The organism is Bacillus horti (assembly GCF_030813115.1).
Taxonomy (GTDB): Bacteria; Bacillota; Bacilli; order Caldalkalibacillales; family JCM-10596; genus Bacillus_CH; species Bacillus_CH horti.
Genome location: NZ_JAUSTY010000006.1, coordinates 115,343 through 230,685 on the forward strand (window position 1 = coordinate 115,343; position 115,343 = coordinate 230,685).

115 protein-coding genes, 3 pseudogenes and 2 riboswitches (2 of these 120 running past the window's edge) are annotated in these 115,343 nt (G+C 39.3%); of the genes and pseudogenes, 76 read left to right on the forward strand and 42 right to left on the reverse strand.

Translation table 11 applies throughout. The features are described 5' to 3' along the window. The 4 genes from J2S11_RS08715 to lspA all read left to right on the forward strand — a co-directional run. Positions 1-250: the final stretch of a UDP-N-acetylmuramoyl-tripeptide--D-alanyl-D-alanine ligase gene (locus J2S11_RS08715; protein WP_307393568.1), read on the forward strand. Its footprint begins 1,151 nt before the window's first position; 250 of the gene's 1,401 nt are visible here — the last part of the coding sequence; its start codon lies off the left edge, out of view; it ends in the stop codon at positions 248-250. Positions 251-340: 90 nt separating this feature from the next. Then, entirely contained in the window at positions 341-1,615 is a 1,275-nt protein-coding gene (gene alr, locus J2S11_RS08720; RefSeq protein ID WP_307393571.1) for an alanine racemase, read from the forward strand. 100 nt (positions 1,616-1,715) lie between these two features. Beyond that, complete coding sequence (locus J2S11_RS08725) at positions 1,716-2,246, forward strand: RNA polymerase sigma factor (protein ID WP_307393573.1); 531 nt, start codon at positions 1,716-1,718, stop codon at positions 2,244-2,246. Between the two features lie 137 nt (positions 2,247-2,383). Continuing rightward, entirely contained in the window at positions 2,384-2,869 is a 486-nt protein-coding gene (gene lspA, locus J2S11_RS08730; protein ID WP_307393576.1) for a signal peptidase II, read from the forward strand. Positions 2,870-3,008: 139 nt separating this feature from the next. Here lspA and J2S11_RS08735 read toward each other — a convergent pair whose 3' ends face one another. Beyond that, positions 3,009-3,911, reverse strand: coding sequence for a LysR family transcriptional regulator (locus J2S11_RS08735; RefSeq protein WP_307393579.1), 903 nt, complete (start codon positions 3,909-3,911; stop codon positions 3,009-3,011). Positions 3,912-4,080: 169 nt separating this feature from the next. Here J2S11_RS08735 and J2S11_RS08740 point away from each other — a divergent pair, with 169 nt between their 5' ends. Then, positions 4,081-4,986: a DMT family transporter gene (locus J2S11_RS08740; protein ID WP_307393582.1), complete on the forward strand. Its 906-nt coding sequence runs from the start codon at positions 4,081-4,083 to the stop codon at positions 4,984-4,986. Between the two features lie 323 nt (positions 4,987-5,309). Here the strand turns inward: J2S11_RS08740 and J2S11_RS08745 are convergent, their stop codons facing one another. Then, complete coding sequence (locus J2S11_RS08745; RefSeq protein WP_307393584.1) at positions 5,310-6,002, reverse strand: Crp/Fnr family transcriptional regulator; 693 nt, start codon at positions 6,000-6,002, stop codon at positions 5,310-5,312. A gap of 190 nt (positions 6,003-6,192) precedes the next feature. Between J2S11_RS08745 and J2S11_RS08750 the strand changes: the two genes are divergently transcribed. Further along, complete coding sequence (locus tag J2S11_RS08750; RefSeq protein ID WP_307393586.1) at positions 6,193-7,380, forward strand: MFS transporter; 1,188 nt, start codon at positions 6,193-6,195, stop codon at positions 7,378-7,380. A gap of 58 nt (positions 7,381-7,438) precedes the next feature. Continuing rightward, complete coding sequence (gene ric, locus J2S11_RS08755; protein WP_307393588.1) at positions 7,439-8,134, forward strand: iron-sulfur cluster repair di-iron protein; 696 nt, start codon at positions 7,439-7,441, stop codon at positions 8,132-8,134. Between the two features lie 127 nt (positions 8,135-8,261). On the opposite strand, the gene J2S11_RS08760 is transcribed toward ric, so the two are convergent. Next, positions 8,262-8,618: a nuclear transport factor 2 family protein gene (locus tag J2S11_RS08760; protein WP_307393590.1), complete on the reverse strand. Its 357-nt coding sequence runs from the start codon at positions 8,616-8,618 to the stop codon at positions 8,262-8,264. Further along, positions 8,611-10,413 carry an oligoendopeptidase F gene (gene pepF / locus J2S11_RS08765; RefSeq protein ID WP_307393593.1) on the reverse strand — a complete coding sequence of 601 codons (1,803 nt, stop codon included), beginning with the start codon at positions 10,411-10,413 and terminating at the stop codon, positions 8,611-8,613. Before pepF ends, J2S11_RS08760 begins: the two co-directional genes overlap by 8 nt. A gap of 238 nt (positions 10,414-10,651) precedes the next feature. Here pepF and J2S11_RS08770 point away from each other — a divergent pair, with 238 nt between their 5' ends. The 9 genes from J2S11_RS08770 (at position 10,652) to J2S11_RS08810 (ending at position 18,549) form a co-directional block, all read left to right on the forward strand. Then, complete coding sequence (locus tag J2S11_RS08770) at positions 10,652-11,635, forward strand: helix-turn-helix transcriptional regulator (protein WP_307393596.1); 984 nt, start codon at positions 10,652-10,654, stop codon at positions 11,633-11,635. 22 nt (positions 11,636-11,657) lie between these two features. Then, positions 11,658-12,329, forward strand: a complete 672-nt coding sequence (locus J2S11_RS08775) for an AlkZ-related protein (protein ID WP_307393599.1) — start codon at positions 11,658-11,660, stop codon at positions 12,327-12,329. 118 nt (positions 12,330-12,447) lie between these two features. After that, positions 12,448-12,849 carry a hypothetical protein gene (locus J2S11_RS08780; protein ID WP_307393601.1) on the forward strand — a complete coding sequence of 134 codons (402 nt, stop codon included), beginning with the start codon at positions 12,448-12,450 and terminating at the stop codon, positions 12,847-12,849. 13 nt (positions 12,850-12,862) lie between these two features. Beyond that, complete coding sequence (locus tag J2S11_RS08785) at positions 12,863-13,000, forward strand: hypothetical protein (RefSeq protein WP_307393604.1); 138 nt, start codon at positions 12,863-12,865, stop codon at positions 12,998-13,000. Positions 13,001-13,484: 484 nt separating this feature from the next. Beyond that, positions 13,485-14,336, forward strand: a complete 852-nt coding sequence (locus tag J2S11_RS08790) for a metallophosphoesterase family protein (RefSeq protein WP_307393606.1) — start codon at positions 13,485-13,487, stop codon at positions 14,334-14,336. Positions 14,337-14,414: 78 nt separating this feature from the next. Next, a complete protein-coding gene (locus J2S11_RS08795) occupies positions 14,415-15,485 on the forward strand; it encodes an ABC transporter ATP-binding protein (RefSeq protein ID WP_307393609.1) in 1,071 nt (356 codons plus the stop codon). A 1-nt stretch (position 15,486) separates the two neighbouring features. Then, a complete protein-coding gene (locus J2S11_RS08800; RefSeq protein WP_307393612.1) occupies positions 15,487-16,359 on the forward strand; it encodes a carbohydrate ABC transporter permease in 873 nt (290 codons plus the stop codon). A 13-nt stretch (positions 16,360-16,372) separates the two neighbouring features. Next, positions 16,373-17,200 carry a carbohydrate ABC transporter permease gene (locus J2S11_RS08805; protein WP_307393614.1) on the forward strand — a complete coding sequence of 276 codons (828 nt, stop codon included), beginning with the start codon at positions 16,373-16,375 and terminating at the stop codon, positions 17,198-17,200. Between the two features lie 26 nt (positions 17,201-17,226). Next, positions 17,227-18,549 carry an ABC transporter substrate-binding protein gene (locus J2S11_RS08810; RefSeq protein WP_307393616.1) on the forward strand — a complete coding sequence of 441 codons (1,323 nt, stop codon included), beginning with the start codon at positions 17,227-17,229 and terminating at the stop codon, positions 18,547-18,549. Between the two features lie 84 nt (positions 18,550-18,633). Here J2S11_RS08810 and J2S11_RS08815 read toward each other — a convergent pair whose 3' ends face one another. Together J2S11_RS08815 and J2S11_RS08820 are read right to left on the reverse strand one after the other, a co-directional pair. Continuing rightward, positions 18,634-19,068 (reverse strand): VOC family protein, encoded by a 435-nt coding sequence (locus tag J2S11_RS08815; protein WP_307393618.1) that lies wholly within the window; start codon positions 19,066-19,068, stop codon positions 18,634-18,636. 306 nt (positions 19,069-19,374) lie between these two features. After that, a complete protein-coding gene (locus J2S11_RS08820) occupies positions 19,375-20,397 on the reverse strand; it encodes a helix-turn-helix transcriptional regulator (RefSeq protein ID WP_307393621.1) in 1,023 nt (340 codons plus the stop codon). A gap of 156 nt (positions 20,398-20,553) precedes the next feature. Between J2S11_RS08820 and J2S11_RS08825 the strand changes: the two genes are divergently transcribed. Next, positions 20,554-21,429: an SDR family oxidoreductase gene (locus tag J2S11_RS08825; RefSeq protein WP_307393623.1), complete on the forward strand. Its 876-nt coding sequence runs from the start codon at positions 20,554-20,556 to the stop codon at positions 21,427-21,429. A gap of 207 nt (positions 21,430-21,636) precedes the next feature. On the opposite strand, the gene J2S11_RS08830 is transcribed toward J2S11_RS08825, so the two are convergent. Both J2S11_RS08830 and J2S11_RS08835 read right to left on the reverse strand, forming a co-directional pair. After that, the gene (locus J2S11_RS08830; RefSeq protein WP_307393626.1) at positions 21,637-22,353 is read right to left on the reverse strand and encodes a sulfite exporter TauE/SafE family protein; all 717 of its coding nucleotides are present in this window, start codon (positions 22,351-22,353) and stop codon (positions 21,637-21,639) included. A gap of 78 nt (positions 22,354-22,431) precedes the next feature. Then, positions 22,432-23,238 (reverse strand): alpha/beta fold hydrolase, encoded by an 807-nt coding sequence (locus J2S11_RS08835; RefSeq protein ID WP_307393630.1) that lies wholly within the window; start codon positions 23,236-23,238, stop codon positions 22,432-22,434. A gap of 140 nt (positions 23,239-23,378) precedes the next feature. On the opposite strand from J2S11_RS08835, the gene J2S11_RS08840 reads away from it, so the two are divergent. Then, the gene (locus J2S11_RS08840) at positions 23,379-25,580 is read left to right on the forward strand and encodes a DNA topoisomerase III (RefSeq protein ID WP_307393633.1); all 2,202 of its coding nucleotides are present in this window, start codon (positions 23,379-23,381) and stop codon (positions 25,578-25,580) included. 121 nt (positions 25,581-25,701) lie between these two features. Here J2S11_RS08840 and J2S11_RS08845 read toward each other — a convergent pair whose 3' ends face one another. Further along, positions 25,702-26,226, reverse strand: a complete 525-nt coding sequence (locus tag J2S11_RS08845; protein WP_307393635.1) for a DUF5412 family protein — start codon at positions 26,224-26,226, stop codon at positions 25,702-25,704. A gap of 421 nt (positions 26,227-26,647) precedes the next feature. Between J2S11_RS08845 and J2S11_RS08850 the strand changes: the two genes are divergently transcribed. From J2S11_RS08850 to J2S11_RS08880, 7 genes and pseudogenes are all read left to right on the forward strand, one after another. Continuing rightward, entirely contained in the window at positions 26,648-27,157 is a 510-nt protein-coding gene (locus tag J2S11_RS08850; protein ID WP_307393640.1) for a DoxX family protein, read from the forward strand. Positions 27,158-27,251: 94 nt separating this feature from the next. Then, positions 27,252-28,334: a Gfo/Idh/MocA family protein gene (locus J2S11_RS08855; RefSeq protein WP_307393642.1), complete on the forward strand. Its 1,083-nt coding sequence runs from the start codon at positions 27,252-27,254 to the stop codon at positions 28,332-28,334. A gap of 177 nt (positions 28,335-28,511) precedes the next feature. Further along, positions 28,512-29,945, forward strand: coding sequence for an amidase (locus J2S11_RS08860; RefSeq protein ID WP_307393645.1), 1,434 nt, complete (start codon positions 28,512-28,514; stop codon positions 29,943-29,945). Between the two features lie 20 nt (positions 29,946-29,965). Further along, entirely contained in the window at positions 29,966-30,988 is a 1,023-nt protein-coding gene (locus J2S11_RS08865) for an NAD-dependent epimerase/dehydratase family protein (protein ID WP_307393649.1), read from the forward strand. A 40-nt stretch (positions 30,989-31,028) separates the two neighbouring features. Next, on the forward strand, positions 31,029-31,499 hold the full coding sequence (locus J2S11_RS08870; protein ID WP_307393924.1) for a nucleoside deaminase: 471 nt from the start codon (positions 31,029-31,031) through the stop codon (positions 31,497-31,499). Between the two features lie 186 nt (positions 31,500-31,685). After that, positions 31,686-32,747, forward strand: a pseudogene (locus J2S11_RS08875) (LLM class flavin-dependent oxidoreductase). Positions 32,748-32,825: 78 nt separating this feature from the next. Then, complete coding sequence (locus J2S11_RS08880; RefSeq protein WP_307393652.1) at positions 32,826-33,791, forward strand: ATP-grasp domain-containing protein; 966 nt, start codon at positions 32,826-32,828, stop codon at positions 33,789-33,791. A gap of 122 nt (positions 33,792-33,913) precedes the next feature. Here the strand turns inward: J2S11_RS08880 and J2S11_RS08885 are convergent. The 6 genes and pseudogenes from J2S11_RS08885 to J2S11_RS08910 form a co-directional block, all read right to left on the reverse strand. Beyond that, positions 33,914-34,901: pseudogene (locus J2S11_RS08885) on the reverse strand (Tn3 family transposase); the annotation flags it as partial. A 141-nt stretch (positions 34,902-35,042) separates the two neighbouring features. Next, complete coding sequence (locus J2S11_RS08890) at positions 35,043-36,119, reverse strand: alpha/beta fold hydrolase (protein WP_307393655.1); 1,077 nt, start codon at positions 36,117-36,119, stop codon at positions 35,043-35,045. A gap of 13 nt (positions 36,120-36,132) precedes the next feature. Next, on the reverse strand, positions 36,133-36,741 hold the full coding sequence (locus tag J2S11_RS08895) for a TetR/AcrR family transcriptional regulator (protein WP_307393658.1): 609 nt from the start codon (positions 36,739-36,741) through the stop codon (positions 36,133-36,135). Between the two features lie 710 nt (positions 36,742-37,451). Continuing rightward, entirely contained in the window at positions 37,452-37,874 is a 423-nt protein-coding gene (locus tag J2S11_RS08900) for a DUF1801 domain-containing protein (protein WP_307393661.1), read from the reverse strand. Between the two features lie 72 nt (positions 37,875-37,946). Continuing rightward, positions 37,947-38,120: a hypothetical protein gene (locus J2S11_RS08905; RefSeq protein ID WP_307393664.1), complete on the reverse strand. Its 174-nt coding sequence runs from the start codon at positions 38,118-38,120 to the stop codon at positions 37,947-37,949. A gap of 154 nt (positions 38,121-38,274) precedes the next feature. Then, a riboswitch (SAM riboswitch) is annotated at positions 38,275-38,381 on the reverse strand. A gap of 81 nt (positions 38,382-38,462) precedes the next feature. Continuing rightward, positions 38,463-39,689 (reverse strand): bacillibactin exporter BcbE, encoded by a 1,227-nt coding sequence (locus J2S11_RS08910; protein WP_307393667.1) that lies wholly within the window; start codon positions 39,687-39,689, stop codon positions 38,463-38,465. A 234-nt stretch (positions 39,690-39,923) separates the two neighbouring features. Between J2S11_RS08910 and cls the strand changes: the two genes are divergently transcribed. The 14 genes from cls to J2S11_RS08980 all read left to right on the forward strand — a co-directional run bounded on the left by cls (position 39,924) and on the right by J2S11_RS08980 (position 58,146). Then, entirely contained in the window at positions 39,924-41,366 is a 1,443-nt protein-coding gene (gene cls, locus J2S11_RS08915) for a cardiolipin synthase (protein WP_307393669.1), read from the forward strand. A gap of 210 nt (positions 41,367-41,576) precedes the next feature. Beyond that, positions 41,577-43,628 carry a sigma-54 interaction domain-containing protein gene (locus J2S11_RS08920; RefSeq protein ID WP_307393672.1) on the forward strand — a complete coding sequence of 684 codons (2,052 nt, stop codon included), beginning with the start codon at positions 41,577-41,579 and terminating at the stop codon, positions 43,626-43,628. A 204-nt stretch (positions 43,629-43,832) separates the two neighbouring features. Next, a complete protein-coding gene (locus J2S11_RS08925) occupies positions 43,833-44,402 on the forward strand; it encodes a nitroreductase family protein (RefSeq protein WP_307393675.1) in 570 nt (189 codons plus the stop codon). Further along, positions 44,399-44,980 carry a nitroreductase family protein gene (locus J2S11_RS08930; RefSeq protein ID WP_307393678.1) on the forward strand — a complete coding sequence of 194 codons (582 nt, stop codon included), beginning with the start codon at positions 44,399-44,401 and terminating at the stop codon, positions 44,978-44,980. Before J2S11_RS08925 ends, J2S11_RS08930 begins: the two co-directional genes overlap by 4 nt. Positions 44,981-45,026: 46 nt before the next feature. Further along, positions 45,027-46,793, forward strand: coding sequence for a M28 family peptidase (locus J2S11_RS08935; protein WP_307393681.1), 1,767 nt, complete (start codon positions 45,027-45,029; stop codon positions 46,791-46,793). A gap of 22 nt (positions 46,794-46,815) precedes the next feature. Beyond that, complete coding sequence (locus J2S11_RS08940) at positions 46,816-48,018, forward strand: dipeptidase (protein ID WP_307393684.1); 1,203 nt, start codon at positions 46,816-46,818, stop codon at positions 48,016-48,018. Positions 48,019-48,371: 353 nt separating this feature from the next. Beyond that, on the forward strand, positions 48,372-50,084 hold the full coding sequence (locus tag J2S11_RS08945; RefSeq protein ID WP_307393686.1) for an ABC transporter substrate-binding protein: 1,713 nt from the start codon (positions 48,372-48,374) through the stop codon (positions 50,082-50,084). A 71-nt stretch (positions 50,085-50,155) separates the two neighbouring features. Beyond that, entirely contained in the window at positions 50,156-51,139 is a 984-nt protein-coding gene (locus J2S11_RS08950; protein ID WP_307393689.1) for an ABC transporter permease, read from the forward strand. 2 nt (positions 51,140-51,141) lie between these two features. Beyond that, on the forward strand, positions 51,142-52,077 hold the full coding sequence (locus J2S11_RS08955; protein ID WP_307393691.1) for an ABC transporter permease: 936 nt from the start codon (positions 51,142-51,144) through the stop codon (positions 52,075-52,077). A gap of 13 nt (positions 52,078-52,090) precedes the next feature. Next, on the forward strand, positions 52,091-53,110 hold the full coding sequence (locus J2S11_RS08960; RefSeq protein WP_307393694.1) for an ABC transporter ATP-binding protein: 1,020 nt from the start codon (positions 52,091-52,093) through the stop codon (positions 53,108-53,110). After that, on the forward strand, positions 53,083-54,117 hold the full coding sequence (locus J2S11_RS08965) for an ABC transporter ATP-binding protein (RefSeq protein WP_307393697.1): 1,035 nt from the start codon (positions 53,083-53,085) through the stop codon (positions 54,115-54,117). The genes J2S11_RS08960 and J2S11_RS08965 overlap by 28 nt, the downstream gene beginning before the upstream one ends. Positions 54,118-54,212: 95 nt before the next feature. Further along, the gene (locus J2S11_RS08970; protein WP_307393700.1) at positions 54,213-54,965 is read left to right on the forward strand and encodes an aspartate/glutamate racemase family protein; all 753 of its coding nucleotides are present in this window, start codon (positions 54,213-54,215) and stop codon (positions 54,963-54,965) included. A gap of 24 nt (positions 54,966-54,989) precedes the next feature. Continuing rightward, positions 54,990-56,753, forward strand: coding sequence for a M28 family peptidase (locus tag J2S11_RS08975; protein ID WP_307393702.1), 1,764 nt, complete (start codon positions 54,990-54,992; stop codon positions 56,751-56,753). 214 nt (positions 56,754-56,967) lie between these two features. Further along, a complete protein-coding gene (locus J2S11_RS08980; RefSeq protein WP_307393705.1) occupies positions 56,968-58,146 on the forward strand; it encodes an amidohydrolase family protein in 1,179 nt (392 codons plus the stop codon). A 168-nt stretch (positions 58,147-58,314) separates the two neighbouring features. On the opposite strand, the pseudogene J2S11_RS08985 reads toward J2S11_RS08980, so the two are convergent. After that, positions 58,315-58,757 (reverse strand): annotated as a pseudogene (locus tag J2S11_RS08985) (VOC family protein). Between the two features lie 86 nt (positions 58,758-58,843). On the opposite strand from J2S11_RS08985, the gene J2S11_RS08990 reads away from it, so the two are divergent. From J2S11_RS08990 to J2S11_RS09020, 7 genes are all read left to right on the forward strand, one after another. Further along, on the forward strand, positions 58,844-59,782 hold the full coding sequence (locus J2S11_RS08990; protein WP_307393708.1) for a helix-turn-helix transcriptional regulator: 939 nt from the start codon (positions 58,844-58,846) through the stop codon (positions 59,780-59,782). A gap of 25 nt (positions 59,783-59,807) precedes the next feature. Then, positions 59,808-60,143, forward strand: a complete 336-nt coding sequence (locus tag J2S11_RS08995) for an MGMT family protein (RefSeq protein ID WP_307393710.1) — start codon at positions 59,808-59,810, stop codon at positions 60,141-60,143. A 157-nt stretch (positions 60,144-60,300) separates the two neighbouring features. Continuing rightward, positions 60,301-61,023: an MBL fold metallo-hydrolase gene (locus tag J2S11_RS09000; RefSeq protein WP_307393712.1), complete on the forward strand. Its 723-nt coding sequence runs from the start codon at positions 60,301-60,303 to the stop codon at positions 61,021-61,023. Positions 61,024-61,045: 22 nt separating this feature from the next. Further along, a complete protein-coding gene (locus J2S11_RS09005) occupies positions 61,046-61,627 on the forward strand; it encodes a TetR/AcrR family transcriptional regulator (protein WP_307393716.1) in 582 nt (193 codons plus the stop codon). A 611-nt stretch (positions 61,628-62,238) separates the two neighbouring features. After that, positions 62,239-63,510: a M20/M25/M40 family metallo-hydrolase gene (locus J2S11_RS09010; protein ID WP_307393719.1), complete on the forward strand. Its 1,272-nt coding sequence runs from the start codon at positions 62,239-62,241 to the stop codon at positions 63,508-63,510. 165 nt (positions 63,511-63,675) lie between these two features. Beyond that, complete coding sequence (locus J2S11_RS09015) at positions 63,676-64,992, forward strand: serine hydrolase domain-containing protein (protein WP_307393721.1); 1,317 nt, start codon at positions 63,676-63,678, stop codon at positions 64,990-64,992. 87 nt (positions 64,993-65,079) lie between these two features. Continuing rightward, entirely contained in the window at positions 65,080-65,625 is a 546-nt protein-coding gene (locus J2S11_RS09020) for a hypothetical protein (RefSeq protein ID WP_307393723.1), read from the forward strand. A 131-nt stretch (positions 65,626-65,756) separates the two neighbouring features. Here the strand turns inward: J2S11_RS09020 and J2S11_RS09025 are convergent, their stop codons facing one another. Together J2S11_RS09025 and J2S11_RS09030 are read right to left on the reverse strand one after the other, a co-directional pair. Further along, positions 65,757-65,978 carry a hypothetical protein gene (locus J2S11_RS09025; protein ID WP_307393727.1) on the reverse strand — a complete coding sequence of 74 codons (222 nt, stop codon included), beginning with the start codon at positions 65,976-65,978 and terminating at the stop codon, positions 65,757-65,759. Positions 65,979-66,242: 264 nt separating this feature from the next. Beyond that, positions 66,243-67,319, reverse strand: a complete 1,077-nt coding sequence (locus tag J2S11_RS09030; protein ID WP_307393730.1) for a M42 family metallopeptidase — start codon at positions 67,317-67,319, stop codon at positions 66,243-66,245. A gap of 198 nt (positions 67,320-67,517) precedes the next feature. Here J2S11_RS09030 and J2S11_RS09035 point away from each other — a divergent pair, with 198 nt between their 5' ends. The 4 genes from J2S11_RS09035 (at position 67,518) to J2S11_RS09050 (ending at position 70,370) form a co-directional block, all read left to right on the forward strand. Continuing rightward, positions 67,518-68,366 (forward strand): SDR family oxidoreductase, encoded by an 849-nt coding sequence (locus J2S11_RS09035; protein ID WP_307393731.1) that lies wholly within the window; start codon positions 67,518-67,520, stop codon positions 68,364-68,366. 126 nt (positions 68,367-68,492) lie between these two features. Continuing rightward, positions 68,493-69,392 carry an AEC family transporter gene (locus tag J2S11_RS09040; protein WP_307393734.1) on the forward strand — a complete coding sequence of 300 codons (900 nt, stop codon included), beginning with the start codon at positions 68,493-68,495 and terminating at the stop codon, positions 69,390-69,392. A gap of 247 nt (positions 69,393-69,639) precedes the next feature. After that, complete coding sequence (locus J2S11_RS09045; RefSeq protein ID WP_307393736.1) at positions 69,640-69,912, forward strand: CD3324 family protein; 273 nt, start codon at positions 69,640-69,642, stop codon at positions 69,910-69,912. Between the two features lie 146 nt (positions 69,913-70,058). After that, positions 70,059-70,370, forward strand: coding sequence for a hypothetical protein (locus J2S11_RS09050; protein ID WP_307393739.1), 312 nt, complete (start codon positions 70,059-70,061; stop codon positions 70,368-70,370). Here J2S11_RS09050 and J2S11_RS09055 read toward each other — a convergent pair. Both J2S11_RS09055 and J2S11_RS09060 read right to left on the reverse strand, forming a co-directional pair. Continuing rightward, positions 70,351-71,586, reverse strand: coding sequence for an MFS transporter (locus J2S11_RS09055; RefSeq protein ID WP_307393743.1), 1,236 nt, complete (start codon positions 71,584-71,586; stop codon positions 70,351-70,353). The two genes, J2S11_RS09050 and J2S11_RS09055, sit on opposite strands and share 20 nt — an antisense overlap. Before the next feature lie 210 nt (positions 71,587-71,796). Continuing rightward, on the reverse strand, positions 71,797-72,879 hold the full coding sequence (locus tag J2S11_RS09060) for an ArsR/SmtB family transcription factor (RefSeq protein ID WP_307393745.1): 1,083 nt from the start codon (positions 72,877-72,879) through the stop codon (positions 71,797-71,799). Positions 72,880-73,097: 218 nt separating this feature from the next. Here J2S11_RS09060 and J2S11_RS09065 point away from each other — a divergent pair, with 218 nt between their 5' ends. Beyond that, a complete protein-coding gene (locus J2S11_RS09065) occupies positions 73,098-74,894 on the forward strand; it encodes a S9 family peptidase (RefSeq protein ID WP_307393748.1) in 1,797 nt (598 codons plus the stop codon). 111 nt (positions 74,895-75,005) lie between these two features. Here the strand turns inward: J2S11_RS09065 and J2S11_RS09070 are convergent, their stop codons facing one another. Next, a complete protein-coding gene (locus J2S11_RS09070; protein WP_307393751.1) occupies positions 75,006-75,914 on the reverse strand; it encodes a selenium metabolism-associated LysR family transcriptional regulator in 909 nt (302 codons plus the stop codon). Positions 75,915-75,936: 22 nt separating this feature from the next. Next, positions 75,937-76,965, reverse strand: a complete 1,029-nt coding sequence (locus J2S11_RS09075) for a YeiH family protein (RefSeq protein WP_307393754.1) — start codon at positions 76,963-76,965, stop codon at positions 75,937-75,939. A gap of 291 nt (positions 76,966-77,256) precedes the next feature. Here J2S11_RS09075 and J2S11_RS09080 point away from each other — a divergent pair, with 291 nt between their 5' ends. After that, positions 77,257-77,778, forward strand: coding sequence for a hypothetical protein (locus tag J2S11_RS09080; RefSeq protein ID WP_307393757.1), 522 nt, complete (start codon positions 77,257-77,259; stop codon positions 77,776-77,778). 97 nt (positions 77,779-77,875) lie between these two features. On the opposite strand, the gene J2S11_RS09085 is transcribed toward J2S11_RS09080, so the two are convergent. Beyond that, on the reverse strand, positions 77,876-78,127 hold the full coding sequence (locus J2S11_RS09085) for a hypothetical protein (RefSeq protein WP_307393760.1): 252 nt from the start codon (positions 78,125-78,127) through the stop codon (positions 77,876-77,878). A 310-nt stretch (positions 78,128-78,437) separates the two neighbouring features. On the opposite strand from J2S11_RS09085, the gene J2S11_RS09090 reads away from it, so the two are divergent. The 7 genes from J2S11_RS09090 (at position 78,438) to J2S11_RS09120 (ending at position 82,888) form a co-directional block, all read left to right on the forward strand. Continuing rightward, positions 78,438-78,944 (forward strand): hypothetical protein, encoded by a 507-nt coding sequence (locus J2S11_RS09090; RefSeq protein WP_307393763.1) that lies wholly within the window; start codon positions 78,438-78,440, stop codon positions 78,942-78,944. A gap of 138 nt (positions 78,945-79,082) precedes the next feature. Further along, the gene (locus J2S11_RS09095) at positions 79,083-79,643 is read left to right on the forward strand and encodes a GNAT family N-acetyltransferase (RefSeq protein ID WP_307393765.1); all 561 of its coding nucleotides are present in this window, start codon (positions 79,083-79,085) and stop codon (positions 79,641-79,643) included. Positions 79,644-79,653: 10 nt separating this feature from the next. Continuing rightward, complete coding sequence (locus tag J2S11_RS09100) at positions 79,654-80,205, forward strand: DUF2569 domain-containing protein (protein WP_307393767.1); 552 nt, start codon at positions 79,654-79,656, stop codon at positions 80,203-80,205. 497 nt (positions 80,206-80,702) lie between these two features. Continuing rightward, positions 80,703-81,002, forward strand: coding sequence for an SRPBCC domain-containing protein (locus J2S11_RS09105; RefSeq protein ID WP_307393770.1), 300 nt, complete (start codon positions 80,703-80,705; stop codon positions 81,000-81,002). After that, the gene (locus J2S11_RS09110) at positions 80,999-81,316 is read left to right on the forward strand and encodes an ArsR/SmtB family transcription factor (RefSeq protein WP_307393772.1); all 318 of its coding nucleotides are present in this window, start codon (positions 80,999-81,001) and stop codon (positions 81,314-81,316) included. Before J2S11_RS09105 ends, J2S11_RS09110 begins: the two co-directional genes overlap by 4 nt. Positions 81,317-81,344: 28 nt before the next feature. Next, the gene (locus J2S11_RS09115; RefSeq protein ID WP_307393775.1) at positions 81,345-82,058 is read left to right on the forward strand and encodes a futalosine hydrolase; all 714 of its coding nucleotides are present in this window, start codon (positions 81,345-81,347) and stop codon (positions 82,056-82,058) included. Beyond that, positions 82,055-82,888 carry a 1,4-dihydroxy-6-naphtoate synthase gene (locus tag J2S11_RS09120; protein ID WP_307393778.1) on the forward strand — a complete coding sequence of 278 codons (834 nt, stop codon included), beginning with the start codon at positions 82,055-82,057 and terminating at the stop codon, positions 82,886-82,888. Before J2S11_RS09115 ends, J2S11_RS09120 begins: the two co-directional genes overlap by 4 nt. Positions 82,889-83,019: 131 nt before the next feature. On the opposite strand, the gene J2S11_RS09125 is transcribed toward J2S11_RS09120, so the two are convergent. After that, positions 83,020-84,267, reverse strand: coding sequence for an HAD-IIA family hydrolase (locus tag J2S11_RS09125; protein WP_307393781.1), 1,248 nt, complete (start codon positions 84,265-84,267; stop codon positions 83,020-83,022). Positions 84,268-84,499: 232 nt separating this feature from the next. Here J2S11_RS09125 and J2S11_RS09130 point away from each other — a divergent pair, with 232 nt between their 5' ends. From J2S11_RS09130 to J2S11_RS09170, 9 genes are all read left to right on the forward strand, one after another. Next, the gene (locus tag J2S11_RS09130) at positions 84,500-84,997 is read left to right on the forward strand and encodes a PCYCGC motif-containing (lipo)protein (RefSeq protein ID WP_307393783.1); all 498 of its coding nucleotides are present in this window, start codon (positions 84,500-84,502) and stop codon (positions 84,995-84,997) included. A gap of 273 nt (positions 84,998-85,270) precedes the next feature. Beyond that, entirely contained in the window at positions 85,271-86,077 is an 807-nt protein-coding gene (locus J2S11_RS09135) for a helix-turn-helix transcriptional regulator (protein WP_307393785.1), read from the forward strand. Positions 86,078-86,174: 97 nt separating this feature from the next. Then, positions 86,175-86,759, forward strand: coding sequence for a dihydrofolate reductase family protein (locus tag J2S11_RS09140; protein WP_307393787.1), 585 nt, complete (start codon positions 86,175-86,177; stop codon positions 86,757-86,759). A gap of 211 nt (positions 86,760-86,970) precedes the next feature. After that, positions 86,971-87,423: a VOC family protein gene (locus J2S11_RS09145; RefSeq protein WP_307393790.1), complete on the forward strand. Its 453-nt coding sequence runs from the start codon at positions 86,971-86,973 to the stop codon at positions 87,421-87,423. A 78-nt stretch (positions 87,424-87,501) separates the two neighbouring features. After that, positions 87,502-88,572 carry a DNA alkylation repair protein gene (locus tag J2S11_RS09150; protein WP_307393793.1) on the forward strand — a complete coding sequence of 357 codons (1,071 nt, stop codon included), beginning with the start codon at positions 87,502-87,504 and terminating at the stop codon, positions 88,570-88,572. A gap of 94 nt (positions 88,573-88,666) precedes the next feature. Continuing rightward, positions 88,667-89,293: a GNAT family N-acetyltransferase gene (locus J2S11_RS09155; RefSeq protein WP_307393796.1), complete on the forward strand. Its 627-nt coding sequence runs from the start codon at positions 88,667-88,669 to the stop codon at positions 89,291-89,293. Positions 89,294-89,378: 85 nt separating this feature from the next. Further along, positions 89,379-89,828 (forward strand): GNAT family N-acetyltransferase, encoded by a 450-nt coding sequence (locus tag J2S11_RS09160; RefSeq protein ID WP_307393799.1) that lies wholly within the window; start codon positions 89,379-89,381, stop codon positions 89,826-89,828. A 664-nt stretch (positions 89,829-90,492) separates the two neighbouring features. Further along, a complete protein-coding gene (locus J2S11_RS09165; RefSeq protein WP_307393803.1) occupies positions 90,493-90,783 on the forward strand; it encodes a CD3324 family protein in 291 nt (96 codons plus the stop codon). Positions 90,784-90,838: 55 nt separating this feature from the next. After that, positions 90,839-91,330 (forward strand): GNAT family N-acetyltransferase, encoded by a 492-nt coding sequence (locus tag J2S11_RS09170; protein WP_307393806.1) that lies wholly within the window; start codon positions 90,839-90,841, stop codon positions 91,328-91,330. Positions 91,331-91,414: 84 nt separating this feature from the next. On the opposite strand, the gene J2S11_RS09175 is transcribed toward J2S11_RS09170, so the two are convergent. Together J2S11_RS09175 and J2S11_RS09180 are read right to left on the reverse strand one after the other, a co-directional pair. Beyond that, positions 91,415-92,620 carry an MFS transporter gene (locus J2S11_RS09175; RefSeq protein ID WP_307393808.1) on the reverse strand — a complete coding sequence of 402 codons (1,206 nt, stop codon included), beginning with the start codon at positions 92,618-92,620 and terminating at the stop codon, positions 91,415-91,417. 50 nt (positions 92,621-92,670) lie between these two features. Beyond that, the gene (locus J2S11_RS09180; protein ID WP_307393811.1) at positions 92,671-93,672 is read right to left on the reverse strand and encodes an ROK family protein; all 1,002 of its coding nucleotides are present in this window, start codon (positions 93,670-93,672) and stop codon (positions 92,671-92,673) included. Positions 93,673-93,940: 268 nt separating this feature from the next. Here J2S11_RS09180 and J2S11_RS09185 point away from each other — a divergent pair, with 268 nt between their 5' ends. Together J2S11_RS09185 and J2S11_RS09190 are read left to right on the forward strand one after the other, a co-directional pair. Beyond that, complete coding sequence (locus J2S11_RS09185) at positions 93,941-95,194, forward strand: aminopeptidase (protein WP_307393813.1); 1,254 nt, start codon at positions 93,941-93,943, stop codon at positions 95,192-95,194. A 229-nt stretch (positions 95,195-95,423) separates the two neighbouring features. Continuing rightward, positions 95,424-96,041 carry a zinc dependent phospholipase C family protein gene (locus tag J2S11_RS09190; RefSeq protein WP_307393926.1) on the forward strand — a complete coding sequence of 206 codons (618 nt, stop codon included), beginning with the start codon at positions 95,424-95,426 and terminating at the stop codon, positions 96,039-96,041. 188 nt (positions 96,042-96,229) lie between these two features. On the opposite strand, the gene J2S11_RS09195 is transcribed toward J2S11_RS09190, so the two are convergent. Together J2S11_RS09195 and J2S11_RS09200 are read right to left on the reverse strand one after the other, a co-directional pair. Then, positions 96,230-96,595, reverse strand: a complete 366-nt coding sequence (locus J2S11_RS09195) for a thiamine pyrophosphate-dependent enzyme (protein ID WP_307393815.1) — start codon at positions 96,593-96,595, stop codon at positions 96,230-96,232. Continuing rightward, a complete protein-coding gene (locus tag J2S11_RS09200) occupies positions 96,556-97,812 on the reverse strand; it encodes a thiamine pyrophosphate-binding protein (protein WP_307393818.1) in 1,257 nt (418 codons plus the stop codon). Before J2S11_RS09200 ends, J2S11_RS09195 begins: the two co-directional genes overlap by 40 nt. A gap of 370 nt (positions 97,813-98,182) precedes the next feature. Between J2S11_RS09200 and map the strand changes: the two genes are divergently transcribed. Continuing rightward, positions 98,183-98,929 carry a type I methionyl aminopeptidase gene (gene map, locus J2S11_RS09205; protein WP_307393928.1) on the forward strand — a complete coding sequence of 249 codons (747 nt, stop codon included), beginning with the start codon at positions 98,183-98,185 and terminating at the stop codon, positions 98,927-98,929. A 140-nt stretch (positions 98,930-99,069) separates the two neighbouring features. After that, positions 99,070-99,564, forward strand: coding sequence for a DinB family protein (locus J2S11_RS09210; protein WP_307393820.1), 495 nt, complete (start codon positions 99,070-99,072; stop codon positions 99,562-99,564). 194 nt (positions 99,565-99,758) lie between these two features. On the opposite strand, the gene J2S11_RS09215 is transcribed toward J2S11_RS09210, so the two are convergent. Continuing rightward, positions 99,759-100,667 (reverse strand): alpha/beta fold hydrolase, encoded by a 909-nt coding sequence (locus J2S11_RS09215; protein ID WP_307393822.1) that lies wholly within the window; start codon positions 100,665-100,667, stop codon positions 99,759-99,761. Positions 100,668-101,330: 663 nt separating this feature from the next. Between J2S11_RS09215 and J2S11_RS09220 the strand changes: the two genes are divergently transcribed. Continuing rightward, on the forward strand, positions 101,331-101,999 hold the full coding sequence (locus J2S11_RS09220; protein ID WP_307393826.1) for a DNA alkylation repair protein: 669 nt from the start codon (positions 101,331-101,333) through the stop codon (positions 101,997-101,999). Between the two features lie 888 nt (positions 102,000-102,887). Continuing rightward, a complete protein-coding gene (locus J2S11_RS09225) occupies positions 102,888-103,661 on the forward strand; it encodes a Cof-type HAD-IIB family hydrolase (protein WP_307393830.1) in 774 nt (257 codons plus the stop codon). A 110-nt stretch (positions 103,662-103,771) separates the two neighbouring features. On the opposite strand, the gene J2S11_RS09230 is transcribed toward J2S11_RS09225, so the two are convergent. The 4 genes from J2S11_RS09230 to J2S11_RS09245 all read right to left on the reverse strand — a co-directional run bounded on the left by J2S11_RS09230 (position 103,772) and on the right by J2S11_RS09245 (position 105,722). After that, positions 103,772-104,341 (reverse strand): manganese catalase family protein, encoded by a 570-nt coding sequence (locus J2S11_RS09230; protein ID WP_307393833.1) that lies wholly within the window; start codon positions 104,339-104,341, stop codon positions 103,772-103,774. Positions 104,342-104,388: 47 nt separating this feature from the next. Beyond that, complete coding sequence (locus J2S11_RS09235; RefSeq protein ID WP_307393835.1) at positions 104,389-104,670, reverse strand: spore coat protein CotJB; 282 nt, start codon at positions 104,668-104,670, stop codon at positions 104,389-104,391. Continuing rightward, positions 104,670-104,930, reverse strand: a complete 261-nt coding sequence (locus J2S11_RS09240) for a spore coat associated protein CotJA (RefSeq protein WP_307393837.1) — start codon at positions 104,928-104,930, stop codon at positions 104,670-104,672. Before J2S11_RS09240 ends, J2S11_RS09235 begins: the two co-directional genes overlap by 1 nt. A gap of 258 nt (positions 104,931-105,188) precedes the next feature. Beyond that, positions 105,189-105,722 (reverse strand): NADPH-dependent FMN reductase, encoded by a 534-nt coding sequence (locus J2S11_RS09245; RefSeq protein ID WP_307393839.1) that lies wholly within the window; start codon positions 105,720-105,722, stop codon positions 105,189-105,191. Positions 105,723-106,018: 296 nt separating this feature from the next. Here J2S11_RS09245 and xerS point away from each other — a divergent pair, with 296 nt between their 5' ends. Beyond that, a complete protein-coding gene (gene xerS / locus J2S11_RS09250; RefSeq protein WP_307393841.1) occupies positions 106,019-107,104 on the forward strand; it encodes a tyrosine recombinase XerS in 1,086 nt (361 codons plus the stop codon). A 133-nt stretch (positions 107,105-107,237) separates the two neighbouring features. Here the strand turns inward: xerS and J2S11_RS09255 are convergent, their stop codons facing one another. Continuing rightward, positions 107,238-107,708: a carboxymuconolactone decarboxylase family protein gene (locus J2S11_RS09255; protein WP_307393843.1), complete on the reverse strand. Its 471-nt coding sequence runs from the start codon at positions 107,706-107,708 to the stop codon at positions 107,238-107,240. A gap of 190 nt (positions 107,709-107,898) precedes the next feature. Between J2S11_RS09255 and J2S11_RS09260 the strand changes: the two genes are divergently transcribed. Then, complete coding sequence (locus tag J2S11_RS09260) at positions 107,899-108,765, forward strand: sigma-70 family RNA polymerase sigma factor (protein WP_307393846.1); 867 nt, start codon at positions 107,899-107,901, stop codon at positions 108,763-108,765. Positions 108,766-108,924: 159 nt separating this feature from the next. On the opposite strand, the gene J2S11_RS09265 is transcribed toward J2S11_RS09260, so the two are convergent. The 8 genes from J2S11_RS09265 to J2S11_RS09300 form a co-directional block, all read right to left on the reverse strand. Further along, complete coding sequence (locus J2S11_RS09265; protein WP_307393849.1) at positions 108,925-109,914, reverse strand: ABC transporter substrate-binding protein; 990 nt, start codon at positions 109,912-109,914, stop codon at positions 108,925-108,927. Beyond that, positions 109,911-110,666, reverse strand: coding sequence for an ABC transporter permease (locus J2S11_RS09270; protein WP_307393852.1), 756 nt, complete (start codon positions 110,664-110,666; stop codon positions 109,911-109,913). Before J2S11_RS09270 ends, J2S11_RS09265 begins: the two co-directional genes overlap by 4 nt. Continuing rightward, positions 110,663-111,433 (reverse strand): ABC transporter ATP-binding protein, encoded by a 771-nt coding sequence (locus J2S11_RS09275; protein ID WP_307393854.1) that lies wholly within the window; start codon positions 111,431-111,433, stop codon positions 110,663-110,665. The genes J2S11_RS09270 and J2S11_RS09275 overlap by 4 nt, the downstream gene beginning before the upstream one ends. Beyond that, complete coding sequence (gene tenA / locus J2S11_RS09280) at positions 111,426-112,109, reverse strand: thiaminase II (RefSeq protein ID WP_307393856.1); 684 nt, start codon at positions 112,107-112,109, stop codon at positions 111,426-111,428. Before tenA ends, J2S11_RS09275 begins: the two co-directional genes overlap by 8 nt. Positions 112,110-112,122: 13 nt before the next feature. Then, positions 112,123-113,400, reverse strand: a complete 1,278-nt coding sequence (locus tag J2S11_RS09285) for an acetylornithine deacetylase (RefSeq protein WP_307393858.1) — start codon at positions 113,398-113,400, stop codon at positions 112,123-112,125. Positions 113,401-113,497: 97 nt separating this feature from the next. Next, positions 113,498-113,598, reverse strand: a riboswitch (TPP riboswitch). Between the two features lie 130 nt (positions 113,599-113,728). Further along, a complete protein-coding gene (locus J2S11_RS09290) occupies positions 113,729-114,151 on the reverse strand; it encodes a VOC family protein (protein ID WP_307393860.1) in 423 nt (140 codons plus the stop codon). Positions 114,152-114,307: 156 nt separating this feature from the next. Next, positions 114,308-115,081, reverse strand: a complete 774-nt coding sequence (locus J2S11_RS09295) for a metallophosphoesterase family protein (RefSeq protein ID WP_307393862.1) — start codon at positions 115,079-115,081, stop codon at positions 114,308-114,310. A 136-nt stretch (positions 115,082-115,217) separates the two neighbouring features. Beyond that, positions 115,218-115,343, reverse strand: partial view of a TatD family hydrolase gene (locus J2S11_RS09300; RefSeq protein ID WP_307393865.1) — the 3' portion only. 645 nt of this gene lie beyond the right edge of the window; only the last 126 of its 771 coding nucleotides appear in the window; its start codon lies off the right edge, out of view; it ends in the stop codon at positions 115,218-115,220.

The following is a 115,343-nucleotide window of genomic DNA, read 5'->3' on the forward strand; positions in this document are numbered from 1 at the left end:
AGAGTTAAGTACACAGCATATTGATTACGTACTCACTGTTGGGTCTTTAGCTAAACATATAGCTAAAACAGCAGCTACTAGATTCTCACAAGGACATGTCATTTTTTGTGCAGACCAGGATGAACTTCTTTTTGAAATAAAGAAAGTAATCAGTAAAGGCTCGATCATTCTAGTTAAAGGCTCACGTGGTAACCAGCTTGAGCACACCGTCTCTAAGCTAATGGAGCTATCTTTACAAAAGGTTAGCTAGTCAAAGACTTGTTTCCTTGGTAAGAGAAGGACTTAACAATGACTAAAGAGTGAGCATTAAAAAGGAGTTTACTAGAGAGGAAGATCAGGAGTGGATACATCAATCCTTCATAGAGATACATGGGTAGAAATTCAAATCGATCATATTGAACATAACTGTAGAGAAATTCGCAAATGGCTCCCTCCAGAAGTCAGGTTTATGGCTACTGTAAAAGCTGATGCCTATGGTCATGGCGATCTACAGGTGGCCGAAATAGCTCTTCGCTCCGGTGCAGATTCCTTGGCTGTGGCCTTACTAAGTGAAGCCCTTTACTTACGCAGAAATGGCGTACAAGCTCCAATATTAGTGCTTATGCCAATCCTTGCATGTGATGTGAATAAAGCGATTGAGCAGAACATTTCAGTCACCATTGCCCATCCTACAGCGCTTCAGGAAATGCTGGCATACCAAACACACCAAGCTCCTCTTAAGGTTCATGTGAAGCTGGATACTGGGCTAGGCCGAATTGGTATTCGTAATGAAGCAGAGCTACAGAAGCTGCTTTCGGACTTAAAGAGGAAGGAAGTTATTGTTGAAGGCGTTTATACACACTATGCTACAGCAAAACGAGTAGAAACAGATTATTACGACATGCAGCACGCTAAGCTATTGGAAATGATTGATTGGTTAGAGAAAGAAGGAGTAAAAGCTAATGTATATCACTGTGCAAACAGTGCAGCAGCCCTTCAATTTCCTGATCAAGTTCTTGATATGGTGCGAATAGGGGAGGCCATGCTTGGTTTCTATCCCTCGCTAGAAATAAAAAGAAAGCTACCATTTACTCTAAAATCAGCATTATCTTTTCACTCTAAAATCGGTCATATTAAACAGATCAAAAAAGGAGATTATGTTGGCTATGATACGGTTTACCAAGCACAAGAGGAGGAATGGGTAGCCACGATTCCGGTTGGGTACGCGGATGGCTATCATAGGTGCTTCCATGGGTTTTACGTACTCGTAGATGGTCAAAGAATGCCTATCATCAGCACCATCTGCATGGATCAAATGATGATCCGTTTACCTAAAGAGTACCCGCTAGGGACGGAGGTTGTTCTTATTGGGAAACAAGGGGAGGAGGAAATCACCTTCCAGCAGCTCGCTGAACACATCGGCAGTGTTCCACCGGAGATTCCATCTATGATTACAGATCGTGTACCCAAGGTTTACTTTGCTCAGGGCGAAATCGTAGAGATTTTATCTGAGAAAATCTGGGTTAACGCTCCCACACCATCAAAAGAAACGATATTTACCCAAAAGAAAGCATCACTTGATGGGAATGAACAAATTGACAAGAGCTTCAAAAAGAGAATCGTTCAGGCTATATAGAAGTGAATATAACAATCCACGATAATCATTCAAACTCCTTGTAGTTTGAAGTTAACAATATGTACTGAGGATACAACGAATTGGAGGGAGGAAGCTAAAAATGAACTGGGACCTAATTTGGAGAGAGTATCATCAAGAAATCTATATGTATGTCTATTACAGAGTTTATAACAAGCAGGAAGCAGAGGACATCACACAGGAGGCCTTTCTTAAGGTCATTCGAGCGAGTAAACGGTACGAGGATAGAGATACTAAGGGAATGATTGCTCTTTTAAAAACGACTGCAAGGAATCTTGTTGTCGATAGCTGGAGAAAGCAAAACACATCAGCAAAGCATGTGTATGTTGAGTTAGATATGCTTGATTTAACGGAGCAGGAAAGAATAGAGGACTTAGTGGAGCAAAAGGACGAGATTCGAAGAGCTCTACAGTTGCTGAATCACGAGCAAAGAAAGATCGTTAAATATAGATTGCTCCAGGGCTTTTCCATTGCAGAAACAGCAAAGCTAATGGGCAAAAGCATCTCTGCCATTAAAACAACACAGCATCGATCAATACAATTTCTACGTGGTGTTTTGAATCAGCAAAAGCCACAACAGACAAATCGAGTTTCAGCCGAGCAAGCCGTTTAACAAACAGGTTCGCCTCTCTCCACGGGAACTATTCTACGCGGTTATTCTTCAGACAGTGACTAGTACACATGATTATGATAAAATGCGTAGTATCATTGTGTTCTTAATATTGTGTTCGTCATACGGGAGGCAGAGATATGATCTATTTTCTCATCGCAGCTGTTATTGTGGTGGTTGATCAAATAAGTAAGTGGATGATTGTACAACTAATGGAACTTCGAGATTCGATCCCGATTATTGAAGGGATTTTTCATATCACTTCTCATCGAAATGTAGGAGCGGCTTTTGGTATCCTGGAAAATCAACGTTTGTTTTTTATTGCTGTAACGAGTATAGTAGCGATTGGAATTATTTATTATTTATATAAGCAGCGGCATAGTAAAGCTCTTCTAGTTTGGGCTTTAGCTATTATGTTAGGTGGAGTGATAGGAAACTTCATCGATCGACTATTAACAGGTCAGGTTGTTGATTTTTTCGATGTAAATATTGTGCTGGGGTCATTTTTTTACAACTTTCCGATCTTTAATATAGCTGATATTGCTATTTGTGTTGGGGTTGGACTGATTATCCTAGATCTTGTATTGAGTAGTATACGGGAATCTAAAGCAAAGAAGCTTGCTTGAGGGCAACTTCTTTGCTTTTTTGTCCTATAAGGTGGTACCGTCAGGAAAATGCGGATTACAACCGCTAAGACAATTTTCAAGACGATTCCCCCAATTTTAACAACGTTACGACAGTTTTAGTGGTCTTAGAGAATCTACTTTATATTTGTTGCTTCTCCCAAACTGCCGAGTGCTTTCGTACCAATCGAAGAAACATTTTAAAAGCCACAGATTGCCACTTGTTATTATGAAAGGCTAGTTGTGTATATAATGAATTTCCATTATCCCAAACAATTCCTGCCATTTTCTTTTCTTTCATTTCCATCGCGGTTGAAAAATATGGCAAGATTGAAAGGCCTAATCCACACATTACACTCTGCTTAATAGCCTCAATGCTCCAAAATTCTAAAGACGCTTTCGGCACGACATCGTGTGCTTGCAAGTACGAGTCAAAAAGCTTTCGATAACTACAGCCTTGCTGTGTTGACAAAAATGTTGAATGCGTTATAACTTCCAGCAGGCTAGACCAGAGATTGTTATGCAAGTGAGGAGGGGCAATTAAAGTCAAAGGTTCGTGTACCAATTTTTCTACATATAAATCAGGTTCAGAGAACTCCTTATCTAATAAAAAAACTAGATCATGTTCACCTGTTCGCAATAGCCTCAGTGCTTCGGCATTGGAGTAAGATGGCTTTAGAATGAGCTGTACTTGTGGATATAAATAAGTGTATTCCTTCAAGATTGGAGGTAATCGATACACGGTTAACGATTCAGGAGCTGCAATGGTTATTGTTCCAGTTGGAATATGACTATCCGTGTAAATATTTTTAGCATTTGCATATAAGTGTAACATTTCAATGGCAAAGGGCATGAATTGTTCACCAGTTTGTGTAAGAAAGATTTTTTTCCCAAGTCTGTCAAATAAGGGAGCGCCTACCTCTCCTTCAAGCGCTTGAACATGCGTAGTCACTGTGGATTGAGCGTAACCAAGATGCTCAGCCGCCTTTGTGAATCCACCTAAATCCGCAATAGCCTTAAACGTGGCTAGATGCCGGAGTTCCATTTCCATTCGCTCCTAACATTAAAAATTTTATTCATATTGTATCACAAAATTCGATCGTTTTAATTTAAATTATCTATTTTACTAATCAATAGTGCGTGTATATACTTTAATCATCGCTGCAGCGATTCAGGTTTACATAAAATCTGTGATACGAGGGAGTAGGTAGTGAATGAATAAATCATGGCTAATAATTGGATCCATTGCAACAACATTGCTGTTATGGGCGTCCGCATTTGTAGGAATAAGGGCGGGTTTGGAAGCATACTCTCCGACTCAATTGTCATTTTTGAGATACGCTACAGCATCCCTGATTCTTCTGTTGTTTATCGGTAGGGAAAAGATCCGTCTTCCTGACAGGAAGGATATACCTAGAATAATGATAATAGGATTAATTGGCATTACGATTTATAACGTTGCATTAAATTTTGGAGAAGTAAGTGTTACAGCTGGCGTAGCGAGTTTTATTGTCAACACGGTTCCGATCTTCACATCCATACTTGCCGTTTTGATTTTGAAGGAAAAGATGACTTATTGGGGATGGGGTGCTATTATACTCAGTTTCCTAGGGGTCTCGATCATATCTTTAGATGATATTCGAAATATGCATATTAGCAGTGGAACTCTTCTGCTCTTGATAGCTGCGATCTCACAGGCCATATTTTTTGTGTTGCAAAAACCTTTGCTGATTAAATATCGCCCAATTGAGGTAACTACCTACGCTATTCTAGCAGGAACCTTATTTATGCTTCCGTTTTCACATGATATAGTAGATGGGATTAAACATGCACCTACTGCTAAAACCATGGTTGTCATCTATTTAGGCATATTTCCAGGTGCACTCGCTTACCTGTCATGGTCGTTTGCTCTATCAAAAGTACAAGCATCGACTGTATCGAGTTTTCTTTTCCTAGTTCCATTATTGACCCTAGGGATTGCCTGGATTTGGCTATCTGAAATCCCAACAATGTATACATGGATCGGAGGAATTTTGATTTTAGCAGGAGTTGTTTGCATGAATACTCTAGGAAAAGCTAAATCCATTCCAGCCGAAGGACACATAAATTTGACAAAATAATTATTAAGCTATACATGGTTAGATTTATCAGAGGAATCCATTATCTGGCGACAGCAATCTTTGAGGATCTGGATGGTAAGACCAAACTCACTTATCGCACAGTATTTGAAGAAAATCTGAATTATTGGTTAATGAATAATACAGGTTAAGGTTAATTAAAGAATTTAAGTTATTCAAGAAAAGGGCGCTTTACGGGAGCAACGAAAAAAGCCCAATCTCTCAAATATAAATGTTGAGAAATTGGGCTTTTTAATACGGTAATTTTCTAAATGTTGTAAATCTGCATTTTCTTGATGCTACCCCTATAAATGAATCCACACCAGTCATGTTGAGAATGCTGCTTGCTCCTTTAGCGTATTCAAATCAAGAATCATTAGGCCTCTTCGATCCATCTGCAAGACTTTCTTTTTGCGCAGCTGATTAATAAAGCGATTTGCTGTTTCTCTTGTTGTTCCAATAGCACTAGCAAAATCTTGGTGAGTCAGAGGTAACGGAATATGAATCACACCGTCTTTATCAGTCCCATTATTTTCAGCAAGCTGAAGCAGGAAAAGCATCGCTCTTTCATTCACATCATGTCCAGTCATTTCCTGTAGCTTCTTTTGGAGCTCAGCTATTTTTTCTCCCATGCCCCTCATGACTTTTATGGCGATTTCGGGAATATTCATCATAAGCGTTTCAAAGGCTTGGATAGGAATAGCGTATAATTGTGTATCAACAATCGCTTCCGTAGTTGCCGGATATGGAGCCTGATTAAAAAATCCAGTATGAGGGAACATATCGCCAGGCTTTAGAAAACAGATGATGTGTTCATTTCCATTTTCATCCGTTTTCCACGCTTTCACTAAGCCACGCTGAATGAAATAAACCGCTTCTTTATCACTAGCCTCTCTAAAGATAATTTCTTTCTTTCGGTATGAACGCTGAATCGTTATATTCCACACGTATTGTAGCTCATCTTCTGTTAAATTACGAAACAACGGAATAGATTGTAAAACCCCAAGCTTTGACTTCATTTCGTTCACACTCCCATTGCAAAATGAGGACCTGTTTGCCTTCGCTATAATTATCTTAGTAAAATTATACACTTGATCCACAGATCGGGTTGTGACATATGTCATAGTGAAATCATCACTATTTTATATGATGATAGGTGAATTAGGTTTAAGAAATTCACTCAGCCAATGACTGATCTGGGAGGTATATATGAAGAAATTAATGTATGTCATTGTTGCTATTTCCTTTCTCGATATGTTTGTCCAATTTCCCATAATGAGTCCACTTGCGCTAAGTCTAGGAGCAAGCTCTGCCACGATAGGCCTAGTAATGGGGAGCTACTCATTTACCAACCTTTTTGGGAATGTATTAGCTGGAATATGGGTTGATCGATACGGTGCAAAAAAAATATTTGTACTTGGTATGCTTAGTACAGCCTTTGTCATCCTTTTATATATATGGGTATCCACACCTTTCCAACTCATTATTGTCCGTTTATTACATGGTTTGATCAGTGGTTTATTGACACCAAGTATATTTACTTGGGTCTCTCAAATGAGGAAAGAGGATCAAAATCTGCAGGGTAAAAATATGGCTTTTTCAGGAGCAGCAGTTGGAGTAGCCGCCGTTTTAGGACCAGCCTTTAGTAGCCTAATAATGGCCGGTATAGGGATACATGCTGTGTTCTATTTTATGTCCATTTTGTTACTGATTACAGGAATCATTTGTGCACTTTTCATTCGCGGTAGACAAAATAATCCTCGATCCAGGACATTGCACCACTCTTCACAAACAGATGAACAGAAGAATGAGTGGAAGGTATTAACCAGTTATCTCCCGGGTCTTGTTCTTCCTTATATCGGTTCCTTTAGTTTAATGTGTGTCATGGGAGTCCTCACCTATATGCTTCCAATAAAGGTTCAAGAGCTTGGATTGGACATCAAAACAGGCGGTCTAATGCTGAGTACATTTGGCTTTGTTGCTGTCTTATTTTTTGTTCTCCCAAGCAATCGGATATTTGATCGCTTTTCTTTAAATACCATATTAATAACTGGATTCATATTCTTAACGGCAGCGTTATGGATGCTATATTTCTTTTCTCAAGAAGTACTTTTATACATGGCCATGGGTGTTTATGGTCTTGGATTTGCTTGTATTTTTCCAGCTATAACAAAACAATTAGTCGAACATATTCCTGATGAAGTGAGAGGAAAAGCATTCGGTCTTTTTTACGCCATCTTTTCTATTGGGGTCGTTGTGGGTTCTGTTTTAGTGGGTATGCTGACGACAAGCGTTGATGATGGCTTTAAGCTTGCCGCAATGTCTTTAACAGTGCTTTGCCCTGTATTGTTAATCTTAACTAAACAAATCCCATCAAAAATAGCTGTAAAGGCGTGATAGCCGTCACAGTTAAGTGAACACACATGAATTAAAATGAGGGAAAGGAGGCGATCATATGAAACAAACATTTTCAGGATCCCAAACAATTGCACAAATCGTAACAGATTTCCCTCATGCCGCTAATCTGTTTAAAGAATTCAAAATAGACTTTTGCTGTGGAGGACAACAAAGCCTAACTAAAGCTTTAGAGCAAAAAGGTTTAGATGAAGAGACTTTTATTCAAAAATTAAGGACGTCATACGAAGAAGAGAAGAAGAGGGGAGAACAACAGCTAACAATGTGGAAATTAGTTCCCTCTGATAAACTCATCGATCATATCGTTCACACTCATCACGGATATCTAAGACAAGAGCTTCCAGTATTGAGTAGTTTTATTACTAAAGTTTCTCGCGTCCATGGAGAAGCTCATCCAGAGCTAATAGAATTAAATCTCCTTTTTCACCAGATGAAGGTAGAGCTAGAGCAGCATTTGATCGAAGAAGAGGAGATCCTCTTTCCATTAATTAAACGAAAAGATGGTCAAGCTTTCTCACCATCAGAGAAAAGCTTGTTTGAAAAAGCAGAGACTGAACATTCGACTGTAGGAGAAATTCTGCAAAAAATGCGAAGCATTACACAGGATTATACTCTTCCAGAGGGTGCATGTGGAACGTATACACTATCCTTTCAAAAGCTTGAGTTACTTGAAGCAGATATTTTTCAGCATGTCCATCTTGAAAATAACATTTTATTTACTCGCTTCACTCAATAAGGTATCGAATTTTATACTTTCTTATACTGTTAGAAAAACCTTCTGCAGGATCGCTCTTAAAGAAGCACTTGAGCGATCTTACAGAAGGAGATGTGAAAATTAAAGCGAGCAAAGTATACTAAACTCTCTATCTAATAAATCTAACATGCTCTATAAGTCCGTTAGCCACACGATATACGGCTACAACATGGGAAATGTCCTTAGAACCACGTGATCCTGTAACATGCTCCTCATCTAGAACATAGCTTCCAATCTGTATTCTGGATACAAGCTCACAATGTAGGTTTGGACTCATTTCAAAAAGCTCCGTATATCTTTTCCGCATAGCCTCATGACCTTCCATTAAGACGTTTCCTTGTGCATCCTCAACGACACAGTTCTCCGTATAACATTCCATAAAAGAGTCAATATCCCGATTATTGTAGGCCTCAAGCTGTTTTTGTGCAGGTCTAAGGATATCGTCATTAAATGAGTGTTTACTCATAGCTTTTCTCTAGCTCATCTACTAATGATCCTACATAGGCTACCGCTTTACGAATCGGATCAGGCTGTGACATGTCTACACCGGCCATTTTCATTAGATCAAGTGGATTTTCAGTACCTCCTGCTTTTAGGGCACTTAACCAGCGATCCACTGCTGGCTTTCCTTCCACCTTGATCTGCTCTGCCGCAGCTGTTGATGCTGTCAACCCTGCTGAATAAGTATAAGGGTATAATCCCATGTAGTAATGAGGCTGACGCATCCAAGTTAACGCTGCCCCTTCATCAATATCCACCGTATCACCCCAGAAGGAAGAAAGAATATCTCCTTTTTGTTCTGTTAATGTATTAGCTGTAATAGGATTCCCGGACTGTGCATGAGTATAGATTCTACGCTGCAGTTCAGCCTCTAGTAAATGAGTGACAAAATTATGATAATACGTTCCTAGTGACTGAAGAATAATCCAACGTCTCATCCTGTTATCCGTAGAGTTAGCCAACAGATAATCTCTTAGAAGCATCTCGTTCATCGTAGATGGAGCTTCAATGAAATACAAGGAAGGGCGAGTGTTCACCATACGTTGATTGCGTCCTGCTAAAGCAAAATGACCGGCGTGACCTAACTCATGAGCAAGGACAAAAGCTCCTCTCATTGTATCTGTCCATGTAATTAGAATATAAGGATGTACACCATACGGACTAGCACAGAATGCCCCTGTTGCTTTACCAACGTTATCGGCAAGATCAACCCAGCGCTCTGTAAGAGCTTGTTCCATAATTTCAGTGTATTCAGGTCCCATTACAGACAAGGCTTCAAGAATAGTCTTGGAAGCTTCTTCATACGTTGTCGCTGGTGAAAATTCAGGATCTAGTGGTGCACGTAGATCACAGAACATCATTTTATCTAATCCAAGTATGCGCTTCTTAAGCTGAGCATAGCGACGCATATGAGGAGCTAGTTCCGTTTGGATAATATCCAGCTGATTATGATACATCTCTAAAGTCACTTTTTGCGGGTGTAAAAGCATATGAGTAACAGATTCATAAGAGCGTAGCTTTGATAATACGACTTGTTTTTGAACCTCAGTAGCAAACGTAGTTGCAAATGTGTTTTTGTATTGCTTTAAGGTCTTGGTAAAAGAGCCAAAAGCCTTCCTTCTTAAATCTGTATCTGGTGAAGATTCATAATGATCCTCATACAAGGCAAAGGAGACAGGCTGCTCGTTGCCCTGAGCATCTACGATTGGATCAAATTGCATGTCTGAGAGCTTACTTCTTGAATAAACCGTATAAGGTGAAGTGTGTACTTGACCTAACGCTGCGAGTACGGCTTCTGTTTCCGGTGATAAAGAATATGGCTTTTCTTCTAGGATGTCTAGTAACGTTTTCTCAAAAGGCTTTAATTCAGGTTCATCTTTTAGATAAGCAAATACCGTTCCTTCTGTTAAAGAAAGGATTTCAGACTTAATAAAAGACATGGCGGCATTTGCCTTAGAATGCAGGGCAGCAGCAAGGGAATGGTTCGCCTGATTTAAAGCATCTGTTCCATCCTCAGATGAACGAAGATTAGCGTATGTAAACACACGCATAAAACGCTTCATGAGCTCTTCTTCAGCAGTCAAGCAGGCCAATAAGGTAGAAGCCCCTTCCGAGAGCTTACCCTTGTATTTTGTAACAGAAGGTAAATCCTGTTCAATCGCTTGAAGCTCATCCTTCCAGTGTTGCTCTGTTTCAAATAAATCCTCAAGCTTCCAGGTTTGCTCAATAGGCACTTCAGAACGTAATAATCTAGTTTTCATGTTTTCAATCTCCTTTCATCACATCAAAAGCAAAAGAAATTCGAAAGTTTCGTATTCCTAATTATTTAATTATATATGATATAGATCGGCGATGATATCGAAGATTGAGATTTTTTCAAAATTAATCCATAGGAATGATTCATTTTTCCTTCTATAATAGTGACATATAGATGACACTATTACTGTGAGAGACTAGATATAGATCACTTCTATGTAAAAGAACTAAGGAGGATATGCTTTGAATCGTATTGATCGGTTACTGGCTATCGTTATAGCCCTGCAGCAAAGACAGGAAACGGCTCAATCGTTAGCAGATAAGTTTGAAGTATCCAAACGGACGATATTTCGCGATCTACAATCCCTTGCTGAAATGGGTATCCCATTATATTCTCACTCTGGACCTCATGGAGGGATCAGGCTAATGGATGGATATGCATTACCACCTTTAAAGCTTACCACTCAGGAAGCCATGACCTTACTTTTTTCACTAAATGCCGTAACTCAGCTAACGGATACTCCTTTTAACCAAGAAAGATGGACGGTAATCGATAAGGTTAAAGCTATTCTCCCAGAGGATCAGCTCAGGCAATTAGAATCTGTACTGAAAAGCTTTACTATAGAGATCCCAAAAAGATCATACAAAGTACCTCATTTAGCCCCGTTACTTTCCTATACCGCAAATGCAGTGTGGCTGAAAGTCTTTTATCGATCTGCCAATCATCAAAGGTGGCTAGATATTCTCCCTCAACAGGTCTATACCGCTCACGGCTTTTGGTATTGTCAGGCCTATTCAGCAACACATGAAGAGGTGCGAACATTTCGTGTAGATAGAATGGACAATCTAGAGGAGCTAGATAATATAGCCATGCATGAAGAGGTTGATGTCAAAAGACTGGCTAAATTCGCTAACCAGACACATAAGTCATCAAATGATCAAAATTTAAGCGATGAAAGAATTCCAATTAGGGTAAAGGTCACTTATAGAGGAATGCTTCAGGTGGAGCAGGATCCAGAAATCGGGGAATGCTTGATGCCCATTAGTGAAAATGAATGGGAGGTACGCTTTGATTTACCACTAACTGAATGGAACTGGGCTGTGCAATTTTTTTATTCTTTAGGCTTAGAAGCAGAGGTGATTGCTCCTGAGAAGCTTCGTTTAGAAATAGGAGGCCTAGCCAAAAAGGTTTATTCAACATATTTTAATAGTCTTACAGAAAAATAAAAGCAAAAAATGGGGGTACAGAATGTCAATAAATCCAATCAATACGTATGAAGAAGCGGTAGAACTAATCCATAAAGTTGGGATTCTCCCTTTGGCTCGATTAATTCCTACTCATCCATCTTTAGTGAGTGTGACGCCAGAAAAAAGCTGGCATACAGGTACAGAATTTGACCCATGGAGGTGGCGGACGAGGTTTGCTGCTGATGGTCATGCCGCATATGGAAAGTTTCTAAAGAAAAAAGCCGTATTTATCTCTAGAAAAATCTTTCCATATGTACAAGAAATACTAGGAAGCGAAAGGGCGATTTCGGCAAGATACAAAGATGGAATGGTAACGGAGCCCGCTGTGCGCTTGTTTGATATCATTCAGGAAGAGCCTGGAGTGGAAACAAGGGCCTTACGGCTTAAAGCTGGTTTGCAAAACAAGGATTCGAAGAAGCGCTATGATCATGGAATAAATGAGCTACAGGGCTCCTTAGATATTGTCATTGCAGGAGTTAGTGAGAAAAAAAATAGGCTTGGGGATATAAGTGGCTGGAGTAGTACATCCTTCCAAACAGCCGAGCAATGGATGCAGGAGAATAGAATTAAACGCAGTCAAGTAGGAGAAGAAAAAGCTAGAGAAAAGCTATACTCCCATTTAGAAGCTGTGTGCCAGCCTGAAGCTATTACTTTTCTGAAGAAGCTTCTATAAGGAAAGAACAAAATAACAAATTGAGCTTAGTGAGTAGCACATTATTTTAGTGGACTGAATACGATAAAAACAGGATTCATAGTGATAGTGGAGAGGATTACCAATAGGGGAGCTGATGATGATCGTGACCCAACACCAGGATTATGTGAATAGTGTGCTGCGGAAGCTAGATATCATTACAGCTACTCTCCTTCTTACTGGACAAGTCACGATCGGTGGAGTTTTTTTGCAAACAAATAGTTCCTTTTCAGTTACAGTAGGCGGACCTATTACAGGAGGGTATCGCTTAGAAAGCAAAGATAAATCAAAGCTGGGGAATGCTGTTATTGATATCATTGACGTTTTACTGGCTATCTTTCTATTAGCAGATAAAATCAATGTCCAAGGTACTTATTTCACCTTAGGCAGATTTAGTGTTGTTTTGGGTGGTCCTTTGTTTAGGGGAGCTAAAACAGAAGCTAGAGATGCTCATGAGTATGCTCGTGACTTCAATAAATTCCTAACCGCAACTAAAAGATAAGAGGAGGGAGACAATGTCTTTAACAGATATACCTACAACCAGACCACCTGAGGGGGTGGCGTTTGCTGTAGCCCTTTCCATTGCTCTTTTTATTTTTTTCCAAACTAAGCCGAAAGAAGCAGACCTATACGAAGCCTCTAGAAAAAGATAAAAATATGACGACAGAGTAAACGGGATAGGTGTTTTTTTTAAAAATACTCATTTCATATTTTATCAAGATAGCTTTCGTGTTGTTCAGGTTCGATATTATTTTCAACATGGGCTGTTAGAATATGTTCGGTGTAGAAAGGTGGATGTCTCTGCCTTTCTTTTTTAACGTTTAAAAAAGTATAAAATTTGATACCATGTTTTCTTCAAATTTTATACTTTCTGACGGCAAGAAAGGCTTCCTCTAATGATGGACTAGACGACTTCTTCGAGGGGGCTTCGATAGAAGCTTTTCTTATGTCTTATAACCTTTACAAAGGCTTGATTTTCTAAATATTTGATCATACAAATGTTACCTTTCCTTAATACCAACTTAATACAATACCAGTACAATGACAGTAATCTCAACCCAATCATGAGGTAGGGAGAGAAAAATCGATTTTCTGCTTGTTATACTCTAAAGAATGAATTTAAGGGAGGACAAACACATGCTTAGACTTGTATTAATTGGAGATTTACATTATCCCCATGTCGAGGAGCCTAGCCCAGAGTTTATCCAAGCTAGAGAAATGTTCTATTCTACTTTTTTACGTGAATATTTAGCCCAAGAGGCTGACTGGCACATTTCAATCGGGGACCTTACTAATCTAGGAAGACCTGACGAGCTAGATTATATTTATAATCATATTTATGAAAGTCACCGTCAATTTCGTCATGTTCTTGGTAATCATGATGCTTACGCTTTGCCTAAAGTACAGCTACTAGAAATTACAAAACAGCCACGATACAACGCAATAGAAACACCTGAGGCACACCTAGTTTTCTTAGATTCAACAAGAGAAATGGATTATGACGACTGGGGTGGAGTGCTTGATGCCGAACAAATGAGCTGGTTAGAGCAACAGGTCGAAATGTCCGGCGAAAAACCATTACTTGTTTTTGCTCATCATCCAATCTTTGAAACAACGACTCGTTCGGAGTTGGATAAAGGCTCAATACACCCTGATTACGATATCCAAAGCATATTAGCGAAGAAGAAGGGTAAGGGCTTTTACTTCTGCGGTCATAATCATGCTCATTCTATCGTTGAAAAAGAACAGTGGCATTATATTCAAACAGCAGCTTGCCTAGATCAACCTGGCTTTAGAATCATTGAAGTGAGTAAGAATGAATTTTCTACTCATATTGTCCCTCTAACGGATATGACAGCTATTAGTGCTACGTCCATCATTTATAGTGAAATGGATCATTTCACACATACTCCTAACGCTCAGGGACAAATATATGACCAGTCTCTCATTTATAAGCTCGAAACAGATAAGAAAGAAGTTATTAGATAACACGAATTAGCCTAAATAGAAATCGTAGAATCTGATCTTTGAAGTTCTAAATGAATGGTTTAGAAAGGAGAGACAGATGTGGCTCAAATTGTTCTAAGGAATGTGTACAAAAGGTATGAAAAAGAAGCGGTAGTCGAGGATTTAAATGTGACTATTAGTGATGGTTCTTTTACGGTTCTTGTAGGACCTTCTGGCTGTGGTAAATCTACGACCTTAAGAATGATTGCCGGGCTTGAGCAGCTAACAAGCGGAGAAATCTGGATCGGTGACCGTTGTGTAAATCATGTCCCACCAGGAAAACGGGATGTAGCAATGGTCTTCCAAAACTATGCCCTGTACCCCACAATGACTGTGAAGGAGAACATTGAATTCGGGCTAGTGAATCGGAAGGTACCAAAGCAGGAAAGACAGGCATTAATAGCCGAGATATCTGAAATCGTTGGGCTGTCCAATTACTTGAATAAAAAGCCTCAAACGTTATCCGGTGGACAGAGACAACGAGTTGCCTTAGCAAGAGCTATGGTTAAAAAGCCTCAAGTATTCATTCTAGATGAGCCGTTATCTAATCTAGACGCTAAGCTCCGTTCACAGATGAGGACAGAATTAATTCAGCTGCACCAGCGCTTAGGAACAACCTTCGTCTATGTAACCCACGATCAGGTTGAAGCTATGTCAATGGGGGATGAGATCATTATAATGAACCAAGGTAGAGTTCAGCAGGCGGATTCTCCTTTACGTGTCTATCATGATCCGGACAATGTCTTTGCTGCTCAGTTTATCGGTACGCCAGCGATGAATGTTATTACAGTCGATCAGTTACAGAGGGCAAACCTAGCCTTACAAGCATCTGTACACTATGTTGGCTTCAGACCAGAAAAACTTCAGATCAACCCCGAAACATCTCTTAATGGGCTCGTTCTTCAAGGAGATATCTTAACTAGAGAAACGTTAGGGGCGGAGATTATCTATCAGGTCCATACTGAAGCAGGGAAGGTACAGGTGAAAAGCTTTTTAGCTCCAGTTGAACACGCCAAGCAGGTTCAGTTATTTGTTGCGCAATCGGATTTGTATTTCTTCGATCAAAAGGGGCAGAGAATAAGGCAACAAGAAAAGCTTGAACGCCCAAAAATTGTAGCAGGGGGAGCCTAAAATGTCTGCCTGGACAAATTTTCGCCCTTATCTCATGGTCAGCCCTGCTTTAATCGTTTTTGTCTTGTTTTTTATCTACCCGATTTTTTACATGCTATACCTAAGTGTTCATTCTTGGAACTTTATCAGTCCTACGAAGGATTTTATTGGTCTACAGAACTTTGCGGAGCTTTTTCGTTCTAGTGAATTTCTACAGGTCATTGTAAACTCGCTACTTTACACGATTCTAACTGTTTCTATCACTCTGACCATCGCATTACTTCTGGCCATGTGGCTGAACAAGTCGGGTATTGTGTACGGATTTGTCCAAGGAGCCATTTTTAGCCCTTACATTATTTCTATGGTGTCTGTGTCTATGCTGTGGATGTGGCTGCTTGATCCACAGTATGGTCTCTTAAATTGGTTTCTTAGCCTTTTTAATCTCCCGCAGCTGGAGTGGCTAGCTCATCCGTCTACCTCGTTATTATCCTTGGTTCTAGTAGCTGTGTGGAAAGGAATTGGATTCAATACTTTAGTGTTTATCGCTGGCTTACAAAGCATTCCAAAAGACATCTATGAAGCAGCAGAGCTGGATCAAGCTAGCAGATGGCGGGCTTTTATAAAACTAACCTTACCCATGCTATCTCCTACTTTGTTTTTCTTGCTCATTATTAATATGATCGGTTCCTTTCAGGTCTTTGAGACCATTGCGATCATGACTAGTGGAGGACCCATTAATTCTACGAATACGTTAGTTTATTTTATCTATGAAAATGGCTTTAGGTTCTATAAAATTGGACTGGCTTCGGCGGCAGGAGTCATTCTATTACTCATTATTTCTGTATTGACCATAATCTATTTCAAGCTTTTATCTAAGAGAGTGCACTATCGGTAAAAGGAGGAGTAATATGACTACCACTCACCCCGTAATCAAAGTGATTAACTTTATCGGTATCCTCCTCGTTGTGATGATCTTTGCTTTTCCCTTTGTGTGGATGATTTCCACTTCCGTTAAATCGTTATCGGAAACGATCATTTTTCCACCTAAGTGGATACCAGATACATTGATGTGGGAAAACTTTGCTAAGGCCTGGAACTCTGGGCCTTTTCTCCACTATTTTCTGAATAGTGTGCTTGTTTCTGTTGGAATTCTCATCCTTCAGTTCCTAACTATTATTCCTGCTGCGTATGCTTTTGCTAGATATCGATTTAAAGGAGATCAATTTCTCTTTGGTTTAACGATGGTAACCCTAATGATTCCAACACAATTAATTTTTCTACCTGTATTTTTACAGATGAGCGAATGGGGGCTTATCAATTCCTTGTCTGCTTTAATCCTTCCGTTTGCTTCAAGTGCTTTTGGAATATTTTTGCTACGGCAATCCTTTAAGCAAGTCCCTGAGGAGCTGTTAGAGGCGGCCAGATTAGATCAAGCGAGTGAATGGAAGATCATTTATAAAATTATGATTCCTATGGCTAAGCCTGTTCTTGTCACCTTTGCCTTGTTCAGCTTCATCTCCCATTGGAACGATTACTTTTGGCCATTAGTGATGACGACTACGGATGCGGCTAGAACGTTACCATTAGGTATTGCTAAGATTCGAGATGTTGAGGGTGGAATCTCATGGAATATTTTGATGGCAGGTAATATGATTCTTGTTGTTCCGATTTTAATTGTATTCTTTTTTGCTCAGCGTCAGATTATAAAAGCTTTTGTGTATACAGGAGTAAAATAATTGAGAGAGTATAGGAGGAGAAATCAATGAAAAAATGGATCGTTACAGCCGTTATGATGATGCTTGTGCTTGCCTTAGCAGCTTGTGGTGGAGAGCCATCTAGTACAGGACAAGGCAGAGCTCAAGGAGCAAGTACTGGTGGAGCTGGTGGAAACGAAGGAAGCTCACCAGTTGAAATTCAATACTGGTACGCATGGGGAGACAAGATCGGGGAGAATAATGAGAATCTAGTTAAGCAGTTTAACGAATCACAGGATGAAGTCATTGTTCATGCCCATTACCAAGGGACATATGATGATTTGCATTCTAAAACACAGGCTGCTTTTGCTGCCAAAAATGCACCAGAGGTTACACAAAACGAAATTGCCTCGATTGGTATTTTTGCTAAATCAGGCTTAACACAGGATTTAACTCCATTTGTTGAACGTGATCAAGTGGATATGGACGATTTTGTTCAAGGCTTAATGGGGAACTCCTATGTTGATGGAAAATTATATGGACTACCTTACTTACGCAGCACACCTATCTTATATATAAACAGTACAATGGCTGAAGAAGCTGGACTAGATCCAGCGGGTCCTAGCTCATGGGAAGAGTTTGAAGAGTACGCAAGAAAATTGACCGTACCTGGTGATCGCGTAGGAATTACAATGCCAATTAATATCTGGTTCTTTGAGGGATTTGTAGCCCAAAGTAACGGAAGAATGATCTCAGAGGACGGGGAAAAAGCTGAGTTTAATGGTTCCGCAGGAGTTGAAGCTCTAAATCTTTGGTTAAGGATGAAGGAGGAGGGGACTTTAAAAATCCCTACTGGTGATGATGCAGGGGCTGTAACACGTCAGGATTTCTTAAACCAAAAGGCGGGAATGGTGTTCAGCTCAACGGCTGATCTAACTCTTCTTCTACAGATTGCAGAAGAAGGCGGCTTCGAATTAAATACGACGTTCATGCCAGCTAATGAAAACTATGGTGTACCAACTGGAGGGGCTAACTTAGTGATGACAGCGGGCTTGTCGGAAGAAAAACAGGAAGCGGCTTGGACGTTTATTAAATGGATGACGGAAAAAGAACAAACGATCTATGCCAGCTCCTTTACAGGCTATCTTCCTAGCCGCTATTCAGCTATTGAAAGTGACGAAATGAAGCAGCTTTATGAGGAAAAGCCTCAGTTTAAAGTGGCTGTAGATCAGCTTGAGTTTGGTCGTCCTCGCCCAATGGAGGCTGTTTATCCAGAAGTCTCTAAGATTTTACAAGATCAAATTTCAAGAGCTATTTTAGATACAGGAATAAAGCCAGAGGATGCTTTAAACGAAGCGGCTAGTCGGGCAGATGAGCTTTTAAATAGGTAGATGAGTAGAATCTTTTGTACAACAACCTGTCTCACTTTGGTTTATAGAGACAGGTTGTTCTTAGTTAACATGTTGGATTGATGTTTACCTGACATTATCCTGCCAAGCGTTAAATTTGTTTCCGTCTAAATCCTTAAAGACGAATTGCAATCCACAGGACCCATGATCAACTAGTGGTCCAACATAAGCACCACTATGTTGCAGGGATTGATGGAGCTGTATAATGTCCTCCACCTCAAACGTTAAAGAAAACATTTCGTAATTTTCCCCATCCCAATGATCTGTGTAGAAATTTGCATTCTCTTTCGTTTTTGATTCCAGAAGAAAGAGCCATTGCCCGCTACCTAGCACCAAAATTTTATCATTTGCTTCTAGCTGCTTTACACTAAAATATTGAATGTACCAGTCTACAGCTTTTTTCAGGTCTGATACAGGTAAGTAATTGCAATGGACTTTTTTGAGTAAGGGTTTAGTCTTCACTTCCTCCTGTAGCTCTGTTTTTAATCCTTCATTGTTCATACTAACTCTCCTTTCATTAACTAGATTCACTATATAGACGGCTGTGAGTTTGCTAAATCCGTCGTAGACTTTCATTTATTTTTTGATATCTTGGAATAAGCCAAATTGATTACCGTCCAAATCCTTGAAGAGAAAGTATTTTTCAAGCGTAGGATCTACTTCAATTTCAGTGATATAAATTCCTTTTTGCTTAAGGTTATCGTGTATGTATTCTAGATTGTCCACCATGAAGGACATCTTTATATAAAGCATCTACATCACCATTAAGGGGTGCTTCAATTAAAGCTTGATCATCATGCACGCTTATCACCCTCTTTTATTTTTGTATCCGTACAATTCCAAAAGCTTTTCCGCTTCTGAAATTACGGCTTGCTTTAATTCATCTGGAGCGATAACTTTTATAAGCTGTCCATGTCCCAATATTATTTCACAAGCTGAATCGAGGGTATTAAATAGCAATTCAGCTTCGATCCACTGGTCATCTTCGGTCTCTGTATAACCAAGAACCTCAACAAAGACCTTTTTTTGCAGGCGATTAAGTAGCTTTTTATTCATGACCACACGGGCGGGGTAGCGTGGAATGGCCGCCTTGAACTGTTTGGTAGATACTTCCCAATACTCTTCCAAGTTGAATGATACTGGTCGTTGAAAGTTCTCGTCAAGCTTTTCCGCATGTATGATCCGAGAGATGCGATAGGAACGAAGTGTATCATCAAGCTCGGATTCTTTATGTCCAGATTCTAGTTCAGCTTCTTCAGTGTCAACCCTAGCAACCATATACCAAATACTCCTCATAGCTACTAGTCCCAAGGGCTGAACAACCCTCTTTCTCGATTCCTGCCCCTGACCTTTTTGATACTCAATTAGCAGCTTCTTTTCCTCCCAAACGGCTTCCTGCACGACAGATAAATAAGTAATTGATTCCTTGGACTGAAACCAGCCAGCACCATCTACATGGATTCGTGCTCTTACTAATTCAATATCTTTTTGAAGTGTTGTTGGTGTAGCTGCCAATAGCTTTTGAAAGGCTGCTTCAAGATTGTTTGTTATTCCTAAATCCTGAAGCAAAGTGGAGGAGTGATTCAGTAATAAAGCTTGAATTTCCTCTCCTTTTAGCCCTGTAAGAGTTGTCCGATAGCCCTCAGAGAGCTTCCACCCTCCAGATGAACCCCGTTCCGCATATACAGGGATTCCTGCGGAGCTCAAATCCTCCATGTCTCTTAAAATCGTTCTTTCAGAAACTTCTAGCTTCTGAGCCAACTCTTTAGCGGTTTGTTTTCCCTTGTTTTGTAAAAATAATAGGATAGAAAGTAGTCTGTCAGCTCTCATTTACACACACCCTTTGTCTTGGAACTAACACAAACAAGTTTTACTAGGTAATAATAAAAGATACTTTGATTTTATCATAAATACATGACAAGGGATGTCATGTATGAAGAATTATACTGAAAAAGAAATATAGATTTGAATAAGGAGGAAAGCTCTATGAATAAACCATTAGCAGGAAAAATTGCTGTTGTAGCTGGTGCCACTAGGGGTGTAGGAAGAGGAATAGCTGTAATGCTCGGAGCAGCCGGAGCGACGGTATACTGTACAGGACGAAGTGTACGTGGGCAGCTTTCTAATATGGGAAGGACTGAAACGATTGATGAAACGGCTGAAATGGTTACGGAAAAAGGTGGGAAAGGAATAGCAGTTAAAGTTGATCATACTATTGAAAGGGAGGTACAGGCTCTTTTTGAAAAAGTAAAAGAAGAACAGAACGGGCAGCTAGATATTTTAGTAAATGATGTTTGGGGTGGAGACCCATTAACAGAATGGGGGACGCCTTTTTGGAAGCATTCATTAGCGAATGGATTACTCATGCAAGAAAGAGCGGTTCATTCTCATATGATGACAAGCTACTATGGTGCTCCATTAATGATAGAAAATAAAAAAGGGTTGGTCATAGAAATTACAGATGGAGAGGGCTATAGGTACAGAGGAAGCCTATATTACAGTCTAGCAAAAATCTCTGTTATTCATTTAGCTGAAGCGATGGCTGCTGAGCTAAAGGATCACGGTATTACAGCTTTAGCGGTAACACCAGGGTTCTTGCGTTCTGAAGCTATGCTGGATCATTTTGGAGTTACGGAGGAGAACTGGCAGGATGCCGCAGAAAAGGATCCTCATTTCATAGCGTCAGAAACCCCATACTTCATTGGCAAAGGAATTGCTGCGCTAGCCACTGATTCAAACGTAGGAGATAAGTCAGGAAAAACACTGACTAGCTGGGGGTTATCTGATGAGTACCACTTTACTGATGTAGATGGGAATCGTCCACATTGGGGGAATTACGCCAAAAAACAGGGATTTTATTAGACAAACTAAGAAACCGGATATACCAAACGTCTCTCTAATCAATTAGCTGAAACTCTTAATCAATTCAAGCACCGACTGTCTCTGGCAGCGGTGCTTGAAGCGTTTATAACTGTCACTGTCATGGTACGCCATACTGCATTAAGAACTGATACGAGACAAGCACACTACAATAGGTTAGGAACTGTGTGAAGTGAGAATATGAATCACTCACATACTTGTTACAATCAAATAAATTCCTGTGAAAATTAGGATGATATACGTTATGAGTTGAAACGTTTTTGGACTTATCCATTTAAATAAAATCTGCCCTAGAACAATCCCCACAAAAAGGGAAGGCAAGGCAATGACGGCTGAGATCCACGTTTCCTTACTTGTTCCCCCAAACGATATTTGCAGCACTAGGCTGACGAAATAGACAACAAGATAGTAAGCTAGTGTTGTACTACGAAGAACCGCTTTCGCTGCTCCAACTCCAGAAAAATAAAGAAGCAGAGGAGGACCAGGCACACCAATACTTGTCGTAAGAAATCCTGAAATTCCTCCAGTTAGTAGGTCACGATTATTTGTTTGAGTTAGTTTTAATTTTAAGATCAGGAGCACCGTTAGTATAAGGATGAAAGTACCAACTAGCATCTTTAATAGTTGGACATTTAAATAAAGATAGATAATGATCCCGAAAACTAGACCCGTTATACTTCCTTTTACGAGTCTTTTTAATAGATCCTTGTCCACCTCTCGCCTGATTTTATAAATCATGAAAGTGGATAGACAGAGGGAAAGGATAATATTGATTTGTATGGCTGTATGTGCAGGATAAAGCAGCAACAGAAAAGGTGTGCCTACAATAGAAAAGCCAAAACCAGTACTTGTTTGTAATGCAGAAGCTACAAGAACAATAAGCACAAGGATCATCCAACCGTCCATTTTCGTACTCCTTTCCGTTGCAATAAAGCTATCTTATCAAAGATAAAGACGGTCAACAAATCATTTATTTGTAATAGCCTACTGTTTTAGAAAGCTTGTGAGGCTTTCCAAGATTTGCTCAGGGTCAACTAAGTGGTCTTGCCCTGTAAGCTTACTGTACTTTGCATGCGGCATTCCTTCGCTTAACTGAGCGGCAATCTCATGCATAGAAGTGGGACTATGTTCACCAACAATGATATGAGTTGGAGTGGTGAACTGAGATACCTGTTTAATAGGAGCATATCTACTAGCTATAGCCGTGTCATAGACAAGAGTAGGGGCAAGTGCCACCATCGTTTTCCAATGAGGGAGTTGTTGCATACCAGTAACCACTTCGCCAGGAATTCCGACACCGGTGGGATCAGTTAAAAAGAGCAGGATAGCCTCCTCCTTCTTCCCGCTATCAAGAAGCATAGAAAGTTTGTCACTTAGCTCCTTAAACTCTTTTTGATAAGTTTCATCATGAACATAAGGAGGGTCATATATCACTAGCTTTTTCACTTTGTCACCCAATTCCATAGCAGCTTCCAGGGCAAGGATGGCACCCGAAGAATGTCCGTAAAGATACGCCGCACCTCCGGCAGTATCTATCATAGCTTCAATATCTTCAATCTCACGCTCTATACGGTATGGCAGTGTATTTCCACTATCCCCGCGCCCGCGACGGTCATAATTGTAAACTGTGAACGCCTGCGCAAATATTTGCGCATCGTGGATAACCGGCTCAAAAGTACGAAAACAGGTGGCTCCTGTAATAAAAATAAGGGCTGGGCCACTGCCAAACATATCATAAGCTAATACTGTGCCATCTTTAGATTGAACTGTTTTCATGCTGTATCTCTCCATTTCTTTAGATTTTCTTACCTACTAAAACCATAGCACTCAAAGCTAAAAGAAGTTTCTTCTAAATTGCTACATATGCAATTAGGGAACTTATTAGGCCAAATATGGTATAGTTAGGTATCAGGATTGGAAAGGATGTTTCGATGAGTAAGATTGTTGTTTTAGCTGAAAAGCCTTCAGTGGCACGAGATATCGCTAGAGTATTACGCTGTCAGAAAAAAGGAAATGGATTTCTTGAAGGAGATAAATATATCGTAACCTGGGCACTCGGTCACCTTGTGACTCACGCTGATCCAGAAAGCTACGGTGATCAATATAAATCTTGGCGTATGGACGATCTGCCTATGATCTTCTCAAACCTCAAGCTAGTAGTAATTAAGCAAACAAGCAAGCAGTATCATGCGGTAAAAGCACAGCTCAACCGGAAGGATGTCAAAGAAATTATTATTGCTACAGATGCCGGGAGAGAGGGTGAGCTTGTCGCTAGGTGGATTATTGAAAAAGCTCATGTGAATAAACCAATTAAGAGACTATGGATTTCTTCCGTAACGGACAAAGCCATTAAAGATGGATTTAATAAGCTGAAGAATGGAAAAGAGTATGAAAACCTGTATGCTTCCGCTGTAGCAAGGGCAGAAGCGGATTGGTTTGTGGGGATAAATGCAACGCGGGCTTTAACAACAAAATTTAATGCTCAGCTTTCTTGTGGGCGTGTACAGACACCAACGTTAGCAATGATTGCCCATCGTGAAGAGGAAATTAGAAACTTCAAGCCTAGAACGTTTTATGGGATTACGGCTGTAACCGATAAGGGTGTTAAGCTAGTCTGGCAGGATAGTAAGTCGAAGGAAATGCGTACGTTTGATGGGAAAAAGAGTGAGCAGCTAGTCTCTGAGCTACAGCATAAATCTGGTAAGATTACAGATGTTCATAAAGCATATAAGAAAAGCTACGCCCCGCAGTTGTACGACCTTACTGAGCTTCAGAGGGATGCCCATAAAATTTTCGGCTATTCGGCGAAGGAAACACTGTCTATTATGCAAAGACTATATGAACAGCATAAAGTTTTAACTTATCCAAGAACAGATTCAAGATATCTATCCTCAGATCTAGTAGACTCGTTAAAGGATAGAGTAAAAGCATGCTCTGTGGGACCATATACTTTACTTGCTGCAAAGGCTTTAAAACAGCCACTTAAGGCGAATAAGTCATTTGTAGATGACAGTAAAGTGTCTGATCACCACGCTATCATTCCGACAGAAGAAAAAGCTGCGTTAATGTCTTTGAGTGATAAGGAAAGGAAGATCTATGATTTAGTCGTTAAGCGCTTTTTAGCTGTCTTATATCCACCATTTGAGTACGAGCAAACAACGATTACAGCAAAAATTGGACAGGAAACATTTTTAGCTAAAGGCAAAAGAGTGATAGCTCAAGGCTGGAAGGAAGTCTATGATCATCGGGTAGACGAGGACGATCAAGCAGATGATATGAAGGAGCAGACATTGCCTAAGCTAGAGCAGGGAGATCAGCTACAAATACGCTCTGTTTCCCAAACAAAAGGAGAAACGAAGCCACCTGCTCCTTTCAATGAAGGAACCTTGCTTTCAGCGATGGAAAACCCACAAAAGTTTATTACCATTTCTGATCAGAAGCTTAAGCAAACACTTGGTCAAGCAGGTGGAATAGGAACTGTTGCTACTAGAGCAGATATTATTGATAAGCTCCTAAACAGCTTTGCTATAGAGCAAAAAGGAAAGGATCTTGTCCTAACCTCCAAAGGAAAGCAGCTATTAGATCTAGCTCCTCAAGAATTAAAGTCTCCTATTTTAACGGCTGAGTGGGAACAGAAGCTCATGGCCATTTCACAAGGGAAGCTGCAAAAACAACAGTTTATTGGTGAAATCAAGAACTATACTAGACAAATTGTTTCAGAGATTAAAAATAGTCAGAAGCAGTATAAGCATGACAATATTACGGGGACCAAGTGTCCTGAATGTGGGAAGCTACTATTAGAGGTTAACGGTAAAAAAGGGAAGATGCTAGTTTGTCAGGATCGCGAATGTGGTCATAGAAAATCGGTTAGTATTAAAACTAAGGCAAGATGTCCGCAGTGCCGTAAGTCCCTAGAGCTTCACGGTGAAGGAGAAGGACAAATTTTTGTTTGTCGCTGTGGCTACAAAGAAAAACATAGTGCTTTCCAGGAAAGAAGAAAAAAAGAGAAGCATAAGAATATCTCCAAAAAGGATGTTACACAATATTTACGACAGCAGGATAAAAAGAATCAAGAACCAATTAATACGGCTTTAGCTGATGCATTGGCAAAATTGAAGCTTGATAAGGAATAAATAAGAGAAGTAAAAGCATAGTCTCTATTGTCTATATATAACCGTTACACTAAAGTTGAAAAAAGCTACGCATAAAAAGGGGTAAAAATAGAGAAACAAAAAGCGCGAAGTCCAATATGTATCAAGGGAACTTTGCGCTTTCACTTAAATCAAGTGTATTGTCATTGATCAAAATAGTATGATTATTTTCCCATTCAACCTCAACCTGATCGACTCGTCTCTCTGTATATATTCTTTTCTTAAACCATAAAGGACCATTTAATTCGCCTAATATTCCGAATGTACCCATTGCACCAGCATCCGTATAAAAGAAATCAATTGTATAATACCCATCGGGGGAATTCACTGTTGTTATAAGTTCTTTTGCACCAGAAAACATACTTGTAAATGCTAGAGTAATGAAGAGAAGTACAACTAATAACGAAGAGAAAATAGTTGTTAACCAGCTTCTTACTTTCGCATGCCAGCTTGAAACATCCTTAAAACCCATTACCCCAATAATGAATGTCAAAATGGACAGCAATAAGATCACATAGTTTGGAGGAGCTATCAACCAAGTATTATTTGCAAGTGAATAGATAGAATAGGCTACAATCAAGTAACAGAAGATCATTAAAAAGAAAGCAATCAGATTATATTTTTTCAAGATAGTCCCTCCAAAATCGATGAAACATAGATAAGAATCGTGATGTGAGAAAGCTTCCTTTGTCATAAATCTACGATTATATCGATTTTCATTTTCCATTACTTCTTATTGAAGATGACAACTGCTCTCCTGTCAAGAGTTTCCAAAAGGGAATACCTATCATCAGACATTGTTGAAGGATAAGTCATAGCTACTATTGTCTGTGATATTTCTCACTTTTTTGATGTGAAATTTACATTTTTATTTCACTAATTAGCTTGAAATAAACCACAATGTGAAGCATTTCACATAACCGTCAAAAAGCTATGTCTTATATGTGAATACATTCACAAACATATATCAAATGCTTTAGAATCAGCTTATACTAAGAGTGTAAAAGGAATCATACTTTCAAATATCCCAAAAGGGGAGGGTGTTAAAAATGATTGGAAACTTCTTAAGAACAAATCGATGGGCGGCTGTGGTACTAACTTTTGCAAGAATATGGCTAGGATGGAGCTGGTTGAAGTCAGGATGGGGTAAAGTAACAGGTGGGTTTGACGCTTCTGGCTTTATGGCAAATGCTATCAATAACCCGGTAGCGAAGGGAGACACCATTGTTTATCCAAACTACGTTGCTTTTCTAGAAAACTTCGCAGCACCAAACATAGATGTTTTTAACTTCATTGTACCTTGGGGAGAAGTCCTCGTCGGATTAGGATTAATACTAGGGTGTTTAACAACAGCTGCTGCATTCTTCGGAGTAGTCATGAACTTCGCCTTTATGTTCGCTGGAACGATGTCTACGAACCCAATGATGGTTCTCATCTCTATCTTCCTGTTCGTAGCTGCTGCAAACGCTGGTAGATATGGATTAGATCGTTGGGTTATGCCTTACCTACGTGAGAAGATTAAAGGTTTAAGAAAAGACGGAAAAAGCCTGAACACTTGATGTTTTCTCCTCGAAACATAGTATAATAGAATTAACGAAAGAAATAGACAATCATGTTGGTTCTATCAATGAAGTAGAGGAGTGAGCATAAAACATGAGTAAGATATTTAAAGTAGGGATAATAGGTACTGGATTTGGGGCAAAGGTTCATGCCCCAATTTTTTCTCATCATCCACAGTTTGAGGTAAAGGCTATTGCTAGTGTAGCTAGAGGAAATGTGAATGATATTAAGGAAATGACAGGAATTGAACAGATCTATACCAATTGGAGAGAAATGATTGAGGAAGAGGATCTTGATCTTGTTTCCATTGCTTCTGCTCCATACTTACATCATGAGATGACTTTAGCTGCTTTTGAAGCCGGAAATCATGTGCTTTGTGAAAAACCGATGGCCTTCAATGCGGACGAATCATTGGCTATGATTAAGGCGAGAGATAAAGCGAATAAGCTTGGACTTATTAATTTCGAGTGGCGTTATCTCCCTGCTAGGTTGAAAGTCAAGGAAATTTTAGCGCATCAAAAGCTAGGTAAAGTCCTGCACATTCAATACAATTGTATATTTCCTGGATATGAAAGTTCTATATCCACTTCAAGAGGCTGGCTCGGACAAGAGGACAAAGGAGGCGGCTTCTTAGGTGCGATTGGCTCTCATATGTTAGATACATTAATGTGGTGGACAGGGGAGAAGATTAGCTCTGTGTATGGACAGTTGCATACGTACGTACCTCAGAACCTACAAGCACCAGCTGATGAAAGAGAGCTACGAACAGCGGACGATTCATTTCAGGTCCTTGGTTCATTCAGTAACGGCACTAGCTTACAGATGAATCTTATTTCTACGGCTAGACATGCATTAGGCTGGAGATTAGAGATTGTTGGTACAGAAGGAACATTAGTCATGACTGACGATCAAGAAGTGCTGCTTGGTGAAAACCAAGGAAATCTAGAGCCCGTTGAACTAAGTCCTGCTGCTGAGGCTCCAAGCCACTTTACTCATGCACTTTCTAGGTATTATCCTGCTTTTCAGCCAATGGTAGAGCGGTTATATCTTACTTTATTGAACGGTGATACAAGGGATATCCCGACCTTTGAGGATGGGCGTAACGTCCAACTGATCATGGATGCCATTAGAGCTTCATCAAAAGAGGGTCAAAGAAAACAAGTGGTCTATCCATAGCTACTAGAAGAATTCATGGTGCAGCTATTTAGTACAGGTCGTACCATAGAATCTATTTAAATAAATCTATAGAAATGGTGCACCTCCCTGCTACAATACTAGGCAGGGAGGTATTCTTGCATTTACTTATACATATGATTAGAGCATCTTATAATTGAAAACAAGGAGGTTATCTAAATGAGTTCAATTCTAGATATGGATGCTTCAACCCTTGCAGAGAAAATTAAAAAAAGAGAAATTACCTCACTTGAAGCAACAGAAACGTTTATTCAGCATTTGAAAAGGATTAACTCGACCATCAATTGCTTGGTTCAGGAACGCTTTACTGAGGCGATAGAAGAGGCAAAAACATGTGATCAGCTTGTGGCAGAGGGAAAAGTGACAGGACGGCTTTTTGGAGTTCCTATAAGTATGAAAGAGTCCTTTGATGTTTCGGGGATGAGTACGACAGGTGGATTACAGCACAGGCAAAAACTGAAAAGTACGAAGGATGCTGAAGCTGTCTCACGATTAAAGCAGGAAGGAGCTATTATTCTAGGGAAAACGAATACACCAACCCTTTGCTTCTGCCAAGAAAGCGTTAACAAGCTATATGGTCGTACAAATAACCCTTGGGATGTAAGTAGAACGGCTGGTGGTTCAAGTGGTGGAGAAGGGGCGTTAATGGCGGTTGGTGGTGCTGCCGTTGGCCTAGGATCGGATATAGGGGGATCGATTCGTTTCCCAGCCCATTTTAACGGTGTAGTAGGCTTCAAATCTGGAGAATATCAGGTTTCTCAGGACGGCCACTTTCCTTTTGTAGAAGATCCATACCAAGTGGCTATGCTTGGAATGGGAGCCATCGCTAAAAGTGTACGCGATGCCCAGCTTATTAACGATATTATTGCAGAACGGCCTCCTGTAACGCTTAGCTTGGAGGAGATTGAGAAGTTTGAGCTTATTATTCCCGAGCCTCATCCAGCCTACCCAATGTCAGCAGAAACAACCGATCTATTGAAGGAAATCCGCACCTACTTTGAACAGAAGCAAAAGGTGATCGGGGAGGAGTATCCATCAAGCTTTACTCATTTAGCTCTGATGTGGCAGCTTATAGAATCTGTGGACGGTGGTCAAAGTATCGCTGATCTAGCTTTCGAAGGTCGTAAAAGCAGTCCAGTTCGAGAATATATAAAAGAAGTAACTAGTGGGAAGGCAGAGTTACATCGTTATCTTTCATGGGCTGTAATTGGGGCTAGTATATTTAAGCCTAATGAAAAACAGCATAAACAGCTTTCCTCAGATGTTAAACAGGCGAAGGAGGAGATTAAGTCTTTTCTACATAATCGTATCTTAATCATACCCGTTTATCATACCGCTACTTTACCACATGGTAAGCTATATAGTGAGATTTTTTCCATTCGCAAAACCTTTAGACAATACTTGCCATATATCGCCTTGCCTAATGTATTAGGCTTACCCTCGTTGACGGTACCTGTTGGTGAAGATCAAATGGGCTTACCTATTTCAGTTCAGCTGGTGTCCTTAGTAGGAAATGAAAATGCCTTGTTTCATTTCGGACAGAAGCTTACGGATAGGTTTAGAGGATATGTGCGTTGTACAGCACATGATTAATAGGAAAAGGAGGCTACTCGATGAACGTATTGATTCTAGGAGGAACACACTTTTTAGGTCGTCATCTAACGGAGTATGCTCTTGAAAGGGGTCATCAGGTTACTCTTTTTAATCGGGGAAAGACCAATCCTGATTTATTTCCGCAGGTTGAAAAATTAATAGGGGATAGGGATAGCAACCTTGATGCGTTAGAAGGGAGAACATGGGATGTAGCTATTGACACAAATGGCTACGTACCAAGAATTGTTAGAAAATCTGTGAGAAAATTAGCAGATTGCATCAATCACTATACTTTTATTTCTACTATTTCTGTCTATCAGGATATGTCTCAATTAGATATGGATGAAGGTGCTGAAGTCAGCAGGCTAAAAGATGAAGGAACAGAAGAAGTGACCGGTGAAACATATGGTCCATTAAAAGCGTTATGTGAAGAAGAAGTAGTAAAAGTATTTCCTGAAAAAAGTCTTATAGTCCGCCCCGGATTAATTGTAGGTCCTTATGATCCAACAGATCGTTTTACGTATTGGCCAGTACGCATCGCTAGAGGTGGAGAAGTCCTTGCCCCAGGAAAAGGGAATGCACCTATACAATATATCGATGTCAGAGACCTAGCTCGCTGGATTTTAGAACAGATTGAAGAAGGTACAACAGGAACGTTTAATACAGCAGGACCGTCTGAAAGCATTCATTTGCATCACTTTCTTAATGAGTGCAAAAAAGTAGCTGAAGAGTTAGGGAAAAGCGCGAACCTAAACTGGGTAGATGAACAGTTCTTGTTAGAGAACGAAGTAGTCCCTTGGAGTGAAATGCCTTTCTGGATTTCAGATGATGGGAATCATGCTGGAATGCTTTCGATTAACTTCCAGAAAGCAATAGCATTAGATAAAGGACTTCAGCTCCGTCCACTTGCTGAAACTATTCGTGATACAATAGAGTGGAGTAGCTCAAGAGGCGTTCATTATGAATGGAAAGCGGGTATATCCTCAGAGAAAGAGGCAAGTCTATTAGAAAAATTGAAGCAGGGTAGTCAAGCTATAGAATAATGGTTCTCAACGTGCAGGATAGGATGAAAGGAGCATAAAAATAGTGGATAAACAATTCATGGAAAAAGCGATCCAGCTTGCTGTAGATAATGTTAAAGCTCTTGGAGGAGGTCCGTTTGGAGCCATCGTGGTAAGGGACGGAGAAATTGTAGGAATAGGGAAAAACCAAGTAACAACGACAAATGATCCTACTGCTCACGCTGAGGTACAAGCGATTCGTGACGCTTGCACCAAGCTGAATACGTATCAGCTTACCGACTGTGAGCTTTACACAAGCTGCGAGCCTTGCCCTATGTGTCTTGGAGCAATCTATTGGGCCCGCCCTAAGGCCGTATACTTTGCCAGCACGAAAGAAGATGCTGCAAAGGCTGGATTTGATGATCACTTTATTTATGAAGAAATTGATTTGCCTAAGGAAAAGCGCAAAATACCGATGCATAAATTAACCCTACCTATTGAAACCCTTCCCTTTGACACATGGGAGAAGCTTGATTTAAGAACGGAATATTAATAAAAAGGTCTAAACAGAGTCTGACCCGCAGCAATGGACACTTCTTTTCCACACAAATGGTGGAGCTGGAAGTGTCTTTTTATCTTATTTACATAATATGTTTTCCATTGACCTAAAGCCGACTTTTATAATATGATTACTTGTAATTAAAGCCTGAAACGTTGTCGCAAGGGAGTGTTCATAAAAATGAGATATGGATTTTGGTTACCCATCTTCGGTGGCTGGCTAAGAAACGTACAGAATGAAAATATGCCAGCAACGTTTGACTACGCTAAACAGGTCATTCAAGCGGCTGAGGATTGGGGATTTGACACAACCTTAATAGCTGAACTGTACCTGAACGACATTAAAGGAATTAAGCATGACTCCTTAGAAGCGTGGAGTACAGCAGCTGCTCTTGCCTCTGTAACAAAGAAAATTGAAATTATGACCGCCGTTCGTCCTTGATTTCATAACCCTGCAGTTACAGCCAAAATGGCAGCTAATATTGACCATATTAGTCAGGGACGCTTTACCTTAAATGTGGTCTCAGCTTGGTGGGAGGAGGAAGCAAAGCAGTACAATGGGATCTTTACCGAGCATGATGAGCGTTATGAGAGAACACAGGAATTTATTGATGTCCTTAAAGGATTGTGGACAGAAGATGTTTTTAATTATAAGGGAAAATATTATTCCTTACAGCAAGCTTCACTAGCTCCAAAGCCTGTTCAGCGTCCAAACCCTATTCTTTATGCAGGTGGAGAAAGTAAAAGAGGGAAAGAGGTCATTTCCTCAGCTTGTGATGCGTATGTCATGCACGGAGGAACAGTAGAAGAAATTGCAGAAAAAATAAAGCAAATGAAGCAGCTACGACAGGATATGGGACGACAGCCTTTCTTAAGCTTTGGAATGGCAGCCTATGTGATTTGCAGAGATACAGAACAGGAAGTAGTAGAAGAGCTGGAGCGAATTACAAATGTCCAAGAAACGAGTGGCTACGCTGGATACAAGGATTTTGTTAGCAAATCTCAGCTTGAGCAACAGATTCAATTATCCGACTATTCTGTTTCCAATCGCGGATTACGGCCACAGCTTGTAGGTACTCCTGAGCAAATAGCAGAACGCATACTTCAATATGAAAAAGCAGGACTCGATTTATTACTTTTACAATGCTCTCCACAGCTTGAGGAAATGGAACGTTTTTCGAAAAAGATCATGCCTATAGTAGAAAAATTACGTCAATCTGCTCTTTCAGTTGATGAACAGTAATTTATGTATCTTTAGATGGAATCTAATTAAACCTAGTTAGAACATAAGATAGAAGACATGCAAAAAGGAGAGAGAATCATGGGGAAAATATATATTATTCATGAGAATAACGAATGGACCGTTCATCTAACAAAAAGACTTCAGGAGCTTGGTCTACCCTACGAAGAATGGCATTTGGATCAAGGAATGGTTGATTTAAATGCTATTCCACCACAGGGTGTATTCTATAATAGAATGAGCGCTTCCTCCCATACTAGGGGGCATCGTTATGCTCCCGAGCTAACGAGTGCGGTTTTAGCTTGGTTAGAGAGACATGAACGAGTCGTCTTAAATGGAACACGCGCGCTACAGCTTGAATTAAATAAGGCCGCACAATATATGGCATTACATGCTGCTGGAATTCAAACTCCTTATACAATTGCTACCGTCGGTAAAGAGCATGCAATAGAAGCAGCGAAGCAGTTTGCAGGGAAGAAATTTATTACAAAGCATAACCGCGCAGGTAAAGGTCTCGGTGTTCAGCTTTTTGAACGTGTAGAAGCATTAGAAAGATATGTAAATGGTCCAGATTTTGAAGAACCAGTAGATGGGATTACTTTAATCCAGGAGTATATTCAAGCTCCCCAGCCATTTATAACACGCTGTGAGTTTATTGGTGGAAAATTTCATTATGCTGTCCAAGTGGATACATCTGAAGGCTTTGAGCTTTGTCCAGCAGATGCCTGCCAAATTGGTGATTTGTTCTGTCCAGCTGGGGAAGATCCTGCCGATCAAGCTAAATTTAAAATTGTTCAAGACTTCAACGAGCCTATTATTCAGCAGTACGAAAAGCTCTTAGCTGACAATAATATTCAAGTTGCAGGGATTGAGTTTATTAGAAATGAAGCTGGAGATATTTATACGTACGATATTAATACAAATACAAATTATAACTCAGATGTAGAAGAAAAAGCGGGAAGGTATGGGATGCTTGAGCTTGCTAAGCATTTAGGGGAAAAGCTGGAGCATGTAAATAAGCGACAAGGTGTAACTACTCATTCTTAATAATCAATTACTCTACATTTGCAATCTGATTTAAAGTAACTGTTATATGGGGTAGCGTCAGGAAAACGCGGATTTACAACGCTAAGCATATTTTCAAGACGATTACCCCGATTTTAACAACGTTAAGAAAGTTTTAATGGTCTTAATGAATTTAAAGACACCATTTTGTCCAATTTAAAATGATATTCCCCCAGTAAATTAATATGCTCCCAACCTAAAGGAGACATATGGTGCAACAAGTCCTCATTAAAGTCCCTGATTCCTTTTTGATAATCAATCGCTTTTGTTAAATGTAAGGTGTTCCAGACACTAATTGCATTAATAATTATGTTCAATGTACTGGCTCTCTGTAGCTGATGTTGTAAAGTTCGTTCCCGAAGCTCCCCTTGTTTCCCAAAGAAAATTGCTCTTGCGAGACCATTCATCGCTTCTCCTTTATTTAATCCTTTTTGAATTTTTCTTCTTAAAGTTTCACTTGAAAGGTAATAATGACGATTAATTGTACCGTCATCCACATATAATTGTTTTTCCAACGATTTGAAATAAAATCAACAGGTGATTCGTCAGGTACTTTTCTCTTTCCGGATTCGTTCATTCCTCGTATGATCTCCACAGCTTGTAAAAGATGTTCATTTGCCTTTATAGAATTAAATTCCAATACCCTTAATAAGGTCGGTGTATATTTTCTAAGTGAATAAAATCGTTTCTGCAATAAGTCTAAATAATCATAGTCCACAGGACGGGCAAGTTCCTGAGCTTCTTCTACAGACGAGACAAAAGAATTCCATTCAATAACGGATTCTAAAATCTCAAAAACGTCTAATTTTTCTTCTTTCGCTTTGATTAATGCTTGTCCGATATTGGTAAAGTGTATAACTTTTTCATTCAGCTTTTTACCGATTTGCTTTTGAATTTCTTCTTGAGCCTTACGGCCTTTTGATAAAAGACTAAGTATTTGTCTATCATGAAATTCAAAAGCTTTATCTGTTAACTCTTGAGTAAGTTGTAATAAGTATACGGTTAAATCGAGTAACGTTTATTTTCCTGAAAGTCACGAAAGGCATAAGGCTTCTACCTTGAACCTAACCGAGACAGCTGTAACAGGCGATTTCCTCCATTAAAGGGCTAGATTGTGGAGGAACTCTTATATTGCGTAGTAGATATATAATGTGTAGCTTTTGCATACTGACATGAATAAGATATTTGAGTCCCATTCCATCATGATGGCGTATGATGGAATGGCTTTGGAAATTAATGTTTGATTTGATCGATAATGTCGAATAAAGCTTCGTTGAATAGCTCCTTCTGATCAAGCATCGTCACATGTCCAGCATTTGGTATGGAGTAAAATTGTTTCATTGGCGCCTTGAGTTGATCAAAGTATGTGCGAGCGAGAGAATAAGGAGTTTGCCAGTCATCCTCGCCGTGGATATAGAATACTGGAACTTGATAGTCTGAAGTTACCATGTTTAGATCATAGGACTTAAACAAAGATTCCAAAATAGCACGCTGTTTTATTTCTAGTACATCGCTCATTAACATGTATTTAATATCTTTGAACGAATAAAAGGGAGAACATAGTACGCTCATGACTAGTTGGGGTGATGGTTGCATCGCAAGCTTATACTTACCTTGCAACTTACGGAGTTTTATAAGCTTCTTGATCATGTCATCACTCAATTGGTGATCGGGATAAGGGCTTAAAGCCTGTAAGGTGCTAATATCTTTCTGATTTTCTACTTGTCTGCTGTATTCCAATGCTTTTTCGTAGCCAATTCGTTCGTTTTCAAGCATATTTACAACTTGTCCAACTCCAATATAGGCTTGAACCATCTGCGGATATTGCAATGTGAATAGACTGCCTAAGATAGAACCCCATGAATGACCAAGCAGAAGTATTCGCTCTTTGTTATATTTCTTTTGTAAATAGCTCACAACTTCATATGTATCCTGTAATGCTTGTTCAATCGTTGTTGTCGGCGTGACTTTCTGGGGATCATTCGCAAAGAAGGTTTTACCGCTGTTTCGCTGTTCCCAGTGAACGACGGTTACTTTATCTTCCCAAGGAAACTGAAAGTCTTGGGCAAAAGGAAGCATCGGACTACCAGGACCTCCATGCAGGAATAAGAGGACGGGATGATCCTTATTTTCACCACGATGATATAAAAACTGCTGGATTCCACCGATCGTCACATACTCGCCCTCATCTATTCCGTTTGGTGTATTGATCTGACAGGCTGCTGCACGCTTCTTTGTGTAGAGAAACCAATAAATCGCCATACTGATGCAGGCAATAGCCGCTATGAAAATAATCAAAGTTTGATACATGTGAATGCCTCCTCTAGCTATTTTTTGTTGAATTCTGCTTGCACTTGCTTAGATATTCCGCAATTGCTTCTACAAGAATGCTTAATGCTTGTGCCCTTCCTTGTTCACCGTATTGATTCTGATTAGAGGCGATAAAATGCAAGCCATCCATTAAATTCGCAAGTACGCTATAATCGCATTGAGCATCCTCTATTCCCAAGCAACTCATTGTACGCTGAAAATTAGTTTTGGATTTATCATGTTCCTTTCTGTTAATAGAATCTGGAAGCTTGCGCAGCAAATATTCCAGGTCCGATGGCTGAACATAGAGTGCAAGACTATCTGGCGCCAAATAAATTTCATAAAGTGCATGCGTAATCTTGTCCTTAAAATGCCGCGAGCTAGCTCCGATTTCAAGAATTCGGTCAAATAAAGCTTGCTCATTTTGCTTCATAATGTGGTAGAGAAATTCTTCCTTGGAAGGATAATAGGTATAGAAGGAACCTTTGGCTATTTGCACAGCTGCTGCAATATCGTCAACCTTAACTCGCCTCATGCCTTTCTTACGAATGAGCTCTATTCCTTTGATATACATTGCATTTTTGATATGCTCCTTCTCCTGCTCACTTATGATCTTTGGCATACGCTCTTCTCCTTTAATGACTATTTATAATGAACTGAGTCAATATAAATATAATAAGACTGAACTCTGGTGAGAGTCAATGGTATTAGCATAAAAATAGCTGAATTATTAAAATTCAGAATATGTTATCTAAATTTAATACGCGGCACATTACCTTAGCACTTAAAGGAGATTAATTTCTTTGTTAAGGATGAAGAGGACGAAACGAAGGTAGCGGACGGAATGCTGTACCATTTCTTGTGGGATTTATTCCAAAACAATATTCTATGGTGAATGAGGAGCTACGCAAGCATCATTATGGCTCGAAGCTGATGCAGATGGCAGAGGAAATGCGAGAGAGCTAGGTTGCAAGACGATGAAGGTCGATACGCTTAGCTTATCAAGCGTTAGGATTCTATCAAAAGTAGGCTTTGAGGTGTTTGGTCAATAAGATGGGTTGCTGAACAGTACAACAATACTACGTAATAGAAAAATGGTATTAAATAATCGGGCGCTTTTCTGGAGTAACGAAAAAAGCCCAATTTCTCAATTTTAATACCGAAAAAATTGTACTTTCCTTAACGTTGTAAATTCGCATTTTCCTGACGCTACCCCTATATAGGTTTACGATAATACAAATTTAAACACCCTGATATCTACTTCAATTAGATACATCAGGGTGTTGTTTTTTGATTTTAGCTTTTAGAATGAACTAGTCGTTCAAAAAAACTTCATTGATTTGGGTATGTTTTTTGCACTAGGGTTACCGTTTCAGTAATGAACTCTTTAAGAATGTCGATATTAATGTCAGATACTTTGTTAATATAAACACAGGATTTGCCTGATGTGTGTTTGCCAAAATCCTTTAATAATCGTTCTCGAATTTCTTCATTTGTGGTTAAATAAAGGCTAATCTTTGCCTTTCGCGGGGAAAAGCCTACTAATGGAGCATCACCTTCGTGACCAGAAGCATATTTATAATGATAGCTTCCGAATCCGATGATACTTGGGCCCCACATCTTTGCTTCATATCCAGTGACTTCAGTAAAAAGATCAAGTAATTGATAGGCGTCTTGACGTTTCTTTAGTTGTTCAATTTGTTCAATAAATTCTATTACACTACGGTCTGTTTCCTTCGTTTTTAATTCATACATAAGCTGAATATCCCTCCTTCTTAGATAAGCATACACGATTGATATTAAACTTGTATACGGATAATAGAGAGATCACTCATTCGACTCTGATAAGGAATTATTCCCCTCTTTTTTGATGGATGCAACCTTAGCAATAGATACACTTCCACCTTTGGAAAGCTCAAGAAGGGCTTCGTTCAGAGCCTGGTCAATTTCTTGTTCTGTTCGATCGGATGAAACCTTTAACAAATACGTATTCGTAAACATTTTGTTCACCTCACCCTTAAATTATCTATTGCAACATGTCTATTATTGAAATGATGCGAAGCAAGCATGATCTACTTTAGAATGAATCAGAATAAAAAATAACCCCTTCTTGAAAAGAAGAGGCTACTTACATGATTGGTCAGTCAAAAGCCTTTTCTTATCTCTCAAGGTACACCTGTTGGAATTGGCACAGTACTTTCATACGAAAGTCCGCTGCCGAGGTTTCATCGGGCCAAATCCCTCTACCTCTCTTGATAAGAAATCGATATCTAATTAAATACATACTAATTCAATAGGAATACTATGTCAATAATTTTGACCATTTACAAAATTATTCAGTTTTTATTCGCCTCTCCAGTAGGATAAGCCTTTGTCTTTTTTAGGTGGTTTGATGAAAACTAGAGCAATGATCGCTGTAAGGAGAGAAATACCTGCTACACTAAAAAACAAAACTTTATGAGACTGATCCTTAAAAATAGCAAATACAGGTGGTCCGAGTGCCACACCAACAAACCGCATACTACTGTAAATCGAGCTGATCGTTCCGCGTTCACTTTTTTCAAACCCACTGGTTATTAGCGAATCCAAACTTGGCAATGCTCCACCTATCCCTAATCCACTGGTAAAAATGACGGCAATCAAAAAAATTAAACTTTCAGTAAAGCTAACGATAAAGGAAGAGGCAGCAATGATTAATATCCCCCAAAAAGTAAGCCATTTCATCCGACTCATATCTTCACCAATCACCTTGCCTGCGATATAGGAAGAAATACACAAAGCAGCTAAGGGAATGGCCAAGATAAGACCTTTACGAATTCCAGTAATGCCGTATTTATCCTCGAGTAAAGAAGAAAGATAGAAAAGAATACCAAACAATATGAACATACACAGTCCACCAACAAAAAAAATAGCTAAAATCCATCTTCCATCTTTGTGAAACGTTTTCCTAATCATACTAAAAAAAAGTGAAAGCTTCTGTGGTTCATCCTTTTTTTTAGGTGTTTGAACAAGGAACCAAATTAAAAGTATGCTTATTAAACAAAAAACAGGGAAAGAAAAGAAGGGGAGAAACCAAACGATAGTAGCAAGATAGGCTCCAAGTATAGGGCTAAGTACTTTTCCTAGTGTATTTGATGTTTCAACAATCCCTAATCCATTACTGATTTGCTTTTTATGGGTAAACATATCACCAACTAATGGTAGGACAATAGGGAATGCTCCAGCTGCACCCACCCCCTGTAATAGCCTACCGACCAATATCATCCAATAAGGGTTACTCATTTTCCATGCGGCCCAGCCAGAAATCAATCCGCCTAGTCCGGAAATAATTAAGCTTGGAATAATAATGGTTTTTCTGCCTACACGATCAGAAAGAAAGCCAGCAATGGGTATTAGTATAATAGCTGCAATAGAATAAACGGTTATCATTAGACTTGATTGGAAGGCTGAAATGGAAAGCTTCTTTTCGATTAAAGGTAGAACTGGAATTAACATGGAATTCCCTAAGGTCATCACAAGAGGAATAGAAGCTACTGATAAGAGATCAATCGTTTTATTTTCATGCAACACAATACTTTATTCCTCCTCTGAAAATACATTAACAATAAGATTATTTGCTCTAAGCCTCAAGATTATTCTTCGACATTTAACTTACTTGGATTATGGAAGGAAAATAAGAGATCATAAGCTGTAATAAAAATTAATTCAATAACAGATAATAGACAATCGCTTCCACATTTTTCTGTTATACTACTTGTAAGCCCTTTATTTATTATAAATAGACTGTTTCGAGGTGTTGGTCATATGAGCATTTTCAATAGCTTTTATTCCATCATATCCATTCTAAACATTCTTCTAGCGCTGACCGTTATATTTCTCGAACGACGCAATGTAGGGGTAACCTGGGCATGGATTATGGTATTATTTTTTCTTCCTGGTATTGGTTTTGTTCTGTATTTAATTTTTGGACAGAATCTAAGAAGGAGGAAAATCTATAAAATAACAGAGGATCAGAAAAAAGTGGTTGATTCACTAATCCAGACTCAGAAGGAAACACTCAGCCAACTACATTATAATGATCCATCAATGAATCACTATCAGGACATGATATACATGAACTTAATCAGCGGATATTCACTGTTTACACAAAATAATACAGTGGATATTTTCACTGACGGTAACGCAAAGTTTACTGCTCTTTTTCAGGATATACAAAAGGCGAAGAAACACATTCATATTGTTTACTTTATTATTAAAGACGATGATCTTGGAAGAAGACTCGTGCAGCTCTTAGCTAAAAAAGCTAAAGAGGGAGTAGAGGTACGGTTTTTATATGATCATTTAGGTAGTCGAAAGCTTCCCAAACGATTTTTTAAGCACCTATTAGATGCTGGTGGACATGTATCAGCTTTTTTTCCTTCACGTTTACCTTATATAAATTTTCGCATTAATTATAGGAACCATCGTAAAATGGTCATTATAGATAGTCGGGTCGGTTACATAGGTGGCTTTAATGTTGGAAATGAATACCTGGGTTTAGTAAAGTCTCGCGGAGCTTGGAGAGATACGCATTTGAAGCTTCGAGGTAGCTCTGTTTTGCAAATGCAGGTACAGTTTATCTTAGATTGGAATTTAGCCTCAAAGAATACGATTGTTCATGAGCTTACCTATCTTCCAGTACATAAAGAATTTTCAGGAAATGTGGGGATGCAAATCGTATCAAGTGGTCCAGACAGTCAGTATGAAAACATTAAAAACGCCTACATTAAAATGATTAATTCGGCAAAAGAAACCGTCTTTATCCAAACCCCATATTTTATTCCTGATGAAAGTCTAATGGATGCCTTGAAGATGGCTGCTCTTTCTGGAATTGTGGTCAAGGTCATGCTCCCTAGTAAACCAGACCATAAATTTGTCTATTGGGCTTCCATATCTTATCTCGAGGAGCTTTTATCTGTTGGGGCAAACTGTTATTTATATAAAAAAGGCTTTCTACACGCTAAAACAATTGTTGTTGATGGAAAAGTTGCTTCAGTTGGTACAGCAAATATTGATATCCGCAGCTTTAAAATCAACTTTGAGGTGAATGCGCTCCTTTATGATTCAGAGACAGCTAGGCGTTTACATGATATCTTTATGAATGATTTAGATGATAGTGAAAATTTGACATTTGCTGCCTATAAGGAAAGACCCTGGACTTCTAAGTTTAAGGAATCCTTCGCCAGGCTCTTATCTCCTTTATTGTGATGATGAATGTAATATTGGGTAGTAAAGATTCAAGGCTTATAGTCTTGAATCTTTCTTGTTTTGTGGCTTCTACAATCATGTCAAACATTGTCTTAATATGTCTAATTTTTTCGAAAAAAAGTTGCTTAATGTGAACTAGGCTCGTATAATGGTTTAAAAAATCTCATTTACATTCTTAACATACAAGTAAAACTTCGCAGGAGTGATAGAATGTCTAGACCGATTTTACTATTAATCACACAGGATGATCGTACATTTACTGCATTCCACAAGCAAATTACTAACTTCTACGGAGATCGTATTAGCATTATTCATAAGCGGGACAAGTATAATATGGAGGATGTTAAACTCATTTTGTTTTCATCGAAGGAATTAATGGCAGGAGGTAACTATCCTTCTGACAAAGTCATTGTGGGTCGTCGTGCCATTAATCTTAATAGCATTGAACAATTAGTTGTCCTCCCAAAGAAAACGGAATGCTTAATCGTGAATAACGCGAAGGAATCCACCTATGATACGATTGAATACTTAAACAACCTAGGACTTGATCTCACTTATCACTCCTATTATCCAGGTAAAAAAGACTATAAAAAAACAGCTGTTGCTATCACACCTCAGGCCATCGACAATGTCCCAAAAGATATAGAGAATGTTATCAATATTGGTATTAGACCATTAGATATCTCCACATTAGTAGAGCTAGGGACACTTCTTGGTATTGATATGCAGGATACACACTTCTATTCGGCTAAGTATATTAAGGAGATTATTGATTTATCCCGAGAGCTTTTCGATTCTTTAAGTCATGTCAATCTACTTAATCAAGAGCTAGACGCCATCCTCAATACTGTACATGATGGAATCATTGCTACAGATGATCGAAAGAACATTATAAAAATGAATAATGCTGCTAATCGGATCCTTGGACTTTCCATGAAAGAAGAGGATATTATCGGAGCTAAAATTAATAAACTTTTTCCAAAGCTTGATTTACAGTTTAGCGATAATGAGCCTTACCATGAAAACAAGCTAGTTAATGTTCACGATAAAAAGCTTGTCGTCAATAAAATGACCATTATGAAGGAGGATACAAAGATAGGAGATGTCACTGCATTTCAGGATGTGACAAGGATACTACATCTGGAGCAAGACATACGCAAGCAGATTCAAAGAAAGGGATTTTCCTCTAGATATACAATTAGCGATATTTTCGGGAACAGCCCTAAGATCAAAGACACAATTAGAGTCATGGAGAAGATAGGTAAGACAGATCGTTCAGTCCTTATATTAGGTGAAAACGGAACAGGAAAGGAGCTGTTTGCTCATTCTATTCATCATTTGTCTAACCGGAAAAATGGACCTTTTGTACCCGTAAATTTTGCTGGCCTTCCAGAGTCGTTAGCTGAAAGCGAGCTTTTTGGATATGAAGAGGGGACGTTTACAGGGGCAACTAAAGGAGGCAAACAGGGATTATTTGAGCTTGCTCATAATGGCACCATTTTTTTAGATGAGATCGGAGATGCTTCTTTAAACCTACAGATCCTTTTACTAAGAGTTCTTCAGGAAATGCAAGTCATGAGAGTGGGCGGGAGAAGAATCATCCCTGTTAATGTACGTGTTATTGCTGCTACCAATAGAGATCTTAAACAGCTTGTTCAAGAGGGAAAATTTAGAGAAGATTTATATTATCGGCTATTTGTACTACCGTTACGTATTCCACCACTCCGTGAGAGGAAGGAGGACATTCCTCTTTTAATTCATTCTTTTATTAAGGATTATTCAGCCGTTATTCCTTCCATAGATGATGATGTCATGCAGCTCTTGCTGGATTATCATTGGCCGGGAAACATCCGTGAGTTACTTAGCGTGATTCAATATATGACAATCGTCATGGATGGAGATAGAATTACAGTCAGCGACCTTCCTGAACAATTTAAAGAAACGAGAACAAGTACAACTCCTATTAGTTCAGACCTTATAGAAAAACTGAAGTTGGAGGGAGAACTTAGTGACTACTACCAAATCCTAAAATGCTTATTTGAAGCTAAACAGCAAAGTAAGACGATTGGAAGGGGTAAAATAGTGGCCTACGCAGCAAAAAATCATGTCCATCTCTCAGAGCAACAAGTGCGTAAGAGAATGGAGGTACTTAAGGATCTAGACTTGATCTACAGCGGAAACAAAGGAAAAGGTAGCAAAATAACAGATAGTGGTATAGAGCTATTGCACAATTTAGAGAATAGTGGTGAAGTGAGCACTTAGAACTAATAGGATAAGTGAATGATATGAAATAGGTTTTCTTAGGTCTCCTAAGAAAACCTATTTTTTTCGTATAGCTCAAGATTCAGTCTTTATAGCCACGTAAAATTTTTGAATAAGCCGTATTTTCATAAATTTTTAAATTGGCATAGGATTTGCATATCTAAATAATGAGATTGTTTTTTAATACGGAAGTGGGGGTGGACAATGAAGAAAGATACTACTCAACTGTTCCTAGAAGGGATGAATCGAGTCGTAAATGTTAGAGAATATGAAAATCGATCTATAGCAGAAGATGTGGTTGAAGGACTGCTTTATAGCTTTTCACTAGGACCATCATCAGCAAACTGTCAGCCTTGGGAGCTTTTTATTCCTAGGGAAGAAGCCCAGCTTGAGAAAATTGTACAGGCAACCCTTGATCCTTTTCTAACTGAGAAAAGCTATGGAGCCCAAGGCTGGATCAGTAAAGCTCCTTTTGTAGCGATTGTGTTGATGGAGAAGCGTAGGTCTCAGACAAGAATTGGTGAGAAAGGCGACCGATTTGCTGCCGAGGATATTTTTTCAGCGATACAGAATTTTCGGCTCATAGCAGACACACACGACCTAGCCACATCTGTTGTCCGAGAATTTGATCCACTTCGGCTTAACGAAAGTCTTGAATTACCTTGGTACGTAGAACCCCTCGCTATTCTTACAGCTGGATATACTCAGGCTGAACTAGAGATTCCTGAGAGGCTACAGATCAATGATTTTGTTCATTGGGGGAGATGGCAGTGAAAAAAGAAAGCCAACACTCTACGATTTTAGCTGCGATAGATAAAAGAGCAAGTGTCCGCTCTTTTACCAAGCAAGCCATACCTGAAAGCTTAATTGTAGAGCTGTTAACAGCAGGAACATACGCTCCTTCCAGCGGAAACATGCAGCCTTGGGAATTTATAGTGATTCAAGAGCATGAGCAAATGCAAGAGCTGGTAGGCTGTACGTACTTTGGATATTTCTCAAAAGGAGGCAATCACCAGCATTGGATTGGTGAAGCAGGAGTGATTTTCGTTGTTTGTGCTAACCAAAAACGGACGGAAGCGCGCTATGGTCAGGATGGAAAGGGCTGGTCCATCATTGATGTTTCGGCTGCAGCTGAAAATATACTTCTAGCAGCAACTGCGCTCGGATTGGCAGGCTGTTGGGTCGGTGGCTTCGATGAAAAGAAGGTCAAGGAGCTACTCCGTATACCTGAGTACGTAAAGATTATTGGCTTACTTCCTATTGGCTATCCACTGCAGGAAACGAAAAGAAAATCTAGGCTGCCGTTATCCTTAGTCACACACAAAGGTAAGTATAATGAACGTTATTTTTAAGCTATATTTTTAAACGCTTGTTTAACAAATGAGGAGGTGAATAATCATGGGTCAGACACAACATGAGGTCGAAAATGCTTTGCTAGAAGATATAGATTTGACTACGGCTGAGGCTATCCTGAACAGATTTAGTTCTTTAGTAAGAGAATCTGGTAGCGATGATGAACTGATAGCCGCAAATTATTTGGAATCACTATTGCACCAATGGGAAATCTCGTATCGAGTGCACAAATCGAATATCTACTTAAGTGTACCGAAGGAGGCAAGGTTAAAAGTACTGCATCCCACCGAATATGAAATCAAAGCAAAAACACCATCAGCTTCATTTTCTACCAATGAAGACTGGGTCAAAGGAGAACTGATTTACCTTCCTGCAGAACTTAATCTGGATGATAAGTATGATCCATTAGCCCATACAACACTAGATCATGTTCAAGGAAAAATTGTCCTTATGGATGGCTACCCTGTATCTGGAAAAGTAAAGGAATTAGGCAATGCTGGTGCATTAGGGGTCATTTTCATTAGTCCAGGAGATTATATCCACGAAGGAACCTGCTCAGCCATCTGGGGTTCTCCAGACCTTGATAGCATGCACTTTGATCCTATACTTCCTGTACTAGCTGTTTCTCATCCAGATGGTGAACACTTGAAGAAATTATCTACGAATGAATCTGTTCAGCTTTCCTTACAGACTGTTTTAGATGAAGGCTGGTTTGATTGCCCGCTTATTGACATTTTTATAGAGGGTACGGAAGAGCCTGAAAAGTATGTCCTCCTACATGGTCATTTGGATTCATGGCATGTGGGCATTGGAGATAATGGTACGGGTATAGCAGCGCTAATGGAAATGGCAAGGATTTTTCAAAAGCATAGGCATTTATTAAAGCGTAGTATTCGGATTGCCATATGGCCCGGTCATTCCACAGGGAGATATGCAGGATCGACCTGGTTTGCCGATCAATTCGGCTTAGACCTAATGGAAAACTGCGTAGCACAGGTTAATTGTGATTCGCCAGGGTGTCGATGGGCAACCTCCTATGAACATATGACGTGGATGAGTGAGGCTGAGCTGTTTTGTCAGGAGGCGATCCACACAGCAGTTGGACAAGCTTCTCAAGGAACACGACCCGGTAGAGCAGGAGACTATTCCTTTAACAATATAGGGATTACATCATTTTTTATGCTTTCCTCAACCATTCCAGATGATCATGTTCATGAGCTCAATTATTACGCCGTTGGAGGTTGTGGAGGAAATATCGAATGGCATACAGAGGATGATTTGATGTATGTAGCTGATTATGAGGTACTACACAAGGATATAAGGATCTATCTTACTGCTATCATAAGGGCTTTAAATAAACCTATTCTTCCATTTAACTATGTCAAAACAGCAGAAGAGTTCTTTCAAAGCTTAACTACTTATCAGCAGCAGGCTGGAGCTCATTATTCCTTAGCAGATCTAATAGAGGAGGTTGCAGAGCTTCGAGACTCACTAACGCAGTTTTATAAGCAGATTGAGCCATTACGTTTAGAGAGCCTAAGCCATCCATCTGTACAAAAGGCTAATCAATGTATGATAGAGCTTTCACGTTTACTTATTCGAATGAATTACTCACGTCAAGGAGTGTTCTATCATGATCCAGCTCTTGATATTCCAGCTTTGCCAGATCTAGCACCAGTAGTAGAGTTAGCCGAGCTAGAAGAGGATTCACATCGTTATTATGTAACAAAAAACCATGTGAAGCGTGGAGCTAATCGTCTGAGCTTAGTGTTAAAGCAAGCTAATCAATTAGTCCAATCAACATTATCCTAATATAAATCAGGAGGGTTCTACCATGAAGAAAAAACAATATAACGGCTATAAATCCTATCAATACTTGGAAGCAGGAGTGGATTACAAAGAATTTAAACTTTCGAGAGAGTATGACCGAGTTGAGCCTTTTGTTTATCCAGTAAGTGCTGAGCAGGAGGAAGAGGTACAACGTATTTTGGAAGAGGATATGATTATCTCTTTGCATGAGCATACCTTTATTGCTCCAGAGGATCTTAATGAATTTATGGCCTTTAGACGTCAAGGAAGAGATTTTACAGGCTATGAAGGACTTAGTATTTCTGGATTAGACGTCGTATTTGAGAATTTCATGGATGGGACAGCATTAATTACGTCAAATCATGGGTGGAAATGGGACGATATCATTTTTGATTTAGGGATGCGGTATAGTGATTTTGCCCACCAGGATCTAGTTATCCGAGCAGAGACAATAGATGATCTGTATCGAGCTAAAAGGGAAGGGAAGATTGCTTTCATTACTTCTCTAGAGGCAGCAACTCAGATTGAAAATGAAGTAGATCGTGTGGATGTCCTATATGGATTTGGAGTTAGATGTATGGGAATTGCTTACTCTGAAGCCAATGCTCTAGGAGCTGGACTTAGAGAAGAAAATGATTCTGGGCTCACACAGCTAGGTCGTCAGGTTGTCCAAAGAATGAACAAGCTAGGAATTACAATTGATGTTTCCCATTGTGGAGATCAAACCTCACTAGATGTGATTAACGAAAGCTCAAAGCCTATCTTTATTACACACGCTGGAGCAAGAGCCATTTGGGATACAAGACGATTAAAGCCTGACAATATTCTCAAAGCATGTGCTGAAAAGGGTGGGGTCATCGGAATTGAAGCTGCACCACACACAACTCTAACTGAACAAAACTCAAGCCATTCTATTGAATCTGTGATGGATCACTTTGAATATACCGTTAACCTTGTGGGAATCGACCATGTTGCTTTTGGTTTAGATACATTGTTTGGAGACCATGTGGGACTTCACAGCTTATTATCTGGTCAGCTTTCCATTGGGAAATCACATCAAGGTCCTAAATTTGAGAAAGTTGAATATGTAAAAGGATTAGAGAATCCAGCGGAAGCGTATCTTAATGTTGTCCGTTATCTAGTGAAAAAAGGGTACAGTCGTGAGGATATCAGTAAGGTAATGGGAGGAAACATTCTAAGAGTATTAAAAGAAACTTGGGTCAAATAGGATTTCTTAGGTTGTAGTAGGTTGAACTAGGCTATGAAATAGGTGAGGTTGCAGGCAGCTACACGACAGTTTTTACAATATGAGCTGTCGTGTAGCTGAAAAATGAATGAGCTTTTAGAAATAATAAAATAATACACAAACCTAATGTATTCAGTTATATAGCGAGGATGTTGTCTGAAGATTAAATAAATAGTGGTTCATTTTATATCAAAAGTGTAAGTTGGCATATGAATTGCTTATTATACTTTGAAACCTATTAATTTTGGCAATATTCAAGGTTATCAAAAAGATTAGTTTGATTTATTGTCAGCAATCTGAAGGTCAAACATTTATTTTAAGGGGAGGTACATGTAATGAGGGATTTTAGGTTTTTCAAAACAGGTCTTATTTTGATCTTAATGCTTGTCCTTTTAGCTGCCTGTAGCAGCGGAAATGATAGTAGCAGTGAGGATCCAGCTGAGAATTCAGACATTGTAGATGAGGAGAGAGTCATTCGTCCAATTGAAATCCTTACTAGGCCACAGGCGTCATCTCCAGATGAGTTTGAAACAGCAAACTTAATTAAAGCAGCCATGGAAGAGCTTGGACTAACGGTGAATCTTAACGTTTCTCCATGGGAAAAGCTGTCCGATGTTGTTTGGTATGAAAGAGACAAATGGGACATTGCAGGATGGCAGATGGCAGCTAGACCAGAGCGTTTAGATCCAGATGAATTCATCTATAACCTTTTTCACTCTCAAAATGTTGAGGATGGTTATAACTTTATAGGTTACGTGAACCAGGACTATGATTCTTTAGCTGTGGAACAGCGTGTAACGGTTGACCGGGATGAAAGACAGCAGCTAGTACATCGCGCACAAGAGATTTTAGCTGAAGACGTTGCTTATTTCTTCACTGTTAACCCAATGTTGAGCTACGTATTTAATAGTTCAGTATTTGAAGAAAGCTCACTAGTAGAAATGGCTGGTCTTGGTATTAAGAACTATTGGACTTATATCAATATTGAGCCTACAGGTACGCAAAGAGATATGATTCTTAACAGTAATGATACGGTACAAGCGATTAACCCACTATATATCAGCGGTTCTGTAGATTCTTGGGTCACGGAATTAATTTGGGATCGTTTGATGAGAGTTGATGAACAAGGTCTACCCACGCCTTCAGCAGCTGAATCTGTTGAGTGGGTAACAGATACTGAGATTAAGGTGACCCTACGTGAGGGCATGCAGTGGCATGATGGACAACCTGTTACTGCAGAGGATGTGAAGTTTTCGTTTGAGGTTCCACTATCTGGAGAGGTTCCTATGTACAAGCCTTTTGTCGATATGATTTATGATATCGAAATTGAGGATGAGCGAACGTTAACTTTCTTCATTGATTATCCATGGGCTGCCTTTGAAACTGCTAGCTTAGCTAAGATTAATCTAGTTCCTAAGCATATCTGGGAGCCGATCATTGAGGATTTAAAGGACAAGCCTGAAAATGCTGAAAGCCATCAGGAAGCTAACCCTATCGGATCTGGTCCATTCAAATATGCGGACTGGAAGTTTGGAGAAGAGGTTGTACTTGAAGCAGTTAAAGATCATTATGATGCACCAAAAATTGATCGTTGGATCGTGCGTATTATTCCAAACATGGAAGCATCATTAGGAATGCTACAAACAGGTGAAATTAATTTCCTTGCCGCTTATACCGGTGATAGTCAGGTGCTTGAGCAAAGAGTAAATGATTCTGCTGATCTCACTATGATTTCTTCCGTAGACCTAGGCTTTAGATTCTTTGCTCCAAACCACCGTAGAGCTCCGCTAGATGACAAAGCGTTTAGAAGAGCAGTAGCTTCCGTCATTAATCGTGATATTCAGGTAGCTGCTGTATGGAAGGGCTTTGCTGTGCCAAGTGATTCTGTTGTTTCACCATCCTTGGAATTTTGGAAGAATCCAAATCTTAATTACCCTTCAGGTGGTGTAGAAGAGGCAAAACAAATCCTTCAGGAAGCTGGTTATGAATGGGATAAAAATGGAAAGCTTCTATACCCTCAGGGACAGAAGGAACAGCTAGGTAACTAACAGTCCTAACGTGAAATACTGACAGACATTACTGTCAGTATTTCACCAATTTTTAGAGAGGGGGAGAAGAATTGAATGGAAAGTGGAAATTCTTTATTTCTAGACTACTACAAACACTATTAACTTTATGGGTCATTGCCACTATCTTGTTCTTTTTATTTCGCTTGATGCCAGGGAATCCCTTGGCTGCCTATATTGATCCAACATTTACAAGGGAACAGCAGGAGATTCTTCTCCAGCAGTTTGGATTAGACAAGCCTCTATGGCAGCAATATTTTATTTATTTTGGGAATTTGTTTCAGGGGAATTTAGGTCACTCCTTTTTTTATAAGGAATCCGTTATCAGTATTATCGGTAGAGTTTTACCTAACACCATTTATCTGATGACTTTTTCCTTAATCATAGCTTATGTGATCGGTACACTAGGAGGAGTGTTACTGGCCTGGAAGAGAGGGACGAAAACAGAAACCTTAGGTATAATATTGACTCTTTTTACAAGGTCTGCTCCACAGTTTTGGGTAGGGATGGTTGTGCTAGCCTTCTTTGCCTTTACATTAAAATGGTTCCCTTCAGCTGGAGTGTCACCTGCAGGAACAATGTACACATCTGAGCTTGATAAGCTGTTTTCTCTTGCCTTCTATCAGCACTTGTTTCTACCCAGCCTTACGTTAGCTATCTATTTACTAGGTTTACCGTTACTCCTTATGAGATCAAATATGCTCGATGTTATGGGAGAGCAATTCGTTGATATGGCTAGGATGCGCGGATTAAAGGAATGGAGAATCATGCTTAAATATGCCGCTAGAAATGCCGCTCTACCTGTTATAACAGCGATGGCTGTAGGAATTGGCTACTCTATTGGAGGAAACGTAGTCATAGAAAATGTCTTCAGTTGGCCAGGCCTTGGGAGACTACTCGTTAACGCTGTATCTGCTAGTGACTACCCTTTAGCTCAGGGTGCCTTTATCTTAATAGCCGCCGTCATGGTCACAATGAACTTCATAGCGGATATTTTGTATAGCATTTTAGACCCACGAGTAACGTCAAGGAGGTGATCATGATGGGGACAGATGCACACGTGAAGATGAACGATCAAAAAACAGTTCTACAGCAATCACTAGGACGCAAGCTAGGGAAGCAGCTAAAAGCTTTTATACGTTTTATCAAGCAGGATACCTTTGTACTTGTAGGTGTAATTATTTACGCATTTCTGATTTTACTTGCTATATTTGCACCTCTTATAGCCCCACATGATCCACATGAAATGATTCAAACGGACGGGCAACTGATGTTCAATCAGCCTCCATCCAAGGATCATTGGCTTGGGACGACCAATATGGGGAGAGATATTTTTTCACAGCTTGTTTACGGGGTTCGTCCAGCCCTTTTAGTAGGCTTCACCGCAGCGTTTCTCGTTGTTGTGGTAGGTACGTTAATCGGGTTGTTTGCAGGATACTTTAGAGGAATTGTCGATAATCTACTCATGCGTGTAACAGATGTAGCTTTCGGCATTCCCTTTGAGCCTTTTGTTATTGTACTCGTTGCTTTTATGGGCGCAAGCATCTGGAATATTGTTTTAGCGATGGCTTTGCTGCTTTGGAGAGACACCGCAAGGGTCATTCGATCACAGGTGCTAACCGTAAGGGAGAGAAATTTTGTTGAAGCAGCCAAGGTTTCTGGAGCGTCCCATTTACGTATTTTATTTGTTCAGATCGCTCCAAACATCTTACCATTATCCTTTTTATACGGATCATTAGCTATGGGTTGGGCTATCTTAACAGAGGCTGCCGTTAGCTTTCTAGGCTTTGGTGATCCGACTGTCATCAGCTGGGGATATATGCTTCAGGATGCTTACGTGTCACAGGCTCTATCTAGAGGAGCATACTATTGGTTTTTACCTCCAGGGATTTTCATTATGTTAGCTGTAATGGCTGGCTTCTATATCGGTAGAGGTTCTGAAGAAATCCTATATCCAAGACTGAAAAAGCAGTAAGGGAGTGAGAGAGATGGCCTTATTAGAAGTCAAAAATTTGAAGGTGCATTATCAGACTAAACATGGAGATAATCAGGCTGTTGATGGTGTCTCCTTTAAGCTTGAACAGGGAAAAAGCATTGGAATCGTAGGTGAGAGTGGCTGTGGGAAGAGCACATTAGTGAAAGGAATTATTAGGGTCATGTCCCAGAATGCCTTTATCAAGGATGGGCAGATTCTATTTGATGGCAAAGACTTAGCGAAGCTTCCGGAGAAGGAATTTCGTCAGGTTCGGTGGAAGGACTTAGCCCTCATTCCTCAAGCGGCAATGGACTCACTAAATCCTGTCTACCCTGTCCTAGATGCATTTGTCGAAGTGTTAACGTTGAAAGGAAATATGACGAAAAAGCAAGCTGTAGCTCGGGCACATGAGCTATTCCAAATGGTAGGTCTTGATACAAAAAGACTCTCGTATTACCCACATGAGTTTTCAGGAGGAATGAAGCAGCGTGCTGTCATTGCTCTTGCCCTAGCATTAGATCCAAAGCTCGTCATTGCAGATGAGCCTGTAACAGCGTTAGATGTTATAGTTCAAAGTCAGGTGTTAAGGGAGCTAACTCGTTTAAAGAAGGACTTAGGCTTGACGATCATCCTTATTACGCATGATATTTCTGTTGTTGCTCAGAGCTGTGAATCCATAGCTGTTATGTATGCAGGAAAGATTGTTGAAAAGGGTGATGCAAAGGATGTGCTAAAAAATCCTTATCATCCTTACACCATGGGGCTAGCAAACGCCTTTCCAAATCTCAAGGAACCAGACAAGCCACTGATTTCCATAGAAGGCTCTCCACCTGTACTCGTTGATCCACCAAAAGGCTGTAGGTTCTATGAGCGTTGCCCTTATAAAATCGAGCAGTGCAGGAACGAAGAGCCAGAGTTGGTTGAGGTGAAGAAGGAGCATTTCTCTGCCTGTCATCGTCTAGCTGATATTGATGAGCTAAGAGAGAAAGCAAAGGAGGTGGAGACGTGGCAGAACGTAGTGTCATTGAAGTAAAGGATTTGCAGAAGCACTTTCCCGTCCGCAGAGGTCTATTTAGTAAAGAAACAGGAGCCGTTTTAAAGGCCGTAGACGGTGTGAGCTTTTCCATTAAAAAAGGTCAATCCCTCGGCTTAGCAGGGGAAAGCGGCTGCGGAAAAACAACAACAGGAAAAATGCTCCTTCAGCTTTATGAGCCAACTGGAGGATCGTATCTTTTTAATAATGAAGATGTGACTCATCTTAAATCGAATAAGGATATGAAGAAATTCCGTAAGCAGGCCCAGCTCATGTTTCAGAATCCATTTGAAGCGTTAAATCCACGCTTTACCATCTATCGTTCTTTACTAGAGCCGCTTATTAATCATGGAATAGGGAGTAAGGAGGAGTGTTACGCATTAATTAAAGAAGCATTAGAACGGGTTAATCTTCAACCAGCAGAAAGCTATTTTGAAAAATATCCATATCAGATGAGTGGTGGACAGCTACAAAGGGTCGTTTTGGCCAGAGCTCTCATTATTGATCCAGTGTTTCTAGTCGCGGATGAACCCGTTTCCATGCTAGATGTATCTGTACGTGCAGGTGTTCTTAATTTGATGAAAAGCGTTACAGAAAGCATGCAGCTGACCACTGTCTATATTTCACATGACCTATCATTAATTCAATATATGTGTGAGCAAACAGCTATCATGTATCTTGGTAGAATAGTAGAAATAGGAGATACCAAAACGATTTTAGAAAGCCCTAAGCACCCGTACACTCAAGCCTTAATTAGTGCTGTGCCTGTACCTGATCCAGAGCATGAGCCTGAGGAGTTGAAGATTCACAACCATGTTCCAAGTCCCATCAATTTACCTAAAGGCTGTCATTTTCAGGATCGCTGTCCTTACGTAGAGTCGATCTGTAGACAGGAAGATCCTCAGTTGAAAGAGGCACCAGATGGGATTAAGGTTTCCTGTCACATGGTTCATGAGCACAAGGATTATCTATCGCCAAGTAATCAAAACACTGTGTCTAGCACATAGATTTATAAAATTCCTATATATCTTTTAATAGGTTTGTATGTAAAAGCTGATGCGCATCATTGGTCAAAAACAACAAGTGGAAGGGGAAAATAATAGTGAAACTAGTATATGTCGTTCCAGGTCCTATGAATGATACTGAAGCAGCAAGACGTGGAGGGCTGTTGAAGGAGTGGGCTGCTCCACATGTTGACGTTGATATTGTCACCGTGTCTGAAGGCCCTGCATCCATAGAGTCCATGTATGAGGAATTTTTGAGTATCCCTGCAACAGCAAAGCTCATTTACCAATTGGAGCAGGAAGGCTATGACGCTGCTATCTTGGGCTGTGCTGGTGATCCAGGATTAGATGCGTACAGAGAAATCACAACTACACTTAGAGTAGTTGGTCCTGCTGCATCAGGCTATCATACCGCTGCCTTACTTGGGCATCGCTTTTCAATCCTGACGGTAACAGATAGCACAATTCCAAGCTGTTATGAGCTGGTTCAAAAGGCGGCTTTAACGCACAAGCTTGCTTCTGTCAAAGCGGTCAATATTCCGGTGCTTGAGCTGGCTAATGATCGAGCAGCCACTTTAAACAAGCTTGTTGAGATTGGAAAAAGAGAAGTAGAAAACAGTGGAGCAGATACCCTTGTATTAGGCTGTATGTCCATGGGCTTTCTAAATGTGGCTGAGGATATGCAAGAGATCTTAGGAATCCCTGTTATTAACCCAGCCAAAAATGCCCTCAAAATAGCTGAGGCACTAGTTGGAGCTAACTACACTCATTCTAAGAAAGCGTACATGATCCCTCCAAAGCTAGCATCTGGAAAGATCAAGTCTCTCGACGAGTTATTAGTTACTAAATAATCTATGAGTAAAGGAGATGTACACATGGCAACTATACAAGTAAAAGAAACAGAAAAGATTCTATTAGATGAGTTAAATCTTGATGTTCCAAAAGCCGTATTGAACAAATTCAGTATGCTAGTGAGAGAATCTAGCAGTGAGGATGAGCGTATTGCCTTCGATTTTCTAGTCGATTTTCTAAAGGAATGGGGCATTCCCCACACCCTTCATCAGCCTAGCATTTATTTAAGTGTTCCTGTGTCTGCTGCGCTTAAGGTTAGCCGTCCTACAGCAAAGACCTATCGAGCAAAAACTCCTGCATTTGCTGTGTCCACGGGAGACGATTGGCTTAGTGGTGAAGTGGTATACACAGGCTCCAAGCAAGCAAAAGGGTTAGATGACATTTTTGCTGGAGGAATTGAAGTTGGTGATCTTGATGTTGCTGGAAAAATCGTACTTACAGACGGTCTTGCCATGCCACGAAAGGTAAAGGAATTCGGGGAGCTTGGAGTAAAAGCAGCTATTTTTATTAATCCGGGTAAAAACATCCATGATGGAATTTGTACACCTATCTGGGGTTCACCAGATTTAGATACGATTGATCAGGAGCCAGTCATTCCTGTGATCGCCATTAATCTAGAGGATGGGAATGAATTGAAGGAGCTTTGCGCTCAAGGAGATGTTCAGGTTGAGCTGCAAACGGAACATAAAAAAGGCTGGTTCGAATGTCCTTTACTTGATATTTTCATTGAAGGAACGGAAGACCCTGAAAAATATGTTCTCCTTCATGGTCACTTAGATTCATGGACCGTAGGGATTGGTGACAACGCAACGGGTGACGCTTCTCTACTAGAAATGGCTCGAGTGTTTTACAAGCACAAGGATAAATTAAAGAGAAGCGTACGCATTGCCATATGGCCAGGTCATTCGACCGGAAGATATGCTGGATCAACATGGTTTGCTGATGAGTTTGCTCTAGATTTAGAGGACAATTGCGTAGCACAGGTGAATTGCGACTCTCCAGGCTGTCGCTGGGCAACATCCTATGATTATATGGATTGGATGAGTGAGGTAGATGCGTTCTGTAAGGAAGCGATTCAGGATTCAGTTGGGCAAGGCTCCAAAGGAGTAAGACCAAGTAGAGCAGGTGATTATTCCTTTAACAACATTGGAATCACCTCGTTCTATATGCTTTCCTCTAGTATTCCAGAAGATGTGCTTGCTCAAAAGGGGTACTATCCTGTTGGAGGCTGTGGAGCGAATATTGAATGGCACACGGAGGATGATCTACTCCACGTAGCTGATTACGATATCCTCATGAAGGATCTTAAGGTGTATACAACGTCTGTATTTCGAGTGTTAAATGAGCCGATTCATCCGTATAATTTTGTGCATACGTTAGATGAGTTTACTCAAACCATTACAGCGTATCAGGAGGCAGCAGGGGAGCATTTTAGCTTTACTGATGGTCTTGCGCAAGTAGCTGAGCTTCGTGGTGCACTAGTTGAATTTTATGAACACGTTGAGTCTCTTAAAGAGGGACAAGTTTCCGAAGCTGAAGTCAAGGATGCTAACGAAAAAATACTAGGCTTAGGGCGGATTCTAATTCCATTAAACTTCTCAAGAAGAGGTAAATTCCGCCATGATCCAGCCTTAGACGTTCCGGCACTTCCAGATATTGCACCGGCTAAGGATCTCTTATCCATTAAAGCCGGTTCACATCTTTATAATGTTACATTAAACCACTTAAGACGTGGTCAAAACAGGCTCATCTGGAGCTTGAAAGAAGCTCAAAAACTGCTTAAATAGCACACAATTGTATAAACCAACAATGCTAGAGACAAAAAGAGGTATAGCGCTACTGTCTCTAGCTGTTTTTGTTCCCCAACATGCATGAAGCTATCTATAACAGGGATGCGGCAAGAAACTAGAGAGAATAGACTAAAAATTAAAAAAGTACAAGTCTTATATTACAGGAGTATTCAAGTTAAAATAATGAGTATAAGGAAATGAGGTGTTAGTATTGTCAACGTTAGTTAAAGCAAAAGGGATTATTAAAGGTACAGGCGAAGATATTATCCATAACGGAGCTATGCTTATTGAGGAAGGTAAGATTGTAAGTGTAGGGACACAGGCTCAGTATGGGACAGATTACTCTGAAATTCTTGACTTTACTGACGTATACGTGATGCCAGGACTCATTGATGCTCATACTCACCTTTCCGTTGTTCCGGCACTTGGCAATCAAATTGAGCAGCTTAAGCTACCTCCACATCGCAATGTTTTACGTAGTTTGCCGAATATCCAGAAGAATTTAGCTTCAGGCGTTACAAGCATGAGGATTATGGGAGAAGAGCATTTCATCGACATTGAAATTAAAAAAGCGATTAAGGAAGGACTTCTAAAGGGGCCAAGATTACTTGTAAGCGGAAAGGGTATTGTTGCATCCAACGGTCACGGCGTGGCTCACACAACATCTGACGGAGAGCAGGAGGTTAGAAAAAATTCCAGGCTTAACTTTGCTCAGGGAGCAGATTTCTTGAAGCTATTTGTCACAGGGGGAATGAGCAGCCCTAATTCTAGTGTAGATCATTGCTTTTACACGAGAGAAGAAATTGCTGCTGCTGTCGAGGAGGCTGAAAGAGTAGGGAGCTACGTAGCCGCTCATGCTCATGGAGGAAGAGGATTAGACTATTGTATTGCAGAAGGCGTTCGTACGATTGAGCATGCTGCTTTAATTTCTGAGGCTCAGCTTGAGCAGTTGGTAAAGAAGGATTTATGGATTATTGGAACTTTCGCCATTCTTTTTCACCCATCTGGTATTGAAGAGTCAGATTTCAAATATCCTGCGATAAGGGAGAAGGTCCTCAGAGCTCGGGAAATGGAAGCTGAGACGTTTAGCAAGGTGCTAGAATATAAGCCTAATCTCGCTTTAGGAACTGACAGCATGCATGGACTGCTCGGTTATGAGGCAGAGTGTTTGGTAAGCTTTGGAGCAAGTGAAAAACAAGCCCTTGAAGCGATTACGTTAAGAGCTGCCCAAGCGTGTAGACTTGAGGATCAAGTAGGCTCTCTCGAAGCAGGGAAGCTAGCTGATTTTATTGTGTTGTCAAATAATCCACTTGAGCGTATCCAAAACCTTCAACATGTACAGCATGTTTATCAAGAAGGAGTGCTTGTACATAGTAACGATATAGCTTAATTTGGTCATATTAAATATGTTCTGAATAAAAGATAATTAAATACAATGAATAGCATTTTTTAGCTGAATTCTATTCAACAAAACAGTGCCATTCTCCACTTTGATGCGAAGGGCACTGTTTTTGAATCACTTATTTTTTAGTGTACAATTTCAAAATATCTTGTTCCATTAAAAATCATGCTTGTTATGATAGAGTTGGATAACAATTCCAAACGGATCCCGTACTATGGCGTAGCCTGTGCTGAAAGAATTTTCTCCAAACGGCTTAATACTATGACATGCTCTTGCTCCTTTAGATTATGATAAATAGCTTCAATGACTTCGTATTCCTTTGATTGAATACATAAGGACGAGCTATTACCTAACTGCCACGGACGGGTGGTGTCGATTTCTTCTTCTGCAATCATGATTTTGTTAGACCCAATTTCGAGCACAGAATGAGTGATGTAGTCATCCTGCCCTTCTTTATAGGAAAACTGTGGATCCATCTCTTTCATTTCCTTATAATTCTTCTTAAATAAAACCATTGCGCCAAGATGCTTTTCATAAAAGGCTATAGCCTCAGCTGCTTGTCCATTCATGGATAAAAAGGGAACTACTTCTACATTCATGTTATTGCCTCCTTAGTTGATTTCTTTTACACTTAGTAGTATACATAAATAAGGTGACAGGAAATGGCACCTATAAGGAGCTTTTTATGAAAAAAAGTGAGCGCTTAAATCAAATGCTTCGCTTTATCAATAAGAAGGAAATATTCACATTAAAGGATTTAATGACTGAATTTCATATTTCTAAAAGAACAGCACTACGCGATATCGATTCTTTAGAGGAAATCGGTGTTCCGCTTTATGTGGATTATGGGCGCTATGGTGGATATCGATTGATTAAAACAATGACATTACCCCCGATTTCTTTTACGAGCCAGGAGGTGTTTGCTCTTTACTTTGCTATGCAGGCTCTACAAAGCTTTACTAGTAGTCCGTTTCGCATATCGTTTGAGTCTATCAATGAGAAATTCTTAGATGGCGTTTCACCAAAGCAACGGGAGCAAATTCAAAGCTTTAAAGACAGAGTATCCATTTATCATGCAGAGCACACACTGGAAACCGTCTTTCTTGAGGATCTTTTACTTGCAGCAGTTCAAACTAAAAGCTTACTTATCAGCTATACAACCGCAAAACAAACAACAAATCGGCGAATCCAGCCCATCTCTATTTCGGCCATGCGAGGCTATTGGTATTGCCAAGCGTACGATATAGATAAAGAAGCTTACCGTGTCTTCCGCTGTGATCGGATTACTTCGCTAGAAGTCTTAGAGCCTCAGCCAGCTTTAAGTGTAAATATGGTGAATATACAAAACGCATTAAGTCTATGGAAACCAACGGAGCAAGCCATTCCTTTTAAATGCTCAATTAATTCGTTAGGTATAGAAAGATTTAAGCAACATCAGTTTCCTTCAATGAACATACAAACGGAGGATGAAGATACCTTTTTAACAGGCACTTTCGAACCTACAGAATATAACTTTATGGTTTCCTACCTAGCTAGCTTTGGTAAGACTATACAACTCATTGAACCTCTCTCATTAAGAGAACAACTGAAAGAGTACTACATAGATCTGCTAAACCACGTATAAGGTGAATAGATGGAAAGGTGATATTATGCAGCCCTTTACCCAAAAAGTAATTTCAATTATAAAGCTGATTCCTGCGGGAAAAGTGATGTCATACGGACAAATCGCTTCTTTAGCTGGAAGCCCCCGAGGAGCAAGACAGGTTGTACGTATTTTACATTCAATGAGTAAAAAATATCAGCTTCCGTGGCATCGAGTGATTAACTCGAAAGGGGAAATTGGCTTGAGAGACTCGGATTCCTTCGAAAGGCAAAGATTTTTGCTTGAATCAGAAGGCATCGAATTTCTTGGTGAAAAGGTTGTGGATTTAGAGAAATTTAGCTATGTTCCTTCCTTAGATATTAGTACGGAAGAACTGTTTTAGTAAAAATCTATAAGCAGAATATTAAACAGTTTTAAAGGTGAATAACTACCAAACTCTAGATAAATTCTATACTCTGAGTAAAAGCACTTGCATAAACTAATAATATTAGTTATATTATTACTAACGATATTAGTTTATAAAAGGAGTGTGCTTTATAATGCGCATTACAAAGGAGAAGCATGTCTATCAGATAACATTTTACCCAACCTTATTTCCAGTAAATTGCTACTTAATCGAAGAGGAGGACGATCTAACATTAATTGATACCGCTTTACCTAATAGCACAAATGATATTTTGAATGCTGCTAAACAGATTGGCAAACCAATTAAACGGATTTTACTGACTCATGCTCATTCGGATCATATTGGAGCGCTGGACTCGTTAAAAAAAGTTCTTCCAGAGGCACAAGTGTATATTTCTAGAAGAGAAGCCAAATTGTTGGAAGGGGACCGAACCCTACTTCCTTCTGAACCTCAAACACCTGTCAAAGGTGGGGTTCCCAAGCCTAATAGCATAAAAACGGCACCAGATGTCCTGTTGGAAAATGAAGATCAAATTCACTCATTAGTGGTACTATCTACGCCTGGTCATACTCCAGGTTCCATATCCTTTTTAGATAGACGGACTAAGGCTATAATAGCTGGTGATGCTTTTCAAGTACGGGGTGGTGTAGCAGTATCCGGTCAATTAAAAGCCCTCTTTCCATTTCCGGCTATAGCCACCTGGAGTAAAGCTATGGCCTTAGAAAGTGCTGAGAAATTAAGAGCTTTTCAACCATCATTGCTTGCTGTTGGCCATGGCAAACTATTACTAAACCCTCTTGATCAAATGGATTCAGCGATAAAAAACGCAAAAGAAAACCTAAGCAAGAAAAAATAAATGATAGGAAGGGAGAAATAAAATGTCACCAAGAAAGGGACTTGAGCTAAGGGATATATTAAGTAAAGCGACGGAAATCGCTGATACGAAAGGGGTAGAAGCTGTCACATTAGCTACATTAGCTAGAGAGCTTAAGGTAAAGTCTCCTTCACTGTATAACCACGTAGATGGTTTGAATGGATTAAGAAGGAAGCTGGCCTTATATGGCACAGAAAAGCTCTATGAAGTGTTATCTAATGCTGCGGTTGGTAAAGCTGGAGATTCAGCATTGCTGGAGATTGCTGAGGCATATCTTAAATTCTCAAGAGTACACCCTGGATTGTACGATTTGACCCTAACGGCTCCAGACCAAAAGGATACTGAGCTATTAAAAGCGTCAGAGAAAATATTAAATTTAGTGCTTAAAGTTTTAGAGTTTTATCACCTTGAAAAAAACGATGCCCTTCATGCTGTGAGAGGATTTAGAAGTATCATACACGGCTTTGCTTCATTGGAGCAGAAAGAGGGATTTAAGCTTAACCTTGATCGTGATGACAGCTATAGGTTTTTAGTAGGCACCTTCTTAACAGGCATACATGCTGTACAGAAAAAGGAACATGAATAAGAATTCATATAAACTATTTATTAGGGGTTATAGCGTTAAAGCTTTTGGGGAGCCGAAGCGGAATTATCATTGCAGCTGTTACATTTAGTCATTGGTTGCTGGATCTAATGGTTCATCGTCCTGATTTAGCCATTTTACCTGGTATTTATGAGGCTTGCCTTTACTAGGCTTAGGCTTATGAACTACCCAGTTGCTGCTTTTATAGTTGAGCTAGTCTTAATAGGCTTCAGTCTATTCTTGTACACACGCTGCAAAATACATACTCTAGCATCTAAAAGAAAAGCTATGACTATTTCAGGGATTGTGGCTTTCATTCTAATAGCAACATTACTGTTAGACATATCTTAAAATATTTAGTTGGTCTAATTGGGGGGTGTCAATTAGCATCAGAGTGAAAATCTAAAGCCAACTAGATATGCTTCTGCTAATCAAAAAGAGAGAAATCATGAAATTAAATCAAAAATCAGATAATGATAGGGTATAATAAGATAGAATCGAACTGTTAGTCGTTTAATAGATTTTTATTGCACACTTTTCATTCATTTTAGCTAATCTTATCTATACTTGCTGAACTAGATTTCTTCAAACTAAACGTAGCAGGAGGAGTTCCCATGACAGAAAAAACGAGCACGAACACTCACACTTCTTATGAGATTGGTGATGATGTTCAAAACACGTACACACAATTATTAGAGGATTCTAAGGTTCAAGCAGGCCTAATCTTCCTAGAGCAGGATAATGAGAGAACGGTAGAGGATCAAATAGAAATTACAGAAATTCCAGCCCCAACCTTTGATGAAGCTGAACGGGGAAAGGATTACAAAAAGAGATTAGAAAAATTAGGGATAACACATATACAAACAGATCGTGTTGGAAATGTGTTTGGAATTAGACCTGGTGTAGGAAACGGACCAAAACTATTTGTTTCTGCTCACTTAGATACCGTATTCCCAATAGAAACAGATGTGAAAGCTATACGTAAAGACGGTAAAGTTTATGCTCCAGGTATTTCTGATGACGGACGGGGACTTGCCTCTGTATTAACTTTAATACGTGCTTTGAACCATGCTGATATTCAAACTACAGGAGATATTATCTTTGGTGCTACCGTGGGAGAAGAGGGGCTTGGAGATTTACGGGGGGTTAAAGCATTCTTCGAAGAACAACTGGACATAGATGGGTTTATCTCTATTGAGCCTGGTGACCCTTCTAGAAACACTTATTTAGGGACGGGAAGTCACAGGTATGAGGTCACTTTTACAGGACCAGGTGGACATAGCTTTGGAGATTTTGGAAAACCAAGTGCTATTCATGCTTTAGGGAGAGCCATCTCAAAGATCTCTGATGTAAACACACCTAACAAGCCTCGCACTACTTTTACAGTAGGCACAATTGAAGGTGGAACATCAGTTAATACCATTGCTGCAGAAGCTACCATGCTTGTTGATATGCGCTCTACATCGCAGGAGGAATTGTTAAAGCTTGAAGGGCAGGTTCTTTCCTTTATTGAGCAAGCAAAGGATGAGGAGAATAAACGTTGGGAAGGCATAGAAGGCATTACAGTTGAGCTGAAGCTTGTTGGAGATCGTCCAGCCGGCTCACAACCTGCTGATGCCCCTATAGTTCAAGCTGCTATGGCATCTTCGCAGGCCTTAGGCTTTGAAGCTATTTTAGGCGAACCGAGCAGCACTGACTCAAACGTTCCCATTAGCTTGGGAATTCCAGCCGTTACGTTAGGTGGCGGAGGGAAGTTCGGTGGGGCTCACACACTTGGAGAGTATTTTGATCCTACTGATGCTCATTATGGTGTTCAAAAGATCCTGTTAACCATCCTTGGTTTAGTCGGGGTAGAGGGAGTATCTAATCCTATTTTAGCGAAATAATTAAATGTGTATGCCAGCCTGTCTTTAGAAAGTATATAAGTGTTTTGAAAGGTATTAAAAGGCGAGTAGAGTAACTCGTCTTTTTACTGAGAAATCGTCATCCTTATTTATATTGCAATTAAATAAGGATAAAGTGATACAGAAAACGAGATAGGAGCGAAGATTATGGCTTACCTATGGACGGAGTTTGAAAGCTACTTAGCAACAAAATTGGAGGAGCTGCCTATTGCGGGTTTAGCTATTGCCGTGTCACAGAATGGAGAAACGATTTATAAAAAGGGTTTTGGTTCCCGCAACCTCCAATCAATGGAGCCAGTTACTCCTGAAACAATCTTTGGTGTAGCTTCTATTACAAAATCATTAACTGCATTAGCTATGATCACTCTTGATAGTGAAGGCGCGCTTTCCATCGATGATGCTGTTATAAAATATTTACCAGATTTTAAACTACATCATGTAAAGAATATGAGTGATATTAAAATCTACCATCTTCTCTCACACTCAACCGGTCTAGCACCTATTGCTAGAAAGGAAGAAATAAATAATTTGCCTGATCACCTAACTCACTTATCCTCTGCTGAGCATATTAGTTTGGGACAGCCGGGTGAATATTTTAGTTACTGTAACGATACATTTCTACTTGCTGGAGCCATTATAGAGAAAGTAACAGGTAAGCTCTACAGACGATATATAACGGAAAAGTTTTTGAATCCATTGCAGATGTATCGCTCCACATATAGCTTAGAAGAGGTCGAAAAATACGAAAATGTAACGATTCCATATACGTATAACCCTAATCAAAATGAATATGAACAACAGCCCTGGCCCAAGCTTGGAAACTATGAAGTAGGAGGGGGATTACGTTCAACAGTAGAGGATCTTCTAAAGTATGGGCAAGTTTATCTTGATTTACAATATACGAAAGATAAACATCCATCTAAAGAAAAAACACTCAGCAAAATGTGGACAAACTTAATCAAGGTTAGGCAAAATTCCTTCTACGGCTATGGCCTACTAGCGACGGCTAATTATTCAAATGTAACGTTAGTCGAGCACGGAGGCTCCCAGCCAGGAGTTTCTTCTCATTTCGGGTTCATACCTGAAAAGAACGTTGTGGTTGCTGTCCTATGTAATGTTTCAAATGTACCTGTCAAAGATATTTGGTTACGTGCAGTGAATACTGTACTACAATTACCTTTGGAACAGAAACGTTATGTGTTAAGTAGCTACGAAGCAACTCCTAATGAGCTTGAAAGTATAATTGGTGCTTATAGTTCAGCAGAAGGGCATCATGTTCAAATTTACTTTTTTGAAGGTCAGCTTTTAGCTGAAGCAAATGGAGAGAAGATGGCTTTATCTGTAGTAGATAATGAGACGATACTAATTAACAAGAGTGGAGAGACAATTCAGCTCTACTTTAATTCTAATGAAGCAAGACCCTGGTCCATACTATTTGGGATGCGTATGTTAACGCGTATTTGAGATTTTTTATTTAGAGCAATTTCTCAATCGAAGCCGCTTTTCTTTTAGGTTATGATATAATATCTCCAGGATGGGAGGTGAACAAGCTTGGAGGAATTACTAAGAACATTTATGACACAAATAAATAGTAGATTTGATCAGTTTGAGAGTAATGTGAATAGTCGCTTTGAGAAAATTGATCAGCAATTCGAGGAAGTGAACAATCGCTTTGAAAAAATTGATCAGCAGTTCGCGGAAGTAAACAATCGCTTTGAGAAAATTGATCAGCAGTTCGAAGAAGTGAACAATCGCTTTGAGAAGATGGATGAACGTTTTAATCATCTTGAGGAAGACATGAACACTCGCTTTGAAGAAGTGAACAATCGCTTCGAGAAAGTTGATCAGCAGTTCGAGGTAGTAAACGGACGCTTTGACCGTGTAGACTTCCGTCTAGACCGGTTGGAAAGTGATGTTCGGGACATCAAACAAAGTGTTGCTCGTTTAGAGCAAAATCAGCCACAAGATATTATGGCCATGTTAAAGCGCATGGATAAAAAGCTAGATCGTAAGGATGATGAATACGCTGCATTAAATAAAAGAGTTTCCATATTGGAGGCAGATTTTATTCGTTTAGAGAAACATATTCAAGTGTAAGACCTTAGTTCCTCTTAAGTTGAATAAAACAATCTTTACACTTCGCATTTTTCTACTTATCTGCTTGTACAATTACAAATCACACTAATTCGAGCAGATTTATGTCATCTGCTCGAATTTTTATTTTTCTATTACCAAGTAATCTTATATTTAACAGAGCCTTGTGCTGACTTAAATGTAAGCTCGATAAACGTATCAAATGAAGGTTCATCCCAGTAAGCAGGAGCCTCTAAATCATGCTTTCTTACAAACTTTTGAATAGCATCCTCTAATGACCCAGCCAAAATGACATGATCTTTCTCTATAAAAAGAGAGATGTCTGTTTCTAACAATTCAAATCTATATTTTTTCACCGCTTATTCTCCTAGTTTTATCTTTATGATACCAAACAAAAGTCTATTTATAAAAGAAAAACTATATTATTTTGATTGTGATCAATGCTCCTCTTTACTTCATAATTGAAAAAATAGCTTAGAATTAATAAAAGCTAAAGTACATAATAAAAACTATTCAAACCTTCATCTCAAAAAGGTAGGAATAGTTTTTATATTCTTAGCTTATTTTAATATGTTGTTTAAATAGGTATATAATTAATGACTTACGAACTCCAAAAGAACTTATATAAAGTTTAAATCTCCCCATTCCTGATTTTCACGAATAAGAAATTCAAGTAGAGTAAGTCCCTGCTCAAAATCGTTCAAATTCGCCACTTCTACCGGAGAATGAGAGTAGCGGCGGGCAAACGTGATAGCTCCCGATAGTATTCCTTCTCGTTCAATATGGACGGCAGCAGCGTCCGTCGTTGCCCCGCTCATGACTGCAAGCTGATAGGGAAGACCTAAATTCTCGGCTTGTTTAACAATCAGCGCTTTGATTTGTGGAGACATGATATTCCCTCTTACTGAGCCACCAGCAAGTGCAGGAATGACTGGTCCTTTACCAATGCTAACTGGATAGCCACTCCCCAAACTATCTGGTGTATCCGCACATGGAATCGTATCGAGAACAAAGGCATAGTCTGGATTGACTTTATAAGCGGCTACTTTAGCTCCACGTAGACCAACCTCCTCCTGTACGGTAACGACTCCAACCAGAGTACCAGCAAACTGTACATCCTGTAGCTTTTTAAACAGCTCTAAAAGCAATACACAGCAGCTCCGGTTATCGATCGCTTTGCCACAAATCAGATCAGGGTTCGTAAACTTTTCGATATCACTCATATATGTAATGGGTGAGCCAATTTGAATGCCAAGCTCATTCACTTCTTCCTTTGATGAAGCACCAACATCAACATAAAGACTATAGATAGAAGGGACCTTGCTTCTTTCTTCAGGAGTTTGCAAATGACCAGCTTTTACACCAATTACACCTAAGTGGCCATTCACATTCACTTTTCTGCCCACCATGAGAGATTCTATCATACCACCCGTTCTTTCAAGACGAAGGAATCCACGTTCATCAATATCTCGAACGACACATCCTATTTCATCGGAGTGAGCACTAACCATAATCGTCGGCCCTGGGGAAGTTCCTTTTTTATAGGCGTACAGGTTTCCCATACGGTCTACTTCTACGTGATCGGATAGAGGGGTAAACCACTCTACCAGCTTTTTTACGACGTCTTGTTCCTGTCCAGGGCCACCTTGTATACTGGCTAATTCCTTTAACTGATCATAGAATATTTGTTTAAACATATGCTTCTCCTCCCGAATCATAATTACGTGTCATAAACCTTTACTAGATTCTTTAATCTTTACATAGATTCATATATTTCGCAATTCGTAATATTTACATATCTATATCAAAAGAAGGATAAGCGATTTAAAGCCTGGTGTGATACACTTTTAGATATCAAGACTAAACGAACAAGAAATTAATGGGGTGAAGAAGGAATGGAGGGTAAAATTGTTATTGTTACAGGTGCTAATGCTGGTATGGGACTGGCGACTACGATAGAGCTTGCAAAGCTTGGAGCGACGGTGATCATGGCATGTCGGGACAAAGAACGGGGGAAGAAAGCTTTGCAGGTTGCGCAGGAGGAAAGTGGTTCCCAACACATTCATCTGATGACCTGTGATCTTGGCTCATTCCAAAGTATACGGACTTTTGTAGAGGAGTTCAAAGTCGCACATAGCCATCTTGATGTATTGATTAACAACGCTGGTGTAGTCACGATAAAGAGAACTGTAACACCAGAAGGGCATGAAGCCATGATGGGAGTCAATCATCTTGGACATTTTTTACTGACAAATTTATTGCTTGACTGGCTCGCTCGTGCAGATCACGGTCGAGTGGTTGTGCTTTCTTCAGGAGCCCATAAAGCAGGAAGAATTCATTTTGAAGATCCTAACCTGACCAAGAGCTTTAATGTGATGAAGGGATATGCTCAGTCCAAATTAGCTAATACTCTCTTTACTAAAGAGCTGGCAGAGCGGTTGAAGGGGACTGGTATTACAGTAAACAGTGTTCATCCAGGAGGCGTTTCCACTAGTTTAGGTGTAGATCGTAAGAGCGGCTTTGGCAAAACGATCCACTCTTTGTTACGTCCATTCTTTCTTACTCCAGCTCAAGGAGCAGAAACAGCCGTTTATTTAGCAACAAGTCCTGAAGTGATTGAGGTCAGTGGTGAGTACTTTTATAAGAAAAAAGTAGCTCCCGTTGCTAAGCAAGCAAAGGATAATCAAGCTGCCAAGAAGCTATGGGTATGGAGTGAAGAAGAAACTGGCCTTCTAAGATCTTAAATATGGTCTAATTACTTCAATATAGAACCTAACATTTCGTAAACCGTAGTATTCGTGTATACTTAATAGAATATATAGAGACAAGATTAGGAGTAGGGGATGTAGCAGCATGAGTGGTGACTTGGCATGACGATTTTTATTCAAGTTGTTTTGCCTGCCTTGTTAATCTTTGTGGCAGGCTTTGTTGTTCAGCGCTGGAAAAGGATGGACATTAAATCCATCTCTACATTTGCTGTGTATCTATTAACACCGGCATTAGTATTTCAGACGTTTTATGATGTTGAATTTGATCAGCAATATTTGTTTATGACTATTTTTTGTTTCATTTTGCTGTTCGCCATTATTATTGTGAATAAAATTTACTCACGGATACGTAAGTTTCCAAGGGACATAGAGAATGGCTTAATTCTTTCCACTGCCTTTATGAATTCAGGAAACTATGGGACACCGATTATATTATTTGCTTACGGAGAGACAGGCTTTGCTTATGCGATTTCTTTCATGATCCTACAGTCTGTGATTATGAATTTTTTCGGAGTGTATTACGCAGCTAGTGGTCGATTAGGGTTTAAAGACTCCTTAAAATCTATAAGTGAAATGCCCTTAACCTATGCCCTTATTCTTGGAGTGTTCATGAATGTTTTTGACATTCATATGCCTGAGAACCTATACACAGCTATAGATCTAGTTGGTCAATCTGCTGTACCTGTTGTGATGGTTATTCTAGGGATGCAGCTAGCAGAACTGAAAATTGATAAGGTCATCAATAAGGAAAAATTAATCTACGGAACGATTGTACGAATGTTTCTTTCTCCAATCATTGCCTATGTTTTCGTACTTCTTCTGCCTATTGATCCTTTACTAGGAAAAGTTATTATTGTCTCAGCAGCCATGCCTACGGCCGTGACAACAGTGATGTATGCTTTGCAGTTTAACACTTCTCCAAGACTGGTTTCGGCGATAGCTTTGGTAACTACTCTTGTCAGCGTGTTTACAATTACGATTCTTATAACCCTGTTGGGATAAAATGGAGGTCTATTCAAGTAAGGTCTATTCCTCAACAAAAGTTTAATCCATCTACTCTTTAAGGAGGTGAGGTTTATGGCACTCAACCGGATAGTGTTAGATACGGCAGCGTCCCAGGCAAAGCCTAGTGTTAGGAAGGCGATACTTTGCGTGGGGTTGAATAATTAAATACATCGCCCAAATAAGCTTTTCTATTATGGCTGGCTTTGCCCCTTATTTTAATTATATAAATAAGGAGCTGGCAAACATGAGCTATGTGAAAGAAAGCCGCATTTTACCTAAAAAGCTATTAACTGAAATACAAAAATACGTTCAAGGTGAAACGATATATATCCCAAAGCCTGAAACCTCTCGCCAGAAATGGGGAGTACGTTCAGGAACAAGACAGTGGATTGATGAACGAAATGCACTATTAAGAAATGCATTTAAAAACGGAGCATCGATAGATCAATTAGCTGAACAGCACCATCTGTCTACAGAGACGATTAAAAAGATTGTCTATTCTAAATCATTTAAGTAAGCAAAAAAAACACTGATCAGAATGGTGAGATCAGTGTTTTTTATGGTTCTTTTGTTTCACAACTATTCTCTCCCTATACTGCCCTTGACTCATTAGCTAATATAAGAGATGCAGACTTAGAAGCTTTAGAAATTGGGGTGTTCGAAATGGAACCGTTTTTAAGAAATGATCAGTATAATTATATTAAGTATCAAACAAAAATCTTAATTAATGGACATGCAACCATAAACGATAGGCTATTAGGATTACAGGGTAGTTTTAACCCTCAATACAGAAAAGAGTACTGTACGATATGTCATAAGCTTGAAGAGGTAGGGATGTTCATGATTGAAACGAAAAGATCTATAGATGGATCCTTTACTAGAAAGGGAAACCTCATATGTCAAAACAGTCAAACCTGCAATCACAATATCATGGGGCTTGATAAATTAGAGACATTCATTCAATTGAAAGACTAGCCTCTTTCTCTTTATTTGTTCTTAATTCATTGGCAAAAGGGTAGCATAACGCGATACCAGTCAGCGCCACACATATCCCTGAAACGAGAAGAACGGTGTAGACAGAGATCTGATCAATCAAAACAGAGCCTAGCATCGTGCCTAGTGGTACTGTTACGAATGACATTGTAGAGAGAAGACTCATAACTCTACCCATTTTGTTCTCTGGAACAATCGTTTGAAATAGTGTGGTAATCCCTACACTTGCCAAGCTCACACCTAAGCCAAGGATAAGAAAAAATGTCATCATAGTCAGATATCCTGGGAATAAGCCTGCTAGCAATAGGGCAACCCCTTCAATAGTTAAGCCAAAGATAGCCATTTTTATTTTGTCTTTAAGAACATTCGTAAAGATGAGCAAACCTCCAACCAACGCTCCTACTGAAATGGAGGATTGCAGGATTCCCAAGCCCTGTGATCCTATCTCTAGAATTTGATTCGCAATAAATGTTATATAAACCGTTATCGGAGCCAAGAAGAAGTTAATGATTACTCCTCCAGCTATAATCAAAAATATCAGTTTGCGACTAGAAAGAACATGAACAAGTCCATCCTTAAACTGTTGAAAAAAGTGTCCTTCTACGTCTGTACTCTCTACCGATCTTATAGTTATTCTAGAGTGAAAAAGTACAGCTAAAAGAAAAGCTACACCACTTATGGCAAAAGTCACCCAAATATCTGTCACGGCAATCAAGATTCCAGCAAGAGCTGGTCCTAAGATATTGGCCAATTGCTGGGTCATTTGGGAGAGGGAGTTTGCGTTTGGGAGCAAGCTCTTATCTACTAACAAAGGAATAGAAGCAGAGAGGGCAGGACTAAAGAAAGCTGACGCAATGGATGAAGCTATGACTAAAGCATAGAGCAATATCATGGAGTAATCGATAAATACACTATAGGCAATGAGCAAGATAAGGACTCCATTTATGATGTTGCTAACAAGCAAGATCTGTTTCTTATGATTTTTATCTGCCAAGACTCCGGAAAAGGGCAGACAAAAGATAGCAGGCAGAGAAAAGCAAATGACACTTAAGCCTAAGGCGATCGATGAGCCTGTCGTTTCTATGACATACCACATGAAAGCAATATTGCAAAAACGATGGGCGACTACGGATAAAGTCTGCCCTAACCAGAGCCATAGGTAATTCTTATCTTTGAATAAGCTACTATCAAATTTCATTGTGTATTCCTCCTGATTATTAATATTGTTAATTTAATTATCGTGATAATTATGTTTCGATAAATATCGAAAGTTATCTTAAAAAAAGAGAAATGAATCAGCCTACTAACAGCAGATTAAGCTTTATCATCTCTAAATAGACAGTAATAACTTAGCATTTAATTACATGACATAATTTTAGCTTATAAAAAACAGAATGAATTATATTTGTTAGTTCATCAAAGATTTGGTTAGATGCTGCATCAGTTTTTCTATCTCATCCTTGTTTACCTTAAAATAGACTTTGTTTTCCATCCTTGTAGAGCTCACAATACCGATAGAAGCCAGAACAGACAGATGATGCGAGATAGTTGAATTGGACAACTCAAGCTTTTGTGCTAGCTCATACCCATATAAGGCTCCATTGCTTAAATGTTTAATAATCCGAATTCGTTTTTCATCGGCAAGGATTTTAAAGGCATCAAAAGCTTGTTTTTCATCAATCGTTGTTTCCTCAAGACTTCGAACATGCTGAACACCATAGACATATAGGTGACAGTTTCTTTCTGCTAACTCAGAGGACAAGGAAGCCTTATGATAGAAGTAAGAGGGACAAAGAACAATGGATTGAGCTGAGTCTATAACTTCCCCATGAGTTCTGAAAAAGGGAAAGATATCCTTTAATATTTCCTTACCCCTACTATCTATAAGGGCACGGATTTCTTGTGCACTTTTTGTTTGATGCTCTAGCCAGGACATGACTTCTTGACTAAAATAATGCTCATAACAAAGGGTTATTAGTTTTATTAATCTATTCTTAGTTTCCTTTAAATCAGTATATAAGTAACTCAGCTTCCATTTCTCTATTTCAGGTAGATTGCTCTTTCTGATAAACTGAATAACTGCCTTAAAATCATTGGGATCTACCGTATCCTCTGGCGTAAAGCCTGTTTGTAGAAAGGAAGAGTATAGTTGATCAGCTGGAGTCCTTTCTAAAACGGAAATAAACTCTTCAATAGATTCGTAGCAATTGTTCTTCAGGGCAAAGCCAATCATCGTTAATCCAATGAAGCTTTCATAATGGAAAAAAACCTCTAGCTCCTTTTTAATATGTTCAGATAAGGTATTTCTTGTTTTTTCAACCCATTGATTTAATTTGAATTGATGAGGGTCATCTGCTCCTGTATTCTTAGGATCATTGTCATTATTAATCTCAAGCTCCTCATGACTCTGAAGCCTATACATGGAGGCTAGCAGCTCAAATACTGGAGATATGATCACTTTAATATGATGAGTAGTGTGATTTTGATTCATCTTTTCCTCCAAATAGTTTTTATTGAGTTTAATTCTATAGATTAATTCGATTATTGTCAAATGTATATTTTTATCAATATAGAATATGAAAGTGAAATGTATTTCGTTCTCCCTCTAAAGACGGATATATGCTCATACTCTAGGCTTATTGAACACCATCTTCAATATGCTTATACTAAAAAGTAGGAATAGTTTGTATTTTGTGAAATAAAAAGGAGATGGTTCAGTTGATTACTTTCCCCAAACCTACTATTGAGCAATTCTTAAGAACGTATTTAATCTCAAATTTTGCTGTTTCCAGGGATGAAACGAAGCTAGTATATAGTAGCAATATGAATGGAAAATTTAATTTATGGGCCCTTGATTTACCTGAAAAACGCCCATATCAGTTTGCTCAGCACGATCAGGCCTGTGATTTTCTAGATTTTGATCAAGATAATCGTTTTTTATTAGCTGGTTTTGATCAGGATGGGGATGAGAATTTCCATATCTATGCTTTACCATTTGAAGGTGGTCTGCCGCAGCCGTTAGTCGCTGGTGACAAATCGGATAGATTTTTCTATGAAAAATTGACTAAGAATGGAGAGCACCTCTACTATGTAACGACTAAAGATAATCCAAGTCTTTTAAACTCTCATCGCTATAATATAAAAACAGGAGAGGATGAGCTTATATATAAAGGATCAGAAACGGCCACATCTTTAGGTGCTGTAGCTCCAGAAGAAGAAAGCTTTGTAACCACTCAATTTTATAGCAATGTCTTTTCAATTTCATATGTTCATACCAAAGCTGGTAAGGTTTCTTTAACCCCTGACCCGACTAAGGTGCATTCTACTCGAGGAATTGTCTATCAGAATGACTCATCTCTATTTTTTATTACGGACTATGAGAGTGAATATCCTTATGTCGCTCATTTCGATATTCCCTCACAGACATTTACCCCTTATTTAAGCATTGAAAATGAAAGTGTGACTACAATAAAATGGCATGAACAAACTCGTACTTTGTGGATCATAACAGAGAAAGGCGTCGTAGATCATCTCTACGCCTATGATACTGTTAATGAAAAGCTAATAAAGGTCGATACTCCAGTCGATATCATCGAGCAATTAACAATTGCAGATAGTGGAACAGTTTATATACTAGGAAAAAGTGCTGTTCTTCCTCTGAACATTTTCTGCAAGAAAATAGATGAACAGTGGGAGGCGCTGACAGCTAATAGAGTGTTAGGAGTAGCAGAAGACAGGCTAGTTGATCCTGAGATTGTCTCATATAGTTCCTTTGATGATTTAGAAATCGAAGCTCTGCTTTTCCGAGCTAAGGAGGATGTAGCTAACGGATACACTGTTTTTTGGCCCCATGGTGGACCACAAGCTGCTGAACGAAAGTCCTACAGAGCGTTGTTTCAATGCCTGTTGAGTAGTGGCTACAATATATTTGCCCCTAATTTTAGAGGGAGCTCCGGCTATGGGTCTACATTTATTAAGCTTGTGGAAAGAGATTGGGGTGGCGGACCGCGACTTGACTGTGTAGCTGGAATAGAATGGCTTTTTGAGCAAGGGATATCTAATAGGGAGAAGCTATTTGTTGTAGGAAGAAGCTATGGGGGTTACATGACATTGTTGCTTGCTGGAAGACACCCCGAATACTTTAAAGCAGCCATTGATACGGTAGGACCAAGTAATCTATTTAGCTTTATTGAATCTGTACCTGAGCACTGGAAACCATTAATTAAGCTAGTAGTTGGAGATCCAATTGAAGACAAGAAAAAGCTGGAAGAGGATTCCCCGATTAGGTATCTAGATCAGATGAAAAATCCAATCTTCATTATTCAAGGGGCCAATGATCCAAGAACTGTAAAACGAGAATCTGATCAAATTGTTGAGGCGTTAAAAGCTAATGGAGTAGACATAGAATACCTAGTGTTTGAAGATGAAGGTCATGACTTTGCTAAGAAAGAAAATGAAATCATAGCGTATAAGAGAATGATTGAATTTTTGGATAAGCATCAATAGACACCTCTCTTAAGCAGCATTTTTTGTCGAGTCGAATGCTTTGTTATCCTCTAGAAACCTGCCATTTCCTGCGCTTACCTAGGAAATAATCATTATTTCTCCAAGCATTCCTTACATACTTGACCAATGATCTGAGGCAAAGTTTAAAAATGCCTCCGTAGCAGAAGAGTGAGTGGAGGTAGGACCATGAACCATAGAAAATGATCGTTTAAATGACACACCTTGAATAGGAACGGTGCGTAAAGAACCTAGCATCAGTTCCTTTTTTATGGCTGCTTTTGAGATAACAGATATTCCAGCGCCAGATTCAACCATGGATTTTATAGACTCTGTACTAGCAAGCTCCAGAATAATATTAAGCTTATCTAAGGGCAGCTTATGCTGACTGAAGCTATCCTCCATTACTTTACGGGTTCCAGAGCCTTCTTCTCTAATAATAAAAGGAAGTTGAAATAACTCCGTAACAGAAATACTATCTTTTTCTGCCGAAATTAGCTTTGGATCCTTGGAAGAGGTAATAACAACGAGTTCATCCTCCATAAAGGGATGAAACACCAGATCAGGATGAGAGATAGGTGCCTCAATGAAACCGATATCTATGGCACCATTAGTTAATTTTTTAATGATTTCATTTGAATTAAATAGTTCTACTAGTAAGCTCACATTGGGATAAGCTTTTTTAAAATCTCCTAATAAGGTGGGGATCACATATTCACCTGTGGTTAGGCTAGCTCCGATATGCAAGCTCCCATGTACAGAGGAAGTTAGTTGAGCAAGATCCTTCTCCGCCTTGTTAAGCAATTGTAGAATTTGTTGAGCATAGTGAAAAAGGATCTTTCCTGATTCAGTAAGCTCAACTTTTTTTGTCGTTCGCTCAAACAGCTTTACCTGAAACATTGCTTCAAGCTGCTGGATTTGCATACTGACTGTAGGCTGTGAAACGTGTAAGAGCTTGGCGGTATCGGAAAAGCTTTTTTGTGTAGCTGCCGTTGTAAAAACTTTTAAATGCTCAATGTTCATCTGTTCAACACATGCCTTTTCATTAGAATATCAGCAGGAGAAGGGGAACGAGCAGAACTAATGCTAGAAAGCCCATACCCCCAACTAGAATTGGTTTATAACCTGCTTGTTTAACATCCTGAAAGCTAATACTTAGTCCAAGTCCTGCCATAGCCATAGCAAGAAGAAACACACTTGAGCTAACAGAAAAGTGAATGAAGCCTTGTGGAAGCTGGACTAAGGTATTAATCATGCAACTCGCCAGAAAACCTACTATAAACCATGGAACAGGAAGCTTTTTAAGCTTAACTCTATTTTTCTCCTGAGCATCACTAGGCTTAAATAAATAAGCTAATACGATGGCTGCTGGAATGAGTAAGACAACTCGTCCTAGCTTAACAAGGATGGCAATCTCTTCGCTTGTGGAGCCACCTTGCGCACTTGCAGCAAGAACATGAGCAAGCTCTTGAAATGTAGCGCCGACAAAGAATCCGTAGAGATACGGGTCCACGTTTAAGATAGGATAGACGAATGTAAGCACAACTGTTCCAATCGTGCCCAAAATGGAAATACAAGCTATAGATAGAACCGTATGTGCTTTTTTAGCACCTATCAATGGAGCTACTGCAACAATAGCTGCTGCTCCACAAATTGCCGTACCTACAGCAATTAAAGCTGTATAAAATCTATCGAGCGAAAGCCAACGACCAATTAAAATAACGAGCACGATAGTAAAAACAATGACTGTGATATCTATCAGTATAACAGAAAACCCTGCTTCAATAATCTGGTTGAAGTTGATGCGAAACCCCATTAAGATAATTCCTGCTCGTAGAAGCATTTTACTACTGAAGGTTACTCCCTCTTTTGTATGTGTTGGTTGTCCGAAAATGTGCCTCCACAGCACTCCTAATCCTATAGCTAAGATCATAGCTCCTATCACGGAAAGTACAGGTAGCTTTGATAAGTAGACGGCTATGCTTGCTAATAGTAAGGTTAAGAATATTCCTTTTATGAAATCGATAGTAATGACATTTTTCAATCTATATAAGGTGCTTGTTAGGTTTTTCATGTTGATTTTACGCTAAGCTATGTAAGCTTATCCTCCTTTTCACTCTCTATATACCAACAGTAGCACAGCTAAGCTGGTTCATTTATTCGAATCTATAATGCTGCTTATTTAATACGCTTATAAATAAGCGTGTCGTAAAAGTTAAATGAGTGAAAGTGAAAATACAAGAAGGGATAACGGGGGAGGTCATTGCTTCATTCGAGGGGTAGGTAACTAGAAAAAACTTGTTTCTGAAGAAAGAAACCAACAAACTCTCCCACTCGTATATATTGATTAAAAGGAGGTAAATCAATGACTACTTTTTCAATGATAAAAAAAGAGCAGCAATTCCATATATATAATTCTGACGGGGTTAAACTAGCTGAGGTCCGTAAGCTACACGCGGAGCACTACGAAAAAGACCACGCCTTTGTTTATAAAAGCAGAAACGATGATCGCTTCGTCCATCTAGGCGTAAAAAAGGGACGACTTCTCTTTGCTCAATATTTACTTCAATTCGACCATGAGAGCTATTTGTTTCAAGATCACAAAGCAAAAACATTACTTTATTATGCTGTTTCAGGAAGTATAAAGGGAAAGCCTATTTATCTAGAGGAGAATTGGGATGGCCACATTGAGCTAAAGGAAGATGGGGACAAGGTAGCTATTTTGAAGCCTTATTTAATTAGGAGTGGAGCTGATATCGAGATCCTTCAAGAAGCTGATAATGAGCTTTACTTACCAATCCTGACGCTTTTTTACTTTATGTATCAGATTTATAAAAAAGAGTCGGATTTTATTGATGATCTTATTGAAGAGGTGGTGGATTTCTAAACGTGACCGTAGTAGAAAAAAGAGCTTAAACGATCGTTTAAGCTCAAAACAATATATATAAAAGATGTCATGTATATATACAGACAAGGATTATCTCTTAATATGGGTAACCTCCATATGGGTAAGGATATGGTGGATAATACGGTGGGTAATAAGGTGGATATATTGGAATTACAATTGGCCTTGGAAAGAATGGGCGATGGAAAAAAGGTCTTCCAAAGGGTCTTCCAAAAGGGCCTCCAAAAAATGGTCTTCTCCCACCAAAGAATACTCTTTCATCATTCCCATACGCTGAATCCACAGAATATGGGGCATTATTTTCTTGACTTCCCATTTGCTGATCGTACATGTTTATACCTCCTCATTTTTATCTCTTTTTCTTTATAGAATATGAAAAACTGAAAAAAATTCTTGGGTGTTTGTCACGAGCCTCTCAACTTTTACCTATTTTTTTTGAGAACAGATTAGACATATAGAATGAAGGAGAAGGACTAGAGTTTAAGATGAATCGGAGGGACGATAAAATTTATATATATATAGGAGCAAAGGTAGAAGCAATAGAGGGATCAATAAACAATTGTAGAATGAATATAAGGTGTGATTTAAATAACTTCTTAGAGTAGGAGGAGAGGAACATAGAATATATAAGAGATTATGCGATGTATGTAGCGATATTTGGCGTTTTTAGTATGAGTTGGTTTGGTTGGGCGCAAGAAAATCCTAGAAAGAGCTGGAGAAAGTACCTTGGAATGGCTTCAGGACTTTCTCTTTTAATCGGACTACTAGGTGTATATTTAAGTGTTACTCACTGGAATGAAGCAACTGTTCTTTCTAGTTCAGCAGTATTCAGGAATTATCTTATATTTGTATACATAGAGTTTTTCTTAGCTGGTCTAGGAGCATTTCTGTTGATCAAATTCAAAAGAAAAGATTTTGTAGCTCCTTGGATCGCATTTATTGTAGGTATTCACTTCATTTGGCTAAAAGAAGTCTTTCAGGATGCTAGCTTGTATGTATTAGCCGTACTTCTTGTTACTGTCTCGATCATCTCACTTTTCATTTCGAAGAGGCTAAGTGTACCTAACAGTGCTATTACCGGGATTGGCTCAGGAATTGTATTATTAGGATTCGCCATATTAGGTTTAATAAGGTTTTTGTCCGTTTAGTTTTTGAAGCTTAGAATCATTATCATATTTTTGTAAAATAATCAAGAAACTGTCGATATAAAAATAAACGGGTACATTAGGGCATAATTTTTTCATTTATTCTATGATCATCTTGCCACATAGATAGGAGGGAAAGTTTTGAATCCATTACTTTTAGAATTTCCAACTGAGTTTCATACAGAACGTCTTCATATCAGGATGCCTTATCCAGGAGATGGTCAAAAGGTACATCATGCAAAATTAGCATCGATGAAGGAACTGCGACCATGGATGCCCTTCGCCCAAGAAGAGGGAACAGAAGAAGAGACAGAAGCCAATATTCGAGAGGCGTATGTTAACTTTTTAAAACGCGAAGATTTGAGATTTTTAGCGTTTTTGAAGGATACAGGAGAGTTAGTTGTTTCAACAGGCTTACACCGAATCAACTGGAAGGTGCCGAAGTTTGAGATAGGCTATTGGGTTGATACCAGACACAGTGGGAAAGGGTACGTCAGTGAGGCTGCTCAAGGGCTCGCAGATTATGCCTTTGAACAGCTAAAGGCACGTCGTGTAGAAATTCGTTGCGATGCGCTGAACGAGAAAAGCCGAGCTGTTGCTGAAAGAATTGGCTTTCGATTAGAAGGAATTTTAAGAAACGATAGTCTTTCAGTCACTGGTGACGAACTTCGTGATACATGTATTTTTGCTAAAACAAAATAAGAGAAAGACAATGGTAGGTGTGAGGATGAATCCAGATACAAATCAATCAAGCCGTTTAGATGTTCAACCACAGGATATAAAAAAAGAATTCGATAAGAAAACCAAGCAGGTTTCTGGTTTAGGAGGATGGCTCATCCTCCCACACTTAGGACTAATTCTCACTATCATCTTGCATACTTATAATCTTTTAGAATACTCTCTACCAGCTCTTCTTCCTTTAACTTGGGAGCCATTAACGACACCTGGATCTCCTTATTACCATCCGTTATGGGGACCCGTTCTAATTTATGAGGCTATATTGACACTTGCATACATTTTGTTTGCTGTTGTGGCTATAGTTCAGTTTTATAGGAAAAAGGCGATTCTGCCTAAATTAATGATTATTTTCTATGCCGGTTCATTATTGTTTAGTGTGGTAGATATCATCTTAGTTAGCCAACTGCCTGATATGACAATTACGGCTGAGGATCAAAAAGAAATTGGGCGCTTACTAGGTATGTGTGCGATATGGATCCCCTACTTTATCAGATCAAAGAGAGTTAAAAACACTTTTGTCAATTAATGGACATAAAGTTTACCGTAATAATATTATGTAAACTAAATATGTATTTTTCGTTAGCTCAACCAACAGTGGTTGGGCTTTTTTTAAATGGGAGGATCATTAAGCTTTAGCCATTATCAATTAGGCATACTTAGAGAATGAGAAGGAAAGAAGGGATAAATTCAATAAAGCTTAGAGCAAGATAAAAGCATTCTATTATCTTTGCATGTGTTAAGCTGACAGAAATGAAGAAAGGGGTATAAATATTATGATGATGCCTGATGCATTTGAAGCCACTTGGTAGGCAAGAATAGAAAACATGTTTTTAATAAATATGGGCAATTTTATAGGAATATAGATATGTTTTGGTCAATCATGAGCTTTTCATGGTTGGCCATTTTTGTCCTTAAACCTCTTCATCTACATTAATAGCGTTAGCACTCATTTTAATTCCTTGACAGATATATAACCGTTAAGTAATATAAATAGAAAGAGTTGCCTGGAGGAGGTTTCTTACTATGCTAGCGACGGGAATCATTAAAGAGTTGAAACCTGAAGATGTTTTCGAATATACTTGGATTAGTCCTGAAGCGGATGAGACTTCCGTAAGATGGGAGCCAGAGGAAATAGAGGATGGCTGTAAACTTGTACTGACTCAATTCTTTCCTCATTCTTCTGAGTCCAGCATAGATAAGATGTTAGCAGGGTGGCAGGTTCATTTAGAAATGCTACTTGAGGCATTAGAGGGACAAGCGATAGACTTTCCATGGGAACACTGGGAGGAGTTACATCAACAGTATAAGGATTTGATTGGATGAAGGATACAAACATTTTTGAGATATTAGCGGAGCCAAATCGCAGGTATATTCTCGATCTATTAAGAGAGCGCGAACGGGCTGTAGGGGAGATTGTGGAACAAAGTGTTTTAAGTCAACCAGGTGTCTCTAAGCATTTGCGCATCTTAAGAGAAGCCGGTTTGGTCGAAGTTAGGCAGGATGCTCAACGACATTTGTACAGGTTAAGAGCACAGCCATTAGCTGAAATTGATACCTGGTTAGAGCCCTATCGACAATTTTGGTCCACTCAATTGGATGCTCTGGAGAAATTCCTAGATGATGAGGATGACGAGTAGGTCATTCTATAAAAGGAGATTTACACTGATGACTATCGGGGAAGAGATGAATCATCGTACTAGATTACATTCTTATTTAAATAGAAGTAACGAATCCTCAAGCAACGTATTAATTATGACTGCTGTTCAAGCGGAAAAAGAGGCTATTCTAAGGGGAATCCAGCATGATCCCAAGTTTGAGGTTCAACTAACAGGAGTTGGACCTGTTGCTGCTGCTACTGCTACAGCGAAAGCGTTGTCTAAAAAGGATTATAGTTTGGTCATTAACGCAGGGATTGCAGGGGGCTTTCCAGGACAAGCTCAGGTAGAATCCATTGTCCTAGCCACTGAAATTGTTTCAGGTGATTTGGGAGCTGAGACACCTACTGGTTTTAGCAGCTTAGATGAGCTAGGGTTCGGTACAAATAAGCTTCAGGTCGATCATGAACTTATGATTAGAATTAGTGAGGTTCTACAGCTTGCAGAATTACCGGTACACATAGGCCCAATCGTCACCGTATCAACTGTAACAGGGTCAGCTCAAGCGACCGAAGAAATGGCTAATCGAGTACCGGGGGTTGTTGCAGAAGGAATGGAAGGCTACGGGGTAGCTTATGCTGCCCATGAGAATGAGGTTCCAGTGATCGAGATACGTAGTATTTCGAATTTAGTTGGACCACGAAATCGCGATGCATGGCGTATAAAAGAAGCTTTAGGTCAGTTAGAACAGGCCTGTTCAAGCTTAGTGGGGGTGCTTACATGAAGATAGCTTTTTCACCGTGTCCAAACGACACCTTTGTTTTCCATGCTTGGGTTCATGGACTAATTCCCGATGCTCCAGCTCTCGATGTGATGTATGCAGATATTGACATCACTAATCATCTAGCTGCGAACAGAGAAGGACCAGAGATTTTAAAAATTTCCTATGCTGCTTTACCATGGGTTTTATCTGACTATAACCTGCTACAATGTGGCGGTGCGTTAGGTAGAGGGTGTGGACCTTTAGTGCTGACTAAAAAAGAGGGGACAACACCGGAGCAGCTCATTGGCAAACGAATTGCTGTGCCTAGTGAGAGATCTACGGCTTACCTTTTATTTAGGCTATGGGTGGCTCAGCAGGTTCCAGGTAAAGTCAGTGAAATTGTAGTGATGCCTTTCCATGAAATTATGCCAGCTGTACAAGATGGAAGCATAGATGCGGGCCTTGTTATCCATGAAGCTCGTTTCACGTATCCTTCCTATGGTCTACATATGCTAGCTGATCTGGGGAGCTGGTGGGAAACAGATACCAACCTACCCATCCCATTAGGAGCCATAATTGCCCATAAATCCCTTGATGCTGAAGCCATATCAAACTGGATTCGTTCCTCTGTCAAACACGCATGGGCTAATCCTACTCTGGCTCAGGAATATGTCATGCAGCACGCACAGGAACTGTCTCCAGAAGTAGCTCAGTCTCATATTGACTTGTATGTAAATGAATTTACGGCAGATTTAGGGGACAATGGGAGAGAAGCTGTACACGCGTTACTAACTCGAGCAGAGAAGGAAGGACTTGTTCCAGAGTTTGATTCTAAGCAGTTGTTCAGGTAACAAAGCTAACATAAAGCTAAGTTTAAGTTGAATAGACATAAGAATGAAATTGATACAGAATCTCAAATGAGAGTAAATAGATAATAAAAAGCAATCCCCACTGAACGGAGCAGAGGGGATTGCTTTAATATTTACCGGATAAATGGGGATTGTTTTTTGTTTAATGCATCTTCAAGCCATTTAGGATGCATAGGTAAAAGGTCAGAGGGAAGCTTGTCAGGGTCAAAATAGTTAATATCTAATGCTTCTTCACCTTTTTCAACATGCGAGCCTTGTAAAATCTCACATTCAAAATATACGGTGATAAACTGGCTAATCTCTCCGTTCGGATATTCGAACGCTTGGGAAACAGGGTCAGAGTAGACACCAATCAAACGACGGATGTTAACATCTAATCCGGTCTCCTCTTTAAACTCTCTAACCATGGCTTGTTCAACCGTTTCTCCCGGTTCTACATGACCCGATGGGATGCCCCATAGCCCATTATCGGCGCGCTTTATAAGCAGAACTCGCTGTCTATCATCCATGACAATACCAGCAACTCCCGCTTTGACCTTTTCAGGCCAAGAAAAAGAAGGCTTAGTCCAATTTCTTATTATTGTCCCATCATCGAATAATTCCTGTAAGCTCTGAATAACAGCATCCGGATTTCTAAAATCTATCGAGGATGGGAAGCTTATATGATTATTACTTACTAATATAGCAGGCAACCCAATTTGATGAGCACCCAATACATCTGTATCTGGGTTATCTCCAATCATTACTGCTTTTGAATGAAGCGGTAGGGTATCTAATGCGGTTTCAAACATTAGGGAGTGTGGTTTTCCTACAATGATTGGTCTTTTTCCGGTAGATGTTTCCAAAAGCTGTAGAACCGCTCCAACAGCAGGCACAGGGCCTTCAGGCAGAGGAAATGATTTATCCCCACTTGTCGCTATAAACGTAGCACCATAATGAATGGCCAAAGCAGCTTTCTGTAAATCTGTTAATGTAACGTTTCCGTTCCAGCCAACGACAACGGCTTCATTTTCACCAATACCATTTGATTCATTAACTAAAATGCCCATCTGTTCACATTCCCATTTCAAATGCTCGTCACCTAGTACGAATGCTGTTTTGATTCCTTTAGTATGTAAATACTGAGCAGTAGCCCAACCTGAAGTTACAACCTCCGATTCATAGGCTTCAATTCCTAACTTTGATAATCTCAGCGCAGTTTTTTCTCTTGTCGTACAGGGATCATTCGTTAAAAAACGAATCTCTTTCCGAAGCTCTCTCAGACGTTTGAGTGACTCAACCGCATGAGGTAATGGCTTTGCACCTACATAGATGACGCCGTCTAAGTCAAAGAAGAACGCATCAAATTGATTGGCTAGCATATTTACCCTCTCCTTATTTCTATCTCTATGATATGTATAATTCATATCAGAATTTAAAGCTTCTTTCCAAGTCCATTTAAAGGGTTTGTACTTCTTATACTGTAACAAAAGGGGAGAGGAGCTTCAATTTTTTAATAAAATTGTCTCATTTACTAACATTTTTATTACTCAAAGCTTGGAAAGGAGTGATATGATAGCCATAGATATTTTAAACCAAAGGGGAGTGAGTTAGGTGAAAAAAGTAATCATAGGTCTAGCATTGCCTGTAAGTCTATTTGTCCTTGCTGCTTGTGGGAATGGAGAAGGTGAGGCTGGTTCGCACGATAATCATGAGAATCACGAAGCACACTCACCTGTAGGAGATATAAGAGAAGAAACATCTGCAGCTCATATTCTTCCAGTCTTTTTAACAGACAAGCATGAGATGCTGCAACAAACGTACCAGGCTGTAGCCCTTAATCAAGAATTACTTGAGCATATCCCTTGCTATTGTGGCTGTGGGGATACTGTCGGTCATAAAAGCAGCCTCGAATGCTTCGTATACCAACAGAACGAAGATGGATCAATCGTTTGGGATGACCATGGGACGAAATGCAATGTTTGTGTAGAAATTGCCCTTCGCTCAATGGTTGAATATAATGAAGGAAAATCCATTGCTGAAATTCGAGATATGATTGATAATTCGTATAAAGAAGGATATCCTGATCCTACCCCAACTCCAAGACTATAGGAATTATTATCGAACTAATTACAAATTGTTTTCTCACTAATTAAAAGTATTCAAGCAGTCAAAGCTCAAGTATCTGAGGTTTAGACTGCTTTTTGGGTCGCTTTTAAGAATGCCTTCTTTTCTATACTTTTCAATACGGTTACATCTATGATAGGATATATACGAACGATAGTTCTATATAAAAGAACTACTTTTACCAATTCACTCAGATCATGCAGCAACTTCATAAAATAGAAAGACTTATTCCTACATAAGAAAAGGAAGGTGTAGCTAGTGAAAGCTCAATATTCAGAAATAGATGAAGTCATCAGCTACATTCATCGTAATATTTACGAGCCACTTTCTCTTTCAGATTTAGCTAAGTACGCTGGGTATAGCCCTTTTCATTTCACTCGAATTTTTAAGGAGAAAATGGGTTTACCACCATCCTACTATGTATCTTCTGTAAGACTGCAAAAAGCGAAGGATCTCCTGCTACAAACGAACTTAACTGTACGGGACGTTGCGATGGAGGTTGGGCAGCAAAGCCTGGGTACTTTTACATCAAAATTCAGTGAACGTGTTGGAGTTACTCCTGCTCAATTTCGACATTCTACTATACAGGTTACAGAACACTTAAAATCTCTACAAAGCTTAGATACATGGGATGAGCCTGTGCTTCAGATAGGTGGGAGTACTTCGACCATAATAGGGCATGTTGAAGCAACCACTCCATTTGAAGGGCTTGTTTTAATTGGTCTTTTTCCTAAGCCCATTCCTGAGGGGATTCCTCTTAATGGAACTCTAATTTCATTTACGAGTAAACATAACGAATTCAAATTGTCCGGTATAAAGCCAGGTACTTATTATCTTATGGCAACCTCTGTTTCATGGAGCATGGGACCAATGGATGTCTTGCTCCCTAGTCAGACATTACGCACTCGCTCCAAGGAGCCAATTTATATTACCGGAAATGAGCCTTCTTCCTATCAGCGGGTGAAGCTTCACGAACCTCATCCAGACGACCCACCTATTCTGATATCCTTACCTCTCTTAATGAACACATTTCTGTATCGTGTAATGAAAAACAGCAATCCATAAGAAACACATCTATGTTGAATATGACACAATAGTGAAAGCTGTACAAACACAGTATGGTTAAAATCTTAATTTTGATGTTAGAAGGAGGAAGCGATTCATGAATACATTAAACAAACAAAACTCAACTAGAAAAGTGATTTACTCCATGATGGTATCACTTGACGGTTTCATCGAGACAGTGGAGAGTGAGATCAATTGGACAAAACCAGACGAAGAGCTGCATCAGCATTTTAATGATCAAGAGAGTACCATTGATACTCACCTTTATGGACGTCGTTTATATGAAAATATGAGTAGTTTTTGGCCAACAGCTGACGAGAATCCATCTGCCTCGGCGCAAGAGATTGAATACTCAAGAATATGGAAAAACGCTACAAAAGTAGTGTTCTCTAAAACATTAGATAAAGTGGAATGGAATTCTACTTTGGTTCGTGACAATATCGCTCAGGTGATTAAAGATTTAAAAGAAAGACCAGGGAAGAATATGGATTTAGGCGGAGCAGAAATTGCAGCTGAATTTATGAAGCAAGATTTAATTGATGAATATCGCCTTTATGTCCATCCAGTTATCTTAGGGAATGGTAAGCCTATGTTTCAAGGATTGGATCGTTCCATTAACCTAAAGCTTGTTGAGTCACGTTCATTTGGCTGTGGTGTTGTTCTGCTACGATACGAAAGGTGACAGTCAAAACAGCTTTCTTCAAGCATTTATCCAATTCAGGTCAAAAGAAAATAAAGTATTAGACTGAGGAAATAGAAATAGAGTGTTAGACTAAAAATGCCCGTTAAGCTAACGGGCTGTTTAGTTTAATGATCAAAAATAATAAGCAGAAAATATATCATCTGAAAAGATGATTTAAGTAATAAATTTGTACATATAAGGAGATAAAAATATGGAAAAAAACAAATTACTAAGAATGGACAATGTTGGCATCGTTGTAGAATCCCTTGATGACGCAATCTCTTTCTTCGAGGAGATTGGCTTGAAGCTCGAAGGGCGAGCTACTGTTGAAGGTGAATGGGCTGGTCGCGTAACCGGGCTGGGTTCACAGAGCGTAGAGATTGCTATGATGGTTACCCCAGATGGCCACAGCCGACTTGAACTTTCACGATTTCTCACCCCACCTACTATCTCAGATCACCGAACTGCTCCTGTAAATGCCCTCGGTTATCTACGCGTTATGTTCACCGTTGAAGACATTGATGAAATGGTATCCAGACTCACTAAGCATGGTGCTCAGCTCGTTGGCGAAGTGGTTCAGTACGAGGACTCGTATCGGCTCTGCTACATTCGTGGAAATGAAGGAATTCTAATCGGTTTGGCGGAACAACTCGGTAATAAATAAGTGACGTTTAAAATAAGACTTAACTGAAATATACATTACTACTGAGCTTCAATCCAATCAGAGCAGGTGAAAAAATCGATGGATCAATTAAAAAACATTTATAGTCAACAATTTATTCAAGACCTTAGTACTTCACTTCAAAATGAGTATCCAGCTTTTCAGGCAAATAAGTTTAAAGAGCTTGTTTTTCAAGAGGACTGGGAAGAACTTGCCTTAAAGCAAAGAATGCGTCGTATTACGAATTCCATGTATCAAACGCTCCCTCAGCAGTATGAGGATGCTTTAGATATTTTATATACAGTTGCTCCACAATTCACAGGTCTAGCAGGCATTATTTTTCCTGATTATGTAGAGCAGTATGGTTTAGAGCATTGGAATACTTCAATGCATGCCTTAGCTACTTTTACTCCGTACTCAACGTCCGAATATGCCGTTCGTCCCTTTTTCTTATTGGATCAAGACAAAATGATCGCTCAAATGCTGAAATGGTCGACAAACTCAAATGAACATGTACGACGTTTGGCGAGTGAAGGGAGTAGACCAAGACTTCCATGGGGGCTTTCCGTTCCAGCACTTAAAGCAGATCCAACACCTCTGATACCGACTTTAGAGCAATTGAAGCAGGATAATTCCCTATATGTAAGAAAAAGTGTGGCTAACCATCTGAATGATATCTCAAAGACACATCCAGAAATTGTTTTATCCCTGGCTAATGAGTGGTATGGGGTTCATGAGTATACAAACTGGATCGTTAAACACGCATGTCGCTCACTTTTAAAACAAGGGGATACACAGGCACTTTCCTTATTTGGCTATGAAAATGGGTCAGCTACAATCGAAAACTTCCATTGTGATCAGGATAGAGTAGAGATTGGGGAGTCACTGCACTTTACCTTCGATCTTCATTCTAAGGATCAGATGAAAGCACGGATAGAATATGCCATAGATTTTGTCAAAGCCCGTGGACAGAGGCATAGAAAGGTTTTTAAGATTAGCGAGGTAGATTTGCAAAAGAGAGAAATCAAAAGCTATACAAAAAAGCATTCATTTAAAGATCTAACCACTCGTAAGCACTACATAGGTGGTCACACTCTATCCATCATAGTGAATGGGGAGGTCAAGGAAACGTTTGATTTTGAATTAATTTAAATACACTCTCCTTGTGAGCAGTGAAGGGAGAACACCTGAAAAGCTCATTATCTAGTGAAATTTCTAGTCTTAAGTAGAGAAAGAGAGGCTAAGAATGTTTATAGAAGAGAAAGCGTTAAGAGAATCATTGATAGGTGAACATATACGGATAGAACCGATGGTAGAGAGTCACATAGAAGGATTATATGAAATAGCAAAACATGAAAGCATCTGGAAACATTTATCTAAGGATATACATTCTATTGAAGATATGAAAGCTTTAGTGGGTGAAGCTTTAGGGAATAAAGCAGCAGGGAGGGAGTTCCCATTCGTTATTTTCTCCACGGATACTAATCAGATCATAGGCAGCACTAGATTCCTAGATATTTCTCAGGCAAATAGGAATTTAGAGATTGGCTGGACCTGGTATACACCATCTGTCTGGGGGACACAGGCCAATAATGAGTGCAAATACCTATTACTTAAATACTGCTTTGAAACACTAAAAACCATACGTGTTCAGCTTAAAACAGATCATCTAAATGTACGGTCTCAGAAGGCGATAGAGCGCATAGGAGGAGTGAGAGAAGGCGTATTACGAAACCATGTCGTTCGCAAGGATGGAACCTTCCGTCATTCTGTTTACTTTAGTATTATTGAAAATGAATGGCCCTTAGTAAAAAGCCGTTTAGAGCATCTATTAACTCTCGTAAAGGATCCTACCCAATACGAGAAGCCTTGAGTCTATTTGTTCATTTTAGAAGGAAATATACGTAGAGTGTGTGCTAGAAAATGATCTTACGGTAAATACAAAGGAGGTCTAACAAATGGAGTTTAGAAAAGCGACTAAAAGGGACTTGAACGAAATTGTACGTATGCTTGCAGATGATGAGCTAGGAGCCAAGCGTGAAAAATATGAAGAGCCTTTACCAGAGGCATATTATCATGCTTTTACTGCGATTGAAGAACAAGTGGGGAACCAAATTATTTTAGCTGTGGAAGGCGAAAGCATACTAGGGTGTTTACAATTAACTATCATTCCCGGTTTAGCTAGACAAGGAATGAAACGTGCACAGATCGAGGGAGTTCGTGTTGATAAAGAACACAGGGGTAAAAAAGTTGGTGAGACCTTGTTTAAAAAGGCAATTGAACTAGCAAAATCCGAAGGCTGTGGTTTAGTCCAGTTAACTACAAATAAAGCTCGTACAGATGCCCATCGCTTTTATGATAAGTTAGGCTTTACTTCTAGCCATGAAGGGATGAAATTAAACCTATAAACTGAACTATATTCTGATCAAGAATGGGCTTTTTCTGGCATAAAATAGATATAGTCATTCTTTCTCTTGTGAACAGTACTCCTAATATGAGTTAATATAAGTGTCGGACCGATAGAAATTGCTGAAAGGAGGCTGATTAATTTGATCAAGCAAAACGAGGTGTTTTCCGCTTAGTCGGAAAACCTTACAAAATGAGGTCGCTAAGCGGCCTCATTTATTAGTTTAAGCCAACTTTTTCATGCAAAATATGTGAATGAATACGTTCCTTCATTCATAAATACTGTAAAAATGATTTTTAAATAGAACAATATCGGGGGAGATAAGTATGACCTATATCAAATACACTGGACTAATTCTAAAAGGGTAGCGCCTATTCGTCCAAAAACTGCGTGTTTCCTTCATAAGTGAGGATAAAACAAGTATGTCAAAAGATGCGCCTAACCGTACGACCTTCCACTAAGCGATCTATGGATGTTTGAATACACTTTTTATTTTTAAAATACACTATCATTTCCAAAAAATCAATTATAATAGAAGAAACAGTAGTCTTATAATGATTGGCTTGATAGGTTAGGCTACTTTATTATGACAACGAAAGGAGACGATTAAGAATGAACAATACACAGACGGACCTATATGTACACCTAAATAAGGAGGACGTCATTTGCAATATAAAAACGGGAAAGAGGTGTTTCCCCCAAGCTTGCTAAATGAGCTTCAACAATACATTCAAGGAGAGCTCATCTATATCCCCAAGAAAAAGCAGCATAGAGCAGGTTGGGGTGAAATGAACGGTACACGACAGTACATGACTCGAAGAAACCAAGAGATTTATGAATTATACAGGGAAGGCTGTTCCTTTGAAAAATTAGAGCAAAAATTCAGCCTATCCAAAGATACGATTCGTAAAATCATTTATAAAACACGTGGAGAATATAATCAAATTAAAAGTTAGAACCTCTATACTTCTGGCATGACATTCAGAAAGTATATAGTTAGGAGGTAGACGAGTGATTATCAGAGAAGCTAAAGCAGAGGATTGGGCTACAATCTGGCTCTTTTTCCACCAAATTGTAAAAGCGCAAGAGACCTTCGCCTTTGAGCCAGATCTAAATGAAGAGGATGCTCGGGCTCTATGGATGGTTAAACCTCCCGGTCTTACGGTGGTGGCTATGTCTGATGACGGACAATTCATCCTCGGAAGCGCAAGCATGTATCCCAATCGTAGCGGCCCAGGAGCACACGTCTCAAGCGCAAGCTTCATGGTAGACGAGCAACATTCTGGAAAAGGTGTAGGCAGGGCATTGGTTGAGTATGCGTTAAACTGGGCCAAGTCACAGGGTTTCAGTGCTATGCAGTTCAATGCAGTTGTAGAATCGAATGTGTATGCCATTCGGTTGTACGAGAACCTAGGGTTTAAGATCGTAGGTACTGTACCAGACGCCTTCCGACACCCAAGAGAAGGCTTAGTTAGTCTACACATCATGCATCGAGTACTATGAAACCAAACTGATGAAGCACCTTATAGATTACTAATAGACAAACTGATCTACTTAAATCGTTAAAAAGCCTGCTTGATGATTTCCTCAAGCAGGCTTTTTATGAACAGTTTGTTGATATAGCTTTTTACTTAGTCGATATATGATGCTCATAAGGAAAGTCATGATCACAGCAAATCCAAACAGTACCCATAACGTAACTTCAACCGGATAGTTATCTAGCAAGCTTCCCGCTAGTCTTGGTAACAAGGCACCGCCTAATCCTCCCATAGCGATTAACAGACTTGTTGTTCGGTCTTCAAGACCTGGTATTCCAGTGTTAATGACTAATAAACCTAGGGCAAAAATACCTCCCATAATAAAACCAGCTAAGAAAATAGTAATAAAGCTAATAATAGTGTTGGGTGACATAGCAAACAGTCCAAGAGTAATCATTTGGCCCGTAACAGTGATAAGAAATAGCTTCCATATTCCTATCCGATCCACAATAAAAATCATGATTAAACGTCCCAATGTCATAGCTCCCCAAAAGACAGTGATACTTAAAGCTAGTGTAGAAGCCGACAAAGTAGATGTCATCGATAAAATAGAAGGTAGGTAGTTAGGAAACGTCATCTCAACACCTACATAAAGAAAGAAAAATAAGGAGCCAATCCAAAGAAGTGGGATGGACGGCTTAGCATAGCGAACCTTTGGTATGACATCCTCATTGTTTTTTATGTTGACCGGCTTTTTATTAAGAATGGACTCATATTCTCCAAAGCGCAAAAAGAGCCAAAGCACAAAACCTATCATAACAATAATAGAGACAGCCATAAAAATGCTATTCCAATAACCTGTAGCTATAAATACAGCAGCCATGATTGGCACAGTCAATGCACCTATACCGAAAAATAGTTCAGTTAAGACCATTATTGAAGCTTTTTTCTCCTTAAGTTCGGCAATAATCATACCCGCCAACACCGTTTCAATCATTCCAAACCCTGCTCCACCAAGCGGAACCAGAAGCAAAAGTACGGTCCATGGTAGAAGTAAAAATAGCCCTAACTGCACAACGGCAAATAGAAAAAGAGCAATGAATAGTGTGGCTTTTCGACCAATTTTTTTTATAATCATTGGAGCAAAAAGAACTCCCACCAAAAAACCTAAAAATTGATTCATAATGAGCTGTCCGCCATCACTATAGTCTAGGTTATAATGTTCAATCATCGGCTCCAAAACCGTACCGATAATAATGTGTCCGAAGCCTGCCAATAAATAAGCAAAGCATGACATCCAAATCAGTCTTCTCATCAGCTTGATCTCCTTGTTCGTTCATAGTTACGTTTATTTCATACTTACGTTTAATAGAGTATGTCTTCTTCTATTTGTTGTAGGATGCTAGTCTTTACTCCCTTATAAAAATCTAGTTCAAATGAATGCAGAAAAGCCATTTCTGGTGTAGATGGCATGTAGTGATTCATTAGATAGGATTGCCATTGCTCCGATAATAGACGATCTGCTATTTTATTTTGATAAATAACAATTTTGTGAGGGGCCAGGATAACATTTGTAATGTGGGTAATTTGACAAAACACTTGGATGAAATCTTCATCTGATAAAACACTTTTCCAATCGATCTGCAGAGGGAGGAATTTAATTTCTCCTGCCATCCCATACTGACCTTTTTCAATGTAACCGTTACGGTAGATGGCCATTCCTGGGGGATGATGCTTAGGAAAATATAGTCCAACAACCAAATTATCCTGATTCGTCATCTGATGTGTTGAACAATATCCCTTAAGTGCGGCATTGATATCATTCTCCAATAAAATGGGTAATTGATAAGTGTTCTCTAGATGCTTCAATAGTTGTACACCAATAAGATTTTTATGACTGCTGACGGTAATTTGCCCATCTATAGATTGACCAGGAATCCCTATTCCAATAGCAGAGATTTTAGGGAACTCGGAAATTACTTTTGTGATGACGTTATCAAACTGCCTATAGTCATAATGAGGCATCACATGCTCCTCTTTAAATATGCGCTCCCCAAACAAATTGACCACGTGAACTACAAGCATATCTTCACCGTGATTTTCGTTTAAGAGAAGCACAATAGCTAATCGGAAGTTAGGATTATAGGAGTACGTTAACGCTGGCCTTCCACCACCTGATGGTACAATCTTGTCTTCCTTTACTTCGCCAGTCTCAAGGAGTTCTGCTAGAAGAGAGTTAACAGTAACTACGCTTAAGCCTGTGTTCTGAGATAAAATAGCCTTGGTAGCAGTCCCTATTCTTTTAAGCTCCTTACGCAGATGATTTAAATTCTGCTTTTTAATTACTTTACCATTTGCTTTTTCCATACCAATCCCCTCAATATTAAATTCACTTAATAAAATCCACTTAATAAAGTTACTTTAATAAGTATGCAGTTAAAAGAGAAAAAAATCAATATAAATGTACGATTTCGTGTAAAGCTGTAGCTTATTGGAGTATGCAGGAAGGAATAGTCGAGCTTGCTTTGGAACCCAGAACCAATAATATGCTTCCAGTGTTGTTTCGCCACGTACAACAGAAAACTTATGCTTTCCTAATGGTATAATAAATAAAAAGTTAGGAGCTGAGTGTGCGATGATTAAAGGGAAATATGAGCTTGTTAGTGAAGAACAGTTGAAAAAATATGCAGAGCTTGCTGTACGGGTGGGTGTAAATGTGCAAAAGAATCAATTAGTGATTATTCATAGTGACATAGAAAATGTTACGTTTGCACGCCTAATCCAAACAGCAGCTTATAATGCGGGAGCTTCAAATGTGGTTATGGATTGGACGGATGAACAGTCTACCAAAGAATTTTATTTACATGCAGCAGATGATGCCATCGATCACTTTCCCGACTGGCAAGCTGCACGCTTTAAGGAGTGGGACGATGCGGGTGCTGCTTACATCCGTATTATTTCTGAAAACTTGGATGTCTTTAAGGAGGTTTCCCCAGAACGGATGAGCCGCTTCCAAAAGGCCTCTCGCACCAAGTTGAAGGCTTATTACGCAAAGACTAGATCCCACGAGGTACGCTGGTGTCTTCTAGCTGTCCCGTCCTTTGCATGGGCATCTAAAGTATTTCTCCACTTAAGTACAGAAGACGCTTTGCAATCATTATGGCAATTAATCTTACAAGGAGCTCGGGCAGATGGAAAAAATCCTATAAAAGACTGGGAAAATCATGACAGAGCCTTCGAGTCCCGGAAAAAAATCCTAAACGACAGCCAGTTTGAAGCCCTGCATTTTACGAATAGCCGAGGAACTGATTTATTAGTCGGCATGCCTAAAAATCACCTCTATATCGGCGGGGGAGTTATAGATAAAAAGGGAATACCGTTCTTTCCGAACATTCCCACGGAGGAAATATTTTCCGCTCCCCATAAAAATAAGGTAAATGGCAAACTAGTAGCCACTAAACCGCTTATCTATGGGGGAAGTGTCATCGATGATTTTTACCTAACCTTTAAAGATGGACGGATTACTGACTATTATGCCGCCACTGGGCAAGAAGCGTTACAAAGTCTCATCGAAACAGATGAAGGTTCAAATTATCTAGGTGAAATTGCCTTGGTCTCTAACAATTCTCCTCTTTCTCAGGCAGATACTCTCTTTTACAACACCTTGTTTGATGAAAATACGGCCTGCCATATTGGAATCGGAAACGCCTCCCCTTCTAACCTTCAAAATGGTAGCAACCTATCGGAGGAAGAGTTGAAAGAAGCTGGCCTTAATACTTCACTCCTGTTAGTCAATGTGACCTTTGGTACCAAAGATATGAAAGTAGTAGGTATTAAAGAAGATAGAACTGAAGTCCTGTTAATGAAAGATGGGGATTTCCAATTCTAATTTGGCTACTCCTTAATAACAGAGGAAGCTGATTTCTGACAGCTTATACTTAGTTCTATTCATTTTAAATCCCTCATAAAAACATTTATTTATACAGGCGTTCGAGTGAGTTAGTTAGTCAATATATTTATTGTAATTAAAGGTGAAATGATCATTGATTTCCGAGATGATCAGGATGTTTGGATTTAAATCGCGTTAAGAAAAACTCAAATTGAAGGGAAGAGGAAATATGGGGTCAAGGATGATGCATTTGATTATTGCTAATCGAATAGCAGAACGTTTATCGATCGAAGATAGAACCGCATTTTTATTTGGAAGCATTGCTCCAGATGCTGTTTCAACAAAAGATATATCCCATTTCTTTAAGGGAGACGTACAAGATTATACAAGATACATAGATTATAAAGGATTTTTGGAAAGGTACAGCTCACATGCAAATGACCTTTTTATATTGGGTTATTATACCCATTTAATTGCTGATGATATATGGCTAAAAGGATTTTATCTTCCTTGGTTAAGAAACAGACTGGAAGCAGATAAAGGCCTTCTAGAGGTATACCACAATGATTTTCGATTGCTAAATGGAATGCTTTTAAAATACTACGGATGTACAGATGAATTGAAAAATCAACTTAGTTTTAAGCCTGAAATTCTTGATATACATGAGGTTTCAGCCAATAATGTTGAACGGTTTATCCCTTATGTGCTAGGAGATTTAGAATATAACAAGCAAGACATAGATGCGAAGCTCAACGTTTTTACATTAAATCAGATCATTGGCTATATAGAGACTTCAATTGATATAGGGCTATTGAATATGAACAAAATTTTACATAATAAAAAATAGCAACATCTTAACTATGGAACAATATAAACTATCAAACCATGAATTTGGCCGAGTATTTTTAGGCCACTTTATGGTTCTCTAGACGATGAAAAGCTCAATCATATAACTCAAAAAAATATGGCAGCTGTCAATTGGATAGTAGATACGCTGGATTGGTCGGGGATATCCGCGCAAGAAATCATAGAACCTCACATTTGAATATCTATCAGTGTAATTTCATTGTTTTGTTTTAAGGCATTGTTCAATACTTGTTCAAACTCATTCAATTGATTGGGTCTAACTCCTTTTATTCCAAAGCTTTCAGCAAGCTGCACAAAGTCTGGGTTTCCAAATGTCGTACCAAAGCTATTACCGAATTTCTCTTGCATCATTTGTTCCTCTAATTTTAACGTTGAATCGTTTAATACAATGATGATAAAGGACAGGCCAAGTCGTTTGGCAGTCTCTAATTCGGAAATATTCATTAAAGCTCCTCCATCCCCAGTAATACAAATAACTGGAGCGTCAGGGCAAGCTAATTTAGCACCAATAGAACCGGGTAACGCAATACCCATTGAGGCAAATCATTTGAGATGATGAGTCGACCTGCCTGTTTTGATTGATAGGTACGGGCAATAGAGAGTTTGTGGGCTCCTACGTCAGAAATCACGATGGTCTTTTCAGTAGCATTTTTTTCAATAACCGTTAAGATATTTTCAATAGTAAGTGATAGATTTTCTTCCACACCTAAATCAATTTGGTAAGCTGTCATAATCCGTTCCTTTAGATTCCCAGTCGGAACCCATGGTTTAGATGGTATATCCAGTTCATTAAGTTCCTGAAGAATCTCATTTAAATCACCAACCAATTCTCCCTTCACAGGATAATATTCGTCCATTTCTGCAGGCATTGGGTCAATATGTAAAACAGGGTGCATACTCTTATTCCAATCCTTAGGCGGACTTTCAACGAAATCAAAACCAACGGCAATTAATAAATCAGATTGCTCTATGATTGGTAATACTTCATCCTTCTTTTTAAAACCAAATGTGAAATAATTAAGCTGATGTTCTTTGGGTAAAACTCCTTTTGCCATAAAACTATGAATAACAGGTGATTGGAGGTTCTCTACAAAAGTCATGAGCCCTGACATAGCTTTCTGCCTAATCACCCCGTTTCCCACTACGACAAGTGGCTTTTGGCTCTGGTCTATTAATGTACGAGCATGCTCTATAGCCTGTGTAATAGGAGTGCTTTTTGGAATAGGCAATACTGGTAATGGGAGAGTTAGAGCCATTTGTGATGCTATGTTCTCAGGTAATTCAATTAAAACAGCACCTGGCTTTTCCATTTGTGCTAATCTAAATGACTTTCGAATGATTTTTGGTATGGTTAGCGAATCTTTAATTTGAACGCTCCACTTGGTAGCAGGCTCAAATATTTTAACTATATCTAAATATTGATGAGATTCTTGATGTTGCCTTTCAAAGCCTGCTTGTCCTGTAATGGCTACAACAGGAGAATGGTCCAGATTTGCACTAGATATACCGGTCAAAAGATTTGTCGCTCCAGGTCCTAAAGTTGCTATGCAAACACCAACCTTGTTTGTTAGTCTAGCGTAAACATCTGCCATAAAAGCTGCTCCTTGTTCATGACGAACATTTATGAACTTAATTTTTTTAGACTTTGCCAATGAATCAATCAGGTCAAGGATTTCCTTACCCATGATGCCAAAAATATACTCAACTCCTTCATTTTCTAAGCACTGAACAAGTAAATCTGTTGCTTTCATAAAACTACGCCCCTCTACCAATTGTATTTTTCCTATTATCCCCTTAAATCATTTAAAAAATCTTATTTGATCATTATTCTTTTTTGGAAGGAAGGAGAGAGGAGAGAAGACTAAGATAACTGTTCCTCACCCAAAACATAATATGTTATAATTTTTTCGACTACTTGCAGCAAGAGAACAGTAAAATTATGAAGCTTCCCTTATTTTCAATACATGTGCTTTCTAATTGCAATTTATTTAATTGTAATTATGGAAGATATGGGATATTTAAATGAAGACGAAGCTAGCTTTAGGTATAGATTTTCTTAATGGTGGATTAAAACAAAAGAATCGTCCATTTGTGGACATATTAGAACATGGAGGAGCTTTTATGACAATAGGATCACAAAACGATATTGATGGTCTGAAGGAAATTGGCAAAATTGTTGCATTGACGATTAATGAAATGAAAAGTCAGGCACGTGTCGGAATTACTACGAAGGAACTAGATGAAATAGGAGGACAATTTTTGAAAAGGCATGGAGCTGTGCCCGCACCTAAGAAGACTTACAATTTCCCTGGTAACACTTGTATTAGTATTAATCATCAGGTTGCCCACGGAATACCGGGAAATCAGACCATTCAACCAGGCGATTTGGTAAACATCGATGTTTCGGCAGAATTGGGAGGCTATTATGCCGACGCGGGACATTCTTTTCCGATACATCCATACAAGCCATCATTAATGCGCCTGTGTAAATACACACACAATACGATGATGAAAGTAATCTCATCGCTTAAGCATGGAGTAAAATTGAACGAAATCGGAAGGATTATTGAACATGAGGCTAGAGAAGGGGGGTATAATGTCATTAAGAATCTGTGTAGCCACGGTATTGGAAAATCCCTGCACGAGAGCCCAACAGATATCCTACCCGTTTATGACAAACACGATAAACGAGTACTGAAAGAGGGGTTAGTCATTACAATTGAGCCTTTTTTATCTACAGGGGCAGGATATGTTATTGAGGAAAAGGACGGATGGACTTTACGTGTACCTGACAATAGCTATGTAGCGCAACATGAGCACACTATTATCATAACAAAGAATCAGCCAATTATCGTGACTGCAGTATAGAGCTAACATTCAGATTAGGAATCCCTCTAAATTAAACATGTCGTACTGGGTTTTACTAATAGTATTAATTATTGGACATTTACAGAATAAATTGCTAAACTTACCATGCAGTGAATCAATGTTTGAGAGGAGAAACACTAATGAACCAAACAATGGGCAGAAAAGAAATTTTACTGATGAGTTGGGACGCTGCAATGGACAGGCAAGGGTGGTACCCACCACTGGCAGCAGCTTTGGAGAGCATGAACGCAGAGCAAGCAGCTTGGCGACCTGAAGGAAAGGCGACCAACACCATCTGGGAAACCGTACGGCATTTGATTTTTTATAAAAAACGTTTATTGCAACAGTGGCAGGGCATTCAGCCGGAAGAGTCCGAAAGTAATGACGCAACATTCACCGTTGACGAACAGGGGGAAGAGGCCTGGGAACAGACGGTCTCTGAACTTATTAGCATTCATCGAGAAATTCGCGATCTTTTGGCACAGTGCAGTGAAGAAGATCTCGATCGCCCGATCCCAGATTTTCCGATTGGTGGCCATGTGTTGAACCTCTTTGTTCACGATGCTTATCATACAGGCCAGATTGTCTCCATCCGTAAGTTGCAGGGATCTTGGCCGGAGCGGAAAGACTATTAATAGTAATTTCTATTGAAAGAATTATTGTCGTACATATGCAATGATGTTATAAGAGAAAAACCAAACCCTGCGATATCTAAAAATTTCAGGGTTCTTTCTATTTTATTACATTCTACTGATAGAGTGGAAAATTACTCGGACAATTCAAAGGCTATACCATAGCACCGGTGCAGATTATTGGTCGTTCTCACAAGCTACGGAGTGCCCGGCTCCTGAAATCTTCCTGCTTCCACGTCGCAGATGAAGCGCTCAATGAGAGCAGCACATTCGCGATGATGCGTCTCTAAAAGGAAGTGGCCGCCTTCAAAAACATGGATTTCGAGCGTGTCAAGAACGCGGCTATAGGCCATGATTTCGTCTAACTCAAAGAAAGGGTCATGTCGCCCCCAAAGCAGCAGGCAAGGAGGCTGGTGTTCGCGATGGTAGGACTCAATGACCGGAAAACGAGCGACGTGTGCGCGGTAGTCTGTAAAGATTTGGAAGTGAATGTCTATGTGTCCGGGTCTCGCCATTCGTTCCCAATCGAGATGCCAGCACTCCGGCGGGTGAAGTAACTTCAGGCGTTCAGGAAGACCTCCAATATATGTGCCACGGGTGCCCTCGAAATTCAGCCACTCAGGTAGTTTAGTCTTGTTTGCCTCGGTGGGATCGGCCCAGAATGCCTTTGGAGCATCCCAATCAGGCCCCAACCCCTCATCGTGGACATTGCCATTCTGGACAACCAAACCAAGAATGCGATCTGGCCGTCGCGTCGCCAGATGGTAGCCGACAGGCGTACCGAAGTCGTTGACGAACAGGAAGAATCGATCAATGCCGAGGGCTTCGACAAAAGCCTCAATCGTATTGGCGATATTCTCAAAAGTATACTTATAGGCTTCCGTTGACGGGGAGGAAGTAAAGCCGAAACCGGGTAAATCGGGCGCGACGACATAGGCTGATTTTGCTAGTGGTTCAATAATATCACGAAACATAAACGAGGAGCTTGGAGATCCGTGAAGTAGCAGAATTGCTGGGTTCTCAGGATTGCCCGCATATCTGTAGAAGACGTCCAGATTTTCAATGACGATGGTTTGATGATGGGTTTTATGATGATAGTTTTCCATTTTTCTCTCCTTTGGAATTGAATTATGATTCTTTAGGATTAAAAATTTGATCCTTCGGCATGCCAATACTGATAATACGCATATGTTCACACATTTTTTTAACTCTTTTAAATAATAAGAGTTAATAGGGAGGAGTGGCAGCCAAAATTATCCTCACTTTATTGTTCTGTGCTAAGAATATAACATATGTAACTATCAAAGTAAATATAAATGGTTACAAAAACTCATCGATCGATTGGGATTTTGTAAACAATTTCGCTTTTGGATGGCATTTACAGAATGGAGAATACTATATGAAACTTCTAGTAGATCAATATGATAAGCCATTACGATACTCCTAATACAAGGTCTGTATACTTTGGGGATTCTAATGCAAATATTGAGGCAGCAAGAAATGCTAGCGTAGCAAGTGTTGGTCCATTAAACTATTAGGAGAAGTTTTATTGTCCAGAAACAGGAAAAATAGTATTAGACCGGGCAAATAAAGTTTTAGACTGGCGGCATGTATTAAAAGGTGCAGAAATCTTTAATAATGATACAATATTAAAAAGGTACACTTTTAGAGTAACACCTATGCAATAAGACTAATAACGAAATTAAGTTTCGATATATCCCATCAAGGACATATTATGAAACAGTGCTTTAATAAAGGAGTTGTATAAAATGAATGAAAATAAAGGTACAGAAATCAAACGTTCTTCAAAAGCAGAACACATACTATCTCAGATCAATAGTAAAACTAAGCTAGGAGACTTAAGAAAAATCGCAAAGGACATTAAAAAAGATCACGAACTAGCTATGGAACTTTGGTCAACCGAAGAGTTTTTGCCCAGACTATTAGCACTATTAATTATGGATAAAAAACTTCTTTCACAAGAAGTACTAAATAAGCTTGATAAGGATATGCAGACTCATACTTTTGAAGAGAAAAATAACATAATGGATTGGTTAATGGCTAATCAACTCACCAAAGATAAGAAGACGATTGCATTGATGGAGTCATGGGAAAATAGTCCTTCTGCTCTTCAAAGGAGAGCTTACTGGTATTATCAAGCGCGATTGAGATGGACTGGTCAAACACCGCCTGATAACACCGTAGACTTACTATCTAAGTTAGAGGCTAATATTACGCAGGAAGAACCGGAAGTTCAATGGGCTATGAATTTCACCGCAGGCTGGATAGGCGTTTATGATGAAAAATATCGTGCCCGTTGTATTAATCTTGGTGAGGAAACGGGTCTTTACAGAGGGCAAATGGTATCAAAAGGATGTACTCCCGACTATTTACCGGAGTTTATTACGATTGAAGTTAACAAACGACAAAATCATTAGTTTACCTTTGAAAATTTATTAAGGATTAATGTAAAGGGCTGATGGCAATTCTAAAAGCCGCGTGGAATCAAGGTATCCAGTCTAATACTTTATATTCTACAGACATTTATAATGAAATAAAATTGGGTGCATAAATAGGACGGTTATTAAAAATGAAGTAAAACTAGGTGGCTAAAACTTAGGCTTACTAAAAAATGAAATAAAATCCAGTGGATATATAAGTAATTGCGTATTTGTTATTAATGCACCCAGCTTTACTTCAACGGACATACACGGACAACCAAATCATAACATCTACAAATTCATTTCTAGAATTGTGTCCGATAATATATATTATGTAAACTAGAAAAAGACTTATAAGAAATTGCAAGAAAACAGCCTAACAAAAATATTAGCTGGCTGTCCCTTACTCTCTTTTTTATATGTCATTTTACTAATTCACAATATTGCTTTGGATTATAGGTACACATGAATGCTATTTAGCCAGCTTAATAAAACTTGAAAGCCCTCCTTATTGAGCACATAAAAATAACGTTTCCCTTCTCTAGCTAAAGAGACAATATTATTTTCTTTTAGTTCTTTTAAATGATATGACAACTTAGTGTTTGTAATAGTAAAACCATCTTCTTTAAGTATTTTCAATATATCCATTGGGCAAAAGCCATTGGATCCTTCTCTAGTTACGGGTAAATACTCTCTCCTTTCAAACTGAGATTCCAAAATTTCAATTATCTTAAGCCGTATAGGATCTTGAAGAGTCTTAATTAAATTAGTTAAGCTATTATAATTGTTCATACAATAAAGATACAGCAATTCTCTTGACATTTCAAATATATTTGAAATAATAGATACAGTTCAAAAGTATTTGAAATGAAGGAGAGAAAGTGTATGAGCTATAGAATTGTATTTTTTGATGTTGACGGGACATTAACAGATTATGAAAGTGGAAATATTTCTTTATCAACAAAATTAGCCGTAAAAGATTTAATAACAAAGGGATATATAGTTGTAGCAGCAACAGGAAGACCTTTATCGATGTGTAAGCAAATACAAGATTTAGGCATTGAAACATTCATTACGGCAAATGGTGGGCTCGTTAAATATAAAGAAAATGTTATTCATAAAGTACCTATGAATAAAAACATCGTCCTAGAAGTAATGGAGTTTGCCCATATAGAGAATAATGGTTTGTCTTTCTATACTGAAGATTTTAGTATGAATGGTGTAAAGGAAAAAGAAATCTTAGTAGCCTTGAAGGAAACGTTATCCCTCGATGATTATCCAGTAACTAATCCATTCATTCTTGATCAAGAAATATATTTATTATGTTTATTTGCTAATAATGAAACCGTTCAGAAGTACATACAAAGCTTTCCACACTTAACATTTAAAAGATGGCATCCGTACGTGTTAAATGTTTTGCAGGAGGATGTTTCTAAATCTTTAGCTATAGTAAAAACATTAGAATACTTTGGAATTGATAAATCGGAGGCAATTGCTTTCGGTGATGGAGAAAACGATATGGATATGTTAGAACTAGTTGATCTTGGAATAGCCATGGGGAATGCAACTGAAAAATTAAAGGATATTGCAGGTTATGTTACCAAAAAATCAAGTGAAGATGGTATTCAGTATGCGTTAAAAAAACTAGGGATAATTTAGCTTTAATCAAATTCCAGTTCACCTGTCTTTTATAAAGATTATATTATTACTTTAGAATTACAAAAGCAAAAAGTCTCACAGATCTCGTAAGACTTTTTGCTTCCTGAGCTTCAAAATATTCTTTTCGTATCCTGATCTTCTTTAATAAGCTCAACAGCCTCACGGAAACGCTGAGAGTGAACAATTTCTCTTTCACGAAGAAAAGTTAAGCTATCTTGTAAATCCACATCATCTGTCATATCTATTAACCATTGATAGGTTGCTCTTGCTTTTTCCTCTGCTGCTATATCCTCATATAGGTCTGCAATGGGGTCGCCTTTTGCTTGAAAATAAGTGGCTGTAAAAGGTACACCAGATGCATTTTGATAGAATAAAGCCTTATCATGATTAGCATAATGATCACCGAGACCAGCTTCTTTTAGTTGTTCTGGAGTAGCATCCTTAGTTAGCTTATAAACCATGGTAGCAATCATTTCCAAATGAGCAAATTCCTCAGTTCCAATATCATTAACAATACCAATGACACGCTCTGGTAGAGTATAGCGCTGATTTAAATATCTGAGGGCGGCAGCTAATTCTCCATCGGCTCCTCCATATTGCTCCATCAAAAATTTAGCCATCCTTGGATCACACTTACTTACTCTTACTGGATACTGCAGCTTTTTTTCATAGACCCACACTTATAGTATCCTCCCTTATCATATTTAACACATGAAACCGTTTTTTGTTAAACTTGCCATGGCCAAGGAGCTTCCTTCCAGGTCCATGGATACTTTGAAAAGTCATTTCCAAAATGGACCAAGGGACCATAGATTTCTGTAAATTGGTTTTTTAGTAGCATACTTTGCTCTGTCAGATCGTTATATTGCTGGATAGCTTTAAAATCCTGAGGATGGGTATTAAGATATAGGTTTAGCTCTACTAAGACAAAATCTACAACTTGAATTTCTTCTAATAGCTTATGATACTTTTCTTTTTCTTCCGTTGTCCATTGATCAAACTTAGTCATTAATCTGTGCCTCCTTTTCCTAAATCTCCTCTCGTATTGTTTTGTACAGCCATTTTCTTATAGGGGTTTTCATACGGAGCATAGAGCGCAGGCCATAAAGTACCGCGCTGTAAAGCTTCTTTTGGTGAAAATTGTGGAAGGTCATAAGGCTGAAAGCCCATATATAGCTGTGGAGGCGTTTCATAAGTTCTATACAGTAATGGTGGACAGGGATCGAACAACCCTCTAAAAGGCTTGTAGCTCTTTCTAAATGTAGCCAATAATTACACCTCCTTTAAAGATACTTATCTCCTAACACCTTATTTAGAGGGACAAATTTCTTAGAACTATTATTTTGCATTTAGATATAAAAGTTGATTGAACGAAAAAAAGAATCGTACGTAAGCACGATTCTTTTTAGGTTCTTTATTCTTTCAAAAACAACGAACCTAATCAAAGCTAGATCATTTATATTCTTATCTTATGTCATCATGTAGTTTTAGAATTATTCTTCTATGTCATCAAAATGTTTTCTTCAATTAACGAAGAGTTTTTAATGCAGTGCTCCAAGCTACAACTTGGTCCAACATTAGATTAATGTTAGCTAAATGTAAATCAGCCGGTTTGAAAGTTGAGAAATTCTCGAAATCTGTAAATAGTGAAAGTGTTGGATGAGTACGTACATCGGCAATTTGGATTTCTCCTAAAATACCACGCAAATGCTCAGCAGCACGTGCACCGCCTGTAGAACCATAGCTCACAATTCCCGCAGCTTTGTTTGCCCATTCATCACGAGCTAAATCAATCGCGTTCTTTAGAACTCCAGAAATACTGTGGTTATACTCAGGTGTAACAAAGACAAAACCATCTACACCATTTAACGCGTCAGACCACGCTTTAATTTGTTCTTCTCCACCAGGCTCTCCTAAGAATGGTAGCTTAAACTCAGCAAGATCAATGATCTCATATTCTGCATCATTTCTCTTATCTGCAATTTCCTTTACCCACTGCCCAACCTGTGGACTTACTCTCCCTGGACGCGTACTTCCCAAGATAATCCCTATTCTTAACACCTTACATCCTCCTCCATCTCATAAATTGATTTGAATTTATCTCTAATTTGAGATATCTTCTACAATTAAAATATACTATCGTTTGTTTGTACGCAAGTATAATGCTTAACAACATTTCAATTTTGTATTATGTACAAAATACAATTTTTATACATAAATCTCATTATCTTTAATTTCATAAGTAATATTCCATTACTCTTTACAAGAACATATGTTCGATGTATAATTTAAATATCTTATCCTCCTCTACCCATTCCAGACATTATTTTTATCTTATAAGCGAGGTGACCTTCACAATGAATATACTATGGAAAAAAGATTTAGAATCACTACAGAATCAGATCCCTTCACTACCTTGGTATGTGGAAAAATTTATAGATCATAAGCTTGTAGATTTAGCCCCCTCTTCCCTTCTACTTTATGCGAGAGATTACCAAGAGTTCTTGACCTGGATGATTGCTGAAGGGCTTTCAGCTTCTCCCGCACCCAAGGATGTAACACTTAGCGACCTTGAGCAACTATATGTAGAAAACATAGATTCATATCAAGCCTTTTTACGAACTTTTAAAGCAAACTCTAGCGCTACACGAGAAAGAAAAATGGCTGCTCTTAAATCACTCTTCCACTATTTAAGCCAAATTGCCGAGGATGAGGATCACTACCCCCTTCTCAAACGAAATGTAATGGCTAAAATACGAATGAAAAAGAGAAGCAAGGATGAGATCATTCTTAGCAAGCTTGAAGGAAAAATTCTAGAGAGCGATAAAGAAATCTATGCCTTTCTAGACTTCATAAGGAACAAGTATATAACGGTTGTAGCAGATAATAAACAAGCTCTCTATTATTACAAAATCAATCAAATAAGAGATATTTCAATTATTAGCTTGATTCTATTTTCAGGGCTACGAGTGGCCGAGGTCACGAATCTGGATGTAAAAGACATTGACCTAGCCAAGAAAATTGCCTACGTCTATCGTAAGGGCTACGGCAGTGACAACTCAAAGCAAGCCGTATATTTTGCTGAGGAAGCAAAAGTCGAGCTAGAAAAATACTTAGAGATTCGTGAAAGTATATACACTCCAGATAGAGCAGAAGGATCTCTGTTTTTAGCTACTGCTCGTGGTCAAAAGCAAGGAAAAAGGATGTCTAAGCGTGCCGTACAGCAATTGGTTATTAAATATGCCCAAGCGTTTGGCAAACCACAGCTTACCGTCCATAAATTGCGTCATTCCTTCGCCACTAGCTACTATCTTCATAATGATATATATAAAACATCTAGGCAGCTTGGGCATAAAAGTACAGACTCTACACAAATCTATGCCATGCTTAGTGATAAAACGATGGCCAAGGCAATAGATTTTAAGAAAGTGAACAGAGAATAATGTCAAATATGGACTCGTCTAAAATATTATCTATAAATGAACAATGGAGTCAAAATATAAATAAGACCATAGAGAGACTTAAAGATGTCATCACTATGGTCCTCACCAAGTTTGTAAATTTACAATTAATACTTTATTCTTCTGGTATACGAACGATCTGTTTCGTAGGAACATTAAGCCTATTCCAAAGATTTACCGTCGCAATTCCTGTAATTAGTGTAGCCAATCCCTCCTCCGTATAGTGCTTTGTTGCTTCGTTGTAAACTTCATCTGGAACTGGATTTATACGATCATTTATTCGAGTAGCTGCCTCACTAAGAGCAAGTACAGCTCTTTCTGCCTCATTAAAGTAAGGTGTTTCTCTCCAGGCAGCTACAGCAAATAATCTTGTTTCCGTTTCACCTGCAGCTATCGCATTTTTGGAATGAAGTTCTACACATACACTGTCTCCATTGATTTGGCTTGCACGTAAATAGCAAAGAAAAAGTGTACGTGCTGGTACATTGTTTTTTTCTGCAGATGCAAATAAAGCTTTACCTAGATCTTGCAGGGATTCCATCACTTGAGGTACGATCATAACGGGACTTTTCATTCTTGATTGCATATGAAAACACTCCTTATATTTTTCAATTTGAACCTAACTATTAGGCCCTTCACTATTAAGACGTATCTAGATAAACCGAATGTGACAAAGATCGAAAAAGTAATAGCTTTTGGTTTTATGTCACATTACACTAGGATTATTCGTCATTATTTATATAGGTATATTTATTTAATAAAGGAGAATTGGGATAATGAGTAGTCCTGAAACGTTGGCAGAACAATTTGAATCTAATAGGGAACATCTTAAATCCGTCGCCTATCGTATGCTTGGTTCACTGAGTGAAGCAGATGATGCTGTACAAGAGACTTGGTTACGCCTTAATCGTTCAGGTACAGACCAAATTGAGAACCTTCGCGCGTGGCTGACAACAGTAGTTTCGAGAATATGTCTGGATACATTACGCTCCAGAAAAATAAAGCGGGAGGAATCATTAGAAGCTCATTTTACTGATACCTTTGAGAGCTATGATGCAGAAAGCAGTCCTGAAGCTGAAGCTCTACTAGCTGATTCTGTTGGAGTAGCCTTGCTTGTAGTACTTGATCACTTAAAGCCTTCAGAACGTATCACATTCGTCCTTCACGATATATTTTCTATCCCCTTTAATAAAATTGCTTCTATTCTAGGGAAATCTGAGATAGCAACAAGGAAAATAGCAAGCAGGGCGCGTCGACGAGTACATGGCGCAGACACTAGGAAAGCCTCTGATTTTGAGCATAAACACGAGCTTGTGGACGCCTTCTTAACGGCTGCCCGTAAAGGGGATTTTGATCGATTATTGGATGTACTGCATCCAAACGTTGTCCTTAGAGATGATCGCCAAACAGGTACGATCAGAACCACTAAAGGTGCAAAAGCTCTTGCGAATCAAGTCATAGGACGCGCACAGGCTGCACAGATTGCGCTTATAAATGGATCAATTGGAGTCATAGCTGCCCCTTATGGAAAATTGCTGTACAGTATTCAATTTAAAATGACAAAAGAAAAAATTACTGAAATAGACTTAATCTCCTCTCCGACTAGATTAAAAGAGCTTGAGATAGAAGTTGTAAATCTATGAGTCGTAGATCTATGAAAGGATGTAGTTTACGTTCCTATTTATTTCTTCAAAAAAAGTGCTTGGAAAGGGATATTAATCCTTCTTTCCAAGCGCTTTTAATCTGTTCACTCTGTAATTACTATTATGAGTAAACCAACATAGAATAGAACATACTTATTTTCAGTTTATGTTTATAAAAAACTCTTCTGCCTCAGGAGAAGTAGTGATTAACCCCGCCTCATACATCCAGTCTCGTACTTCCTCCCATGAACTGATCTGTTGTGAACCAAACGCCTCACCTTCTCCAGTCATTTTAGGTAAAAGAATTGACATACTCTCCTTTTCTACCTCTTCAATAAGCGGGAAATTGGTTTGATCCTGATTGCTAAGCAGAATAGAAAGGGCTTCATCTGGATTTTGCTGCATAAATTCAAAGCCTTTTCGTGCAGCTCTCCAAAACGCCTCAATGCCTTCCCGCTCTTCCTCCCATGTATTTTCACTAGTCACTAATACAATTTCATTGTAGGCAGGAACACCGAAATCAGTTGGGTTAAAATAACGAGTTTCATACCCCTCGTGGCGAAGCACTGGAACCTCATGATTAATATACGCACCAATAACGGCATCAACATTGTTAGTTACCATAGATGAACCTAGTTCAAATCCCACATCAATCATATCAACAGCGTCTGGATCTCCTCCATCATGACTAATCATGGTATGCATTAATGCCTCGTTAAGTGGAATTCCAGGGTAGCCTAGCTTCAATCCTTCTAAATCCTTTGGCGATTGGATCGGACTATCCTCTAATAACACAATATGATTTAACGGGGAACGCACAATAGATGCAATAGCTTTAACAGGTACATTCTCATTTGCACGTGCCATAATGACATCAGGCTGATAATACAGACCAAGTGTTATACGATCTGCAGCTACTAAATTTAATGGGTCCGTAGGATTAGTTGGAAACTGAATAGATACATTGACACCTTCTTCTTCAAAATACCCTTTTTCCTCCGCTACATATAGATAGCTATGAACGGCATTTGGATACCAATCTAACATAATGCTTACTTCATGATTATCACTAGAGCTACCTGTTTGTGAACATGCAGCTAATACTAAACTCATAAGTAAAAGTAAACCCAATTTCAAGCTCTTTTTCATTTCGTCTTCCTCCATTTTAGAACAACGGCTTCTATTTTTGATACAGCTAAAAACAAAATAATTCCTAGTACAGATAATAATAGGATTGGAGCAAATACAGCAGGTCCATCAAATTGGGTCATCATTCTTCTACTAAAGTATCCTAGACCCGATTGAGCGCCTAACCACTCACCAATTGCTGCTCCAATAACACTCAACGTAACGGCAACCTTTAAACCTGAAAAAAAGTGTGGCAACGCAGAAGGAACACTCAGCTTCAGAAAAATATCCTTTGGACGAGCTCCCATCGTTAAGAGTAATTCCTTATACTCCTTACTGACAGAACGAAAACCATCATACGTATTCACCGCAATAGGAAAAAATGTAATAAGTACGGTAACCGCTACCTTCGCCCATATTGAATAACCGAACCATAAGACAAAGATTGGTGCTAAAGCAATAATTGGGATTGTTTGCGAAGCAATAACCACCGGATAAAATGTACTTCTAGCCCAGCCTTTTAGTGACATTAACGCAGCTAACCCTACTCCAAAAATTAGAGAAATGAGTAAGCCAATTGAAACAATAAGTAATGTGGACGGTAAATGATGGAGCAGTAAAACCTCTTTTAGCTCCCATAACCGAATTAAAATTTGCACAGGGGACGGAATAATAAACTTTTTGTCATAGATTCGTGCCCATATCTCCCAGATCACCAATAAAACGAGGACAAAACTCAGTGCAGCTCCATACTTTTTAATGACGTTCCTCATTGACCATTGCCCCTTAGCTGCTGGATGAGTAGTTCCTTTAGAGCAATAACCTGACCTTGATTCAAATCACGTAATGTCCGTGGTCGATCAAGTGGAACCTGTACCTCCTGCAATTCTTTAATTGGCTTTTGTGTGCAGACCAATATACGATCAGATAAAAAGAGAGCCTCGTCTACATCGTGGGTGATAAACAAGATCGTTTTCCCCCACCTTTCCCACTGCTGAATAAGCCATTCCTGCATAGAGAGACGAGTTATGGCATCTAAAGCACTGAAGGGCTCATCAAGAAGTAGAATAGGAGAACCACTTAGTACAGAACGTAAAAAGGAAACTCTCTGCCTCATCCCGCCAGAGAGTTCAGTTGGGTAACGGTGTTCTGTTCCTGCTAGCCCAAACTCATCAAGTAGGTCAAGCACCTTCCGTTTCGCTTCCTCCTTGCTAACTCCTTTTAACTCAAGGGGTAAGCAAGAGTTTTCCAAAATCGTCCTCCAAGGAAGAAGCAAGTCTTGCTGTGGCATATATCCGACTTGCCCCAACCGATCTTTTTTCCATTGACCAACCATGAGTATTTGCCCTTGTGAAGGCTGCTCTAGACCACTAATTAATCGAAACAAAGTCGTTTTCCCTGACCCACTCGGTCCGATTATGGAAACAAACTCTCCTTTTTCAATACTTAAACTTAGGGAATCTAGTAAATGACCTTGGCTTTCTACTACCCCTTCGTAGGAAAAATCAACATGCTCAAACTGCAAAACCGGTTTACTCATCTACTTGCTCATCAGGCCACATCGTCTCATGGTAAGCCATATCCCAGAACATATACTCGTACCGAGTTGTATTTAAGAAGATTTCCTCCAATCGCTTCAGCTCTTTGGATGATTTACCCTCGGCCAAATCATCCAACAGCTCAATACACCAAGTGGCTAGCTCCCCAAACTCTTCAGAGCTATACATGCTAATCCACTCTCCATAAAATTCATGCTCAGCTGCACCCGGAATTTGACTTAACTCCTTGCCAATCTCCCAATAGCTCCACATACATGGAAGCAGGGCAGCTACCAATTCTGCTAGAGTTCCATTTTGTGCAGAATGCAGCATATAGTGAGTGTAAGCAAGCGTAATAGGAGAAGGCTCTGCTTGTTCAAGCTCTTCCTCTGAGATATCAAATCTTTTCGCATACTGTCGATGTAAAGACATCTCTTCATTTAAAGTAGAATCTAATAGGGCTGCAAATTTCCCCATCGTTTTCGTATCCTCAGACTTAACGGCTCCAATGGCGAAAAGCTTAGCATAGTCGATTAAATATAAATAATCCTGTACCATATAAAAGCGAAATTTTTCTCGATCTAATGTTCCATCTCCCATTCCAGTGACAAAGGGATGAGTATGATTTTTGCGCCAAATAGGCTGTAGCTTCTCATATAAACGTGCTGAAAATTTCATATTAATAGCCTCCTTATTTTTTCGTATGTGTCCATGTATACATGAATATTAAAATAACCTTCGTATAATCCACTAACTGCTGAATGGATACCTGTTCATTTACCGCATGTGCATTCCTTAGATCCCCTGGACCATAAATGGCTGCTGGAATCTCTGCATGACCAAACCAGCCTCCATCCGTCACCGTTGCTGATACATCCTGAATCACAGGTGTCTTCAAAACTCCTTCATGAGTTTGAGCTAAAAGCTGAACAGCACGGTGAGCTGGATCTACCTCAAGAGCCGGAAAAATTTCACCGCGATCCTCAATCATGGAGGAGCCGCCCCATTCAAAAATCAATGGATTCTCTCTTAACCATGGATCTGCTTGGGCGACTAGCTGTAAATGACCTTCAATTTCTTTCATCACTTGCTCATGGGTCTCATCGGGATAGAAATGAACGGTAATCCACAGTCGACATTCATCTGCAATAAAGGCAGCATGCCTACCGCCTTCAATAACGGCAGGATTGATCGTATTGGCTCCAGCGGGACAACCAGGATAACTTTTCATGACTGCCCAATCACGCTCAAGCTCCTGTAGCCCAGCAATAACCTTCATCATTTTCTCAATAGTGCTTGCCCCTTTAAGCCCTCCACCGGCATGGATCATATTTCTGCGTGTGGCATCGTGGAATGTCTGGCTACTTTTAAGCGTTACCCAGCCCGTGATGACTCCTCCCTGACCCTGAATATGAAGATCACTTGTATCCACGACAAGAGCAAAATCAGCTGTATATCCCTTCTCACAGCAGGAAAGTGTTCCAGCCTCTCCAACCTCTTCTCCAACTACAGATTGAAAGGTCAAATCTCCAGGCAATTCAATCCCAGCCTCCTGCAACAATTGAATGGCAAACAGAGCACCAGCTACGCCCCCCTTCATATCCGCAGTGCCTCTACCAATGACAACCCCATCGCGAACAATCGGGGTAAAAGGATCACTTTCCCACACCTCATCCTCACTTACTTCAGCCACATCAATATGCCCATTAATGATTAGACTTTTATAGCTTGAAGAATCCCTCCCCTTCAGTTCACCTACCACATTTGAGTCGCCCGGATAGAGCTCCCATTGTTCCACATCAAAGCGCATACTCTTTAAATAATCTGCAATAAAAGCCTGAGCATCTCCAGTATTCCTAGCAGGCGGTGCTGGAGTTTTGAAACGTACAAGCTTCTCAAGCAAACTGATGAGCTCATCCTGACGATGATCGACCTGCTCGACTAGCTGCTTTAACTGATCTTCGTTCATAAGATATACCTCCTAACTATGTATAGCCTAAGCAAATGTGAACAAACAAAAAACCACTTTCTAGTCAAAGAAAGCGGTCTATTATCCAAAAAGAATATACGACATTCATCCACTTCCCTTACGCTAGCATTACCTAGATCAGGTTCAAGGGTTAAGGTCATAGACCTCTCTCAGCTATTCGCACCCCTAGTGATTCCTATTTTATTCAATTGAAAACAATCTACTTAAGCTTATCACTTTGTCGGAAAATGATCAAATCATTTCCGAGCATCTCTTCCCATAAAAACAACAATCCTTTACGCGAAACCCTTTCCACAAAGCCAACCATTTACCATTCACCCATGCCTAGATTAAATTGCCACTGTATGCCAAACTTGTCTGTTAAGCTGCCATAAAGCTTGCTCCAAAATGTCTCTTGAAGCTCCATCTGCACGTTTCCACCTTCTTTGAGCTTGTCAAATAACGCTTTAATCTCATCCTCACTATCTAATACAAGTGACAGACTAAAGTTGTTCCCTTCTACAAAAGGCATATTAGGAAAAACATCAGAGAACATCATATTTCTTCCGTAAACGTTTAAACGCGTATGCATAACCCAATCCTTTACCTCCTCTGGTAATGGATATTCAGGATTCGGCGGTACCTCACCAAAGGTCATAATTTTAGGCTGCTCAGTACCAAAAACCTCAGCATAAAATTTAACAGCTTGACGGCAGTTTCCCTTAAAGTTTAGATAGATATCTACTGACATACGGATGGCTCCTTTATTGTAAAATTTAGGGCTAAATTAAGCATAATACAGCTTTTCGTCTTCAGCTCTATCATATATGATTTCATTTTTCATAGCAATTATACTTTACTATCCATTCTGTTGTCTTTACGAAGAGTTCCTATAAAACCTGATAGCTTAATTCATGTTCATTTTATTTTCATTAGCTAGCTTTTCCAAAAACTCTAGCGCTTCGTCCTCTTTAGGACCACTCAACAGGTTCCCTTGTATAAAATCAGAAGCCTGAGGGTTTCCGCTAGACTCTATTAGAAGAGCAGCTGCTTGTAAATCGTATGGTGTATACCGAAACTCATAGCCATCACAACTAATCAGAGCCCAATATGCCCCAGGTTTTTCTGCATAAGGCATACCTACACTTCCAGCATTAAGTATGCTAATGTTCTCAACACTCTCTTTAAACTGCACGTGTGTATGACCACAAACAACCCAGTCATGAGTAACGTTAGTAAACATAGCTTCAATCCTCTCTTTAGGGGAAAGGGGAGTAAAGATTTCATAATCATTACGAGGAGTAGCATGGCAAAACAAAATATGACCTAACCCCTCAATCGTATACTCTACTTGACTTGGAAGATGAGCTAAGAAATCTCTCATCTCTGGTGAAAGCTTACCAGCAACCCATTCCGCTTCTTCTTTAACAGCTCCAGATAAGTGCTTTGGAAGCTCCTTGCCATCGTAGACTAGCACAATTTCTCTGTCTCCATTACCACGTATATATACAACCTGATCTCCAAGCTTCGATAGAGCTTCTAATGTTTCAATAGGCATTGGACCAAAGATGAAGTCCCCACCTATTACAATTCTATCAGGCTTTACCTCCTTCAATTCCTCTAGAACTGCCTGTAACGCTGGAAAATTTCCATGAATATCATATAAAGCAGCAATTTTCATCTCAGCTTCCCTCCAATTATTTAATCAAGACTGACGTATGAAAAAAACATAAGTCATGAGGTCAACTTACCGCCATCATGCTGTGCAACCCCGTGCGCTGAGAGCTACTCACGGTCTTATAAGGAACTCACTTATTCTAAATGATTAAGTGATAACAACCCCGTGTATTCATAACCAATTGATTCCGTACTAAATCAATGGATATTCCTTTAACCTCTGCTACCTTTTGAATAGCTCTTTCAATCATAAGTGGAGAGGTACG

Bases quoted from the DNA above. Each gene is read 5' to 3' on its own strand.
- J2S11_RS08725 (WP_307393573.1), top strand. From the start codon at position 1,716: ATGAACTGGGACCTAATTTGGAGAGAGTATCATCAAGAAATCTATATG.
- lspA (WP_307393576.1), top strand. From the start codon at position 2,384: ATGATCTATTTTCTCATCGCAGCTGTTATTGTGGTGGTTGATCAAATA.
- J2S11_RS08735 (WP_307393579.1), bottom strand. From the start codon at position 3,911: ATGGAACTCCGGCATCTAGCCACGTTTAAGGCTATTGCGGATTTAGGT.
- J2S11_RS08740 (WP_307393582.1), top strand. From the start codon at position 4,081: ATGAATAAATCATGGCTAATAATTGGATCCATTGCAACAACATTGCTG.
- J2S11_RS08745 (WP_307393584.1), bottom strand. From the start codon at position 6,002: ATGAAGTCAAAGCTTGGGGTTTTACAATCTATTCCGTTGTTTCGTAAT.
- J2S11_RS08750 (WP_307393586.1), top strand. From the start codon at position 6,193: ATGAAGAAATTAATGTATGTCATTGTTGCTATTTCCTTTCTCGATATG.
- ric (WP_307393588.1), top strand. From the start codon at position 7,439: ATGAAACAAACATTTTCAGGATCCCAAACAATTGCACAAATCGTAACA.
- J2S11_RS08760 (WP_307393590.1), bottom strand. From the start codon at position 8,618: ATGAGTAAACACTCATTTAATGACGATATCCTTAGACCTGCACAAAAA.
- pepF (WP_307393593.1), bottom strand. From the start codon at position 10,413: ATGAAAACTAGATTATTACGTTCTGAAGTGCCTATTGAGCAAACCTGG.
- J2S11_RS08775 (WP_307393599.1), top strand. From the start codon at position 11,658: ATGTCAATAAATCCAATCAATACGTATGAAGAAGCGGTAGAACTAATC.
- J2S11_RS08780 (WP_307393601.1), top strand. From the start codon at position 12,448: ATGATCGTGACCCAACACCAGGATTATGTGAATAGTGTGCTGCGGAAG.
- J2S11_RS08785 (WP_307393604.1), top strand. From the start codon at position 12,863: ATGTCTTTAACAGATATACCTACAACCAGACCACCTGAGGGGGTGGCG.
- J2S11_RS08790 (WP_307393606.1), top strand. From the start codon at position 13,485: ATGCTTAGACTTGTATTAATTGGAGATTTACATTATCCCCATGTCGAG.
- J2S11_RS08800 (WP_307393612.1), top strand. From the start codon at position 15,487: ATGTCTGCCTGGACAAATTTTCGCCCTTATCTCATGGTCAGCCCTGCT.
- J2S11_RS08805 (WP_307393614.1), top strand. From the start codon at position 16,373: ATGACTACCACTCACCCCGTAATCAAAGTGATTAACTTTATCGGTATC.
- J2S11_RS08810 (WP_307393616.1), top strand. From the start codon at position 17,227: ATGAAAAAATGGATCGTTACAGCCGTTATGATGATGCTTGTGCTTGCC.
- J2S11_RS08815 (WP_307393618.1), bottom strand. From the start codon at position 19,068: ATGAACAATGAAGGATTAAAAACAGAGCTACAGGAGGAAGTGAAGACT.
- J2S11_RS08820 (WP_307393621.1), bottom strand. From the start codon at position 20,397: ATGAGAGCTGACAGACTACTTTCTATCCTATTATTTTTACAAAACAAG.
- J2S11_RS08825 (WP_307393623.1), top strand. From the start codon at position 20,554: ATGAATAAACCATTAGCAGGAAAAATTGCTGTTGTAGCTGGTGCCACT.
- J2S11_RS08830 (WP_307393626.1), bottom strand. From the start codon at position 22,353: ATGGACGGTTGGATGATCCTTGTGCTTATTGTTCTTGTAGCTTCTGCA.
- J2S11_RS08835 (WP_307393630.1), bottom strand. From the start codon at position 23,238: ATGGAGAGATACAGCATGAAAACAGTTCAATCTAAAGATGGCACAGTA.
- J2S11_RS08840 (WP_307393633.1), top strand. From the start codon at position 23,379: ATGAGTAAGATTGTTGTTTTAGCTGAAAAGCCTTCAGTGGCACGAGAT.
- J2S11_RS08850 (WP_307393640.1), top strand. From the start codon at position 26,648: ATGATTGGAAACTTCTTAAGAACAAATCGATGGGCGGCTGTGGTACTA.
- J2S11_RS08855 (WP_307393642.1), top strand. From the start codon at position 27,252: ATGAGTAAGATATTTAAAGTAGGGATAATAGGTACTGGATTTGGGGCA.
- J2S11_RS08860 (WP_307393645.1), top strand. From the start codon at position 28,512: ATGAGTTCAATTCTAGATATGGATGCTTCAACCCTTGCAGAGAAAATT.
- J2S11_RS08865 (WP_307393649.1), top strand. From the start codon at position 29,966: ATGAACGTATTGATTCTAGGAGGAACACACTTTTTAGGTCGTCATCTA.
- J2S11_RS08880 (WP_307393652.1), top strand. From the start codon at position 32,826: ATGGGGAAAATATATATTATTCATGAGAATAACGAATGGACCGTTCAT.
- J2S11_RS08890 (WP_307393655.1), bottom strand. From the start codon at position 36,119: ATGTATCAAACTTTGATTATTTTCATAGCGGCTATTGCCTGCATCAGT.
- J2S11_RS08895 (WP_307393658.1), bottom strand. From the start codon at position 36,741: ATGCCAAAGATCATAAGTGAGCAGGAGAAGGAGCATATCAAAAATGCA.
- J2S11_RS08900 (WP_307393661.1), bottom strand. From the start codon at position 37,874: ATGTATGAATTAAAAACGAAGGAAACAGACCGTAGTGTAATAGAATTT.
- J2S11_RS08905 (WP_307393664.1), bottom strand. From the start codon at position 38,120: ATGTTTACGAATACGTATTTGTTAAAGGTTTCATCCGATCGAACAGAA.
- cls (WP_307393669.1), top strand. From the start codon at position 39,924: ATGAGCATTTTCAATAGCTTTTATTCCATCATATCCATTCTAAACATT.
- J2S11_RS08920 (WP_307393672.1), top strand. From the start codon at position 41,577: ATGTCTAGACCGATTTTACTATTAATCACACAGGATGATCGTACATTT.
- J2S11_RS08925 (WP_307393675.1), top strand. From the start codon at position 43,833: ATGAAGAAAGATACTACTCAACTGTTCCTAGAAGGGATGAATCGAGTC.
- J2S11_RS08935 (WP_307393681.1), top strand. From the start codon at position 45,027: ATGGGTCAGACACAACATGAGGTCGAAAATGCTTTGCTAGAAGATATA.
- J2S11_RS08940 (WP_307393684.1), top strand. From the start codon at position 46,816: ATGAAGAAAAAACAATATAACGGCTATAAATCCTATCAATACTTGGAA.
- J2S11_RS08945 (WP_307393686.1), top strand. From the start codon at position 48,372: ATGAGGGATTTTAGGTTTTTCAAAACAGGTCTTATTTTGATCTTAATG.
- J2S11_RS08955 (WP_307393691.1), top strand. From the start codon at position 51,142: ATGATGGGGACAGATGCACACGTGAAGATGAACGATCAAAAAACAGTT.
- J2S11_RS08960 (WP_307393694.1), top strand. From the start codon at position 52,091: ATGGCCTTATTAGAAGTCAAAAATTTGAAGGTGCATTATCAGACTAAA.
- J2S11_RS08975 (WP_307393702.1), top strand. From the start codon at position 54,990: ATGGCAACTATACAAGTAAAAGAAACAGAAAAGATTCTATTAGATGAG.
- J2S11_RS08990 (WP_307393708.1), top strand. From the start codon at position 58,844: ATGAAAAAAAGTGAGCGCTTAAATCAAATGCTTCGCTTTATCAATAAG.
- J2S11_RS08995 (WP_307393710.1), top strand. From the start codon at position 59,808: ATGCAGCCCTTTACCCAAAAAGTAATTTCAATTATAAAGCTGATTCCT.
- J2S11_RS09000 (WP_307393712.1), top strand. From the start codon at position 60,301: ATGCGCATTACAAAGGAGAAGCATGTCTATCAGATAACATTTTACCCA.
- J2S11_RS09005 (WP_307393716.1), top strand. From the start codon at position 61,046: ATGTCACCAAGAAAGGGACTTGAGCTAAGGGATATATTAAGTAAAGCG.
- J2S11_RS09010 (WP_307393719.1), top strand. From the start codon at position 62,239: ATGACAGAAAAAACGAGCACGAACACTCACACTTCTTATGAGATTGGT.
- J2S11_RS09015 (WP_307393721.1), top strand. From the start codon at position 63,676: ATGGCTTACCTATGGACGGAGTTTGAAAGCTACTTAGCAACAAAATTG.
- J2S11_RS09030 (WP_307393730.1), bottom strand. From the start codon at position 67,319: ATGTTTAAACAAATATTCTATGATCAGTTAAAGGAATTAGCCAGTATA.
- J2S11_RS09035 (WP_307393731.1), top strand. From the start codon at position 67,518: ATGGAGGGTAAAATTGTTATTGTTACAGGTGCTAATGCTGGTATGGGA.
- J2S11_RS09040 (WP_307393734.1), top strand. From the start codon at position 68,493: ATGACGATTTTTATTCAAGTTGTTTTGCCTGCCTTGTTAATCTTTGTG.
- J2S11_RS09045 (WP_307393736.1), top strand. From the start codon at position 69,640: ATGAGCTATGTGAAAGAAAGCCGCATTTTACCTAAAAAGCTATTAACT.
- J2S11_RS09050 (WP_307393739.1), top strand. From the start codon at position 70,059: ATGGAACCGTTTTTAAGAAATGATCAGTATAATTATATTAAGTATCAA.
- J2S11_RS09055 (WP_307393743.1), bottom strand. From the start codon at position 71,586: ATGAAATTTGATAGTAGCTTATTCAAAGATAAGAATTACCTATGGCTC.
- J2S11_RS09060 (WP_307393745.1), bottom strand. From the start codon at position 72,879: ATGAATCAAAATCACACTACTCATCATATTAAAGTGATCATATCTCCA.
- J2S11_RS09065 (WP_307393748.1), top strand. From the start codon at position 73,098: ATGGTTCAGTTGATTACTTTCCCCAAACCTACTATTGAGCAATTCTTA.
- J2S11_RS09070 (WP_307393751.1), bottom strand. From the start codon at position 75,914: ATGAACATTGAGCATTTAAAAGTTTTTACAACGGCAGCTACACAAAAA.
- J2S11_RS09075 (WP_307393754.1), bottom strand. From the start codon at position 76,965: ATGAAAAACCTAACAAGCACCTTATATAGATTGAAAAATGTCATTACT.
- J2S11_RS09080 (WP_307393757.1), top strand. From the start codon at position 77,257: ATGACTACTTTTTCAATGATAAAAAAAGAGCAGCAATTCCATATATAT.
- J2S11_RS09085 (WP_307393760.1), bottom strand. From the start codon at position 78,127: ATGTACGATCAGCAAATGGGAAGTCAAGAAAATAATGCCCCATATTCT.
- J2S11_RS09090 (WP_307393763.1), top strand. From the start codon at position 78,438: ATGTATGTAGCGATATTTGGCGTTTTTAGTATGAGTTGGTTTGGTTGG.
- J2S11_RS09100 (WP_307393767.1), top strand. From the start codon at position 79,654: ATGGTAGGTGTGAGGATGAATCCAGATACAAATCAATCAAGCCGTTTA.
- J2S11_RS09105 (WP_307393770.1), top strand. From the start codon at position 80,703: ATGCTAGCGACGGGAATCATTAAAGAGTTGAAACCTGAAGATGTTTTC.
- J2S11_RS09110 (WP_307393772.1), top strand. From the start codon at position 80,999: ATGAAGGATACAAACATTTTTGAGATATTAGCGGAGCCAAATCGCAGG.
- J2S11_RS09115 (WP_307393775.1), top strand. From the start codon at position 81,345: ATGACTATCGGGGAAGAGATGAATCATCGTACTAGATTACATTCTTAT.
- J2S11_RS09120 (WP_307393778.1), top strand. From the start codon at position 82,055: ATGAAGATAGCTTTTTCACCGTGTCCAAACGACACCTTTGTTTTCCAT.
- J2S11_RS09125 (WP_307393781.1), bottom strand. From the start codon at position 84,267: ATGCTAGCCAATCAATTTGATGCGTTCTTCTTTGACTTAGACGGCGTC.
- J2S11_RS09140 (WP_307393787.1), top strand. From the start codon at position 86,175: ATGAATACATTAAACAAACAAAACTCAACTAGAAAAGTGATTTACTCC.
- J2S11_RS09145 (WP_307393790.1), top strand. From the start codon at position 86,971: ATGGAAAAAAACAAATTACTAAGAATGGACAATGTTGGCATCGTTGTA.
- J2S11_RS09150 (WP_307393793.1), top strand. From the start codon at position 87,502: ATGGATCAATTAAAAAACATTTATAGTCAACAATTTATTCAAGACCTT.
- J2S11_RS09155 (WP_307393796.1), top strand. From the start codon at position 88,667: ATGTTTATAGAAGAGAAAGCGTTAAGAGAATCATTGATAGGTGAACAT.
- J2S11_RS09160 (WP_307393799.1), top strand. From the start codon at position 89,379: ATGGAGTTTAGAAAAGCGACTAAAAGGGACTTGAACGAAATTGTACGT.
- J2S11_RS09175 (WP_307393808.1), bottom strand. From the start codon at position 92,620: ATGAGAAGACTGATTTGGATGTCATGCTTTGCTTATTTATTGGCAGGC.
- J2S11_RS09180 (WP_307393811.1), bottom strand. From the start codon at position 93,672: ATGGAAAAAGCAAATGGTAAAGTAATTAAAAAGCAGAATTTAAATCAT.
- J2S11_RS09185 (WP_307393813.1), top strand. From the start codon at position 93,941: ATGATTAAAGGGAAATATGAGCTTGTTAGTGAAGAACAGTTGAAAAAA.
- J2S11_RS09190 (WP_307393926.1), top strand. From the start codon at position 95,424: ATGGGGTCAAGGATGATGCATTTGATTATTGCTAATCGAATAGCAGAA.
- J2S11_RS09195 (WP_307393815.1), bottom strand. From the start codon at position 96,595: ATGGGTATTGCGTTACCCGGTTCTATTGGTGCTAAATTAGCTTGCCCT.
- J2S11_RS09200 (WP_307393818.1), bottom strand. From the start codon at position 97,812: ATGAAAGCAACAGATTTACTTGTTCAGTGCTTAGAAAATGAAGGAGTT.
- map (WP_307393928.1), top strand. From the start codon at position 98,183: ATGACAATAGGATCACAAAACGATATTGATGGTCTGAAGGAAATTGGC.
- J2S11_RS09210 (WP_307393820.1), top strand. From the start codon at position 99,070: ATGAACCAAACAATGGGCAGAAAAGAAATTTTACTGATGAGTTGGGAC.
- J2S11_RS09215 (WP_307393822.1), bottom strand. From the start codon at position 100,667: ATGGAAAACTATCATCATAAAACCCATCATCAAACCATCGTCATTGAA.
- J2S11_RS09220 (WP_307393826.1), top strand. From the start codon at position 101,331: ATGAATGAAAATAAAGGTACAGAAATCAAACGTTCTTCAAAAGCAGAA.
- J2S11_RS09225 (WP_307393830.1), top strand. From the start codon at position 102,888: ATGAGCTATAGAATTGTATTTTTTGATGTTGACGGGACATTAACAGAT.
- J2S11_RS09235 (WP_307393835.1), bottom strand. From the start codon at position 104,670: ATGACTAAGTTTGATCAATGGACAACGGAAGAAAAAGAAAAGTATCAT.
- xerS (WP_307393841.1), top strand. From the start codon at position 106,019: ATGAATATACTATGGAAAAAAGATTTAGAATCACTACAGAATCAGATC.
- J2S11_RS09255 (WP_307393843.1), bottom strand. From the start codon at position 107,708: ATGCAATCAAGAATGAAAAGTCCCGTTATGATCGTACCTCAAGTGATG.
- J2S11_RS09260 (WP_307393846.1), top strand. From the start codon at position 107,899: ATGAGTAGTCCTGAAACGTTGGCAGAACAATTTGAATCTAATAGGGAA.
- J2S11_RS09265 (WP_307393849.1), bottom strand. From the start codon at position 109,914: ATGAAAAAGAGCTTGAAATTGGGTTTACTTTTACTTATGAGTTTAGTA.
- J2S11_RS09270 (WP_307393852.1), bottom strand. From the start codon at position 110,666: ATGAGGAACGTCATTAAAAAGTATGGAGCTGCACTGAGTTTTGTCCTC.
- J2S11_RS09275 (WP_307393854.1), bottom strand. From the start codon at position 111,433: ATGAGTAAACCGGTTTTGCAGTTTGAGCATGTTGATTTTTCCTACGAA.
- tenA (WP_307393856.1), bottom strand. From the start codon at position 112,109: ATGAAATTTTCAGCACGTTTATATGAGAAGCTACAGCCTATTTGGCGC.
- J2S11_RS09285 (WP_307393858.1), bottom strand. From the start codon at position 113,400: ATGAACGAAGATCAGTTAAAGCAGCTAGTCGAGCAGGTCGATCATCGT.
- J2S11_RS09290 (WP_307393860.1), bottom strand. From the start codon at position 114,151: ATGTCAGTAGATATCTATCTAAACTTTAAGGGAAACTGCCGTCAAGCT.
- J2S11_RS09295 (WP_307393862.1), bottom strand. From the start codon at position 115,081: ATGAAAATTGCTGCTTTATATGATATTCATGGAAATTTTCCAGCGTTA.